Source organism: uncultured Tateyamaria sp., from assembly GCF_947503415.1.
Taxonomy (GTDB): domain Bacteria; phylum Pseudomonadota; class Alphaproteobacteria; order Rhodobacterales; family Rhodobacteraceae; genus Tateyamaria.
The window spans coordinates 667,333-779,571 of sequence record NZ_CANNDS010000002.1 but is presented as its reverse complement, the minus strand read 5'-3'; the positions used below and the strand labels follow the sequence as shown (position 1 = coordinate 779,571).

Sequence of the window (112,239 nt, the reverse complement as noted above, 5' to 3'; positions counted from 1 at the left end):
TGCCATACTGACCAACTGCATAAAGATCGTTGTAGAAGAATGAGAAGTAAGACCAGCACCGCGAACATCCAGAACGCAGGGCCAAAGTTGACGAAGGCCAAGTCGCCCACCTTGATAAGTGCCACGGCCACACCCAGCGCGAAAATCTCGGCCATCGCCCATGGTGTAAGGTCTTCAGCCCAACGGAACGCTGTTCTCGCTCCGGCTGCCGGCGGGGTGTCAAAGACAACCGGTGTCAGAACATACAGAAGCAATACCAAACGCAGTGCAGGGATGAAGACGATGAAGGCGGCCGTCATCACGATAAGCGCCGAAAGCAATCCGCTGCCGAAGGATAGTGCGACGTCGAGCACGGACGCCGCATTGGAGAGCCCTGCCGCCTCAATCCGCAAAAATGGAAAAAACACCGCCCCAACGATCATGATCAGACTTGCCAAGGCCAGGGAAATGATCTGCATCCCGGCCTTTCGACGTGGGGTCGCGATCACGTGGTGACATCTTTGGCAAACCGACACCTCGCCTGACACGGGCGTCTTGGCCCGGTAAAGCGCGTCACATTGCGGGCAAACCAATAGTGACGAAACATTCAGCTGTGTCATGGTACGCCTTTGCGCCCTGTTGCGTGTGAGACATGTGTCGTTTCAAAGACCGGTGCGTATTCTTGTATTGTCGCAATCTTCGTGACCGACACAACGGTGGTCATTGGTCACAGTCTGAATGTCATAGGTCTTGATTAGCGAATAGTCGAGTGATGCCAAAAGCTGTGGCAGAGATCAGCGATTGAGCAGCGCCATTCCGCGTTCGAAAGGTGTTATGAGGTGCCTTGGGCCAAGCAAAGCATTTGTCGGTCTTAGATCAGCCGACCGTGAATGCGTCTTGGGCGTTACACATTTTCAATCCTGAACGCAGCCGTTGGCGTGTAATCAGATTGTTCGCATCTTATCACTCCTGGCGCTTGGCCCTCCTACGGGGTGCCTCCCACGTATGTTGATCGTAGGTTGCTGCGGACGTTTGACCTGCCCGGAAGATGCTTTAGACATATCGACAGCAACCCACCCAGGGAGACCACATTCATGCTGAAAGCTTTTGTTTGGACCGTGCCAATGGCGCTTTGCTGTTTTTCGGCGTGGGCGCAAAACGACACGAGTGGGGATACGGCGACCGACGCGGCCGAGACGACTTTAATATCCGCGGAGGTGGACCTGGCGGCGGCAGAAAAAATCTTCCAGAAGTCGTGCCGAGCCTGCCATGGCAACAAAGCGCAAGGCGCAGCTAGCTATCCGAAGCTTTCTGACAAAGAGCCAGACTACATCGTGGAATTGCTGGAGCGCTACAGATCGGGCGAAAAGATCGGACCGAATTCTATCCTAATGATTCAACACGCCAAAAAGCTTTCGGACAGCGACATCGCGAGCCTCGCGATCTATGTCACCACAGCTTTCGAATAGTCCGCGCGTAAGAACCTGAGCCCAGCGGCGCGACGTTGACGTTGCGTAAGTTGATCGTTGACCGGTGAAATTCTCGCGACTACCGTGGGAACCTTCGCACACCCGGATTGAGTGGACAAAAGAAACAGCCCCCTCCGGTTGGCGAAGCAAATCACTATGGGAGGTTATTATGTATCGTTCACATTATCGTACAACGCTGCCTGTTCTTGCGTCTCTTATCGGCGGCACGGCAATCATGTCTTTGCCAGCGGTCGCCCAGAGCGGCTTGAACACAACCAACCTGCAACACGAAGTTGTGCTCGATGGTCTGGATAATCCGTGGGACATGGCGTTTCTTGACGACGGCACGATGCTTTTTACCGAGAAGTGCAAAGGCTTGTCAGTGCGGATGGCAGACGGCACCGTGAACGCGCTGTATGGCGTTGGCGACACTGATGGATATCCATCCAACGGGTCGGATCTGTTCTGCGAAGGTCAGGCCGGCATGATGGGCGTGGCCTTCGATCCGGATTTCGCCAACAACCGGCGGATCTATGTCTATTCAACGTCGAACATGTCGGAGCCTCATACGAACCGGCTCATGAGGTTCAGTCTGAGTGAGGACTTCACGTCTGTATCGGACCGGACTGATATCGTTGACGATGTGCCCTACAAGATGGCGGCATCTGATCACCCGTTTGGAGGTCCCGGCGCACACAACGGCGGCCGTGTTCGATTTGACGCGAACGGGCATCTGTTCCTGACAACGGGCGATACCCACAATGGCGAAGTGCCCCAAAGCCCAACGATGATGGGGTCAAAGGTTCTGCGGATCGACACCGACGGAAATGCCATCGCTGACAATGCTCCGCCAGATGGTTTCGATGATCGCACATACACTTACGGACACCGAAATGTTCAGGGCATTGCGTTCCATCCGGTGACCGGACAGGCGATCACGGCAGAACACGGACCTTGGCATTCGGACGAGATCACAATCCTCCAGAATGGTGGGAACGCCGGTTGGGATCCACGACCGAACATGGCTGGTCGAGGGGACTGCCCAGACAACTACTGTGGGTATTCGCCAAACCAGGAGGAAGGCATGAACCGCTACGAAAGAGCGGCCTTTATGCCCATGACCGATTTTGACACCTATCCTGATGCCATGCCCCCGATTTGGAACAACAATGGCTGGTCGCAAGGCACGTCGTCGGCTGCGTTTCTCGCGGGCGACGCGTGGGGTGATTGGAACGGAGCGATGGTCGTCGGCATCATGGGCATCGGTTTTGGTGGAACGCCAATCGGTCAAAGGATCGATGTCATTCAGTTCAACGATGACAATACCGACGTAGAAGACGTGACAGAGATGACCCTTCCAATGGAGACAGGACGCTTCCGCTCGGTCGTGATGGGCCCGGATGGCAGCCTCTATACCGCCATTGACGAAGGCACGATCTACAAGCTGACGCCTGGTGGCTGATCCTCAATTGGGCTGCGCAACGGACCTGCGTGGCCTATTCACCATCGACCAGCGCTTCGGGAATTTCGAAGCGCTGGTCATCAACCCTGATGCTGTACGTTTGATCGCTGAGGGTCCAATCCATATCTGTGCCGGAGCCGGACATTGTCGCGTTGCCGCGTATGAACGCACCGTCCGAGAACATCAGCGTGCGAGCGAACCCGTTCTGAAAAGTTACAACGATCGCTGCTGATCTTTCGGACTGGGCTGCGGCTGCATCGCATGATCCAAGCGGCTCCCCAACCTCCTGCGCGCAGCGAACCTTGGTTGCTGCATCGAAATCTCCAGACTTCGCCCGTTTGGTTGCTGTGCTCATGTCTGCAGCGACAGCACTTGGTAATAAGGCGATGATCGTAAATACGATCGCTGGTGCACGTGACATCTCTCAACCCCTCGACTGGACAGATCACAATTGGCGCATTTTCATCATTCGATGACAACTCTTGTGCCGTGACGGGCCAAGATGCCGGTGAATCTAATTGCATTTACCGACAAACCATCTGTGATGCATCGCGAAGTCTCTCATCGTCGAGCACGCTACAGCAGCTTGTCTCTTAAGTTGGACGCACTCAAGTCAGTTCAGTGTCGACCGCAGAACGATTGGCTACGTCAATATCAGAGATACAACGAAGATCGCCGCGCAATCGGCCTTGCAGCAGTTCTTCATCATCCCAAACCACTTGGCGGAAGTAACTTTCCGAGGGACCAAAATCGCCGGTCGCAAGGCAATCTTGAATGATGTTCCGGGACTCCAGATGGAACCGCTTTGTGATCGGCGTTCGGAAGTCGTCCAGATACCAGTCCGAAAAATCCCCCAAGTTCAGGTATTTGCGCAGCCAAGTTTCATACGAGTAGCAACCGTAATGCAGGATTTCTGCGCCACGTGACACAAGCCCGGCGCCTTCGGCCAACGAGAACCGGTGCGGACCGTCGGCCCGGGCATCGATCTTGCACCGGACGGCGGATTTACCACCTTCATACAAGAGGAAGGGGAGGCGACCACTCTTCTTGAAGTGTCGGATCGCAGAGAAAGGGTTGTCTGCCGTCCACAGGGGACATGCTTCGTGATTTACAAAGTGAAGTTGACTGACCTCTGGGTTCTGATCCCACAGCTGCGGGTCCAAAGGACGGAACACTTCATCATCATCGATATGCAAAAGCCAGTCCATCTGTCGTCGCTGACAGTCCTCAAGCGCCGCGTTTGTATTTGCGTCCTGACGCAGTAGCGTTTGGGTCAATCTTGATACATGTGGAATCTGCGCGCCTTGGCGCAACACAATCCGTTCGTTGGCAAGTGGGCTCAGCGCCGCCAGATCTTCGGCGTCGTCGGCCCACAGCAGGATGATGTCAAAAAACCGCAGGTGATAATGGCACCATGTCGAAAAGTGCTGCTGTGGACGATGGACAGTTGTGGTCAACGCGCAGCGGGGCTCCATCCATTCAGTCCCACGCCAGGATCGACGGAACTTCATTGGGGTTTTCGAGGCGCAAAAGCTGGTAACCAATCCCCGACCGACCGCAGAAAAAGCCTGGAGCGAAGGCACCGTTCCCTTGGGGCCATGCAAAGTCACCAAGCATTGATGCATTCTGAAGCGTAGTCTGGCTCAGGATGCGGGCTTGATCCACCAACTCGGCGCGTTGCAAGCGGAGCCCACACGTCAGCAACACTTCGATGCGGCCAAAAACACCACAGCAAAGGTGGTCGGCACCCGTTGCGCCGGCGCTTCGAGTCGTATCGAGAGCCGCGTCGATTATCTCTTGGTGCAAGGGTCGATCGCGTGCGGTGCGAAGTTCGGACCGCACCAAGGCGATGCCCGGTGCGCCGTGACACCATTGGCACGCGAAATCGCCGGACGCCGCGCCCTCATTTCGCAGATCCGGCCAGTTGCCGACATCATTTGAGAAAAGCGCATCCTCATAGTCCAGTGCCTCTTGCGCCGCCTCGGCAAAGGCCAGTTCATGGCACGCGCTTGTGAGTCGGTGAAGCGCAAGCGCGATGCCCGATGCACCATGCGACATGCCTGTCAAAGGCCGCTCGCTCACACCAGCCCAAGCGCGAAATCCTGTGTCGGTCGAGATGCGGTGTCGTAACAAGTGTTTTCCACAGGCGCGCGCCCGAACGAGCAGGCCTGCGTCACCAGTCACTTGATGCAGCGCCAGCAGCCCCAGAATGGCACCCGCGGACCCTCCAATCACATCGAAGATGCGATCTGCTTCGATCTGTTCAGATGCGATTTCTTCGGCGACAATCGCCGCCTCATCATTCAAGCTTGCATCGTCGAGAAGGCTTGCTGCGCGGGTCAATGCGTAAATGATTGAACCCGCACCACTGGCACCGCCAATGCCAATTGTCTCAACAAGCCGTTTGCGCCGTGCCGGATCGTGAACGGCCGCCCGCAAAGGCGCAAGTGCAGACATGGCCGCAGCGCGCCCACGCTCATCTCCATAGGTCTTGCAGTAAGCCGCAAAGAAAAGAGCGATGCCTGCCGTGCCAGAATACAGATCAAATCCGACCGCATCAATCTGACTGGTCGACCCAAGTGCCAGAGGTACCGCGCCGATCCAAGTCGTGCCATCAGAGCCTTGGAGTGCGGACTTTTCCAGCCTCTCGAAGATGTCGCGCACAGCGCGTTGTGGTGTCGCGATCTCTGCGTATTGCAACCTTTTGTCCGCTGCACCTTCGGAACGATTGCCCGTCCGATACTGCATGGACAACGCCGCTTCAATCATTCTGAGCGCTTCAGACAGATGATCGTTCGACATCTGGGCTGTCCTCTCCGCAACGTCATGAACCGCCGAGGAGTGGAAGAAATTTTCAATCTTATCCCCGTTGGAGAAGGTCAGGGCAGTCGAGTTTGTCTTGGACTTGAAGTAGGGAATATCAAGGCAGGCCATCGCGGCTGCCTCGTCCGCCACAATGCGGTCCTGCGCAAAACCGCCATGATCGGCAAGGAACTCAAAAGCCTTTTGGAATGCTGCCAGGTCGCGCAGATTGCGAGCGCCGACAGCCCGGTGAATAAGCAATGCGTAAAGGGCTGTTGGCCTGAGGACAACGCGAACATGCTTGCCTTGAAAACGCTCTAGCGGTCCGCCGCTGGACAGAAATGCGTCTCGTCGTTTGACAATAAAGCGATACATACGCTCGTAACCGCGGAGGATTTCCTGCACATAGTCACTGGCCGAGAGGGACACCCGTCCGACGGTGACGATATTGTCGGAAACCGGAGGTTGGACGGACTTGGGTTCGTAATCCATCGCATCGGTGTTCACATGCGTAAACGTGCGGTGCATGGAAAGCCGGTGTTCGTCCTGATAAAGGCCTCCTACCGCAAGGAAGTGCCCGCCGGGGATGACAAGCCAGCGCGGCAGGAACCCGGTCGAGAGTACCGAGTCGCGAAGCCAATTCCCGGCCAAGTCTGCGGCGGTTCCAACGGGTTCCGCCGCTGTATCACCCCGGGGCACAGGTTGAAATAACGTCTCGAGATCAACCGGCGTTGGCCAATCGCCTGCAGCAATCACGTTTTCAAAATGGAAGTCGGTCCCGCGCAACAAGTGAAGAAGACACAAAGTCGATCCCGCGCGCTCGAAGAACCGCACAGCGCCAGCTTTGTCCGTACAAGGTCTCGAAGCGATCCATTCGACCCAACCATAGCCGTCCCGTTTGAGCACCTTTGGCGCACGTGCAGAGGCCGGCGCATCACTTGCATCGAGCCAACCCAGAAAGTCGCGCCATGCGGAATCAATCGATAGATCACGCGGTTTGTAACCAACCTCTTGCCCGCTGGCGAACGTGACTTTGAGAACGGTCCTCCCGCCGCAATGTGGATCGCTTAGCCCGCCTTCGATCAAGACCACTTGTTCGGAGGATGCGTTGGTTAATAAGTTCCGCGCGATTGCCTCGGCATCGTCTGAAAGCCGCTGCAAAAACTCTCCGGTTGCGTCGATCCAAAGCTCGGTGACTTTTGCGCAAAGCTGAGCGAGCACCGGGTATTCCTGAAACACGGCTTCCAGTCGACCTTGCCGAAGTTCTGCGGTGAAGCTGTCGTATAAGTATGTGGAACTTGCATCGTGCTCAACTGGCAAGCCGTGCAGCAGCGCATGTGGTTCCGCCATCAGGCGGTGAAGCGCAAAGCCTGTAAAGAGCGCTGGCGCCAAGAGCCGGGAGAGCCGTGATATCAAGATCTGATCGAGGCCGACAAGAGCCTCTTCAGTGGCAATGTCTGAAGAGACGCCGTACAGGTGCTGCCGCTGAAGACGTGCAGCAGTTGCAATCGGTAATAGCACATCTTCAAATGGTTGCACCCGCGTAGCTGCTGGCGCGGGCGGGACTGTCGAGGCTCCTCCTGGTGCTTGGTCCCGGTGCGACGTCACTGCCTCCAGCATCCAGTCAAGCGTTTTGAATCCCGCCGCACCCCGGTCAGCTTGATCAGACTTTAAAGCATCATGTTGCACCAGAGCGTCTGAAACGATGCATGAGGACGCGTCTGGCGGGGGATCACCCTTGTCCACCGGTCGACCATGCGGCGTCATTAACGGCTGAATGTGCCACCGTCTGATACCACCAGACAGTCGTGGCTGCAGCAGAACCCGGTTGGCGTATCCTTTGCGGCAAGGTTTTGGAGATCACTATCGGAAAGGTCCCGCTCAAACGGCACGCGTGGCAGCACGAGGTTTACTGTCGAGGCGGTGTTCTCAACGACGACGACAGAGACGTCCTTTGGCATCTTGATCCCAAACTCTGAAAGCGCGGCGGCAGGATCGGCAAGCAGCTTCTTTTTAAAGCCCTCGTCCGTCCAAGCCCTGCCGACAACTTTGGCATACCGTTCATTCCAGCTTTCCGTCGTTTTATACATCCGCTTGCTCCTTTCGCGAGCTTGGTTCGCCGTGTATTCCGGCCGTCGCTTATGGCGAGACAGCCGGGATTCCGAGATCGGGGAAGTGATCCTCTGTCGAGGCGTCAATCGCAGGTCTTGCTGCATTGTAGGCGGCGATCATGATCTGGTTGAGCTCGTTGAGATCGTTGTTGTCGCTCGCGTTTGCAAATACCGTCCATATAACGTCGTCGCCTGTCTTCATTACGTACCAACCCAGCCCACCGCCCACCGCGCCGTTGTGGAAGACATCACCATTGGCTGAATTGACAGCGACAAAAGCACCATAGCCTGCGTTGAGCGGACTGGTTGCGGTCAATCGGTTGTCGAAGGATGACTGGCTGATCAGTGGGTTGCCGTCTGATCCATCAACCCCGGCAAGAAACCGTGCATATGCCGCAGGTGTGGCGGCAAGCCCGCCCGGTGCCGTGCCGTTGACCAGTGGGATGCCGCCATAGGGAAAGCGCACCAACATGTCTGCATAGTCGGGAACGCCGCCCGGCCATGACGGAACGAGTTCCAAAAACCGGGCCCGGACAAATTCCGCACCAGATAGCCGGTCTGCGACCGTCGAGTAGTGTTCTGCTTCTCCCGGTGCGCGATTTGCAAAGATATCGGAACTGCGGAGGATCAGGTTTTCGAGGCCATAGGGTGCGAAAAGACTTTCTCGAATATATGCTTCGAAGCTTTGTCCCGTAAGAACTTCGACTGCTGCAGTGATGATGCACGGACCCGTGTTGTAGTAGAAGTAATTGGAGTTGGGCGTCGTTGACAGGGGCCTATCCAGCATCCACCGAACGGTCTCGGCGCAGGTCGGAGTACGCTCGATACCAAGAGCCACAGCGATCTGTTCAGTGTTTGTGATCGGGTTGATGCCCCCAAAGCCTGCGATGTGCTGCAGAACCTGTTGAACGGTCACTTGGTCAAGTTGGGTATTGTATGTCCCAAGCGCAGACCCGACGCCTGATGATCCATTCAGAATATCCTGAAAGATCCGCGTGTTCATTGTTACCGGCTGACCTGCGGGCGTCACCGCGTTCGCTTCGATAAGCTGCAACATTGCAACCGCTGCCGTTATCTTCGAATTGCTCCCGATGCGGAACAGCGTCTCAGCCGTTGCAACCTCGGTCGGCGACGTCCGGGCCAGCCCATAGGACTGCGCATAGACAAGCCGTCCGTCCTTCACCAGTGCCATACCCAAGCCCGGAAGCCCGTGGCGCTTGACGAAGTCGCGCAGCCGCCGATCATACTCGTCCCGCGCGGTGAAATTGTTGCCGACGCCTTGCTGCGGCAAGCCGTTGTTGGTCATCGCAATATCAAAGCGTAGCCCCGCACTTGTCTGGCGCGCCTCAATGTCCACGACGCGCGCAAAGTGCCGACCCGTCAGGTGCAGGATATCTTCTGCTCGAAGCCCGAGATACCACCACCAATAGCTGAGCCCCGGATCGCGGGCTGCAATGGCAACCCAACCGCCCGACGGACGGCGCTCAAGATCGACCAGCTTGTATCCCGGGTTATCCGCGATCCACGCGCCGATACCGCTCGCTTGCGAATGGGTCAGAACGGCGTTCGGTCCACCTGTCAGCGCATTGTCGAGAAGGGCTGAGTAGAGCGGAACGCCGCGTATCTCGTAAGGCTCGATGTCGATGATCCGTGCGTTGCGGTTGTAAACCCTGTCCCGAATATCCTCAATGCTGGTCGCATCAAGCCAGGTCCAAGTCGTGTTGTCCTGACCCGTCTCGCGTACCATGATGGTTGCAAACCGAAGACCCGCGCCGCTTTCATAGGGTTGGACGCGGATCAGGCGGGCGTTGTTCTGCGTTGCCAGATCGCGGACTTCTGCCTCTGTACGGTCGAAGTACCACCACCAAGTCTTGGCATAAGGGCCGGTGTTCTGAACAAGCACGGCCGCAAATCGGATTGGATTGGCCTGGACAACTTCGATGTCGACAAGCCGGAACCCTTGATCCAGCCGCTCAACGATCTGCGCCTCGGAGGCATTGTCGAACCACCACCAACCAGTATTGGGGCCAAACTCGAATTCCACGGGTGATGGTGGTCCCAGTGTCAACCCGCCGGGACCGCCGAAAGGCGTGGCACTTCGGCGTGTGGACCGGTCTGTGCCTTGCTTGTTTTTCCGGTCGACCCTGTACAAGTGGCGCTGGAAAAACCCGGACGAGACAGGTGGTTCGTGCGGCTGTGTCGCAATGATTTCGTCTGTTATAAGCCTTTGCAACGGCTGACTGCCGCGATCTGCGTCCCGCTTGCGCAGGTTTGGCACCTGACGGTCAAGGGCCGGGTTCACGAAGAACGTGCCTTGAGGAAAGTCCTGCGCTGTTACACTGGCCGCAAAGGTCAGTAGCGCCATAGCCAAAACGATCAAGCACGTCGCTAGACGTGACTGCCAACTCAAAGTTACCTCTACCGGACATGAGGGAGCACGTGATCTGAAAATGACTGTTCGCTGATCGTCTCGAAAGGACTCCATCCGTAAATTCTCCATCTTTAAATGGTGAAATAAACGCTCGAACACTGCTTAGGTCTCAACTCAAACGAAGAGGTCAAACACAACACTTCAATTGGATTTCTCCGCGGCAATTCTCAAAATCGCGCAGACCCAAAACCTTAAGTTATGATGCCAGTCTATGACACATTTTGCAGATTCGTTCAACGAACACACGAATACAGTCGGCGCTTGCAGAACCGGATCGACTTGCTTGGAAAGGCAAGGTCGGCGGGAAGCGCGACGCAATATAGACCGATCCACCCTGTGCAGGTGCCCGTTAAAGCCGCTCATAGTTCCGTGCGCCAAGGACGGAGCCTCGTAGTATGTTGACCAACACACTTTTGGGAACGCAGCCCACGATTGTTCATGCCCAGGGACAACAAGACGCCAGTCCGCACTGGCCAGAGATACGGAACGGTTTCTTCGAAAGCCAACCCCAAACGTGTTCACCCGATCCTCGACTGACCGTCATCACCTGGAGCAACGACACTTCCGGTCCTTGCATCTTCGAACAGAGCCTAAACCACCTGGGTCTGGCGCCCTCCGTTCTCGGTCGCGGGGTGGAAGAGTGGGTGAACAGCATCCACAAACCAACGCTGACGCTGGAAGCACTTCAGACTATTTCATCGAATTACGTGCTAGGGGTGGATGGCTTCGACGCCATCGCGCTGCGGGACCCGGGGCAGGCGGTCGATGTATTTGACGCTGAGTTTTCCTGCGACCTTTTGTTCAACGCAGGAAAGGTCTGCTGGCCGGATCTCGACGTGTTTCGAGATTTCGAGCATTCGGTCTCAGAGGCCGCGGGTTCGCCGTTTCGCTACTTGAACGGTGGTGCCTGGATTGGAAGAACAGAGTTTTGCAGAGAGTTTTTTGCGGCAGTGGCGGCGCAGCCGCAGCTCGACGCGTGGCCCAGCTCCGAGCAGGGGCTGCTGAAACAGCTATTTCCGGAATGGTACCCAAACGTGTCTGTCGACTACCGCTGCCGCATCTTTCAGACACTCCAGTACGTTTTCGACCCCATTTTCCGTCTCGATACCCGATGCGCAGAAATTTGAGCTTCTGAATTGAACTGTCAGCCTGAGGGCTCCGGCCTCAACCGTTGAGACCTGAAAAGGCACTTTAGTTGATCAACTGTCTTTCGTTGAATGAGTGTCCAACGGTGTGTCTCCGAAACCGGTAAGACGCCTAGAATTAGTTTGCGCGGACGGCGGTTTATGCAAGTCGCTGATCCAACAAACGACGCATATCTGATCACGAAATTCGTACTTACTTGACCCTTGTGTCGCACCGAAACTGAGTGAACCCTGAGGCTGACAATATGGTAAGATCATCGTCGGGCCGCCTAAGCCCTAACGCGCAGTCAAGGGATTTATTCTCTTGATTTGACACGTCAAGCGCGTCACCATTTTCAACGTGACGTTGGGTCAACTTTTTCTGACCGTCTGTACCTTCTGTATCTATGTATTTGAAATGGCGTGATATTACCAGCTGGTGATGCGCCGAAACTTCTACTTTAGGGGGAATCATGAACACGTATACTTCCAAAGACAAACTTGTCGCCAAGGGCTTCGCCACGGGCGCTGCACCTGCTTACCAGGACGCTGACATTCAGGTCGAAATGATCCATGGGTGCATCATCGTTGACATCATCGGCGATATCATTGGGGACGTCGCTGCCGATGCAGTCGCGGACGCAGCAGCCGACGCCGCAGCGGACGCCGCCGGAGACGCTGCCGCGGACGCGGCCGCAGATGCTGCTGCGGATGCCGGGGGTGACGCCGCCGCCGACGCTGCAGCGGATGCTGCGGGCGACAGCGGCCTCAGCGCCGCAGCAAAAGGCCGACTGAAGACACTGGCGCTGCTCTTGGGTGGCGCAATCATGGGCCAGATCGTGTCTGAGGTGACGACCGTCATCAAAGGCGCGGTCAGCGGCAGTGGAGGCTCTGGCGAAACCACGGCGAAGGACTATTGGGACTCGTTCTATACCGAGATGACCAAGGACTATCCTTGCGATAATGCGGCCAGCGATCCTTGCGCGACGAATGTGCGCAATAAACAGGAGGCAATGGTACTGTCCTTTGCCGGCATTCTGGGCAAAAAGGCGGTACCCGGGGATTCGTCCGGTAAGACATACGGCGACGAAGCCGCGACCTTCATGAAGTCCTGGCCTGCCTCCGATCAATCCGCGCTGAAGGACAAGCTGACGGAAATTTCCCAGTCGGCGGGCATTCCCAGCATGGTCAAATATCTGTCGACCTATCAGATCACGGGAGCCACCGGTGAGGTGGCGGTCATCGCCGAGGCAAACGTGTTGAATACCGTTGCCTCCTTCGTGTTCACCGAGTGACCGGCTTCGGCGCCGCAAAAGACCGGAAATGACTGCGAACAAAGCGCTTCGGAGTGTTGCTGACAGCGACACTCCGGACGTGCTGAATTGGATTTCGGAACGTGCCCGCGTGCTCAACATGCCGCGGGTCGATATTGCCCTGCCGGGCATAGACATGGCCCCGGCAACTGCTGTGCGTCATAAGTTGGGGTCCTTCAGCAAGCTGATCACTGGCCTGCTTTTGATGCGTGCGGCGGATATGGGTCTGTGTAGGTTGAGTGATACCGCCGACAAGCACCTTCCCGGTGCGGGGCCGTTCGGGCGAGTAATGCCTGCGCCGACACTTTGGGACCTTTTATCTCACCGCGGCGGCATTCCGCGCGGCTCCGGCGCACCGGGGGCAAAGGTTCGTCAGGACGCTTTGCACGCTGCTTGCGGCGATCGGGTGGAACCGGGACACGTCGATGCGCGCTACTCAAACCTCGGTTTCGTTTTGTTGGGGCAGGTGTTGGAACACCTGCACGGCATGACTTGGGGGGACCTTGCCCGGACCACGCTCTTCGCGCCGCTGGCCCTGGATACCCTCGGGGTCGGCGTGCCAGAGGTGCCGCCGCCGCTTGCGCCGCCTCATCAGCTTCGCGGATTTCATCCCGATGCGTGCTTGCCTTTGGAAATAGCGCCGATGCCTTTACTGTCTGCACCCGCAGCAAGTCAGGATCTGCATGGCACGGTCGCAGATTGGGCACTGCTGTTGACGTGTCTCTCTCAACAGGATGGGGCACAAGGCTGGGCAGACCGATTTTCCCGGCTATTCAATTTGGTCGCTCGAGAGGGCGGTACGCGCGGGGGGCTGCGGATCGGAGCCGGTTTGCAAGTCGGGCAAAGCACAATGGGGCCCATTGCTTTCGAGGCTGCCGAGCATTTCGGCCACGGCGCCGCCTTTGCCTTGTTGCCTGGCCGTGGCCTGTCGGTAACTTTGGCTACAAACCGTGCAGGGGCGGGGGCTGACCTGATGCATATGGCGATGGTGCTGTTGCGCCACTTGGCGCAAGGTGAGCCGTTGCAGATCCCGCATGCCGGCTGGCCTGAGTGCGGTACTTACATGGCCAATACCGGAGATACACTGCGGATCGAGGGCACAAGTGCCGTGGTCAATGACGATGCTCCGGTGACGTTACAAACGCTTGGTGGTGGGCGGTTGATTGCGGAAAGTGGCGTGCTTGCACCGTTCGGTCTGATGCTGGATCGCGGCGCCGGGACAATTCATGCTGGCAATCGCTCCTTCCGACTGCGCGCGTTTCCAAAGGCGCAAGGAGCCAAACGCTGCCGTCTGCCCGCTGGCTTTTACGCAAATCCGGATTTAGGTCGTATCGCGCTGTACCAACGTGACGGTGGAACGGTGTTGGCCTTTGCCCCATTCAAGGAGGCGCGGCTTGAACCGGACGGGGAAGGCTGCCTGCGGCAGGTCGACGGCCCCGCCGCTGGTGAGCGTCTTCACTACGCCATAGGACCTGCGCGGCTCTGGATTGGCGGGCATCCTTTTACAATCGCAGAAGAGGGGTTCTGGCAATGATGGCCATTCTGGATACCCTCGGTTACATCGCGGCCAATGTGATGATCCTGTGCCTTGTGTTCTGGTTTTTATTTTGGGACTGCGAACGCCAGAATGCCATACGCCGCTATATTATACCCAAAGTATATCAACCCTTTGGCTACATTGGGCTGAATGCGGAATGGGTAATGTTCACACCGGATCCACCCCTCTTTGACATGTGGCCGATGGCAGAGTTGACCCTGAAAGACGGACGCATTGTCCATTGGGAACCACGACCCTTTCAGGAGATGTCGATCCCCGAAAAGATCTGGTGGAAGAAGCACCTGAAATTCTATCTGCAGGTGTGTCAGAGCAAGGCGGACAACCAGATCAAGCGGGACCTTGTCGACTACCTCCTGCGCGTGCACTCGGATGGCGACGACTGTGTTGAAATCCACCTGTTCCGCGTCCGGCAGAAGACGCCCAATTTCTACCGTCAGGATCAACCGCGTGACCCGCCCACGAAGCAGGAAATCTTTTTCTTGCGTCCGCGCCCGCCCGAGGAACGGCAATGACGGCCGAGACACTCCTTGCGGCGTGGAACGGCTTTTTCTTCGAGCCGATCTCTGTCCTGCCGATGGCCGTGTTCCGTATTGTTTTCGGCTGTGTTTTACTGATCGACGGCATCTACATGGCGCTGCACGCGCGTGAGTACCTTGGGCCGCGAGGGCTTACAGAATACACCCGTTATTTCAAGCGTACAAGGGGGCGGGCGTTGTCGCTGTTCCTGTTCCTGCCGAACTCGATGTGGTCGGTCCGCCTGATCCTTGTTGTCCACTTGATCGCTGTGCTGATGGTCATCGCCGGGTGCCTGACACCGTGGTCCTTCATCGTGGCCTTTGTCACTACCCGTTCGATCGTCAGCCGTCAGGATCACATGACAAATGGAGGAGACGCGATTGCCAAAATCATGTGTTTCCTCATGATCTTCACGCCTGCTGGGCAGGCCTTATCGGTTGATGCCTGGATGTATGGTGGCGATACCGAGGCCGCGCCTTGGGCGCAGCGGCTGATGCAAATCCAGCTTTGTATCATTTATTTCAATACGTTTTATTGGAAACTCAAGGGCGCGACATGGCGCAACGGCACTGCCGTCTACTATGCGGTGAGCAACCGAATGTATCGCAAGTTTCGCTTTCCCCCGTTCTTTCTGCGCACGCCATACGTGCAGATACTGACCTTTGGTGTGCTGCTGCTGGAACTGGTGCTGGGACCGGGTTTGTGGTTCGATGATCTGAGGCCGTGGTTGATGGCAGCCGCCATTCTAATGCACCTGAGTTTCGGGTTTTTCCTTAACGTTCACCTGTTCGGCTTTTACATGATCGCCTCGCTGATGACGTTCCTCGAACCTGAATGGGTTGCCGCACTGCTTGGAGGTACTTGATGGGGACGGACTTTCCACGCTTTTCGCACCGCAGCGACCCGAATGTGCAGGCATTCCCGGACGAAGGGCACGTGCTGGTCGTAGACGGCACCTGCGCTGCCTGTTCCAGCGGCGCGAAGTTCGTGGCGCGGCGGGACCATCGAAAAGAGTTTTTGATTTGCCCGGCGGGCAGTAGTCTGGGACGATCCTTGATGCTGCACTACGGGATGGATCCAGACGATCCGGACAGTTGGCTTTATCTGCGACATGGCGACGTTCGGTTCAGCCTGGATGCCATGATCGAGGTGGCCGCGCATATCTATCGCCCTGCCGCTGTGTTGCGAGTGCTTTTCATACTGCCGCGCCCTGTGCGGGATTGGATGTACCGGCGCATTGCACGTAATCGGCACCACATCATGGGTCGGACCGACATCTGCGAAATTCCGGACGAAGCTCTGCGTGACCGGTTGATTGGGTGAGCACGAGCACACGATGTTCAGGGAGTAGAAAGCCCCTTCGATCACGTAGAAAAATGGTTTTTTATCATGCCTTTGAGAGTTGACGCGTTCGACCGGGGGTCGTCGCCAGTGCCAATCCAAGGTCTTGGTCAAAGCATTTGCTTGGTACTTTTCGCCAGGGGGTTAGACCGATCAAATGCTTAATCAGATCGACCACACCTGTGCGAGCCTTTCGCCACATGAGCTCAGTAGTGCATCTGCCTCGATACGCCTTCGCGACATTAATTGTCGCGGCTGTGTTGCCACAGACATTGGTGGATAGGTTCTTGGAAAACCCGCCGCAAATTTTCGGAACAGTGCGCTCGGGTTCAACGTGCGTTTTCGTCGGCCTATGAACTGATACCACTCGACACGTACGGGTGCTCCGGTCAGGCGACCCCGTTCTTGCTCCGAGCAGCCGATGGGATGCAGCGGCTGCTCGTCTGGACGAACGATAACTCAATGTCGGTGATGTGTTTCCTGCAATTCATAGACTGGAGTGTCGATCCCCTCCATACGCGCCTTGAGTTGAAGGGCAAGGAATTGAGAATAGTGGCGTGACTGGTGCAGGTTCCCGCCGTGAAACCACAGCGCCTCTTGCTGTGTCGGCTTCCACATATTGCGCTGTTCGCCTTCCCAGGGACCGGGGTCTTTGGGCGTGTCAGATCCCAGCCCCCAAACCTTGCCAACTTTGTCAGCTGTGTCCTGGTCGATCAGATCGGCCACCCAGCCATTCATGGATCCGTAGCCGGTGGCATAAACGATCACGTCGGCTTCGAGCTTTGTACCATCCTCAAGCACCACGCCGTCCTCTACAACTTCGGCCACCTGGCCCGCTTGCAGCTTGATCTTGCCGTCGATCACAAGCTGGCTGGCGCCGACGTCGATGTAGTAGCCGGACCCGCGGCGCAGATACTTCATGAACAGGCCCGAGTTGTCGGCTCCCCAGTCCAGCTGGAACCCGGCCTTTTCAAGGCCGGCGTAAAAGTCCGCATCCACTTCCTTGATCTTGTCGTACACGGGGATCTGGAATTCGTGCAGAATGCGATAGGGCAAGGAGGCAAAGATCAGATCTGCCTTTTGCGTTGTCACACCTGCCTCGACGGCGCGTTCCGAGTAGAGATCGCCAAGCCCGTATTCCATCAACGGCTCAGATCGGACAATGTGGGTCGAGGATCGCTGTACCATCGTCACATCGACATCGTTTTCCCAAAGGGCGGCGCAGATGTCATGGGCTGAATTGTTGGAGCCGATCACAACCGCCTTCTTGCCTTTGTATTGGTCCGGTCCAGGGTGTTTCGATGAATGATGCTGGTCGCCCTTGAATTTATCCATTCCGGGGAAGTCGGGGATGTTCGCCTTGGCGGACATGCCGGTTGCAAAGACCAGCTGTTTGGGGCGCAGCGTCACCGGCTGTCCGTTGCGGTCGACAGTGACGGTCCATTCCTTGGTGTCCGCGTCATACTCGGCGTGCTGGACCGTCGACTTGGTCCAGTAATTCAACTCCATCACCTTGGTATACATCTCGAGCCAGTCGCCAATTTTGTCCTTCGGCGAAAAGACCGGCCAATTCGGGGGGAATGGCAGATAGGGAAGGTGGTCGTACCAGACCGGATCGTGCAGGCAGAGCGACTTGTAGCGATTGCGCCAACTGTCGCCGGGTCGCTCGTTCTTTTCCACGATGATTGTAGGCACGCCAAGCTGGCGCAACCGCGCACCAAGCGCGATCCCACCCTGACCGCCGCCGATGATCACGGTATAGGGTTGAGTGCTGTAGCCCAACTCCGCCTCTTCCTTCTCGCGCTCTTCGGCCCAACTGAGCCGCCCCTTGCCTGCGCCGTGCTTGGCACCAAGCGGGCGTTCATATCCCAGCGGCTCCTCGTGGCCTTTAAGCTCGGTCATTGAGGTGAGCAGTGTCCAGATCAGCCCGTCCTTGAGGCGCACCAGACCATAACCGCGCGCGACATCGGTGTCGAAGCTGATCCAGGCGGTTGTGATCCCGCCGTCTTCGGTCACCGGTTCGCCTTCGGCGATGCGCCAGTTGCCCGGTTTGGTGGTCCCAAGCTGGGTGGACAGCATATCGCGGATCTGGTCCTGACCTTCCATCGTACGGATGTTCCAGGTGAAGGTCACAAGGTCGCGCCAATAGCAATCCGTCTGGAACATAGCCACGGCGGTATCGATGTCGCCGGTTTCCAGTGCTTGCCCAAATGTGTCGAGAAATCCTTGAACTTCGGTGTCCAGCGTATTGTCCAGCATTCTGCGCCCTCCCAGTTGCACGTTATAGGAGTGTGCCAGAACGGTAGCGTCTGTGCGACTTTTTTGGTGTGGGTGCCCGGTTTCTTGCCGATGGGCGGGCAATTCAGAGGATCGCGTCAACCTCGGCCCGAGTCGGCATGGACGGCGCTGTGCCGGCGCGCGTGACCGAAATACCGGCGGTGGCACAGCTATACTGAACCGCATGCTCCGCAGATTGGCCTTCGGCCAGCGCCACTGCAAGGGCGCCGTTGAATGCGTCGCCTGCGCCTGTGGTCTCCAACACTGGACCAACCTTGATCGCTGGCACAAGGCCATGACCCGACAGGTATGCGCCCTGTTCACCCATTGTGATGATCGGCGTACGGACGCCTTGTTCCATGAGGGCTGAACAGGCTTCTTGAGCCTCCGCGACATCTGTCACGGCGATGCCTGTAAGCGCCTCGCATTCGGTTTCGTTGGGCGTGATGTAATCGCAGAGGGCGAGCATGCCATCGGGCAGGGCGGCAGCAGGTGCAGGGTTCAGAACCGTGGTGACACCTGCAGCGCGCGCTATTTCGAGACCGCGCATGGCCGCGTCTATAGGTTGCTCAAGCTGCGTGACGAACACATCCGCTCCTCGGATCAGGTCGGCCTGCGCATCAACATCGGCAGGTGAGATCAAGGTCGCCGCACCGGGTGCGATAATGATCGCATTGTCGCCTGTGGCCTCTTCGATGAAGATATGCGCGGCCCCCGTATAGCTGTCAGCGATCTGCCGAACATGAGGGATCACGCCCGCGTGCGCCCAAGTGTCGAGTGCCAGTTTGGCGAAATCATCCTGCCCGAGGCTTGATATGAAATGTGTTTCCGCCCCCAACCGTGCACAAGCCACTGCCTGGTTCGAACCCTTGCCGCCGGGGCCAAGAGCAAAGGACGTGCCCATGATCGTCTCGCCCATCACTGGCATGCGGTCTGCGCGATAGGCGGTATCGGCGACAAAGACACCCAGAATGACAACGGTGCCCATGATTAACCCTCGTCCGGGCCAACCACACCCTTGCGCAGGGCAAAGCAGCCATAGAACCGCCGTTCGCCGGTCTGGATCACGGCATAGGCCTGTTTGGCCCGGTCGTAAAAGGCGTAGCGTTCGATGCTCATCATGGTTGGACCGCTAGCAGCCGTGATTTCGGCCTGCACCTCTTCCATCACGGGCAGAATGGTGTCGGGTTTGTCGACCACTTCCATGCGCGCAGCGGCGTCGTCCACAAAAGTATCGATGGGATAGACCGAAAGTACGGCGCGCATGACCTCGGCCGCTGGCCTGTCGATGCGCAGCACCTCACCCAGTGTTGTTTTCCGGGAGACGCTGTCTGAGGGGAAGTTCGTGTCGGCAATGATCAAATCGTCGCCGTGGCCCATGGCGCGCAACGCATACAGAACATCGGCGTTGAGTATTGGGTCAATTCCTTTGAGCATGTGAGGCTCCTTTCATGTGGGAACAGTTCAGGCGTTCGGCGACTGCATGGGCCATGGCAGCACCGATTGCGGCGTGGGCGTCTTTGCTCAGGTGGATGCCGTCGATAGGATCGACATTGGTTACGGAATTGAGGTCCACAAAGCCGGTGCCGTGACGATACGCCACCTCCTTGAGGTGTCTGGGTAGTTCGATTGACCTCTTTGCTGCCCCGGCGAAAATGTCTTCGAAGATGCCGACTTCCTGTACCGCGACGGGAGCGGCCATAATAATGTCGGGTGCCATGGCATCAGGGCCGCAATTGGATCGAAATATGTCTGTCACAAGCCTTTGTATTCCGAGGGCAATGTCGGACGCGGATAGACCAAAACGCGCTTTCAGGTCGTTGGTGCCAAGCATGAGGATGACCAGATCGACCGGCCTGTGGGTTTCCAGAATGGCTTGTATCAGGCGCGCGCCGTTCTTGTGCGCGCCTTCAATCGGATCATCCCAGACGGCGGTTCGGCCTGGGTGCCCTTCGACAATAACGTCCCAGTCTGGGGGAAGGGCTGCGGCCATGACATTCGGCCAACGGTGCGGTTTGGCGTGCCGTCCCTTGTCGGAAATAGTGGGCATCGGCACGGTCCCGTGCGTGTTGCTGTCACCAAAGCAAAGAATGGTGCAGGCAATGTCTGCCATCACACCAGCCGTTGCCCGGTCGCAGCATCAAAGCAGTGCAGGTAGTTCGGATCGGGGGCAAGATGCACAGTCTGGCCCGGTTCGAACGCATGTCGTTCGCGGAACACGGCGGTGACGTCGTGCCCCTGAAACTTCAGGAATACCATCGTTTCGGACCCTGTCGGTTCAACGACCTTGACCTGCATGGGCAAGCCTTTGTCCGCCAGCAAAAGATGTTCGGGACGAATGCCAAGGCGAACCTTGCCCGTGCCGGACGGTCCGGCAAAACTCTGGTCCGCGATCCTGATCCGCCCATCCGATAGGTCGCCATCAAGCAAATTCATGGATGGCGCGCCGATGAAAGTGGCGACGAATTCGTTGGCCGGATTGTCATAGAGGTCGAGCGGCGTGCCGATCTGTTCAATGTTGCCGGCCTGCATGACCACGATCCTGTCAGCAAGCGTCATGGCCTCGATCTGGTCGTGGGTGACGAAGATGGTCGTCGTCTTGAGGCGCTGATGCAGTTCCTTGATTTCTGTCCGCATCTGGATGCGCAACTTTGCGTCCAGATTGGACAATGGCTCGTCAAAGAGAAAAACCTGTGGGTCGCGTACAATGGCGCGGCCCATGGCAACGCGTTGGCGCTGGCCGCCAGAGAGGTGCCGCGGCTTGCGGTCGAGATAGTCGGTCAGGCTGAGAATTTCAGCGGCCTCTTTCACGCGGCGCGTGATTTCTGCCTTGTTGGCACCGGCGACTTTGAGCGCAAAGCCCATATTCTCGGCCACCGATTTGTGTGGATAAAGTGCGTAGGTTTGGAACACCATTGCGATGTCGCGCTTGGCGGGGGGGAGGTTGTTCACCACACGCTCACCAATGGCGATAGCGCCGCCGTTGATCGGCTCAAGACCCGCGATCATACGCAGGAGTGTGGACTTCCCGCAGCCCGACGGCCCGACCAGGGCCACGAATTCACCGTCGCCGATGTCGATGTTGACGCCATGGATGACCTCTACGGCACCGTAGGATTTTCGGATGTCCTGAATTTTGACGCCTGCCATACGCGGCTTTCCCCCAGCTTGAACCTTGATGCTAGTGAAAGGGTTTTTCGTTGTCCACGTGGCCGGGGCAGCTTTTGTTGACTTAGCGTAAATCTCACGCATAGTGAGAGTTCCTCGGGGGAGTACGGGGCGCTATCACCGAGTAAAAACAACAAAAAACGCGCCTGACCATCTGCCCAAGGACACATTTTGTCACCGATCCAGGGAGGATGGATATGAAGACGGATCTTTATAACTACATCAAGGCCGCGCAAAAGATGAACCGACGCCAGATGCTGAAGGGTTCGGCGGCCATCGGTGCTGCGGCGATGCTGCCCAAGGGTGCCGCGATGGCCGACGGGCACGGAAACGTTCGCGCCGAAATTCTGAAAATTCCCGGCGTCGGGGCAGGGTCACCTACCGACAGCGATTGGCAGAAAGTCGGTGAAATGTGCCTTGGCGCCACCAAGGAAAACGTGGCCGAGGGTGAGTTCGCAGGCGTCGAACTGACGTTCATGGGCCTCAACAACCAGAACCTGCACAACTTCCTGTTCCGTGGTTTCCTGAAGCCTTGGGAGGCTTACACAGGCGCAAAAATCAACTGGATCGACCTTGCGCAAGCCGACTATAACGCACGGCTGCAACAGTCGATTGCCACCGGAACGGTCGACTTTGACATCATCGAGATGGGCGCGCCGTTCGAAGGTGACGTCTTGGGCAAGGGCCTTGCATCGGAAATGCCCGACTGGGTCAAAGAACAGATCGACATGGACGACTATGTCGACTATCTCAAAGCGCCTGTGGGCACATGGGGCGGCAAGACATACCGCGTGTCCATCGACGGCGACTGCCACAGCTTTGCATATCGCAAAGACTACTTTGGCGACGGTGCCATAGGTGGGGCCGAAGTGCCGACCACTTGGCAGGAAATCAACCAGGTGTCCAAGGATCTTGTCGGCAAAGAGGATCCGCTGACGGGCCTGCCCGCGCACGGCTACCTTGATCCGCTGAAGGGATGGGGCGGCTTCGGCTTCTACTTCCTCGAAAACCGCGCCGCCGCGTATGCTAAACATCCAAACTCGCCAGCGTGGCTGTTTGATCCCGAAACCATGACACCGATGGTCAACAACCCGGCCTGGGTGCAGGCCATTCAGGACGTGATGGACCTGATTGAGGCAGGGGCCTATCCCGCAGATCAGATCAACGCTGATCCCGGGACAACCGCGTTCCAGCAATTCCTTGCAGGCACCGGGTCCATGCTGATGTGGTGGGGCGATGTTGGCTCTTCCGCACGCACATCCGACACGTCTGTCGTGGGCGACGTTGTGGGCTTTGGCATCAACCCGGCCTCCGACCGCGTCTACAACGCGCAAGCGGGCGCGTGGGAAGACACACGCAACGAAGCGCCCAACATGGCCTATATTGGTTGGGGTGTTTACGTCATGGCCACGGTCGAAGGCGACGAGAAGAAGAAGAAAGCAGCATGGTCTGCTGCGGCCCATCTGGGCGGCAAGGACCTGTCGCTTTGGGCCTCGGCCTATCCGTCGGGCTTCCAGCCTTACCGCAACTCGCACTTCCAATTCGAAGAGTGGGAAGAGGCCGGTTACGACCGCGCGTTCATCGAGGATTACCTTGGCTCCAACGCCGACAGCTACAACCACCCGAACGCCGCGATCGAGCCGCGCATCCCCGGCATCTTCCAGTATTACTCGGTCGCTGAGGATGAGTTGGCCAAGGGTTACGCGGGTCAATACGGGTCGGCACAAGAGACGGCCGATGCGATTGCCGCTGCCTGGGAGGAGATCACCGACCAGATCGGACGCGACAGCCAGATCGAGATTTACAAAGCCTCGCTTGGTCTCTGATCCAACACCGACAACACTATGGGCGGCGCGATTGTGCCGCCCATACAATCCAGAATACAGGCCACACATTGCATCATGAGCGCTGAAGGCGATCTTCTTCACACAGTCACTGCCGACAATATTTCCGAGAACCGGAAACGTCTGGGCAAGCTGATGGTTTGCGGTGCGGCACTGCTGTGTGCCGGTTTGGCAGCATGGCAGTTGGCCTTCGAGACGGAGCGCGTGGCGTTCGGTTTCGCCAACTGGCGGCCTGTTCTCTATGCTTACATGCTGTGGGCGACAGCGCTGTGTGTGGCGCAGGTGATGATCCGGGGCGAAGCTGGCAAACGCTCACTTTTCGTGCTGCCAGCAGCTCTGTTCGTCATCAGCCTTGTTGTTTTTCCACTGCTTTTTGCACTCTATATTTCGTTCACAGACTGGAATCTCGCGTCCGTGAATGGCCCGCAACCCAATGGTTGGGACAACATGGTGCAGATGTGGAACGACCAGTTCTACTGGAACGCGTTGAAGAACATGGTCTACTACGTGCTGGCCGTCAGCGTGGAATATGTGATCGCCTTTGGCCTAGCGTTGCTGCTGAATGCACAGATTCGCGCGCGCAAGTTCTTTCGCGTGGTTTTCCTTTTGCCCCTGATGCTGAGCCCGGTGGCGGTGTCGTGGATGATCGGCAAATCGATGCTGGAGGTGCGGTTCGGTCCGATCAGCCGCGTCGTGCGCGAGCTGGGGTTTGAGCCCAGCTTTTTCGGCACGCCTGAGATTGCGCGCTTCATGATCATGGCGATGGACGCGTGGACCTTTATTCCTTTCATGATGATCATGCTGCTCGCCGGTTTACAGGCGCTGCCGCGTGAGGTCATCGAGGCATCCAAGGTCGACGGGGCGACGGGCTGGCAGAGCTTTCGCGAGGTGATCTTTCCCCTGATGCTGCCCGTGTCGGTCACAGCCATCGTGATCCGCATCATCTTCAAGCTGAAGCTGGCTGACATCATCATCAATGTCACCTCCGGCGGTCCAGGTGGGGCCACGGACTCTGTCACAAGCTTTATCTTCCGTGAGTACCGTGACCGGTCGAATGTGGGCTACGGCACCCTTTTGGCGATGGTATATCTTGTGCTGATCATTATCTTTGTAACGCTGCTTCTCAAGCTGGTCAGCCGCTGGATGGAGCGCCCCGCATGAACGATGCACCCGTCTTCAAGGACCACGATGCCGACCGCGCAACCCGAACGAAATGGTGGGCGAGCCGGGTGGCGATCTATGGCGCGTTGATCTTCTGGGCCGTCATTTGCCTGTTCCCGATCTACTGGACGCTCACGACATCGTTCAAACTGGCGCCGGACGTGATGCGGGGCAACATGGTGCCGTGGTGGGACTACACGCCGCGCTGGAAGGGCTGGGAGTCACTGGGCCTGTCGCCGCGCCTGGTCGGCGAGGTGTCGACCGTGCGCGAGGAATTTCTCAAGCGTTTCTGGAACAGCACAATCATTGCAACATCCGCTTCGTTTTTGGCGGTGGTTTTGGGGTCGCTTGCCGCCTACGGGCTGTCACGGTTCAACTACCGCTTTGGGTTTATGCGCAACTCGGACATCTCGTTCTTTTTCCTGAGCCAGATGATCCTGCCACCCGTCGTGTTGGCCTTGCCTTTTCTTGTACTCTACCGGTCGCTTGATCTGCTCGACAGTCAGATTGGCTTGATCCTGCTTTACACGCTGATGGTGCTGCCCATCGTCATCTGGATCATGCGCGACCAGTTTCAGGGCATCCCGGTTGAGCTGGAGGAGGCGGCCCTGGTCGATGGTTTGGGCATCTGGGGTGCGTTCATTCAGATTGTCTTGCCCATCGCTTTGCCGGGCATGGTGGCCGCGTTCATTCTGTCGCTTGTTCTGTGCTGGAACGAGTATTTCTTTGCCGCCCTGCTGAGTTCAACGAACGCCACGACCTTACCTGTCATGGTCGCCAGCCAGACTGGATCACAAGGCATAAATTGGTGGTCCATGGCGGCGCTGTCATCGGCGGCGATCCTGCCATTGATCGTGGTAGCGATTTTTCTTGAGAAGTACATCATCAAGGGCATGGCGGCCGGTGCCGTGAAGTAGAAGCTGCGCAAGACGCCGCGCCGAGTGGCTATTTAGAACCCGCGGCGTTGATTGGATATGTCGTCAGCCGTACCATTCCAGCGTATGAAACTTATTCTCATTCACGGGGCGCCTGCCACCGGCAAGCTAACGGTCGCCCGCGCATTGGCCGCGCATACAGGCACCCCACTTGTCGACAATCATGCTGCCATCGATATTGCCCGGATGGTATTCGGTTTCGCCGCGCCGGGATTTTGGGACCTGGTCCATGATCTGCGTGTTACCACGCTTCGCGCAGCCGCGCGGGCGAATGTCCCTTGGCTGATTACAACTGCTGCGTATTCTCATCCCGGTGATGAGGCGCTTTTACGAGACTATGACCGTGCAATCGAAAGGCCCGGAGGGCTGATCGATCCCGTTTTTCTGCACTGCGCACCTGAGACACGGATGGCTCGGGTGTCGTCACCCGAACGCGCGCGCAGAGGTAAGATCAGCACTCCGGATGGTTTGAGTAAATACCTGGACCAAAACAACTTCGCGCCGATCCCGCGGGACAACTGTCTGCGACTTTCGACAGAGCAAGCTGAACCTGAAGCGACAGCCGTGACAATCGCGCGGCATTTTGAGATGCCCGTCGTGGCGGTGAAGACCGGCAATGACCCGTAACGATCAGTTGGGTTTTGCAACATTCGGAAGATGAAAGATGGCACATTGCTCCGGCTCCGGCGCAGCCTCCATCATCCTATATCCCGCGCGATGTCCTTGGTTTGCTCGTAAAGCCGAAGGAACAAGGCGTGCGCTGTGTCATAATCTGCAGTGGGATTTGCAGTAATTGTTCTATCCGTGGGGTTCCACATGCTGATGTCCTGCCGACGCACCGCGCCTATGGCCAGCGCGGCGAGGAACGCGTCGCCATAGCTGGCACCCACCGTCTTTTCACACACGATCTGGTCAATGCCGGTGATGTCCGACGTGGCCTGCAGCCACAACGCGTTCTTGGTTCCGCCACCGACGGCAAGCAGGCGTTTCGGGGATTGGCCCAGCTCCGCAAACGTGTCGGTGACGTGTCGTGTGCCGTGCGCGATCCCTTCGATCAATGCCCGGTACATGTCGCCGCGTGTGTGGGTGAGGTTCAGGCCAAAAAGCATACCCTTGGCGTGGATATCGTGGATTGGCGTGCGTTCTCCGGAAAAGTACGGCAGCATCAGAAGGCCGTTTGCCCCCGGAGGTGACGCTGCGGCCTCGTTGGCGAGTGTCGGAAAGGCCTGTGCAGGGTCCAGATCCCGCGCGATATGATCGCGGAACCAATGGGTCAAGGTGCCGGATGTAGCCAGCCCAGCCATTGAGGCGTGTTCGCCCTCAAAGAGCCACGGCGCGTACCAGATACGCGGGTCGCTGACCTGAGACTGCGCGCGCAGGATGATGAAGATGGTCGATCCGTACATCATCATCATGTCGCCTGGCTGGTCTACCCCAACTGACAGTGCCTCAGCCGCGGCATCAATCGTTCCAGCGGTTACGGGTGTCCCCGGCGCAAGTCCAGCCGCTTTGGCTGCGGTTGGTGTGACGTGGCCCGCGATCTCATCAGACCAAAGAAGGCGGGGGAGTTTGTCCAAGGGCAAGATGTCATCTGCGAGATCGTCCACCCAGCTTTGCGTTTTGACGTCGTACAGTGGTGAGAAATTGGCTGCGGTATAGTGGTCTATGACCACTTCCCCCGTCAGCCGTTGCACCAAAAAACTGGTGGAGGTCAGGATATGCGAGGTCTCGGCGTAAAGCTCGGGGCAATTGCGTTTGAGCCATAGGATTTTCGGGCCCACGGATTGCGAGGTCAGCGCATTGCCGCAGCGGGAAATGATCGTGTCCTCACCGATCCGGTTCGTCAGCTCTTGCACTTCTGCTTCCGCCCGGCCATCCACGCCGTAGAGCACGCCATTCATCAAAGGCGCGCCGCTGGCGTTCACAGGTAACATGCAGGGGCCAATTGCGCTGCAGGCGACGGCTTTGATCTCGGCCGGGTCCACGCCACTGTCTTGCAAAAGCGCGCGGCAAACAAAGACGAAATCGCCCCACCAATCCTCTTCGGGACGGTGTTCGGCCCAGCCGGGTTGGGGGACCAGCATCTGGTGCCCACGCGATGCTTGGGCATGCACCGTGCCTGCGGTGTCGACCAACACGCCCTTGGTTTCATAGGTGCCGATATCAATACCAAGCGTATACGCCATCAGGTGTAGTCATCCCTGTCGAATGAAAAGTCGGGTCCAATCCGTGCAAGCGCCGCGACCAACAATTGCGTCAGTTGAGCAAGATCCCCAAGATCGCAAACCTCACGCGCCGAATGGGAGTAGCGCATGGGAAAACCGACATCTATGGAAGCAACCCCTTCACCCACATGTTGAACGTAAGACAGGTCCGTCAAAACCCCGACCTGTGCACTGCGCTGTAGCGGGATATTCTCTGCTTTTGCAGTGCGTTCGAACAGATCGACCATGGCCGGATGCGGGATGACCCCATTCAGCGTCCCACGTCCGTGAAAGGAGTAGAGGCTCATGCCCGGACCGCTTCCAAGGGCGATGTCGCCATGTCCGTCCATGTCCGGCGTATCCGCAGCGAGCATCAGATCGATCTGGATCGCAATATCGGGTCGGATTGTCTGAGCCAGGGGCAGCGCGCCCCGTAGGTTGAATTCTTCCTGCACGGTAAAGGCAAGATGAACAGGCGGTCCCGTGGTGCGATCCTTGAGCCTGCGGGCAAGTTCCAGCAGCACCGCACAGCCGGCACGATCATCAACGCTGGTGCCGGCAATCCGGTCATTGCCCAGTTCAACGGCGCGCGGCGCGTAGACCACGGGTGCACCGACGCGGATACCGGCGGTAGTGACCTCGGCGGCGGAGGTCATGCCGACATCGACATAAAGATCGCGATAAGGTGTGACGGTGTATTTCTCGTCCGAACTGGTGGCATGGTGATTCTTGTTCGCGATCACGCCTGGTATGTCCCGGCCTTCGCCGACGCAAACCAGAACTTCTTGCGCGGCAAGCGCACGTTCAGGAACGCCCCCAAGACGTTCCAGGCGCAGCAGGCCATTTGCTTCGATCTTGCGTACAACAAAGCCCAGTTGATCCATGTGTGTGAACAGCAGAACGGACGGCCCTTGCCCCGGGAAATGCGCAACGAGGTTTCCGAGACGGTCGGTTTTCCTCTGCACGCCGATCCGCTCCAAACGAGACCGAATGCTGCGGCGCACCCGGTCTTCGTGTCCGGAGAGGCCCGGCACCTGCATCAATTCCATCAGGTCCTGCTTGAGACACTCACTCATGTCCGCGCCTTCCGGACAAGTTCCATAAAACTGCGTGCTCGATCTGGGTCGATGGCGTTCCATGTGTCGCCGTCCACCTTCAGCGATGACCCTACTATGCAGCCATCTGCCGCGGCCAGGACATCCGCAACCGTATCATGTTTGACACCGGTGTTTGCCATGACTGCCACATCTGGCAGGACCGCCTTTACCGCTTCGAGGTCAGACATGGCGGCCGCTTCGCCGGTGATCTGGCCTGAAACAAGCACCGCATCTGGGACAGAAGAAAACACTGCGCTGCGTGCCCGGTCGGGCAGGGGGCGTTGATCCAGCGAATAGGCGAATTCAGCTGACACGTTGTATAGCATCGCCATATCCGGTCGTCCCAACCTGTTGCGGTAGCGCATGGCCTTGCCCGCATCCGGCGTCCACGGACCCATGTCCGAGGCGTAGGTTCCCGTAAATATTTCCCGCACGAAATCCGCACCCGTCGCGACCCCCAACGCCACGGACGCCATCGGATCCCAAAGCATGTTGACGCCAAAAGGCACGGTGATTTCGGATTTCAATTTGCCAATCAAGAATCCCATGGTTGCAACTGACGCCGTGTCGACCTGAAATTCGTAGGGGCGGTCATTTTCATTCCCGAACATCACAGCATCAAAGCCGGCGTCCTGCAGCGCCGCCAGGTCGGCGCGGGCTGCGGCCAGCAAGTCAAACGACGGGTCATGCAGCGGCGCGCCCGGCAGCGCGCCGATATGAACCATGCCGATGACCGGTTTGCGTTTGCCGAAGACGCGCGCAAAGTTTTCCGTCATCTCCAATCCTCCCCCGACGACTTTAGGAACGCCGGGCTGTTCACGCAAAAAGAAACTGCGCTAAGGTCGATGGCAACGGATTGGGGGAAATGCGCATGGACTTGAAGACGCGACACTGGGACAGGATCAACAACGGCGGGCTCACGTTCACAGAGCTGGGGTTCGGAACGGCACCTCTGGGTAATCTGTATCGCGCGATCAGCGACGATGACGCGCGCGCGACCCTCGATGCGGCTTGGGACAGCGGTGTGCGCTACTTCGATACCGCGCCACTTTATGGGCTGGGACTGTCGGAAACGCGCCTGAACCCGTTCCTGCGTGGCAAACCCCGAAACGACTATGTGTTGTCGACCAAGGTCGGGCGGCTGATCCAGCACTGTGCACCGGAACATCGGTCGGGAAAGGGCAAGTGGTTTGAGGTGCCTCAGCGGCGAGAACAATACGACTATACCTATGACGGTGTCATGCGATCCTTCGAACACTCGTTCTCGCGCTTGGGGGTGGACCGGATCGACATCCTCTATGTCCACGATCTGTGCATCTTCTCGCACGGCTCCAAGGAAATCTCCGACATGCGGATCGAAGAGTTCTTTGGCGGACGTGGATACGACGCGATGGTGTCGCTGCGAGACCAAGGGCTGATCACCGCCATCGGCGGTGGGATCAACGAATGGGAGGTGTGCCAGACGCTCGCCGAGCGTGGCGACTTTGACCTCTTCTTGCTGGCAGGGCGTTACACGTTGCTCGAACAAACAGCGCTCGATAGTTTCCTGCCGCTCTGCGAGGCGCGGGGCATTGGTATCGTGGGCGGCGGGCCTTACAATTCTGGCATCCTCGCCACTGGTGCGCGTCAGGGGGCTTGGTACAATTACGATGTTGCTCCGCCGGAGGTCCTGGAACGCGTCAGTGCCATCGAGCGTGTTTGCAGCGCTCACAATGTCCGCCTTGTTGATGCAGCGTTCCAGTTCCCACTGCTGCATCCGGCGCATGTCACTGTCATTCCCGGCGGTCAGGGCGTGGCAGAGATGGAGGGTAATGTCGCCGCTGCCCATGCCGAAATTCCAGCGAGCCTTTGGTCAGACTTGAAATCCGAAGGATTGATGCGGCAGGACGCACCCACATGAAAATCGACGCGCACCAACATTATTGGCAGCCTGCACGGGGCGACTACGACTGGATGCCAAAAGACATCGCACAGCTGAACCGCGCATATGCGCCACGCGATCTGGTCCCGCATCTGGACCATCACGGCATCGACGGAACTGTGTTGATACAAGCCGCCGCAACCGTGGCAGAGACGGAGTACATGCTTGGGCTGGCCGACGCCACGACGTCCATCAAGGCCGTCGTCGGCTGGATCGATTTTGAAGATGAAAGCCACCGCACGCACCTTGAGCGTTTTGCCGCCCACCCGAAGTTTCGGGGCGTGAGACCCATGATCCAGGACATTCCGGACGTGAACTGGATGCTGAGGGATGACGTGCAATGGGCTTATGCAGCCCTTAATGATCTGGGTCTGACATTCGATGCGCTTGGATTTCCCCAGCACATCGCAAATTTTCTTGAGATAGCGGAGCGATTTCCTGAAATGCAGATGGTTGTTGACCACTGCATGAAGCCGCAAATCCGGGATCAGCAAGCTGGCAAGGACGCGTTTTCCGACTGGGCGGCTGGTATGACCTTGCTGGCTGACAGGACGCGTGTCTGCGTCAAGCTCTCTGCGTTGCTCACCGAGGCGGATCATGGCTGGAATATAGAAGACATCCGCCCCTTTGCCGGGCATGTCCTTGATGCCTTTGGACCGGACCGTGTCATGTGGGGTTCGGATTGGCCGGTATGCCGTTTGCGATCTGAATATGATGGTTGGTTCGCTGTGGCGCAGGATTTGACCAACCATATGTCCGATGCAGATCGAGCAAAGATTTTCGGGGGAACAGCAGTCAGCTTCTACAGGCTGGACTGATGCGACGTGAAACGATGCACTGCGTTCTGCGTGAGCGCATCTCGCGCCGCAACCGTAGTTCCCACCTGCAAAGCGGCGGCCGCTTGGGCAAAGGCGATAGCCTCTGGCATGGATGTGCCACCGGCCGCTTGAGCAGCAAGCGCCCCCACAAACATATCCCCCGCACCGTGGGCTGAGACGATAGTGACCTTGTGCGCAGGAAAGGCATTACCTTCGAAAAGCACGCCATCGCTGCCCAACGTCGTCAAAACCTTCGTCGGCGGCAATGCCGAGGCGTAGAACGCAGCCTCGATCCGGTTCACGATGATCAGATCAACCATTTCCGTCAATTCTGATGACAACGCGCGGGCGGGCGCCGCATTCAACCAGACGGCGGCGCCGATTTTGCGGGCCTGCCGCGCGACAGCGATATTCACCACCTCTGGCACCTCATTCTGAAGCAGGACGTGCGTTGTGCCCGCAGGCATTCTGATCCTGTTCGGTTCAATTCGCAGATTGGCTGCGGATACAATCACCGCGCCGTATTCGCCGCTGTCCTCGACGATGGCCGCACTCATGCCGCTGGATCCGTCGTCGATCTGCAATTGCGTGATGTCCACGCCGGATGTGACGAGCGCCTTGCGGATCATGCCACCAAACTCATCGCTGCCAATGCGCCCGGCAAAGCCTACGGTTGCACCCATCCGGGACGCCGCCATTGCTTGATTGCCGCCTTTTCCACCAACGACATAGTCGACGCCGGACCCTGTCACAGTTTCGTCCAGCCGTGGCAGGTGCGGTGCGCGTAACACGACGTCTAGGTGTAGGGACCCTACGACCAAAACACTCATGCCAGCATCGCTGCCTGTACCAATCGCATCGCCTTCGGTGCATCCTGTTGCGCGATTGCCTGTTGCAGGTCGCAATTCCCAACAAGGCGCGCGGCCGTCCCGCGCAGGCGGTTAACCACCTCGATGTTCGTCCGCGCCTCGGCTACTGGATCAAGACCGGAGTGATCGGGAAAAGTGTCAAAATAGATGGCCCCATCGTAGCCTGCGCGCTCCAACTCGACCAGCAGCTCGACGGTCTGTATTGGGTGGACCGCTCCCACCATCAGGCCATTGTCCCATTTGCCGTAGCCATCGTTCAAATGCACCCCGAGGATACGCGAATGCCGCGCGACAAGCGCCGCGGCAAAAGCAGGCATTTCATCGGCATAGAGGACGTGGGCAAAGTCCAGCGTGACGCCGGTATTGGATCGGTTCAGCTCGCGCAGCGCCAGCAGTGTTGTGGCTGCATCCGGCATCAGGGCAAATGCGCGGGGTTCGTTGGGCTTGTATTCCAACGCAATGTCGAGTGCCGGATTGTGATCGGCCACCTCTGCCATGGCTTCGAGCGTCGCGTCCCAGGCGCGCGCGTACTCCATCTGAAACGAGTAGTCGAACCCGTCTTGCCCCATCCACAGTGTCATCAGGGTTCCACCCATTTGTGCCAGTACGTCCAGACCCCGCTTGGTCTCGTCAATAGCGGCACGCCGGACGGTCGGATCGGGGTGTGTGAACGCTCCCAACTTGAAGCCCGGATCGGTGTAGTAGCGCATGGCCATGCCATTCAGCACCATATCATTGTCGTTCAGGGCCGCGCTCAGATCGGACGGAGAAGCGTCCACGAAGTGATCCGGATAGTTCAGGTCAGCAGCATTCAGGCCCGCAGTCGCGGCGCGCCCGATCAGGTCGGCGGTCGTGACCGTGTTCTTTCCCGGCCAGTAGTCACTAGCGCCAATTTTGAATGCGTTGAGGCGCGCGGCGAAACGAGGCGGTTTGTTTTCAAGTATCATGTTTGTGAAGATACGCTTTCACACCTTCGATGCACAGAACATGCGCGACCCGTTTTGATATCTTTTCACTATGGCAGTTCTTTCTTCGAGGGTTGTGCTTTGGCTCTCATAGTTTCGATACAACATGCTGCCGATCGGAAAGCCTCAATTACGCCCTGAAACGGTCGCTTGGTAACGGTCGAGCTCTGTTATCAACGCTCTGCCATTTGGCACATTTTCCCGTGCGGAGAATTCCGACCAAACGGCGCCGAACGGAAGATCCTTGAACTCCTCCGTCAGTGTTAGTCTGGTCGTGAAATCCAGCTGGTCTTCTGCAGTCTTCAATTGATCGAGCGGCATAAGCAATGCGCGAAGCAGTGCCTTTTGCATGTTGCGTGTGCCAATGACCCAAGCTGCGGTCCGGCTGATTGTGGCGTCGAAGAAATCGAGGCCGATATGGGTCCGCCACAACAGTTCCGCGCTCACCAGTTCCTGCGCCATTTGCAGGATGTCGTCGTTGAGTAGGATGACATGGTCGCTGTCCCACCGCATCGGGCGGGATACATGCAACAGGATTTCATCCACTGAAAGCGCCACCGCACTCAGCTTGTCGGCAATGTTTTCGGTGGGATGGAAATGCCCCATATCAAGGCACAGCAACGTGCCTTTGCGGATCGCATAGCCAAGGTAAAACTCGTGGCTGCCAACAGTGCAGGCCTCGACCCCAATACCAAAAAGCTTGCTTTCCACAGCATCGAGCATTTCGGTTCTGTCGTGCGTTTTGGCCATCATTGCATCAAGCGATACCTCCAGCCGTGACCGCGCCGACATGCGGTCAATCGGCGTATCCTTGTAGCCATCCGGCACCCAGATGTTGTTGACACAGGGTGATCCCAAGGCTTTTCCCATGTGGGCTGCGATGTCGCGGCACCGTTTTCCGTGTTCGATCCAGAAGTCACGGATGCCTGCCTCCGGATGGCTGAGGGTAAGATTGTCGTCCGCCTTCGCGTGGGCGAAGAATGTCGGATTGAAGTCCAGCTTGATGCCCTGTTCTTTGGCCCAATCGACCCAAGGTGCAAAATGTTGATATTCGATCTCATCCCGGTCCGGCGTCGCGTCTGTGTCCAGGTACATCGCGTGCAGATTCAGGCGATGTTTTCCCGGGATCATTGAGTAAGCGAATTCCAAGTCTGCGCGCAACTCATCCGGTGTGCGCGCGCGACCCGGGTGGTTGCCTGTGGCCTGAATGCCGCCGCCTGACGTCCCCGTCGCTTGTTCAAACCCGACAACGTCATCCCCTTGCCAGCAGTGCATGGAGATCGGGATTGTCTTGAGCCGCTCTAGGGCCGTCTCGGTGTCCACGCCCCAGTCTGCGAAGGCAGCTTTCGCTGATTCATAGCTCATTTCTTGCCCCTACCGTGTGAACGCCTGGACGTTGCCTGCGTCCACATTGATGATATTGCCGGTGGACTTGGATGACACGTCGGCAGCAAAAAAATAGCAGGCCTCCGCAATATCCTCGGGCAGGACAGAGCGTTTGAGCATGGACCGATTGCGGTACATCTCTTCGAGGCCCTCCTTATCGGTGCCGTAAGTGTCGGCGCGCTGTTCCAGCCAATCACCCTCCCAGATTTTTGAGCCTCGCAAGACAGCGTCCGGGTTCACGACGTTCACCCGGATACCTGCTTCTGCCCCTTCCAATGCGAGGCACCGTGCAAGGTGGATTTCTGACGCCTTGGCCGTGCAATAGGCCGCCGCGTTCGGGGATGCTGCCAATCCGTTCTTGGATGCAACAAAGACGACCGAACCGCCCATATCCTGGGTGCGCATCAGCTTGAACGCCTCGCGGCTGACCAGAAAGTAGCCTGTGGACAGGATGTCCATATTTTTGTTCCAAAGGGCGAGGGAGGTCTCCTCTACCGGGGCAGATGAGGCAATTCCCGCATTCGAAACCAGAATGTCCGCGCCTCCAAATTCGACGGCGGTTTCAGCAAACGCGGCGGCAACGGCCTCTTCGCTGGTCACATTCATCTTCACCGTCCGAACGACGTCTGCCCCGTACCTGTTCGACAGGTTCGCGTGCGCTGCTCCAAGACCATCTTCGTTGATGTCCGCAAGCACCACGCACGCCCCTTCTTCGAGGTACCGTTCGGCCGTTGCAGCACCAATTCCACCTGCGCCACCCGTGACTAGCGCAATCCGACCGGCGAGGGATTTCGGCCTGGGCATCCGCTGCAGTTTGGCTTCTTCCAGGAGCCAGTATTCGATATCGAACGCTTCCTGTTCAGGAAGTCCTTGGTACTCGCTCACCGCGGATGCTCCGCGCATCACGTTGATCGCATTAACATAGAACTCGCCAGAGATACGAGCCGTTGCCTTGTCCTTTGCAAACGTGATCATCCCCACGCCAGGCACGAGGTAGACAACCGCATTCGGGTCGCGCAGTGCAGGGCTGTTGTCGTGTTTGCAGCGCTCGTAATAGGCGGCGTACTCCCTTCGGTAGGCATCGATCTGATCTGGCAACCCGGTCAGAACATCGTCCAGATCCTTCTGATCCGGATCGAATGGCACGACCAAAGGCCGGATTTTCGTGCGAAGGAAGTGATCGGGGCAGGACGTGCCCAAGGCTGCCAGCGGTTCCATGTCGCGTGCATTCACGAATTCCAGAACGGCATCGGTATCGTTGAAATGACCCACCATATGCTGATTGCCGGACACGAAACCGCGGATCGCGGGCATCAGACGAGCGGCGACGGCGCGCCGGTCTTCTGCCGCAAGACTGTTGTGCATGGGCCCGCCAAATGTGGCCTGCCCGTCGCTGTGCTTTGCCAGCCATTTGGTTGCCACATTGATAACGTCAATCGTCTGATCGTAGCAGTCTTTCGCTGTGTCCGCCCATGTGAACAGCCCATGGCTTTCAAGGACAACGCCGTCTGCGTCTGGATTTTCAATACAAAACTTTTCAAGCCAAAGACCCAATTCGTATCCTGGCTTTTTCCAAGGCAGCCAGCCGATCCGGTCGCCAAAGATGACCCGCGTCAGGTCTTTGGAGTTTTTCGACGCCGCGATCGCGATGATGGCATCGGCGTGCACGTGATCTACGTGCTTACGGGGCACATACGCGTGAAGCGGGGTATCGATGGACGCTGCACGCGGATTCAGTTTGAACGTGCAATGCGGCAGGTACCCCACCATTTCGTCCTCGAATTCGACGCCGCGATAGAGCGACTTCAACGCCTGCAACTTATCCATATAGAGCGTGGCGAACCCATCCATCTTGATCGATCCAATGTCGCCGCCTGATCCCTTGACCCACAACACTTCGACCTGTGCACCGGTCAAAGGATCGATTTCCATCACCTTGGCCGATGTGTTTCCTCCGCCGAAGTTGGTGACGCGCTTGTCTGATCCAAGAATGTTCGAGCGATAGAGCAGGAGTTCCGATTCGCTCATGCTTTCTGCTGTCTGATCGTCCCAACGGCTCTCAAGGAGTTGAGTTTCCAACGATTTCAACATGTATCCTCCCGGTCAGCGCAGCGCGCCAATCATCTTTGTTGGCCTTAGGCTGAGCGCGAGGTGGGCGCTTGTCAATCATAAACGCTCAAATACAATCATGCTGCGCTGCAGTATGATTGGTAATGATTGTTTTTGATTGACAGGTAGTCCGAATCTGGACACCGTGTTTGTCAAGGGAGGCGGACATGCACGAGAAAGAGCGGCACACAATTATCCTGTCTGCGGTTGAAGAGCGGCCTGTCGCCACCGTCGCAGACCTGTGCAATCTGACCGGCGCGTCCGAGGCGACAATCCGTCGTGATATCGCAACTCTGCATCAGGACAAGCTGTTGCGCCGCGTTCGGGGGGGAGCGGAAGCACTGAGCCCGCCACAGTTCGTTGGCCTCGCCGGGCGCCCTTTCTCGGTCAATGAAACGATGAGGATCGAAGAAAAGCAGGCGATTGCGGCTGCCGCTGTGGACATGTGCGATGACGGAGATGCGATCATCATCAATGGCGGGACCACAACGTTCCAGATGGTGCATCCGCTGGCCGGTCGCCGCATGCAGGTGTTCACCAACTCGTTTCCGATTGCGGAGCATTTGCTGAAGCATTCCAAAAACACGGTCATGCTTTCAGGCGGCACGATCTACCGCGAGCAGAACATCATCCTGTCGCCCTTCGACAACGATGTGACGCGAAACTTCTGCGCGCGGCGCATGTTCATGGGCGCGCAGGGCCTCGGCCCACTCGGATTGATGGAGGCTGATCCGCTACTGATCCAGGCGGAGGAAAAGCTGATCGGGCAGGCCGACGAATTGGTCGTTCTGGTCGACAGCACGAAGTTCGAGCAGCGCTCGAGCCTTGTACTGTGCCCGCTGAACCGCATCACCACCGTCATCACGGATGACCACATTTCGGACAAAGCGGCCGCCATGCTCGAGGCTGCCGAAGTGAAGCTGATCGTCACCAAATCAGGAGGCGCTCAGAAAGCTGTCGCCTCCTGAGGGCGGCCAAAAGCGAACGTACTTTAGGGAGGACACCAATGAAACGTCGCACATTCACCTCACTCACCGCAGGACTTGGCCTCGCGGCCAGCCTGTTCGGAACATCCGCATTGGCGCAAGACAACATGCGCATCGCACTGGTGGTGAAAGCCCTTGGCATCGGGTTTTTCGAAGCCGCCGCTGAAGGCGCGCAGGAGGCTGCCGAAGAATTGGGCGGGGTTGAGGTCATCTACACCGGCCCGACGGACACTACGGCCGAGGGCCAGATCGAGGTCATCAACGCCCTCATCGCGCAAAACGTGGACGCAATTGCCGTATCTGCCAACGATACCGATGCTTTAGTGCCCGCTCTCAAACGCGCAATGCAGCGTGGCATTACCGTAATATCCTGGGATTCTGGTGTTGCTGATGAAGGCCGCCAGATGCACCTGAATCCGTCTTCAAACGCGCTGATCGGCAACATGATCATTAAACTTGCAGCGGACCAATTGCCTGATGGCGGCGACGTTGCGGTTCTATCGGCCACGACCACATCAACGAACCAGAACATCTGGATTGAAGAGATGAACAAGGTCATGGGCGACTATCCAGGCATCAATGTCGTCTCTACCGTGTACGGTGATGATCTGGCCGATAAATCTTACCGCGAAGCGCAAGGGCTGATGCAGTCCTACCCTGATCTTGACGCAATCATCGCACCAACTTCGGTGGGCATTGTTGCAGCAGCGCAAGCGGTTGCTGACGCGGGCAAGATCGGTGAGGTCAACGTGACTGGACTTGGCCTGCCCTCTGAAATGGCGGGCGCGATTGAAAGCGGGGCATCCAAGTCTTTTGCAATTTGGAACCCGATTGATCTTGGCTACTCCGCGACCATGATCGCCCATGCGCTGGCGTCTGGCGCGGCCACCGCAGAACCGGGGGCCGAAATATCGATTGGACGCGTGGGTACAATCACCTTGGACGACACAAATGCCGCTGCTATGGCGGATCCGTTTGTCTACGACGCGTCCAATATCGAACAGTTCAAGTCGATTTTCTAAGACATTGAACTGGCATCCGACGCGGTCCTCCCGTGCCGCGTCGGTGCGTACACTCTGGTCACAACGAGACACTTGATGCTGAAGCAAACGGATAAAGTTGTGCCGTCTGAAAAGCTGCCCACCGGGCATGCGGTCTTGGCATTGAAGGGGGTCACAAAGACATTCCCGGGCGTAAAAGCCCTGTCCGATGTGTCGCTCACCCTTTACCCCGGAACAGTAACCGCGCTGATTGGCGAGAATGGCGCGGGCAAGTCCACGGTCGTCAAGATACTGACGGGCATCTACCAGCCAGACGGCGGTGCCATCCTTGTCGACGCTAACCCAACAGTTTTCTCAGTGCCGCAAGCTGCAGCTGACAATGGTGTGACGGCAATTCATCAGGAAACCGTTCTGTTTGACGAGTTGTCCGTCGCAGAGAACATTTTCCTGGGTCACGCTCCACGCGGATCTTTTGGCCTTATCGACGTCAAGACGATGATGTCCAAGGCTCGGGCGTTGCTCGACGGAATTGGGGCCCAGATCGATCCGGAGCATAAGCTTAAGGATCTTGGCATCGCCAACAAGCATCTGGTGGCAATTGCCCGCGCTCTGTCCATAGACGCACGCGTTGTCATCATGGACGAGCCGACCGCGGCCCTGTCGCACAAGGAAATTGAAGAGCTATACGCGCTGGTCGAAAGCTTGAAGGCGCAAGGCAAGGCGATCCTGTTCATCAGTCACAAGTTCGACGAGATTTTTCGGATTGCGGACAACTATACCGTTTTCCGCGATGGTCAGCTGATTGGCGATGGCGCGATCAAGGATGTCTCGGAAGCTGATCTGGTAAAGATGATGGTCGGCCGTGATGTCAGCCAGATCTTCCCGCAACGCACCAGGCAACCCGGCAAAGCGGTTCTCAAAGTACAGGATTATGCCCACCCGACCGAATTCGATGGCATTGGGTTCGAATTGCGGAAGGGCGAGATCCTTGGGTTCTACGGCTTGGTTGGGGCAGGCCGTTCGGAGTTCATGCAGTCGCTGTTCGGGATTACGCGACCGTCTGCGGGTTCGGTTGAAATTGAAGGCGCACCTGTCCAGATAAAATCGCCAGCAGATGCCGTGGCCAATGGCATCGTGTACGTCCCCGAAGACCGCGGCCAACAGGGCGCGATCCTTGATTTACCGATCTTCCAGAACGTCACGTTGCCATCGCTGGGGCGTATCTCGGGAAACGGATTCTTGCGTTTGGCCGAAGAGTTCAAGCTGGCCCGCGAGTATACGGAACGTCTGGACCTGCGCGCGGCGTCACTGGATACGCATGTCGGCAACCTGTCGGGTGGCAACCAGCAAAAAGTCGTCATCGCCAAATGGCTCGCCACCCAACCCAAGGTCATCATTCTCGATGAGCCGACCAAGGGGGTCGACATCGGCTCCAAGGCCGCGGTGCACGAGTTCATGGCCGAGCTTGCAGCACAGGGACTTGCCATCATCATGGTCAGTTCTGAAATCCCGGAAGTCCTGGGCATGTCCGACCGTGTCATCGTGATGCGCGAGGGGCGTATGGCCGCCGAACTGTCAGGCGATGATCTGCAACCCGAAACACTTGTTCGACACGCTGCTGGCATCTGAAGGGACCACGCCATGCTGAAACGGTTCATTACATCAAGAGAGGCGCTGCTGGTCGGGGCGATCGCCGTTCTGCTTGTGCTGATCTCGTTCAGGTTTCCGGCCTTTGTCACGCCGGGAAACCTGGCCAGTGTCTTCAATGACACGTCGCCACTGATCCTGCTGGCCATCGGTCAGATGATTGTCATCCTGACCAAGTGCATCGACCTGAGCGTGGCCGCAAATTTGGCGCTCACCGGCATGGTCGTTTCCATGGTGAATGTCGCGGCCCCGGGTTTGCCCATCGTCGTCATTCTCATGATCGCCATCGGACTGGGCACGGTGTTGGGCATGTTCAATGGCATCTTGGTCTGGAAACTGCGCATCCCGCCCATCGTTGTGACCTTGGGCACCATGACCATATTCCGCGGCCTCGTCTTCCTCATCTCCGGCGGCAAATGGGTCAACAGCCACGAGATGAGCCCAGCCTTCAAAGCCTATCCGCGTGCGGAACTTCTGGGGCTGCCCGTTCTTAGCTGGATCGCAATTATCGCGGTGATCGTCTTTTCTGTCGTGATGACACGTACCACTCTTGGCCGTGCCTTCTATGCCGCAGGAGGCAATCCGCACGCGGCAACCTATGCAGGCATCAATGTGGGCAAAACGCAATTCTGGGCCTTTACCATCTCTGGGGCACTGGCGGGACTGGCTGGGTATCTTTGGGTGTCACGGTTTGCAGTGGCATATGTCGACATTGCAGGTGGATTTGAGTTGGACGTGGTTGCCGCTTGCGTGATCGGCGGCGTGTCGATCATGGGCGGGATTGGCACGGTTGCAGGTGCTTTGCTGGGGGCCTTGTTCCTTGGCATCATCAAGAATGCGTTGCCTGTGGTGGATATTTCACCCTTCTGGCAACTCGCGATCTCCGGAGGTGCCATCATCATCGCGGTGGCCTTGAATGCACAGGCAAACCGGACCAAGGGCCGCATCATCCTGAAACAGGCGGAGCAGGCGACATGAACACGACCGACCGTCTTATCCCCGACCGTCTGCGCTCGCCGTTGGAGCAACGGTTGAAGAGTTGGGAGACGCTGTTGCTGGCAGTCGCAATCGCGATCTTCGTCGCCAACAGTTTCGCATCGCCCTACTTTCTGAACGCGTGGAACCTCAGCGACGCCACTTTCAACTTTACAGAAAAAGCCATGATTGCCTTTGCGATGGCACTGCTCATCATTTCAGGTGAGATTGATCTTTCTGTTGCATCCATCATTGCGCTCGCGTCAACGGCCATGGGTGCCGCTGTTCAAATGGGCGTGGGGACGCCCGGGCTGGTCCTGATAGGCGTCGGGGTAGGGTTGTTGTGCGGGGCCTTCAACGGCGTTCTTGTGACCCGATTTGGTCTGCCATCCATCGTGGTTACTATCGGCACAATGAGCCTCTTTCGGGGCATCAGCTTCATTGTGCTTGGCGATCAATCTTACCAAGGGTATCCGGCCAGCTTTTCGTGGGTGGGGCAGGGCTATGTGTGGTGGGTGATTTCCTTCGAGTTCGTGCTGTTTGCGATACTCGCGGTCATTTACGGAATACTTCTGCACAGAACCAATTTCGGTCGCGCGGTGTATGCCATTGGCAACAACGCCACCGGTGCGATGTTCTCCGGCATCCGGGTGCAAAGGGTCAAATTCACCCTGTTTCTCTTGACCGGACTGATGTCGGGCATCGCCGCAATCTGCCTGACTGCGCGTCTCGGCTCTACGCGTCCATCGATAGCAACAGGATGGGAGCTTGAAGTCGTGACAATGGTCGTCCTTGGCGGCGTCAGCATATTGGGAGGCTCAGGCACAATTGTTGGCGTTGTCATTGCGGCCTTTGTGATGGGACTGGTAACTTTTGGTCTGGGCCTGCTGAATGTGCCGGGCATCGTCATGTCCATAGTCATTGGCGCGCTGTTGATCGGTGTCATTGCATTGCCACGTCTCTGGTCGATGTGGAGGACCCGTTGATGGAAAAATATGCCTTCAAGATGCGCCTGAACCCTGGCTGCCGCGCCGAATACATCAAACGGCACGACGACATCTGGCCAGAACTGTCCACTCTTCTCAAAGATACCGGTGTGTCCGACTACTCCATCCACTTGGACGCAGACACAAATACTCTGTTTGGCGTGCTGTGGCGTGAGGCGTCACATGCGATGGATGATCTGCCAAGTCACCCAATCATGCAGAAATGGTGGGCATACATGGCGGACATCATGGAAACGCATCCAAACAATGAGCCGGTCGTGACACCTCTTGAAACCGTTTTCCATCTGACATGAACCCGCGCCATATTGCCGTCATCGACATTGGAAAGACCAACGCCAAACTGGTCTTGGTCGACGCGTCGGACCTGTCAGAAATCGCGGTTGTAATCCGCCCGAACAAAGTGCTTCCCGGCCCACCTTGGCCGCACTTTGATGTCGACGGGCACTGGGCTTTCCTCCTCGACGGTTTGCGCGAATTTCAAATGAGCCACGGCATCGATGCCATCTCGATCACCACGCACGGCGCCAGCGCCGCCCTGTTGGATCAGCACGGAGACCTCGCCGCGCCAATTTTGGACTACGAGCATTCCGGTCCTGATGACGTCGTCGCGGACTACGACATCATTCGCCCGCCTTTCTCGGAAACCGGCTCACCCCGCTTGCCCGGAGGGCTAAACATAGGTGCGCAGTTGTTCTGGCAGTTTCACCGCGACCCAGACCTGAAAGCACGCACGCATCGCATCGTCACCTACCCGCAGTATTGGGGTGCGAAGTTGACCGGTGTGGCAGCGATGGATGTGACATCTTTGGGATGCCACACCGACCTCTGGAACCCGCACAAGGGGGCGTTTTCATCGCTGGTTGAGGCGCTGGGCATTGCGGAAAAGTTGCCCCTTGTCCGCAAACCGTCAGAGGTGTTGGGACCGATCTTGCCCACAATTGCGAAGCACACCGGCTTGCCACCGTCCACGCCGGTCTATTGCGGCATTCACGATTCCAACGCGTCGCTTCTTCCTTATATCCTGGGGCATGATGCGCTTTTTAGCGTCGTCTCGTCCGGCACTTGGGTCATCGCTTTGTCGGTTGGAGGAAAGCAAGTCACGCTGGACCCGAATCTCGACACACTGATCAACGTCACGGCGCGTGGTACCGCTGCCCCGTCTGCACGCTTCATGGGTGGACGCGAACACGACGAAGTAACAGGCGGGCATTATCCGAAACCTTCGAAAGGGATCGTCGAAACAGTTATCGAAAAACGGATCATGCTGATGCCTGCCGTTGTTCCTGAAACCGGACCTTTCAAGGGGCAACGTGCCGCCTGGATTGGTGAGGAACCTCCGGTCGGGACCGCGGAACGGGGCGCTGCAGTTGGACTGTATCTCGCGTTGGTGACAGCTGAATGTCTGGCTAATATCGGTCATCTTGGGCCAATTTTTGTCGAGGGTCCTTTTGCGGGAAACCAACTCTACCTCGAGATGCTCGCGGTGGCTGCCGGGTCCGATGTGCATAGCGCGGCCGGGATAACCGGAACAAGTTCTGGAGCCGCTTTACTTGCCACTGGCCCAGGAACGGCACTACAGAACAACACCACGCCGGTACGCGTGACCGCGGCAAAGTCTGCCTTGCTTGAGGGCTATGCCACTGAATGGCGGCAAATAGTACGTCGTAGAACGCGTTAGCAATCTGATGCTGGTTTTCCCTGATGACGACGTTCTTGCCAGCGACGCCTCATCTCTCCGTCCGGATTGTAAAAAACGTTCGACCATAGCGCGAACCTGTGGTGGTATTCCTTACCCATAGCCCACACTGAGTCTTATGGTTGATTTTGTCTCACTGTCCTTGTGTAGCCCCTCCTTTCAATCGGATTTTCACCAGCGGCAGATGATCCGCCGCGTTGAGACGGGAATTCATGCCCGATACGCACTGCGCTGTCTGCCAAGCGCCACTTGCATCAATCCGGAGTTGCGGGGGCGCATGTATTTACGAACGAGAAGTTCGCACCATGGCAACAGTCACATCCGATGTCGGATCCGTAAAGCCACACAGCATTTTCTATGACACCGACGTCGATGATGTCACAATCTCGAACAGTTCGACCTACGCATGGGACATCTGGACCACATCGACCTCAGGCACCGTTGAACATACCGTCACATTGCTGGGCTCTTTCACATAAGATGGCTTTGAAAACCCCAGCGGATCGGTCGCGCAGATCCTCGTGGGTTCCAACGCCGATGGCACAACAGATCTTACCGTTGCCTACAGCACTTTGTCGCTGGTATCCTGCCCGATCTGCTCAGTGGCAACTTGAACGCTTTCTTCGGAGCCGCGTTTTCTCAAGATGACACCATCACTTTGTCCTGTTCGGGCGCCTTCGGCAGGCTGTTCGCATTGGGTGGCGATTTTGCCGAAAGCAATGACACTGTAACAATCACTGGCTTTGGCGCTTATGCTGGAGATGCCCGCTTTGCAAACGGTAACAAACAGGGCGGGGACGATGATTTCACGATCGACGCCGATCACACCGATACCGCGGCGACGATCCATTGTGATATTGAGGTAGCGGACGGCATCGGTGGCAATGACACGTTCACTGGCGGAATACGCGCCTTGCGTTTTTCAAGTGACTGCGATCTTGCTCTCCAGCAACGGATCTACCTTCGTAGGCGGCGACGACACGATCAGCGGCAGCACGCGGGATGACCAGCTTTACGGAGATTTTCGCATCAACAACACAGGCAGCTGCACGGTCAACAGCGGTGCTGACAGCATTCTTGGCGGCGACGGCAACGACGAGATATACGGTGAAGGTGACTTCTTCTCAGGCGGCATGGTCAATCTGAGCGGCGGCAACGACACGATGGATGGCGAAGGCGGTACCGACATTACCAGTTATGCCAATGCGACTTCCGGAGTGACTGTTGATCTGGCCATCAGCGGCGTGGGGCAGGCGATCCGAGGCGGGCAAGGCACAGACCAGCTTGAAAGAATTGAGGGGGTCTTTGGGTCAGCTTTTAACGACACTGTCTTTGCCGGTGCCAGCAACGACTCAATTCTAGGTGGCGGCGGGAGATGACATTCTGCTCACCCGCAGCGGCACTTTTTCTTTTCCGTCGCCCGGATCGGATACGATTGAGGGCGGCTTTGGTGACGATACCATCGGGTTCGCGCCCAACGGAGTGGGGCAATCGGCCTTGGGGTCGAACCAAGTTTTCGACGGCGGTACGACGTTTTTTGGCGCAGTCGGGGACACATTTGTGTTTGAGACGTTTGGTTCGGATTATGATGTTGTCATCAATGGTGGCTCAGGCGGCAGCTTTGTTAAGATTTCCAGCGGGACACGGATCGCCACACTGGACAGGTTTGACAATGTGATCGCGGGCGAGGGTGACGACGTCATCACCAATTCCAGTTCCTTGGGCACATTCTTCGAAGGCAATGGCGGCAATTACTCTATAACGCGCACTGGGACGACGGGTTACGCGTTGTCAGGTGGTGCCGGCGATGACACCATCATCGGCGGTGCCTCCCGCGATAACATTGCTGGGGACGACGACAACGACAGCCTGTCCGGCGGCGACGGGGCCGACACTATTTCAGCAGGCAACGGCAATGACACAGTCAACGGCGGCAATGGTCGTGATGAGGTGTTTCTTGGCAACGGCAATGATCTGTTCAACGACAACAGCCAAGGTGGCGAAGTGAGCCGTGATACCGTGTTCGCGGGCAATGGCGACGACACCATCGAAGGCGGAAACGGCGATGACAGTTTCAATGGCGGCGCATGCAGCGACCTGATCAATGCCAGGCTGGGCAATGACGAGGTTTTTTGGCGGTGACGGGTTCGATACAATCGCTGCAGGCGACGGCGACGACACTGTCTTCGGCGGCAATGGCCGCGACGCAGTATTCCTTGGTAACGGCAACGATGTGTTCAATGACAACGGCCAAGGCGGCGAACTGGGCCGTGACACGGTGTTTGGCGGCGATGGCGATGACACCATCGAGGGTGGCAACGGCGCTGACACGTTCGTACTTAATGCTGTCATGTCGCAAGATGTGATCGAAGACTACGAGGTGGGCACGGACACGCTTTCGTTCGCGGACGCACTCCGTGGCGGGCGCACAGACGCGCAGTTCATCGCTGATTTTGCCTCTGTCGTCGGTCGAAATGTGGTGTTCGAGTTCGCCGTGGGCCAGTCAGTCACGCTGAATGGTGTGAGCAGCACATCCGGGCTCGCCAACGACTTGGATTTTTTCTGATTGGGGGGGTGATGGACGAGTTCCAATGCGCTCCGGTTTAATCACGGCGGAACCGCGCTTGTGCGGCTGCGAAGCAGTTTGGGCATCAGTGGATATGGCTTGCACGCCAGATGGCGGGTGTATGACGAAATGATTTCGTTCGGTGGGCAGATCGAACCACAGCGCGGCAAAAAGTGAATGGAACTAGATCATGGCAAACGCATCTTTGCCCCTTGCTCAAGTCATTCAGGCAGGGCGCAAAGGAAGCAATAGATTCCGGGATTGGACAGGGTGCTCATGGGTGAGACCTTCATGTTTCGTTTTCCAGCGTTGCTTGACACCGGAATGGTCTGAGATTCAGTCGCTTATTTGGAAGCAGGTGGAGGCGAGTACCGGAATCGAACCGGTGTACACGGATTTGCAATCCAGTGTATTTCGCACCAAAAACAAACCCTTAGGGCCAAAGAAGTATCAAGACATTTGTCGAACAAGTTGTGAACCTGATACCCGCGTTTTCGTAGGCACAATGCCATGAGCGGCATGGCGCTGATCTGGGCTGCGAACGTCAAAGGTCTCAAGCCCGCCGCCAAGATTGTGCTGATCCAACTGGCGGATTTCCACAACAAGGAAACGGGTCAGTGCAACCCAAGCGCACAGCGGTTGGCGGACGAGTGCGAGATGGGGCGGGCCACGCTGTTTCGGCACATGACGACGTTGGAGGACTGTGGCCTCGTCACACGCCATGCCCGTGGCGATGGCGAGGGAGGGCGCGGGTCTAATCAGTATGAGTTGCACCTTGATATTACCCTTGGCCCCAGTTCGCGCCCGAAGGGTGCGGGAAGCGCTCCTAACGGGGTTGTGTCTCAAAATGAGACGGGGGGAAACGTCTCAAAAAAGCGTGGGAAAAGTCTCAAGGGTGGGACGGGGGTAGTCTCAAAACGGGACAAGAACCTTACCATTGAACCTAAGAAAGAACCTCCTTCGCGCGAGCGCAAGGCGGCGGAGGCTGAGAAGATTTTGGCAGCCTATCCACCAGACCGACTGCGCGGAACAGCGGCCTGCCTTGCCCAAATCGAAGAGGCCATGAACGAAGGGATCAGGCCGGAGGACTTGCGGCTGGCGGTCCAAGCCTACGCGACCGACAGTGCAGGTTTCACCCGCTCCAAGGTCTGCTTTTCCGACAACTGGTTTCAGTCGCGGCGGTGGCTGGCCTATGTTGAGAAGCTGGCGGAAGACCGAGAAAAGGCGGCAGCATTGCAGGCCGATCACCATGCGCGGCTGGCCTGCTGGATCAGCGACCGCAGCCCGATGTGCAAACACATCACGGCCAAGCAGATCGACGGATTGCTGGCGTCAAAGCTGGTCACCGAGGCGCAAATCCAAGCCGCAGGCCTCGGATCATGACCGCAACCGATCCGACAGAAGAGCAAACAGCAAGGCGACCCATGTCATACGCTGGCGCTGCTGACACGGGACCTTGCGAGGGGCGGCACGCCTCCCCTTCGAACCCCACCGGCGCGGGAAAAGCCCGCACCAAAGAGCCGCTGACCGAGACGTTCGTCTTTCGGTGTAGCGCCGCAGAGAAGGCCCAGTTGCGCGCCAAGGCCGAGGCTGCTGGCATGCCAGCTGCGACCCTGCTGCGCGAGGCGCTTGGCCTCACTGAAGCCCGCCGTCGCAAGTCCATCCCCCGCGTCGATCCGGCGCTTGTGCTGGCCGTCGGGCGCATCGGTGGCAACCTCAACCAAATCGCCCGCTGGCTAAACCGCGCGATGCTGGCGGGCCGCGTTGACCTCGACGCACTTACCGTCGCCCGCCGGTTGTTGACTATCGAACGCCAGCTTGCCCAGATCATCGACGCGGCCCGCCGATGCTGATCAAGTTTTTCCGCAACGGCAAAGGCGCGGGCGCGGGTCCGGTTGGCTACCTCGTCGCGGACAAGGTGCTGGCCTATGATGACAACCGCGACCTGATCCGCAATGCTGACGGCCAGCCGATGACGGTCACGCGAGAACCCTTGCCCGAGGTCCTGCGCGGCAATCCCGACCGCACTGAGGCGCTGATTGACGCCAGCCGCCACCAATGGACCTACCGCGCGGGCGTGATCAGCTTTGCCACCGAAGATGCCCCGACCGAGGAACAGCAGGCCGAGGTTATGGACCACTTCGAGCGTCTGGCCTTCGCGGGGCTGGACCCCGAGCAATATGAGGTGCTCTGGGTCCGCCATCGCCACGAAGGCCGGGTCGAGCTTCACTTCTGCACCCCGCGTCTGGAACTGACGACAGGTAAGAGCCTGAACATCGCGCCACCGGGTTACCTGGAAGCCTACGACAGCCTGCGGGACGTGATGAACCAGCGCCACGGCTGGGCCGATCCGATGGACGTGGAGCGGGCGCAGGAGGTCCGAGACACCATCGAGGCCCCAACCCGCGCCCAAGGCCGCGAAGAGTTGCATGCGTGGCTGCAAGACCAGATCAGCGTCGGCCTGATCACCGACCGTGCTAGCATGCTCGACGCGCTCACCGACGCAGGCTTCGGCCTTCCGCGCACTGGCAAGGCCTACATCACTGCCCGCGACCCCGACACCGGCGAGCGATGGCGGCTGAAAGGAGAGATTTTCCATGAAGACTGGCAAGCCGACCCGGCTGAGCGAGAAGCTGAACGCGGAACTGGATACGATCCGGCAGGACTACGCCGCCTCGATGGCATCCCAGTTGGAGAGCTTCAGGACCGATTTGAGCAAAATTGCGACCATCGCGCAGCGTACAATCGAAACCGATACCCGCACCTTTCTGCGACAGAACAAGAGCTGGCTGACGATCTCGCCCTGGCTGATCACGGGGACGTTCTTGGCGGGGATCGTCTTGATGATGGCCGCGAGCTTGCTCTGGACGTTGATACTGGCGAGCTCGGAACTGACGGACTTGGGTCTGACGCGGATCGACAGGGAGGACGCGAAATGGCTGGTGCTGGACCCGACCAAGACGCGCCTGAGGACCTGCACGCTGGGCGACAGATCAGTGACCTGCATCAAGATCGAGGAGAACTAGATGACGACACCCCTGACAGCCTTGGAACGCGACTTGCTCGCCTGCGTCGAGCGGTTGGTGACGGCCTGCGAGGTCTCAGCAAAGGACTTGAGCGGGTTAGAGGAACGCTCGACAGCCAAGATGCAGAGCCAGATGGATGGTATCGCAGAATGCGTGACGCTGCTGGTGCGTTCGCAAGCCGTATCAATGAAAGCATTGCGTGGCTTGTTGAGCGAGGAAGCGAGCTACGCGACGCTAGACGAACAGTTGAGCAGGAGCTTGAGCTTAGCGAAGCACGCCGAAGAGAGGCTGAGACAGAGCTAGAAGCGCGGGAGGTGGAGATGGACAGGGGGATGACGCATTGAGACGGCAAAGCCGATTGACAAATGGTAACGTATGTGTCACTAATGGTCGCAATGAATAAGCTTGTTGTCTATGTCACTGAAACGGGGAAAACGCCGTTTGAAGATTGGTTTGACGATCTCGACACGGCGGCTGCAATAAAAGTCAGAACGGCACTTGCGCGGATCGAGACCGGAAACCTAGGCGACGTGAAGCCTGTCGGACAAGGCGTGTCAGAGCGGCGCATCACCTTCGGCCCCGGCTACCGCGTCTATTTTGGCAAAGACGGCGATACGCTTGTGATCTTGCTCTGTGGCGGAACGAAAAAGCGCCAGTCAAAGGACATTGAGCAGGCCAAAGCATATTGGGACGACTACAAGACCCGCAAAGAGAAAGGCGACTGACATGCCCCTGACGAAAGACTTTAAAGATACGATCAAAGCCCGCGCTGAGCGCGATCCTGAGTTTCGTGCGGGTCTATTTCGCGAAGCCATCGAGGCGATGCTCAGCGACGATCTGGAGACAGGTAAAGTCCTGTTGCGCGACTACGTGAACGCCACAGTGGGGTTTGAAGCCTTGGCGCAAGACATGGACAAAGACCCCAAGAGCCTGATGCGGATGCTCAGCGCGAAGGGAAACCCGCGCGCTGATAATCTTCTGGCCATGGTGTCGCGGCTGAAGCAACGCGAAGGCGTGTCGTTTTCAATCACTCAGAGTACTGAATTTCGCGCGTAGCTGCGGTTTAGGTGTTTGCAATACAACGCTTGCGTGCGACGCTCTGCGCAAGCTTGGCCCATTTTGACTTGAGAAATTATTGATGAATAACGGATGTTTCGACCTTACCAGTAGCGCGTTTCATATTTTAGAAGCAGGCTACGACGCCGATAGATCAGACATCGCCGAATTAGTTGAAGATGCCGAGTTGGATGAAGTTTTCGAGCCTCAAAAAATCCAACACGCACAGCAAAGCCTATTGGCCCCAAATGCTCGGCTCGAACAAGAAATCTCATGGCTGCCAGAGTTGAGCCAAGCTCAAACATCCAATGTTCTAAGCCTTGTCGTTTCTGGCGATCTTGAGGCGCTTATTGAAACATCAAAGCACGCGCCAGAACTGGCCAAGGCTAACATTTTGGCACATTTCGCAGGCACCGGAAAAGTTAGCGACAGACTGTTTCATGCACTGGTGTCCGCGTGGGACGAGATCGATCAAGAGAACATCCTCACTTTCCTCAACGACAATCGACTGAGCGCAGGATTTCCAAGTGTCGAGCGCCCGCAGTTGAGGAACGCGCTTGCGGAGCTCGAAAAGAAGCATGCCAGATCGGCGGCAGTAGGGATTTGGAGTCTAGATCGCCCTGGTGAAGTCATGGACCGGATTGTCGAAGCCGAGCTGAGAAGGCATCCTTCGAGTTCGTTCTTGGAGCAGTTTGTTCGCAGTTATGATACCTTAAGTGAACCTGACCTAGCCCGCATAAGCGATGAGATCGACAAGGTCATATCGGAGGCTGAAAATACCGATGCCGACCTAGAAACACTTGTTACAAGAGCCTCTGACCTCCTGGTTCGTTGGGATGACGTGAATCAGCCGGTTCAGGTCTATGAACAGCATCAAGGCCATGAAGAAGGACGATCAAAGCGGATCTACGAAAAGCTGAGGTCGCTTTGCTTGGACCTCGCCAACAATCGCAGCGAGTTTACTGAAGCACGCAGGCTTTCTGAGGCTTTGTTGCGCACCTTTCCAGAGCTTGAGTCCGTTGCTGAAGTCCTTAAAGGGGATGTGGCGATACTTGAAAACCTAGACGAACAACAAAAACTGCATGAGGAATACAAGCCGCTTATTGATGCGTGCGAAGTAGCAAAAACAAAGCTCCCGACACCGGTTTCCACAGTCCTCAAGGTGTTCAAGGATACTGTATCCAAGGGGGGCGATGACCCAATTGCCTTTAACATCCTGCGCGACCTTGCATTGCATATTAACAACGATTGCAATGACCCACAGACCGCTTTCAAACTGCTAGACGGAGCTTTGACATTCGCTGGTGCTCGACCGCCTCAGGAGCTTAAAAAAACGCTCGAAGAAGAGCGGGCGGTTTTGCACCGAAATTGGAAAATGAATGAGCTTGAAAAGAATTCAGGCAATTTGACAGCCATGTCGCAAACCGTAGACGATTTGCTGAAATATGCACGTGGATCGGAGCGGGCCGAACTTCAGCAGTTGAAGGCCAAGCTGGATCGGAAGAAGCTCGGCAAAAAGGTGAAGTGGGGTATTTATGCCTCAATCGCGGCAGTCATAGGGTTCATTGTAATTGCAGATGAGATGGACAGGCCATCTAACCGTTCAACCTATCAGCCATCCGCGCCACGTGTCGCTACGCCAACCCCAACGCCCGCGCCAGCGACGAGCGCGGCAGTCGAGACTAGGCCGCCAGTCGGGCAAGGCTTGACCCTCAATCGCTCTCAAATCCGCTACTGTGTTTTTCAGGGGCAACGGCTTGAAACCATTCGAACACTGACCACAACAAACTATCAAATTGATCGTTTCAATGGGCTGATCGACGATTTCAATTCAAGGTGTTCGAATTATCGTTACAGAAGTGGCGTTCTTAGCTCCGTTCAGCGCGAGGCCCGCGAAAACGCTGCTGATTTGCGGGCAGATGCAAGAAGGATCGTTTCGTCATGGTAGGCTCATCCCCATCTTCCGTGAACTCTGAAACGGTTGCGCAGTTGTGCGTTGAGTTTTGGAAATTGTCGAACGCAACCAAGAAAGCTATCGAGCGCCTTCCCGAAAGCGAAAGCCGCCGATTGAAGGGCCAGTTGAACTTCTCAGATCGCCAGTTGGCGATGATTGTCGATCAGCTTGGTCTCAAACTCATCGATTTCGAGGCAGAAGTGTTCCATGCGGGATTAGCGACTTCGGCTGATAATGTTGGGGACTTTCCAGATGGAACTGATCTCGTAGTATCAAAAACGCTGGAACCGACCGTTATGGCGGATATGAAAGTTATAAGGCTGGGACGCGTTCTCGTTGAGCCGGCCAAAAGTGAAAAGGAATAAGAATTGTATCTTGGTATTGATCTAGGAACTTCGAACTCAGCAGTCGTCGGCCACATCGATGGCGCAACGCGTCTCTTCAAGACATCGGATGGCACGGATGTGTTGCCCAGTGTAATCTATCTGGACAAGCGCGGGCACAGGTTCATCGGGAAGTCGGCCTATGACCGCCTGCTTTCAGCTCCGCAAAATGTCGCTCAGGGCTTCAAGCGCTCGATGGGGACCAAGAATCCGATCTCCTTTGCCGGGCAAACTTGGACGCCGGTTGAGTGTAGTGCTGAAATCATCAAAGCGCTGGTAGGTCAGGCAATGACCGAGGCTGGCAATCAGGAAGTTGAGGGCGTTGTCATCACAACACCCGCTGCGTTCAACCAGATGCAGAGCGAAGACACCATCTCTGCCGCGCGATTGGCCGGTTTGGAGAACGTAAGCTTGTTGCAGGAACCAGTCGCCGCTGCTCTGGCCGCAATCGCACATAGCAAACAAAAGGACGGTGTTTTCTTAGTCTACGATCTCGGGGGCGGGACGTTTGATTTGGCATTGGTCATGAGCACTGCGGGCGTGGTAAATGTGATCGCACATGAAGGGATCAACATGCTTGGCGGTCGGGACTTTGACCGGATCATTTTCGATAGCATTGTGCGGCCATGGCTCACACAGACTTTCAATCTTCCAGCCGATTTTCAGCGCAACGAAAAATACAAGCACCTTTCGGATGTCTGCCGCCATGCCGCGGAAAAAGCGAAGATCCAGCTTTCGGCATCTTCGACGGCCTCGATTTTTGCGACCGAAGACGAAGTGCGCGCGTCTGATGAGGACGGTGAGGAAATCTATATCTCAATCGATTTGACGAGAGAACAGATGACCGACTTGATCCAGGACCGGATTGATGACTCGATTGCTCTTTGCCGCAAGATCATCACGGCTAACGGATACAAGAATGACGACATCTCAAAAATCGTTCCGATTGGTGGCCCGTCTAAGATGCCTATCATCCGAGACATGTTGCAGGCTGGCCTCGCAATAGAGGTGGAAAGCGGTCTTGATCCCATGACCGCTGTTGCGACCGGTGCCGCAATTTTTGCGGAAAGCCGGGAATGGGCCGGTGAAAGCTCCGCACAAAAGAGCGGAAAACAGAGGGAAGCGGTCACCGGCAGCGTCTCATTGGCCCTAGACTTTAAGTCCCGCGTCGCCAGTGAAGCAGCCAAGGTCCGGCTGAAACCGGCGGCAGACATGCCAACCGGGCACGAGGTGGAAATCCTTGATGAAGAGGGGTCTTCGACAGGCAGAATTCCAATTGATGGGCCACTAAGCATCAACGTAAATGTTCGCAAGAACGGCGAAAATCGTTTCAAAGTGACCGTGTTCGACCACCAGGGCAAAGCAGTCGAGGATGCGTCACGCGAGATCGTCATCACCCGAGCTGAAGCAAGTGCTGCAAGTGTCCCGATGACCTACACGCTTGCAGTCAAGATTCAACATGGGTTTGTCGGCTATGAGCGGAACAAATTGGAGGTTCTTGTCAAGAAAGGGACGGCGTTGCCTGCACAGGGCAAGCAAACCTTCCGAACTGGCAAGACACTCGTCGGAGGCGAAGATGACTTCATCGCAGTCGAATTTTATGAGATGGCAGATGATATCGATACCCCGGAACACAACCTGCATATCGGTAACTTCCGCCTGAACAGTCGAGATGAATTGGAGCGCGGTGAACGGATCAATCGAGGTGACGATTTTGTTATCGATTGGAAAATGAGCGACAATGGTACGCTTAGCTTTTCGGTCGAATTGCCCTCATTGGGGCGTGTAATCGATGCCACCAATCTTTACCGATCCGAAGATGGCGGCATCAACTATGACGGCCAGCGCGGGGCAGAGGTTGCCACAACCATGCTCGCCCGTGTTGAGAGTGATCTAGACGAGCTTGAAACCACGCTTGATGAAGATGCTGATCCCAGCGGTGACATCCGTAAGCGCATTGAGCGCCAGCACGCGGCACTTTCGACCTCTGTTGATGCAGACACGCATCGCTCGGTTGCCGAAGAGGCGCGCAAACTGCGCCAGGAGGTGGCGTTGCTGAGGATGTCACCTGAGAACGAAGAGCGAGTGCTGGACGATGAAGTCGCCAAGGCTGAAACATCTTTCGACGAATTGCGAGACATTTCGCAGCCAGTAGATACTGAGCGGCATGACAAGCTTCTGGTGACGACCCGTCGCTCGATCCGAGAAAAGAACTATGATGCCGCGCGCCGGTCACTTGATGAGATGCAGGGCATTCGCATGAAGGTGCTTGCTGAAAGCCCTGATTTCTTGATCGAAATCTTCCGGCGCTTGGCGGAAGAGCATCACCTGGCAGTCGATGAAGCGCTTCATGCGCAATTGGTCGACGCAGGAGTCGAAGCCGTAAAGTCTGGCAATATCGAAATGTTACGGATGATCATTGGGCAGATGTTTGGCAATAGGGTTTCGACCGGAGCTGACGCGACTGAAATCGTTGAACTCGCCCATTTGCTTGGAGGCTGATCTGACACAGACGATCAGGCTTCACCGATATTTTGCACATGTTCGACCGATGACAATGGCAGCTATCCTGCTGCGTTCATACACACGGTGGAAGCGCTAGGAACATCTTAGCCTTCGAAAATGTTGAGTTCTCTGTGCCGGTGCTTCATGAGTATCCGCAAGAATTTTTGTGCGATCAGAATGGCGACGGGGCCAAGAACGACCAACGCAAGGTAGAGAGACCGCGCAATATCCCAATCCGGTTGGCCCGATGTTGCAATCATCCCCGTGCCGCCGACCAGCAGAGATATCGCGCCAGCGACGCCGATCTGGCGGGCGAATGCGAACACCTCGTGGTCGCAAGGGTTCAACTCAGACTTGGAGGAGTTGAGCGGTTGATACGTGTCGGTCATGGCGTTCTCCTGATTAAAGGGTTTCAAAGTAATGGCTGGCGACTTGAGCGGGGCTTTCGCCCGTCTGTGCCGCTTGTGCTGCGACAAAACCGATGATCTTGCCGAGCTTGGAGATAGGCAGGTTTATTCCTAGCCGGTCAGCTTCGGACAAGACGGCGATGGAGCTAGCCTCGGCCAGTTCGGGGTCATCGCTTTTGTGGATCTTGCCCCGCCCTGCCAACAGCCAGTCAAGATTCACTCTGAATGCCTCGCTGATATTCAGTGCCGTCAGCGCGGGCAGTTCCCGTTTTTCCTGCTCATAGTTCTTATATGCGCGGTCAGATACATCAATGGCCGCAGCCATAACAGGCTGGGTAATTTCGTTTATTTTGCGAATTTCTCGCAAACGAAGGCCAATGCCGCTTAAATCCGTTGACATGATGCACCTATGGGTTATTAAATCACCCATATGTGCACGTTTTGAGTGATTTGGGCGACCCTGTTCACTCTTGCAGTGTTTTCGACCGAAATCCAACAGAAAGGTGAGCCGTGACCAAACCTCTCGAAACACCAAAGGAGCTGGCCGAGCGAGTAGGTCTGCCCGTGACCAACATCCGATATCTGATCCGCGAGGATATGCTGGACCATATCTACACGGCGCCGGGGCAGCGTAACCCCAAAATTCCGAGCGGCGCTTGGGAGAAGTATGTCTCTCAATTCACGGTCAAAGCCCAAAAGCCGAAGCGATGCAGATCAGGCCAAGAAATGGGGTCTGACAAATGACACGGCACACACCCATCATGGCCAGCGAGACGACCGCGGCGCGGTTATTGGATTTGCGCACGAACGAGTTCAAGGCTTTGGTCGATGAAGGTCACTTACCGCCAGGGCATGAAATTGCGCCTGGCGTTATTCGTTGGGATACCGAGGTTCTCAAACGGATATCGGCAGGGGATGTGACAGAGCTATGGGATCAAATTCAGTGGTAGGCCGACGAAAGAAATACCTTTGGCAGCATCCGTCGGGACGTTGGTATGTGCGCAAGAGCGTCAACGGCAAGATGTTCTATCTGGGGCGGCTCACGGCGGAGGAAGGCACGGCTGAGTTCGACCAGCAGTATTGGGAGATCGTCAGTGGCAAGAAAGCCGTTGCCAAGACGTCATGGACGGCATTGATTGATGCGCTACGCGAGACGGAGAAATGGGCGGGATATTCGCCCCGTTATCGAAGCGACCTTGAGCAAGTCTTTGAATATTTGACTGAAAAGATCGGGCGGGCGGATGTGGCACGCCTCACCCAAGCCGACATTTACGATGCGATGGAAAAGAACCGGCATCGCGTCCGGTTTGCCAACTACATTCCAACTGCGATCAGCATGCTATCGAAACTGGCGATCCGCAGGCGCTGGCGCAAAGACAATCCTGCGATTGATATTGAGCCGTTGAGGGTTCCGAAAGACCGCCAGAAACCGCACTTGCCTTGGACGGATAGGGCGGTTGAGAAGATGCGCGAAGAGGGCGAGCCATTGCCCCTTTTGATATTCGAGATTGGCGTGGGCAGTGTGCAACGCCCTGGTGACTGGGTAGACTTCCAGTGGGGCGACTATGACGGCGATACCCTCAAGCTGCGCCAAAACAAGACTGACACAGCCCTCTCATTGCCCTGCACCATAGCGCTCAAGGCGGCGCTGGACGGCGCGAAAGCTGATCTGGGGGTCGCGCCGCATCCATCGCGCCATATCCTGACACGCGCTGATGGCTCGAAAATGGACTATCACGCGATGGCCCGCGTCATGGTGCGCGAACGTAAGCGGCTAGGCCTGATGGCCTATGACCAACACGCCCTGAGGTATCGTGGCGTGATGGAGTTGGCATGGGCGGGCTGCACGGACGACGAAATTGCCAGCTACAGCGGCCACACATCCAAAGCGATGATCATCAAATATGCGGGGGAGGCGCGGCAAATCATGCGGGCGCGACAGGCGGCAGCAAAGCGCAAATGACTCCGAACAGAACAGGCACAGAACGTGAAACTGATACCAGAGGTGATACCCAATGAGTAGAAAAATTTGTAACCCATTGATTTTATTGGAGGCGAGTACCGGAATCGAACCGGTGTACACGGATTTGCAATCCGCTGCGTCACCACTCCGCCAACTCGCCATCCGTGGTGTGAGAGCGGCGATAGACCATTCCCTGAGCCCGTGCAAGGCCACCCGGCAACGCAATCATGGAATATTGCCGCATTTGCAACCTGCTGCGTTGCCCACCCGCGCGGACTATGGCACATGTTAGCAGAAGAACCTGAACCAACGAGTTTAGCTGCAATGTCCGACTTCCCGACCCGCCGTACAATGATGGTAGACACACAGGTCCGCCCGTCAGATGTGACGAAATTCCCGATCATTGATGCCATGTTGACCATCAAGCGCGAGGACTTTGTGCCGACTGTCCAACGCGAAACAGCATACTTGGGCGAGAACCTGGAGATCGGGGCTGGGCGCGTCATTCTGGAGCCAAGGACGCTGGCCAAGATGCTGGATGCGCTAGATATCACGCCGGACGAACTTGTTCTCGATGTGGGGGCCGGACTGGGATACTCGGCCGCCGTCATCGCGCACATGGCCCAGGCTGTTGTCGCGCTGGAAGAAGATGAAGCGATGTCGAGCGAAGCACAGGACGCTTTGTCGGCCGCAGGTATCGACAACGTGATAACTCATGTTGAAGCGCTGAAAGATGGCGCGGCCGAGCATGGCCCCTACGATGCAATCGTGATCGAGGGCGGCGTGACGCATGTGCCGGATGCATTGATCGCACAGCTCAAGGATGGCGGGCGGATCGCCGCGCTGTTCATGGACGGGGCCTTGGGCGAGGTTCGGATCGGATATAAGAGAGACGGGGCAGTCTCATGGCGCCGCGCCTTCAATGCAGGGGCTCCGGTTCTGCCGGGGTTTGAAAAACAGGACGCATTCACGCTTTGACCCGTGACGGGCAACGGTTGAGCGGATCATCAGGGGGCAGTTGCAGATGATAGGCAAGATGGGGCGCAGACTTCTGCGCAGCACTGCGGTTTCAGCAGTTTTGGCACTTGGACTCAGTACTGCGCAGGCGACAGCGGACACACTCGCCGACGCGTTGGTGGGGGCATATAACCACAGCGGTCTGTTGGATCAGAACCGTGCTTTGCTCAGAGCCGCGGACGAGGATGTTCCGATTGCGCTGGCTCAGTTGAGACCAATTATCAACTGGACGGCGAATATCACTCAAACCTTTGGCGATTCCAGATCGCAACTTGGAGTGTCCTCCAGTGTCGAGTCGACCGACGTCTCCTTGGGACTGACGGCCTCGTTGCAGATTTACGACGGCGGAGCGGATGCGGCTCGGGTTGAGGCGACCAAGGAAATTGTGCTCGCGACGCGTGCAACGCTGTTGGATGTGGAGCAAACTCTGCTTCTGAACGCTGTGACTGCATTTGTTAATGTGGGACAACAAGGGAACCTTCTGGCTCTGAGCCAGAATAACCTGCGTCTGCTTCAGGAAGAATTGCGCGCTGCAAACGATCGGTTTGAAGTCGGTGAAATCACCCGGACGGATGTATCGCTGGCCGAGGCGGCGGTTGCCAATGCACGCAGCAATGTCGCTGACGCACAGCGCGATCTGATCCAGGCACAGGCATTCTACACGAATGTTGTTGGGCGACCGCCCGGTCGTTTGTCACCCTTGCCGGCCCTGCCGCAGACAGAGAAGCGGATCCCCGAGGCGCAAGCTGTTGCAGTACGTAATCACCCGGATATGGAAAACGCGCGCCGTCAGGTATCTTCGAACGAGTTGTTGGTCACAGCGGCAGTTCGGGACACGTTGCCGGTGGTGACACTGGACGGCAGCCTCGGTCTCCAAGAAGACATTGGCGATGTGGACAGTTCCAGCACCGGCTCTGTCGGGATCAACCTGGTTGGCCCGATCTATCAAGGGGGGGCTCTTTCCGCGCTGGAGCGCCGCGCCATGGCTGTACGTGATGCATCGCGCGGCAACCTGCACAATATCCGACACATCGTGCAGCAAGACGTTGTGAATGCAATCTCCGATCTTGAGGCGGCACAAGCGAGCCTCGCCGCCTCAGAGCGTCAGATCCGCGCTGCGCGAATTGCTTTCCAAGGCGTTCGCGAAGAGGCAACACTGGGCGCACGGACAACGCTTGATGTTCTGGATGCGGAACAGGATTTGCTGGATGCGGAAACAAACCGCATCTCGGCACGGGCGGCGCAGTACATTGCGGCGTACTCCGTCTTGGAATCAATGGGGCTTTTGACAGCTCAACGCCTCAAGTTGCCTGTGCAATTGTACGACCCCGCAGCGTATTACAACTTGGTCAAGAACGGCCCGGCCAAGCGATCAAGGCAGGGCAAGCAACTGGACCGTGTATTGCGGGCGTTGCAAGTAGACGATTAAGGTTTTCAGCATCCTGTTGTGCGACACTCACCCTCGGGGTAAGCTGTAACCGAGGTTAAGAGTGGTAATTCGATATGTCTGATCCAATGACCAACACTGAGGTGGAGGACGTTTTGGCGTCCATTCGTCGCTTGGTATCTGACGATACCCGAGCAGAGCCAGAGGCAAAAACGGCCGCGCCGTCAGATCGATTGGTGTTGACCCCGGCGTTGCGTGTGACGGAAGAATCGGACGCAACCGACACCCATTCTCACGATGATGACGTTGCCGAAGTTGAGGACGTGGCCGCTGATGTCGAAGAAACGGCGGCATCGGCAAGCGTGGATGAAAGCTCCGAAGATGAAGCGGAGCACAGCGAAGCTGAAGCCATCGACGAGTTTGAGCTGTCTCATGATGATCCGGCGCTCGAAGCGTCGGCTGATTCCGCAGGAGAGGAGACCGCTTCTTCTGATGCGGGCGATACCGAAGTTGAAGAGCATCCCATAACGCTTGATACCGTTGACTTGGATCAGGACACCTTGATGTCCATTCAAGACGCCTTCGCTGATGTCGACGACGAAGTGACTGCGGCAACGCCAAAAGGCGAAGAGCCGACCGAGCAGGGCGCATCCCTGAGCGAAAAGATCGCTGCACTTGAGACGCTGATCGCCGGTCGAACGGATGAGTTCGAGCCTGAAACGGCCGGTGATGGCGAGAATGCTGGCACCGAGCCTCCGACCCTTGAATGGGAAGACGCCGAAGAGGATGTCTCTCTGGCTGCGGAAGAAGCAGATGATGACGTGATCGAGGATATCGCGCCCGAAGAGACTCAGATTTTCTCCACGGATGAAGATGTGTTGGACGAAGACGCCCTGCGTGATCTGGTCAGTGATATTGTACGTCAGGAACTGCAGGGCGCTCTTGGTGAGCGGATCACGCGCAACGTGCGCAAGCTCGTCCGTCGCGAGATTCATCGCGCATTGGCCGCGCAAGAGCTTGAGTAGTCCTGCGACCGACAGGCAGCTTGCATCTGATTTCTGAGTACCCATGAACACGCCGGCACACCTGTTACTGGGCGCCGCTGTTTTCGGCCGGCCAGCCGAAAGCCGCATTGTCGCAGCGGCATTCGCCGGAGCGTTGATGCCGGACCTGTCGCTTTATGTGATGGCTGGTATTTCTCTGTTCCTCCTTGGCATCCCGCCCCAAGTTGTCTTCAACGATCTCTATTTTTCGGACAGTTGGCAGACCGTATTTGCCATCGATAATTCATTTGTGGTGTGGGGATTGTTATGCGCGGTGGCCGTCTGGTCGCGCGCGCCGTGGGCCATCGCTTTGACTGGGGCGGCGCTGCTTCATCTGTGCCTGGACTTCCCGCTGCACCACGACGACGGGCGCCCGCATTTCTGGCCACTCAGTTGGTGGGTATTCGAAAGCCCTGTCAGTTATTGGGACCGTGGACACGGAGCAGCTTTGATTGCACCGGCCGAAGCATTTCTGGCGACGTTGGCTGCGATTGTTCTTTGGCGCCGTCGCGTTCCCGTATGGGCCATCGGGCTGACCATTGTCTTAGTGCTTGGTGAGTTCTGGATCGTGCGCCAGTGGCTGTTCTTCTTTGTCGACAGTTAGACAAAAGAAAACGCGCCCCGTACGGGGCGCGTTTTCCTTACAGCAGCAGTATATTTGATCAGGCAGCTTCGGCCTGTTGCGCCGCATTGCGACGTTCCGATTCTTCGCGGCTCAGGGCAACGGATGTCCGAACCCCTTTACCGACAAATTCCATCAGCCCTTCAACGACCCGTTCGTTTGGATCGATGCCCGCACAGCTTAACACTTCGCGACCATCACGCGAGCGTGCCCAGCGAGCGATTTGCTCGGGCCCATTGCCATACTTCTTGTCATCAGCGATGGCGTCATCGAGTGCAGCCAACACAACGGCTGCGAAAAGTTTGCGTGCACGGTTGCCTTGTTCGTTATTAAAGGCAGTGCCGTCAACGAAATCTTTCATTCGTCGTCCTTCCTTTATTCTTGCTCTTGTCTTTCCGGCGTGACGCTCGTTATGAACGAACGTGGCCGATTCGGATACCCCGTTTTTGCATGCCACCCTTGCATTCGGTGCATGGCTCTCTGCACGTGCAGCACCGCATATCGTTGTCTTGCGGGGCAACCTCACGCGAGATATAGGGGGCATCAACTTTTCATCAACCTTTTGACACGGTTTTGTCGCATGCCAAAAATCAACGGAAATGAGATCCGCCCCGGGAACGTGCTGGAGCACAATGACGGTCTGTGGGCCGCCGTGAAGGTCGATCACGTTAAACCCGGCAAGGGCGGCGCCTTCGCTCAGGTCGAGATGCGCAACCTTCGCAACGGATCGAAACTCAACGAACGCTTTCGCAGCGCGGACAAGGTCGAGCGCGTGCGTCTCGAACAGAAGGACCAGCAATTCCTGTATGAAAACGATGGGATGCTGGTGTTCATGGATGCTGACACCTACGAGCAGATCGAACTGCCTTCGGAAATTCTGGGCGACCGCCGCCCGTTTCTGCAAGACGGCATGACCATTGTGGTCGAGTTCTACGATGCCGAGGCGCTGAACGCGACGCTGCCGCAAAAGGTGACGTGCAAGATCGTGGAGACCGAGCCAGTGGTCAAAGGCCAGACGGCTGCCAACTCGTTCAAGCCTGCGATCCTCGACAATGGGATCAAGGTCATGGTGCCGCCCTTCGTTGGGCAGGATGAGGACATCGTTGTGAACACCGAGACGATGGAATACTCCGAGCGCGCCTGAGCCGCGCCTTTCAATTGTCGTTAACCAAGTAATGCAGGGCATGCATGGCTTTGCCGTGTGCTGCGGCGTATGCAAGACGGTCGTATAGACCAAGATCAAGCGTGCGCTGGGTTGACTACGCAATGGCGCACGCTCGATTGACCGTATGAAACTGGATGCCGAAACAGGTTTCTGACGCGGCGATATCGGTCAAACGCCGGGCTTGCTCCGTGAACCGTTATCTAGGAAAATCTACGTCACAGGAGTTTGCACCGGGGAGCGTGTCCCGGCTGGTGCTAGATGCTGCGGAGGTGTCGTATTCTCTGTCGTAAGCCGCACAGTCGAGACGTGTGGTCCGCTGAGGGGCAGGATGCCCGCACAAATCGCCAGCAGAGCCAGATGCCTGCCGGATCATTCGAAAATGCAGCGATCCGGCCCCGGCTGCGCGAAATGATCGATGCAGGCGTTAACGAAGTGTTGGACCAGCTGACGCGGGCGGGACTTCGTGTATCCCACGGCCAATGTCAGTGGCGGCAATGGGTCTGCAATTGCTCGCTCGATCACCCGCGAACCACCGTAACTGACCTGCGTCATCGGCCTCATGTTGAGGATAGCGCATCCATGACCTGCGCCAACAAGACTGCGCACCATTTCCGTGGAATTGGCATATGCGGCGATATGGGCGCCGGGCGTGTGCGCCTCAAATAAACTGCGGTAATAGGTTGCGGCAAAGGGCCGGTTCAGGACGACCAGTGGTTCCTTGGCGATCTCTTCCATGGTGACGGAATGGTGCCCTGCCAACCGGTGCGATGCGGGTAAGAGGCAGTAGGGCGGTGCCGCGACCAGTATGTCGAAATCGACCGACGGGCGCGCGCCGTCGCTTGCAAACAAAATGACGTCATATGTGCCGTTAAGGAGCCCGTCTTGGGCGCTGTCATTGTCACATTCGTCCAGATGCAGGTCGACATCGGCGGCGTCTGGGACGAAAGATGTCAGAATCTTCGGCAAGAAGGCAGGTGCTATTGGGGCGTAGTACCCGACGCGCAAGGTGCCGCTCAGTGACTGTTTCAGATCCGTACCTTCGACAAGAATGGACCGATAGTCTTCCAACAAACGCTCACATTTGCGCGCAACGACAAGACCGCTTGCAGTGGCCTGGATACCGCGCGAGCGTTGTCGGGTGACGAGTGTAAGGTCGAAGGCCGTTTCCACCTGATCTATGGCCGCCGACACCGCGGAGGCTGCTATGTTCAGATCAGCGGCAGCTCTGGCGATGTTACCGTGTCGCAGCGCCGTCGTGAAATACTCCATCGCTTTCAGTGAAATGGCCATCACTACCTCTGAAAATCAGACCTTATTGCCCCAATAATACTGTTTTTCTTATGAATGGACATCTGCGAAACTGAATGGTGATTGTTGATGGAGGGTTGTGACATGGCCGACGCACCACTCAAGGGTTGGAACCATGTTCCAAACGTACCGCTCAAGGTCTCTCCGTTTTTCACATGGCCGTTGCGCCCGCTGGATATGCTGGCCTGGGTTTGGTCCTCATGGTTTTTGATCACCGAGCGCCTGATTATTGTCGGGATTGCCCTGATTTCGTTCTACTGGTTTCAGCCGCCCCTTGAGGAAACGCGGACCTTTGCTTTTGGCTGGATAGCGGAGATGTGGGTCCGCAACATGGTTTTGATGTCCGCCGTGGCGGGGGGCCTGCATCTCTATTTCTATACGTTTACCAAGCAGGGGCAGACCCTCAAATATGATCCACGCCCACTTATGAAGAACGGGCGGCAGTTCACGCTTGGTGGGCAAATTCGCGACAACATGTTCTGGACGCTGGCAAGCGGTGTGACGGTGTGGACCGCCTATGAGGTGTTGATGTTCTGGGCGCTTGCCAATGGGCATGCCCCTATACTGACTTGGGCGGCGCACCCGGTCTGGTTCGTGGCGCTGTTCCTGCTGATCCCGGTCTGGGAAAGCTTTTATTTCTACTGGATCCACCGGTTCCTGCACATTCCGTTCTTCTACAAGCATGTGCACGCCCTGCATCACCGCAATATCAACGTGGGCCCGTGGTCAGGCATGTCGATGCATCCGGTTGAACATGTGATTTTTTTGGGATCGGTGCTGATCCACTGGGTCATCGCGGCCCATCCCGTCCATATCCTGTTCCATCTTCAGTATTATGCGCTGACAGCCGCCACGACCCACACGGGCTTTGAAGGGGTGGTGGTAAAGGATGAGAACCGGATGAAGTTGGGCACGTTTCATCACCAGATGCATCATCGCTATTTCGAGTGCAATTACGGCTCGCTTGAACTGCCGTGGGACAAACTTTTCGGATCGTTCCACGATGGCACCGCGGCGTCCGATGCAAAGATCAAGGAACGGCGCAAACGAATGACTGGAGCGTAGGCAAATTGCGAGCGCTTCGGCTCAAAAAATTGCCCCGTCGCGCGACGGAACATCTGGCTGAATGCGTTTAAGTTTGAACCAGCCAGAAAAGGCAACGCCATGAGATCTACGATTGCAGCAATGGTTTTCCTTCCTCTGTCGGCCGGAACCTTGGCCGCTGACACGTTCTCTGCCGATGTATGGGCCGACAATTGGTTCGAGATGCGCATTGACGGTGTGCAAGTGGCCGAGGACAGCGTGCCCATCACGACAGAGCGGTCCTTTAATGCGGAAAGCTTCATGTTTGATGCCGAACGGCCCTTTGTCATCGGGTTGGTCGCGAAGGATTTTAAGGAGAACGACACGGGCCTTGAGTATATCGGCACAGGCCGCCAGCAAATGGGCGACGGCGGTGTGATCCTGCAGATTTTTGACGCGGCAGGCGTGCCTGTGGTGACCAGCGGTGCGGATTGGCAATGCCTTGTCATTCACAGTGCACCGCTGGACGAATCGTGCGAACGCCACCTCGACCCGGTTGCGGGCGAGGGGCCTTGTACGTTCATGGACCTGGACGAACCTGTCGGGTGGGACCAGGCCGGTTTCGACGCGTCCGCATGGCCATCTGCCACCGTTTTTTCCGCGCACGCAGTTGATCCGAAGGACGGATATGATCGGGTGGCTTGGGTGGAGGGGGCGGAGTTCATGTGGGGGCCGGATCTTGAGCAGAGCAACACGGTTCTGTGCCGTCTGCTTGTCGAATGACCCTTTTCAAAACAGGAGAATGAAGGATGCCATCGTCAAGGATGCATATTGTGTGTGCCTTCGCTCTGTTGTTGGTCCCGTCACTGGCGTTCGCCCATGGCGATCATTGTGCGGCGGTCAGGGCATCGGTCTCTGATGCAGGGTTTGCGGACGAAGTGACCGTCACATGCACAGCCGATCACGCCATTATTACCTCCGATACCTATCCGCATCATGAGATGATGACGGGCATTGTGGGGACCAATGAACAGGTGCCTGTTCCGGCACAATACGCGGCACCGATCCTGCTGGACCCCATCCTTGGAAACGCGCCCCTCACGCGCGATGCCGCGCTTGGTGTGGCGGTGAACGGCGTACCGATCTACGACTATACGGCAGGTGGTGAGATGAGTGCATCCGATCTGGCGCATCATCAGGCCCAACATGACACTGTGCAGACCGGTCAGCTTGATCTGTGTGGCGGGCATGCCGGGCGCGGCGACGACTATCATTACCACGCCACGCCCACGTGCATGATGGCGCAGATGGACAATGCGGGGGATGATGCCATCATCGGCTGGGCGTTTGACGGCTTTCCGATTTATGGCGTCGCCAATCCGGACGGGTCGACGATTGCGGACGGCGCGCTGGATATCTGCAATGGGCAGGCGGACGCGACCTTTGGCTATCGTTATCACACGTCAGCGGATGCTCCTTATATCGTGCAGTGCCTTATGGGCGAGGTGCCTGGATTTGACGCTCTTCCGCGAGTACGGCCGCTCACAGCCCTGAACGGAGGCGGTGCGGCCCCAGGTCGACCGCCGCGTGGCGGGGTGGATGATTTGGTGTTTACCCAGTTTCCGGATGGAAGGCGCAGCATGGATTACCGGTATCAGGGCACTGCGTACTACATCCGCTACGTGCCATCAGCGCAGGCCGGATGTTATGAGTTCGAGACGCGCACGGTCACCAGTGGCGGGGTTGCGACGGCGGGGACATATTGCCGGTAGTCGAGCGCAATGGATTGCCTCGCGGGTAATTCACGGCTGGAAAACAAAGACCAGCGATACGCCCGCCCAAGGCGGCCTGATGGAACAGCATCGACACGTCATCACGCCGTTCACGTGATGGACTGCCGCAATACGACAACCAGATCATCGTGTTGCTTGCGAATTGCGGATTGGCAGTGATCTACCCTTTCGGGCGAGAAGTAGTGTTCTCGGTCGAGCACGTTGATTGTTCCAATGACCTTGCCATCCACAATCGGCACGTTCAAAGCGGATTGGCAGCCAAGGCTTTCGATCAAGGCATGATCCGGAAAATAGATCGAAAATTCGGCAACGGTATTGGCGACAAATGTCTCGCCGCGGTCAATGACCATGTTGGTCCACGCGCCTTGTGACATCGGCTTGGTCCCCGAGACCGGGTAGGTCTCGGGATGTGAGGTGTAAATGCGCTGCGCAAGTCCGGCCGTGTGATCAAGGACCGTGACAGTGAACAGGCGGCCCCCGACGGCGCTGTGCAATTGGGCAAAAAACGCGCCGGAGGAGGGCGCGTCGGTCATTCCTTTTCGACCAGCCGGTAGAAGACGTAGTCAGAGGTCGCACCGTTCACGAACCCCTTGACGTTGTCGCGCATCGCAACCTGCTTGATGGCTTGGAACATAATGACAAACGGGGCTTCGGCCTGAGTTTCTTGCTGTAGCTCCATGTACATGGCCAGCCGCTTGTCGGCGTCCTGCTCAGCAAGGGCGGCCATGGTTTTCTCGTTCATCTCGGCCGGGGGCATCCATGCGTTGCGCCACGTGGTGGTCGACGCATACTTGTCGTCCGAGTTGTCTGCGTTGAACGCAAACGCCTTGGCATTGGAATGCGGGTCCATGAAGTCCGGGCCCCAGTAAAGCAGCATCGCCTCGTGGGTGCGCGCGCGGTACTTGGTGATCACTTGCGCACCGGTGCCTGCCACGATCTCAAGATTGATCCTCCCTTCGGCAAAGGATGCCTGCAGCGCTTGCGCCATCTCGACAAAGGTCGGGGCCGAGATCACATCCATGGTTACGTTGATCGGTGTCTCTACCCCGGCATCCGCGAGGATTTGCCTGGCTTTTTCGGGATCGTAACCAAACGGCGTGTCGGTGAGCGCGCCGGGAAAGCCGTCGGGCCAAAACGCCTGATGTACCTTCATCTGACCTTTGAGCATACCGTCGGCCATGCCGTTGTAATCCACCAGATAGCGCGCGGCTTCCCACACCGCAGGATCGGTGAGGCTGTCTGTCTTCTGATTGAACGAGACCCAGTGCACGGCGGCCTGTGGGTAGGTTTCCACGCGTACGCCGTCGACACCGTCCAACCCGGCGATCTGGCCGGGATCGAGGTTCTTGGCCATGTCGATATCGCCCGCCTCAAGCTGCAACCGCTGGGTGGCGCCTTCGGGGTTGTGCTGGATCACGACGCGCTCCATCGCCGGGCCACCCTGATAATAGTCCGGGTTTGCGTTCAGCGACAGGATGTCAGCAGGCCGGTACGTGCCAAGGCTGAACGGCCCGGTCCCGGCGGAGTTCTTGTTCATCCACGCGTGGCCCATGTCTCCATCAACTTCGTTGGCCATGACGGTTTCCATGTCGACAATTGACGCAGGCCGTGCGGCCAAGACGTTCAACACGAAAGATGGTGCGAAATCGCCCTCGTATTTCACAGTGACGGTGTTGCCGTCAGCGGTGACCATCTGGTCGATGTTTTCAGTGGTCCAGCCCAGTTGGGTCAGAATAAAGGACGGTGCCTTGTCCAGCGCCACAACGCGTGTCCATGACCCTACCACGTCTTCGCCGCGCAAGGGGTTGCCGGAATGGAACGTTACATCATCGCGCAACGTGAACGTCACGGTCTTGGTCTCCGCGTCGACCTGCCAGTCGGTCGCAAGGGCAGGGGCCAGTACGGTGGTGTCCATGGCATCGTAGCGGACCAGCGTATCATAGGTATTGGCCACGTATTCGCCCGAGCTGAATTCGTAGGCCGACGCCGGATCAATGGTCACGATGTCATCAATGTTCTGCGCAACGACCAATATATTGTCCGGCGTTTCCGCATGTAGCGGCATGACCGCAATGACACTGGCCGTGACGCCCGCATAAAGGCATTTTCTGAAGTGGTACATGAGTTCCCCCGTTTAGTGGATCCCGCCTTAGACCGAGGCCTGAAGCAGGTGCTGCGAATATGGATGCGTGGCTTTCATGGCGCGAAGGTCCGCCACATCCATGATCTCGACAATCTCGCCGTCTTTCATCACTGCAAGCCGGTCACACATGTGCCCCACGACGCTAAGGTCGTGCGAGACCATCAAATAGGTCAGTCCGTGCTCTTGCCGCAGATCAGCGAGCAAGTTCAAAATTTCCGCCTGTACGGAAACATCTAGCGCGGACGTCGGCTCGTCCAGAAGTAATAGCTCTGGTTCCGGTGCCAGTGCACGAGCAATCGCCACCCGTTGCCGTTGTCCACCCGACAATTGGTGCGGATAGCGAAAGCGGAATTTTTGACCCAACCCGACATCATCCAGCAATCGAACAACGCGCGCGTCGATGTCCCTGAAGCCGTGCAGGTGCAGGGTTTCGCCCAGCACCGCATCAACGGAATGGCGCGGATGCAGTGAAGCGTAGGGGTCCTGAAACACCATCTGGACTTGTTTGTAGAACGCTCGGGCGCGTTTTCTTTCAATCCTTTGTCCACCGACCTTGATGTTTCCGGACCACGTGGGCGCCAGCCCTGTGATCGCGCGCAAAATGGTGGATTTGCCCGAGCCGCTTTCGCCGACGAGCCCAAAGCTCTCCCCCGATGCAACATCAAAGGTCGCCTGTTTGACCGCATCCACGCGGTCCCTGTCGCGGCCAAACCATACGTCCAGCCCGTCTATCTCGAGCATCTTCATGCCCGACCGCTCACGCTTGGGGCGTCGGACCATGACGGGTCCCGGGTCAGCACATCAAGCCGGTCCCGTGGCGTGTCGAGCCGTGGCAACGAGTTCAGCAGGCCCCGCGTATAGGGGTGCTGCGCATCATGCAGCTTGTCCGCGTCGCAAACTTCGACGATCCGCCCGGCATACATGATCAGCACCCTGTCGCAGAAGTCAGCCACCAGGTTGAGGTCATGGCTGATAAAGATCAGCCCCATACCGCGTTCCTTGACCAGTTTGTCCATGATGTCGAGCACCTGCCGCTGTACCGACACATCAAGAGCCGAGGTCGGTTCGTCCGCAATCAGGATTTCCGGGTTCGGGATCAGCATCATCGCGATCATGATCCGTTGCCCCATACCCCCCGACATCTCGTGCGGATAGGCGCGCATGACCCGCTCGGGATTACGGATCGACACTGCTTCGAGCATCTCCAGTGCCTTGGTCCAAGCCGTGGATTTCGACGCCTTGTTGTGCAACCGGTAGGCTTCGATGATCTGATCTCCGATTGTCATTACCGGGTTCAGCGAAAACTTGGGGTCCTGCATCACCATGGAAATCCGTTCACCGCGCACGTCGCGCATTTCCTTTTCGGACTTTTCCAGCAGGTCCACGCCACCCAATTTGATATGGTCCGCCTCGACGATGCCGGGCGGGCGGATGAGGCGCAGGATCGCGCGCCCGGTCATGGACTTTCCCGACCCGCTTTCGCCGACAATGCCCAGCCGTTCCCGGCCCAAAGAGAACGAAATGCCACGCACCGCATCGAAGGTGCCTTGGCGCGTGGGAAACCGGACCCAAAGGTTTTCGATATCGAGCAGAGGGTTCATCACTCACCTGCCTTTGGGTCAAGCACATCGCGCAAGCCGTCGCCCAACAGGTTGAACGCCAGTGACACGGTGAAAATGGCGAGCCCGGGCATGGTCGCAACCCACCAATGATCGAGGATGAAGCGGCGCCCTTCAGAGATCATCGCACCCCATTCCGGGCTGGGGGGCTGTGCGCCAAGACCCAGAAATCCAAGGCCTGCAGCGGCCAGGATGATCCCGGCCATGTCGAGTGTCACGCGCACGATGAGAGATGAAATGCACAGGGGCCAGATATGTTTCGTGATGATCCGCAGTCCCCCGGCGCCCTGTAACTGGATGGCAGATATGTAGTCGGAAGACCGGATCGTCAGAGTTTCGGCCCGGGCGATCCGGGCATAAGGCGGCCATGCGGTCAGCGATATGGCAATGACCGCGTTTTCGATCCCCGCCCCAAGTGCCGCCACAAAGGCCAAGGCCAGCACCAAGCGCGGGAAGGCAAGGAAAATATCGGTGATCCGCATCAGCACGATATCAACCCAACCGCCGACATAGCCCGATACGGTGCCCATCAAGAGCCCGACCACCGGTGCGATGAGCGCCACCAGCGCCACAATATAAAGCGTAATCCGCGCGCCGTAGATCAGGCGGGACAGGATATCCCGACCAAGGCTGTCCGTGCCAAAGATATGGCCCTCGGCCCCCAAAGGCGCGAGCCGGTTGCCAAGGTCCTGCGCGAATGGATCATGCGGTGCCAGAAACGGCGCGGCGGCCGCGATCAGTACCAGCGCCAGCAGAATGCCAAGACCGATCATTGCCATCGTGTTGGCGCGGAAAGACAGCCAGCCCTGATAGAATGCCGACACTTTTGCGTGACGGCGCGAGGTGGGCGTGTCCGTCAGGAGCCACTCCCGAAGGGTCTGTTCGGCCATCTACTTCGCCCTCGGATCAAAGACCTTGTAGAGCAGGTCCGAGAAGATGTTGAGCAGGATGAAGATCAGACCGACAACAACCGTGCCCCCAAGCACCGCATTCATATCGGCACTGAGCAGGGCGGTGGTGATGTAGCTGCCAATGCCCGGCCAGGAAAAGATGATCTCGGTCAGAACCGACCCTTCGAGAAGTGTGGCATAGCTGAGCGCGATCACGGTGATCAGTTGCACGCGGATGTTGCGGAAGGCGTGCTTCCAGATCACGTCCCATTCAGACATGCCCTTGACGCGCGCGGTGGTGATGTATTCCGCGCTCAGCTGTTCCAGCATGAATGACCGCGTCATGCGGCTGATATAGGCCAGAGAATAGTAGCCCAGCAAAGACGCGGGCAGGATGATATGGCTGAAGGCGTCCTTGAAGACATCCCAGTTGCCGTCCAGTGCCGCATCTACAAGGATCAGGCCGGTCACACTTGGCACGACATCGACATAGAAAATGCCCACGCGCCCGGGGCCGCCGACCCATCCCAGAATACCGTAGAAAATAAGAAGGCCCATAAGGCCCAGCCAGAAAATGGGCATTGAATAGCCAACAAGTGCGAGCACGCGGGCCAATTGATCAATCCACGATCCTTTGCGGGCAGCTGCAACAACGCCGAGCGGCACACCGAAAACGATCCCAAAAAAAATGCCCAACGTCGCAAGCTCCAGCGTTGCGGGGAAGACGCGTGCGATGTCTTCGGCCACAGGCCTTGCGTTCAGCAGCGAGGTGCCAAAATCAAGATGCAGTACGTCCCAGATGTAATAGGCAAATTGCACGATGAGCGGCTTGTCGAGGCCCAGTTCCAGAAACACCGCGTCATAAGTGGACTGCGAGGCGCGCTCGCCCACAATCGCCAGCACCGGGTCGATTGGCATCACGCGACCGATGATAAACGTCACGAACAACAGCCCCAGCATCGTCATCGCAATGGAGCCGATGGTCAGGAAAGCTGTCTGTATCCATGGGGGAAGGGACGCGCGTGCGCGCCCCTTCCCGTTGTCCTCTATGAGGGCCATTTACTTTGTGACCTGCCAGTACGCGGCTGAGGTCACAGCCTGGCCGGTGGACCAGTCCGTCACGTTGTCGCGCAGGGCTGATTGCTCAATCTGCTGGAACATGATCACAAACGGCGACGTCTCGCGAAACTCGGCCTGAATGTCCTGATACATCTGGATGCGGGCTTCGCGGTCATTTTCGACCACGGCTGCCTCGACCTTTTCGGTCAGGCCACCAGTATCCCAGCTGTTGCGCCACGCAAGCAGGCCGGTGGCCTGTGCCGCGTCCGAGTTGTCGGGGTTGAAGGCAAACGTGCCCGCATTTGTCTGCGGATCAGGATAGTCCGGACCCCAAGCGCCCAGATACACATCAAGCTCCCGCGCCCGGTAGCGTGCGAGGATCTGCTTGGCCGTGCCCACGGTGATGTTCACCTTGATCCCAGCCTGTGCCGCCGCGTTCTGAAAGCTCTGACCGATCTCGATCCGTTCCTGCGCCTCGCGCACGCCTATCTCGACCTCAAGGTTTTCGACCCCGGCGGCTGCCAGCAGTTCCTTCGCCTTTTCGATGTTGTAGGAGAACGGGTTTTCCTCGGACGCGCCCAGGTAGGTCGCAGGCAGGAAGTTCTGGTGGATCGTGTACTGCCCCTTGAGGAAGCTGTCGCGCATACCCTCGTAGTCGATCAGGTATTTGAAAGCCTGCCGCACCTCGGGTTTGGACAGCTCTGGATGTTTCTGGTTCAGCGCCAGATACATCAGGCGGCCTTTCAGCTCGTCTTCGATCTTGACCCCATCCACTTGTGAGGCCCCGGCCACGTCTTCAGGATTCAGGTTGCGCGCGATGTCGATATCACCGCGTTCCAGCAACAGCCGCTGCGATGCGCTTTCGATCACGTGGCGCACAATGACCCGCTCCATCGTGGGGGCGCCGCCGTAATAGTCTGGGTTGGAAGACAGGGTGACGCTTTCGTTGGGCTTCCAGCTGTCCAGCTTGTAGGGGCCAGAGCCTGCCGAGTTCGTCTTGAGCCACTCGTTGCCCATGTCGCCGTCCACCTCGTTGGCCATGACGGTTTCTTTGTCGACAACAGCGCCGATCGTGGCAGTCAGGCAGTTGAGGATAAAGGAAGTCGCATAGCGCTTGTCCGTCGTGATCATCAGCTTGTTGCCGTCAGCCCGGATCGTTTCCGCCGCATTTTCAGGTGTGAAGCCGAACTGAGTCAGGATGAAGGCTGGCGTTTTGTTCAGAATCACCGCGCGCTGCAGCGAGAACGCGGCGTCTTCGGCCGTCACCGGGTTGCCAGAGTGGAAGGTCACCCCTTCGCGCATGGTGAAGGTGATGGTCTTGCCGTCGTCCGACACGTCCCAGCTTTCGGCCAGATCGGGTTTGTACCCGGCGGCCAGATCGTTGGGATCAAGGCTGACCAGACGGTTGTAGACGTTGCGGCTGATGTCCGAGCCCGCAAATTCAAAGCTTTCGGCGGGATCAATCGTGGTGACGTCGTCGATCCGGTGCGCGATCACCAGCATATTCGCAGGCGTCTCGGCCATGGCCGAGAAAGATGTGACGCTCACCGCAAGCCCTATCGCGGCCCCGGTCAGCAATTTTGCAAAAGTATTCATTTTGTTATCTTCCTCCGTTGTCGAAATTTGTTGTGTTATGTCCGGGTTATTGTCCCCAGGTTTTTTCAAGCACTCTAAGCCAGTTTCCATGGCAGAGCTTCGTCATCAAAGCATCGTCATAGCCATGTTGGCGCATGATTGCCCTTAAATGCGGCAACCCAGCACTGGATGTGAGCAATTCCGGCACAATCGCCCCGTCATAGTCCGACCCGAACCCGACACGATCCTCTCCAACCGTTTCGATCAGGTGGTCAAGGTGGCGGATCATCTGTTCCAGCGGAACCTCCGCCAGCATCTTGCCATCTGCGCGCAGGAACGCCACAGCAAAATTCAGACCTACCATACCGTCACTTTCCGCAATTGCGGCAAGCTGTTTGTCGGTCAGATTGCGGGAATGCGGACATATAGCGTGTACGTTGGAATGGGTGGCGACCAGCGGTTTCGTAGAATGCCGCGCCACATCCCAGAACCCCGCTTCGTTCAGATGCGACAGGTCAACCATAACGCCAAGATCATTGCACCGTTTGACCAGACGCAGGCCGTGATCGGTCAGGCCGGGCCCGGTATCCGGAGAGCTTGGGTAGCGAAATGGCACACCGTGACCAAAGGTGGTTTCCCGGCTCCAGACCGGACCGATGGACCGCAGCCCTGCCTGATACAGCACGTCGAGCGTGTTCAGGTCCGGATCAATCGCTTCGGCGCCTTCGATGTGAAAGACCGCCGCCAGCTTTCCGACTTTGAGGGATGTGCGGATATCGGCGGCTGTCCGGCACACATTCAGTGCGCCTTTTTCTTCCAGTTCGAACAGGATCGCGGCCTGCGCCATTACAATCGGGAACGCGTCCTCCCAGTGGATCGGGTCGGGCAAGGGCAGGTCGTAGGTGTCCTTCGTCATCTCCTCGAACTTGGCATCAAAGTCCATGGGCGAGGGCACGAACACCGCAAAGAAACCACCGCCAAAGCCACCCGTTTGTGCAGCTGGCAGGTCAACGGCTCCGTGACCACCGTTCAGAAAGCTGTCTGCTGCCGAGGAACGTCCTGCTCGGAAGAGCTTGAGCAGCACATCGTTATGGCCGTCGAAAATGGTCGGCTGGAGCGTGGGTCCCAAATGCATCGTCCCCCAAACGAAAGCAACCGCACCACCCTATGCCATAAAATCTCATGCACCATATCCGAGTGTATGATAAAAGATCATAGACTAATGACATTATTGCAGGGTCTTGAATGGCGGGACGTACGTGGCACAGCCTGCCGGAATACGAAGCACTGCGGGCGCTGATGGAAAGCGGTACGACATCGAAGGCCGCGCTGCGCCTTGGATTGTCCCAATCCGCCATCAGCCGGTCCATTGCCAGCCTTGAGGCGCGCCTTGGCCGTATCCTGTTTGAGCGGGACGGAGGACGCCTGCGACCGACGTTTGAGGCGGCCCAGTTGAACCGGCGGCTTGATCCTCTGTTTGAGGCGCTTGACCGTATTGATGGCCCGACCGAACCTGCGCAGGAAACGCTGCGCCTGACGGCGCCGCCGACCTATGCGCACCGCTTTCTGGTGGGTCACATTGCAACCTTTCTGCGGGCCAATCCCCACTTTTTTGTCAGCCTTGAGGTCGCGTCCTCCGAAGAGGTGATCAGGCGGATTCAAGAGGATCGATCCGACCTTGGCCTGTCCGGCGTGGACCTCACGCGCGAGGGCATAAAGCTGACGCCCTACAGGCATTCCGAGGCGGCGTGTGCGATGCCCCGAGATCACGATCTGGCCGAGTTTGAGATCATCCAGCCGGAAGACTTGCACAATCGGCCTCTGATCGCCTTGAGCCACCGACATTCCAGACGGGCACAGTTGGAGAAAGTCCTGACAAACAGCCGGAGCATCCCGCACATCGTCGCCGAAGCGTCCACGTCCTTTGCCGCTGTGGATCTTGCGCAGACGGGGCTTGGTGTCACGGTCATCAATCCTTTTCCCGTGGCGCAGTATCGGTCAGACGATGTCATCTTTCGCAAGTTCGCATCCCCGATCGAATATAGAACATATTTTGTGACGTCGGATCACAAGCCAACACCAGCCATCGCGCGCGCGTTTATCCGTCACCTGCGGCTCCACACCGTCAAGACGCCTTTCACGCAAGCGACTTAGCCCACGTCTTGATTGGTGGGTTGTGGAGTTTGCCATCGGAAAACGCGGCGTAGATGGTCCTCGCGTTTCAAAGCCCCGACGTTTCTTTATTGGCTTCCAAGCCGCCCTATGACGCTCGAAAACACCCGGGCCGTGTCCCGCCAATGCGGCAGGGCACGGGCCCGTTGGGTGGACAAGCGTGACAGCCGGTCCGCCTCAGCTGGGTTTTCGATGATCTGGCGCAGGGCATCTGCGAGGCATTTGGCATCATCGGGGGGGACGAGAATTCCGGCGTCACCAACAGTTTCCGGCACCGCACCGACGCTGCAAGAGACAATGGGCAAGCCGTAGAACATCGCTTCGTTCAGAACCATGCCGTAGCCTTCGTAACGGGTGGCCAACGCAAAAACCGATGCTGCGTTGAAGCGGGTGGTCAGGGCATCCTGTTCGATTTCGCCAGAAAAGGTCACGCGCGTGGCAATGCCAAGCGTGTGGACTTGCCGGTCGAGCGCATAGGCATAGTCTGGGTCATATGTCTTGCCCACAATGTCCGCTCGCCACGAGAGGTTTTCGAGCTGTCCCAGAGCGTCGAGGAGGACATCGTGTCCTTTGCGCGGCGCCAAGAGCCCCACGGAAAGGATCAGTGGCGGGGTTGTCGGCGTGCGGTGCACCGTAGGTCTGTCAAAACCAGGCGGAGCAACGGTGACCCTGTCTGCATCCGCACCAAAGTCGCGGCATAGGATCCGGGCTGTTTCGAGGCTTGGGACAATGACATGATCGGTATGGCGCAAGGCCGCCGCTTCGTTTCGAAGTAAAAAGTCTGCCCGCGTCTTGGGTAGCCCCGTTTCGAGACCAAGCGGATGGTGGATCATCGCGATGACAGGGGCGCTGACCCGGGCCAGACCCGCGGGATCGATTGCGCCAAAGACAAGGCCATCCAATATGATCGGCTGATCCTGCGGCACGGCACAGAGCGCGTTAATCGTCGCTTCCATGTCCGCAGCCGTCGGATCGGGAAAGCTGCCCGGCAGTTGAAGATGCTGAGTAGTGCAGCCCAGTTCGTTCAACTCATGCAGCACGCGGGCTTCGTAGATGAAGCCGCCGGTGCGGCGGTCCTTGTCCCCGGGGATAGCGAAAACGGCTTGGGTCATGACACCTGTTCACTGGCGTAGATGCGTAGAACCAAACGCTCCAATGCGGTGATGGCGGCATAGGTTGTCACGGCCACAACGGCGAGGATTGCGACGCAGGACCAGAGCATATTGTAGTTGGATGTGCTGGCTGTCATGGCCATCAACACTCCGATCCCCTTACCGGTAGCAAGCCATTCGACCGTAGTGACCGCCAGCAAAGCAGCTGGCACGGCCATTCGGGCAGAGGCAAAAAAGGCTGGCAGCATCGCGGGGATTTGCGCTGCACGCAGCAAACGCCAACGACCGGCACCGTAGCTTTTGAACAGATCGACAATCTGACCGGAGGTCTGGCGCAGGCCCTGTTGGCAGGCCACGAATGTGGGGAAAAAGATCATTACCGCGACAACCACCATTGTCCCGACGAGACCGCGCCCGAAGGCCAGCACCAGAAGCGGCGCTGTGGTTATGATTGGGATCGCGCGCAGCGCCACCGCCACGGGCATGGTGGCCTGGCTCAGTGCCGGTGACAGCACCAGCAACGCAGCGAGGCCAGCGCCCAAGCCGAGCCCTGCAAGATAGCCGGGCGCGGCAAAGGACAGGGTTTCGGCAAGTGCGGCAAACAGCGTGCCACGGTTGTCGGCATCCATCAGAAACACCCACACGTCCCCGGGCCGTTTGGCGAAAAAGCGATTGAGGTCGAACGCATCCATCGACAGTTGCCACAGAACCAGCACGAGCACTGTGATCAAAGCGATCTCGGTCAAACGCCTCCATACGTTTCCATTTGTAGGTGCCGATGACGCGGATAGCAGAATGACCGGCCGGTATCCAACCAGGTGCTGACCCAGCCAGCCGATCAGTGCATAGGCGGCCATGGCGATCGCTGCTGCAAGAAGCGCAAGTGTCCACGTGGCGTCCGTGTCGAGCCCGCGCATGGCCCGCAAGGTCAGCACACCAAGCCCCCGTTCGGCGCCAGTAAACTCTCCGATCATCGCACCGAGGAAGGCTGCAGGTGCGCTGATCTGCAAGCCAACAAAGAGATAGGGCAGACTGGCCCGCGCCCGTACACGGATCAGGGTCGATATCCGGCCCCGCCCATAGACTTGCATCAGGTCGGTCCAAGTCTGTGACACAGCGCGCAAACCAACAAGCAACGCGAGCAGGGTTGTGTAGTAGACGGCCAACGCGGCGAGCGTGATCTGTGGCCCCGCGCCGGGGCCGAACAGCACCCGCAGGATGGGACCGCTGGCGATCAGCGGCACACAAAAAACCAGCAAGGCTAGGGCGGAAACGGTACGTTCGCTGCGGGGAAAGACCGTGATCAAGCTTCCCAGCAACACGGCTGCGAGGTTGCCCCAGACAAACCCCCAGACCGCGTTGCCGGACGTCTCAAGCGTGGCCCGGCCCAAGAGCGCGGCATTCTCCGAAACATAAATCGCGACGGCCGTTGGGCTGCTGATCAACAGGTTGCCCGACGCCATACGCACGACAGCTTCCCACAGTGCCAAGGCGACGCAGACCAAGAGTATTGGACGCAGGCGCGTCACGCGTTCTTCTCCAGAGCCGCAAAGACGGTGCGGGTCAATGCATTGAACGCGGCTGTGTCGACACATGTGTTGTCGCGGGGACCTGGCAGGTCGACAGGGATGTCCTCGACCAGACGGGCAGGGCGCGGTGACAGGACAAGGACGCGGTCGGACAACAGTACCGCCTCCTGTACCGAATGGGTAACCAGCACCGTTGTGGCGCCACGGGACCGCCAGAGCGGCGGCAGATCCGTGTTCAAACGCCGGCGTGTCATCGCATCGACCGCGCCGAAAGGTTCATCCAGCAGCAAAACGTCCGGCGCGGAAATCAGGCTGCGTGCAATCGCCGTGCGCTGGCGCATGCCGCCCGACAACTCCGCCGGGCGGTGATCTGCAAACCCGCTCAACCCCACAAGGTGGATCAACGCATCGACGTCGTCCGCCGGTTTGCGCGCAAGCTCGGCCCCAAGTGCAATGTTGGCACGCACAGTGCGCCAAGGCAGCAGCGACGGGTCCTGAAACGCCATCGCCAGCGCGCCCCGCCGGGCAAGGGTCTTGGGCGGCTCGTCCCCCAAGGTGATCGTGCCACTATCCGGTACATCAAGTCCCGCCATCATCCGCAGAATGGTGGACTTGCCGCACCCAGACGGACCAACAAGGGCCGTGGTCTGCCCGGCGGCAAGCGTCACCGAAATCGGCGCAACCGCTTCCGTTTCGCCAAAGCGTTTTGTGATCCGATCACAATTGATGTCGATGCCGGTCATGCCCGGACACATCTTGGGCTGGATCAGCCATGCACCTCTTCGAGGAGCGACCGGTCCCAAAGGTCCGCCGACACATCGCGACCCAGCAAGGCCAGCGTTTCGATGTTTGCGGCGACAGTGTCATCAGTGAACCAGCCAAAGCCGTTTTCGGCGGTCAGGTCCGAAAACATCAGCGGCACTTGCCGTTTTGCCTGGAGCTTTTGCGCCTCCAACTCGAGGCCCGCATCTGGGAACATGTCGATGGTGAGTGCTGCAGCCGCATCCGTATCGGCCATGTAGTCGTTCCAGCCCATCACCTCGCCCTTGAGCAGCGCAATCAGATCGGCGCGCCGGTTGGCGATGGCGTCTTCCGTCGCGATGTAGGTCTGGGAATGGAGCGCATAGCCGTGATCGGCCATCAGCATGGTTGTGTTGTCGACCCCCTGCACGGTCATCGCAACAGGCAGGTCGGTCTCCCAACACAACAGGCAATCAACTTGCCCGCTGACCAGAGGGGCGGGGTCGTATTGGGTCGGTACAATCTCGATGTCGTTAATGTCTACGTTGTTCAGCGTACACAGGGCTTGCAAAACGGGCGTGTTGGCGACTGCCATTCCGATGCGCTTGCCCACCAGATCTGCGGGCGTGTTGACCGGGTTGCCCGCCAGCGAGGCGATGGCAAAGGGGTTCTTCTGCATGGCCACGGCGATGATCTTGAACGGCGCCCCTTCGGCGACTGCTGCGGCGGTGTAGTCGGCGGCCGAAATTCCGACGAGTGCGGTGCCCGAGACGACGGGTGGTTCAACAGGGGCGTTTGGCCCCCCCTGACTGAGCGACACATCAAGGCCCTGATCGGCCCAGTATCCGTTTTGCGCCGCGATATAGCTGCCACCGAATTGCACGGAATGCAGCCATGACAGCTGGAAATTGACCGAACTGGCCGCGAAAGCCGGCACGCCTGCGGCTGCAGCGGCCACCCCCGCTGCACTGGTCTGTAGGAAGAAACGGCGGGTGAGATGGGCAGGTTGTGTCATGGTGTGTCTGGTTTCCCTTTGGTTGGAAGATTCTCGAAAAGGTTCTGACGGAAAAGGATGAGCCCGGCAGGCAGTGCCGCAGCAAAGAGGACTACCCCGTAGGTGATCCCGGTGGCGATGCCCGCGCTGGCCGGTGCCCCGATGATCGGAAACAGCACGGCAGCGGCCCCTTCGCGCCAGCCCCAGCCGCCGACCGACAGGGGGATGAGCATCGCGCAAAGGACCAGCGGGATGAGTGTTGTCCATCCTGCGATGGGTATGATGACACCCGTCGCACGGGCACATGCATAAAACCCGAAGATCAGGCACAGCGTCGTGATCGCGCCCAGACATAGCATTGCAGGCCGCCGGGCTAAACGCAGGATCTCGGCAACAAAGCGGCCAGTGGCATGATCCTGCCGGGACAGAACCCATGTCGCGACACTGCACCCTGCGAGCACCGCCAGAACGATCCACCCCGATGCACCCCAATCCGGCCCACCCGGCATCAGCATCGCCACGGCAAAACCTGCAAACATGAGACCGAGAATGGCAATCTGGCCCAGCATCCGCTCCGCCATCACGGATTGTGCCGCGCGGGTGAGATCGGCGGCTTCCCGCGCGCGCACTGCGCGTGTCACATCGCCTGCGACACCGCCCGGCAAAACAGTGTTGATCAGTTGGGCAAGGTAGTATTCGCGCACCGCCAAACCGTAGCTGATGGACATGCCAAATGCGTCCGCCGCGGCTTTCCAGCGGGCGGCCATCGACAACGTGGCCGCCGTCAACGCCAGTAGCGAAAGTGCAATCCACGTCATGTCCGCGCCACGCAAGCGTGCTAAGACCGCTGCGGCATCAGTCCACCACAGCAGGGCCGCCAGACAGCCTGCCGAAACGCCAAGTCTGATCAGGCGCATCCTCATTGCCCGACCTTCGCCGAAACATGCGGGCGGGTGAATGCGTCAAGAAAGTCGTTGCGGAAACTGTCCATGCGGCGCACCGGACCGTCGGCGGCGGGGATCAGACCATCGGTCCAGTCCCACGCGTCGATCAGGTCCAGTACCTGCGGCGGTCCGATCATGTGTACCGCGACATCCTTGTTGTCGCTGCCCGCCACAAAGCCTGCCGCCTGATGGTCGCCCGCAACGATGACCAGTGGCGCTGCGTTGCCCAGACGCGATACGTGCGAAAACGTCGCCTGCAACGCGTAGTCGACAGAGCGGCGATAGGCATCGCGTACCGCGTCCCTGTCCCGCCAAAGGTCTTTCGGCGCGGGCCCACGCGTGGCCATGTCATTGAACACCGTCCCGTCCCCTACAGCGTCCCACGGCACCATATCGGGGATGGGTGTCCAAGGTGCATGCGATGAAATCAGGGCGATTTGCACGAAATCGGGGCGCGTGTCGCCGGGCAAGAGCGCCGGATAGGCGGCCAGCGTAAATTGGTCCGGCATCGTCACCCAGCGAAACTTTGCGCCCGCATAAGGGATGTCTGCTGCCGGAAGGATCAGATCGAAGCCCATCACAAGGCTTTCGGGCCAACCCACTGTAATCGCCGGCATGATTGCGGACGTACGGTAGCCCGCATCCTGGGCAAAGTGGAACAGCCACTTGTGTCCGCTGGCCAGCATCGCGTTGTAGCGTCCGTTGTCAGACGTCCAAAGCCCACTGGCAAACGCCCCATGCGCGAGCCAACTTTGCCCGCCCGCGGTAGGCGAGGTAAGCCAACCGCTTTTCATCGCCATGCCGGTTTGCGCAATCTCTGCTTCCGCTGCTTGTAGTGTTGCGAGGTGCGTCGGTGCGTAAAGCGGATTGTCAAAACTCGCGCGGCCATAGCTTTCGATCCAGATCAGGATCACATCCCGACCGTCAAGCGCATTCAAAAGCCCGGCGGCGTCGGCATATGGGTCGTTCTGCGCCTCTTCGGCGAAACGCGCGAGTTCGATTGCCGTTTCCCGCATTTCAACCCCGCGTTTGACGGTCAGCCGGGTTGTCCATGCGGTGCCCGGCGGGCTTTTGTCGAAGCGCCAGTGCTCAAGGTGATGGCCCGCATCCGCCGCCGCCCAACCTGTCCCTAGCAGTGCCAGAACAGCCGCCGACGCACGTATCTGAGGGGCGGGGAAGTGGGCGGTCCAAAGGCGTAAACTGCGCTCAAGCGCCAGAAACAGCAGAACCAACAGAAGGGCGGTGCCGATGACCGCCAAGCCTGTCAGCACACCGCCGACGCTGTCGCGCAAGAGCGAGAGCCCCGCGCCGATCAGAAATGTATCGAGGATTGGATTGAAAGTGCGGTTGAAAGCGCTGAACATCGCGTAATCGGCTACTTTGATCACGACGGCGACAAGCAGCAGCAGCGCAACGATGTGTGTAATGATCAGCCTCCGCCCAACGGCGACCATACCCAGCAGCAGTACGGGCAGTTCCAGAGGCCAGCGGTTCAGCGCGCTCCATTTCATTGTGCCGGGATGGTTCGGCAGTACAAGGACGGCAAAGATCACCGCTGCCGCGAGAGCCAGCCCTGCCGCACGCTTCATGCAGTGCGCCTTGTGGTAAGCCAAAGGACATCAGCCAGAAACGACCAGCTTAGCAATACGGCGGCCAAGATGCCGACGGGTACGACCATCACCGTTGGCGTCAGCGGGAAGATCAACAGGATCAGCGCCGCAATCTGCACCACGCAGATGGCCTTGCGCCGAAAGGATGGCGGTAAGGGCGCCTGTAGTGCGGGCCAGACGAACGAGGCTGCGACGAAGGCGTACCGCATGAAGCCGAGGATCAGGATTTCCGGACCGGTTGTGCCGCTCATCAGCAGCCATAACGAAATCACCGCTCCCAAACCGGCGTCCACCTCCATGTCGAAGCGCGCCCCGAAGTCGGACACAAGGTCCGCGCGCCGCGCCAGCCATCCGTCGACGCCATCCAACGCAAAGGCCGTCGTGGCCACCGCACACACCACCCAAACGGACAGGTGCGGCGCAAACACGGCCCCGGCCAGAAATGCGAGCATGGCGGCCCGTAACAACGTCACCGCATTGCACAGACCCAGCACCGGATGCACGTAGCTTTGAACCAGCCCGTAGCCTGCAATCGTGACGATCCCTGAAAACAGCACCAGTGGCGTGATCGCTGCGTCGAGCAAATGAAATGCCGCAAAGGCCAGCAGCACAGCCAGAACAGCAGCGACGCCCAGAAAGCCACCTAGCGGTGTGCGGCTTTGGGCGGTCTGCGCAACAAGGTGCGGTGTGCTACGAAACATGTGTATTTCCACTCAATTCGGCATTCAATCTAGGTCAGCGCGCAGGTTAGGACACCTTGGATAACACTTGGCCGCACGGAATATTCAACCATGTCACGGAACTGTGACAATAGCCTCCAGCGGAAGATGGTCGGACGCCACTGCGATCTTGGGCGTTTTTACCGCGCGCATCTGGTGCACTTCTCCCGGAGCATCCGTCATGATCCGGTCCAGAGGTAACAGCGGCCTTGTGCTTGGAAAGGTGGGCCGCACCGGCCCGCGAAGTGCGGTGCCAACCAGCCTGCGGTTGAACATCAGCCCACCCCAATGCCGCCATTCGTTCAGGTCCCCCAGCAGAATGGTCTGCATCTGCGGGCGACGGCGCAGGTACTGGCCGATGACCCGCATCTGAATGATGCGCAAGGGCTGGGACAAAGATAGATGCGTTGACATGATACGCACAGGACGGTTCCCGCACCGCGTTTCGACCGCTACGGCCCCGCGATGACAATGACCCGGCAGATCGATCAGGTCTGCGTGGAGGCGTGGCAGGGATGGCGCGAGAAACAGAATGGTGCCCAAAAAGCCGTCGCTGTCGGACCCCCATCGCATGGCGGGGTCATGAATATACTCCAGCCCCGTGCGCGCGGCGATGTCTTGCATGTCGAAGATTCGCGCATGGGGGCGGCATTCCCCGTCCGCTTCCTGCAAGGCGAGAATGTCCATGTTCAGGGGCGCTAAACCCTGATCAATCGCATCTACGACGCGGTGCGGATCGACCTTGCCATCGCGCCCCTTTGCGCGGTGCACATTCCACGTTGCACATCGAAGCTGCCCAGCCTGCATCCGATCAAACCTGCATTATTGTTCTGACGCCCTATATTGCGGGTACCACATTTAGACCGCGCGTCCCCTAAAGGCGTCACTTTGCCCGGCCAAGGGTCATCGCGCGCAAAACAGGACAAATGACATGATGCGCACATTCCTTGCCACGACAACCCTCGTTACAACCCTTGCCGCAACGGCCCACGCCGATATGGCGCGCTATGAGCTGGATACGGAACACACCGCCATTTACTTTACCGTGGACCACATCGGCTATGCCAAGACGTTGGGGATATTTACGGAACTCAATGGCAGCTTCAAGTATGACGCGGATACGCAGGAACTGGGCGATGTTGCGGTGACGATCAACGCCGGATCGGTCAACACGTTCAACGAAGCCCGCGATGGGCATGTGCGAAACGCCGACTTTCTGCACGTAGCAGATCATCCCGAAATCACTTTTGTCGCCAGCGGTGGCACACCCGGTGACAGCACGTCCGGAACCGTCACTGGCGATCTGACGATACTTGGCGTGACCCAGCCCGTGACACTGGACGTGAAACTGAACAAGGCGGCGGCATATCCGTTTGGCCACAAACGCGAAGTATTGGGCCTATCGATGTCAGCCACGATCCAGCGCAGTGACTTCGGCATGAGCTATGCGGTGGACAACGGTCTGGTCGGCAATGACGTCAGCATCAACATTGAAACCGAAGCGATGAAGATGGAGTGATCCCAGCCCGGAGTGGGGATAGGCCGACAGTGGTGCGCCTAACGATGGGAACACACCGTAGGTCAGTGCATCCCGGAAACGGGTGGGGCATTGGTGAGCACAGGTCTGCGTAGTCTGAGAGTGCGATGCGCTTCCTCGTTATGGCCGAGCTTCATCAACACGTTCACGTAGGCCAGTTCGATCAGGTCGCGTTGCGCACGGCTTCCACCAAAGCGTTCCGTCGTTGCCATGACATCGGACAAATGTTCCAAAGCGCCGGTCCAATTTCCGCGCGCGATGTCACCCCATCCCCTCGCAACCGGACGCACCAGATCGCCCGCGAACCCTTTTGCCGTCTCGGCAATGTGGGCAAGCCGTTCGCCATTCCCGGCCATGGCATGACACAAGGCGGCGTGCATATCGGCAAAGCTTTGCCCTGTTTCGGGAAAATACCGGGCGGCATACGCGCTGAGGTCTTTCCAACGCTCGGGCCGGACCGAAATTCCGGCCAGTTCGGCGCGATAGAGTATGGCTGCCGTGTCCGTAAGCACATTGATGGGCAAGCTGTCTGATGCACCCGGTGTGACGCCGTTGTCGACCACGTCCCACATGGCGACCTCATCCCCATCATGCAGCGCCCAAAGGGCGATGTGCCAGCTGAGATGGCCGTGCAGGACTGCTCTGCTGTCGTAGTCCTTGATCCATTCGGAGAGATAGGCGCGCCCTGCGGTGATATCGCCGGCCTCGTACTGGGCGTGAGACCAGAAGTGGGCGCCGTTGGCATTTCTGGGATTGAGGGCCAGAGATTTTTCCATCAGCGACCGGGAGGCCGCAATCCGCCCCGTTTCGCAGAGCGACAGCGCGTGCATCGACATCATCCACCAATCGCCCTCATAGTGGGGTAGCAGCGCTTCGGTGTAGGCAAGCAGCTCTGCCTCGCGCCCGACTTCGCCCGAGAACCCGATCAGCCCGAACACATTTGTACACAGCTGCGCTATGAGCGTGTCGCGCGGGTAGTCCCTTACATGCGCCTGCACGAAGTTTCGGGCATCGTGCGGCCTGCCATCCAGCAACGCTGCGAAAGCCGCCAGATGTCCGCGTTCTCTGTCATCCGAGCCATTGGCCAAGGTCTGAGCGCGTGCGATTGCCTGCTTGGCCTCCGGCATTCGGCCTTCCATCATGAGTGCGCGAGCCAATGCCGCGTGACCCAGTGCAAAATCCGGATCAGCATCCACACATGCCTGGAACGCCTTGCATGCGCCGTAGTCCGCGCCAAGAAATTGGCGCACGCCTTGGTCATAACAGTCCCGGGCGATAGAGCTTTGTGTGGCGATCACATTCCCGTAGTTGTCGCAAAGTGTCATGGTCCCGCCCTTCACTCAATTTGCGCCGAGCCTATGGAAGAAGCTGCGGCAATCCAGTTTTTTCTTCTTGGCCGGGTCGGGCATGAGGCAAGTGATCATCGTTTGCAATACGGCTTGGAACAGCACAACTAACCCGATCAGGGCTAACGCGAACCACCCATGCCATGCCGCCTAGCTGATGTAGGGCGCGTCTGATTTTGCAAGTATTTTCTCCATGAGCCTGCTGGCCCGAACAGCATCATCGACATCGACTATCGGCGCTTTTCCGTCTCGCAGCGCGACGAGGGAAGCGCGGAAACCATCGGCGGGCGTCGGCATCGGGCCATCGTGGAGCACTGTTTCTTCTTTTTCGCGGTGGCGTCGCAAGACGCGCCCACCTTCAAGACGAACCTCCCCATGTTCGCAGACGAGGTGCATCGACAGCATGACTCTCGGCGCTGCGGCACTTGCCCAAACATGAATTAAAGCGCCGTGGTCGGAAACAAGCGTGGCTTGGCCTTGGGTGTCGAACCCTTGTTCACAAGCGCCCGAAGCGGAGTGTGTTCTGTCCAGATCACAGGAGGTTGCCGCAATCGGACCCAAGATTACCCGTGCCGCGTCAATCAGATGAATGGCAAGATCGGCAAACGCACCACCCCCCATGCGATCCGGGGAAAGATGCGCGGGCCAGCGTTGCAGCCAACCGTCGAGGAGACCCGGATGCGCAAAGGCGAGATGGGCAAACCGGATATCTCCCAGATTGGCATCCAGGCTGGCCTCGGCGAATGTCTTGAACGCAGTGGAATGGCGCAGGAAGAACCCGAGGTCGGCGCGCGTGCCAGCAAGCTTTAGTGACTGTGCAATGCTGCTTGCCTGAGTACCATTCAGTGCCAGCGGTTTTTCGACGAACACAGCGGGTGCCGTCAGTTGCGCGCACACGTCGTCGTGGGACCGAATGTCGGTGAGTACAACAGCGATGTCATGCGGTGGCAGATCCTGCTGTCTGTCGAATTCGGGTGGTGAATGTGGCAAGTGTCTGCGGGTCTTTTCATCCACGCAGGCAATCCCAACAGTCTCGACCCAAGGCAGGTCGTGGCAGACCGCCAGATAATCTGGGGTATGAACATGGGATGTACCAATAAATGCAAAGCGCATGGACGGGAGCCTATCTGGACGAACGTGCGAAGTCTCGCGTGCGGATAGTCGTTGATGCTGGAGCGATCAATAAGTTCAGCGCTGATCCGACGTTTGGCGTTACATGGTAATGGCTTGGGACGAGGTCGCTCGGTCACTGGATGCTATCGGAGATGATTAACAAAGCCCGCATTGACGAGCACGTCAAACGCTTGGTGCACCGCGTCCGGCACCTTGACCTCAGTTTGAAAACCGCGTGTTGCGTAAGTCTGCATCCGATCAAGATCTCCGACCATTTCACAAATCAGGGCGCGTTCGTCGTGATGCGGAAGCGGCTGCGCCTCGAAGGATGTATTCGGCGCGGTGATCCGCGCCCGCATGCTTGACCACTGCTTTTTCACGGTGGCTTGGCACCGACGTTGCGTCTGTGGCTTCGTCACGAAGATGGCCTGCTTTGCCAATGGCACCATGTCTGCACAGAAGCGGATATTCTCGCCGATATTGGTGGCGTGGGTCTCAAGCGAGATTGCGTCGGCCGGAACGCCCTGCGATATTGCGTGATCCTTGAACGCGTCCGCCTCGCTTGCCGAGAACAGTTCACGTGTCCAGTTTCCACGCGCGCCAGTGAAGATGATGTGGTCTGCAAACCCGTCGTGAAAAAGGTTTGCGCAATGTGCAGCGACACGAAGGTCATATGAGCCAAGACCTATGATGACTTCGCAAGGTTCAAGATCGTCATAGACACAATGGAAATCCCAAAGGACGCGTGCGGCTTCGCGGATATCGGTCACTGTGGTTCTCCCGATTGGGTGAGGTGCCCGTTGGGACCGACGTACCGGAAGATACTCACGCTGAAAAGTCCATGTGCGCTGGCTTGCCTGGGCACAAATGCTGAAAAAAGATTGTGCATTTTGCCCGGATCGATGTTGCCAAATAAACGGACTGAATTAATAGGCATCGTCGAAAGGCCGTTCAGCCTTCCCATGTCACGGTTGCGTCTCCGGCCTGCAGATCACCTCCGGCACGATCAAAGCGAAGATACGCGATGGCATTGTTCCCCGCGCGCGACAGCAGGGTGCCTGCGGCCCTGTCACCTGCCATGATGGCGGAGCCCGGAGTGGCGTCACCTGCGACAGTGACCTTCGCCAGTCCTTTGCGAAGGGTCGTCTTGTGCTTCATGCGCGCCGTGACCTCTTGGCCCACATAGCAGCCCTTGCGAAAATCGACGCCGTGGATCGCCTCGAACCCAACTTCAAGGATGAAGGTGTCGGGCGTGAGTTCCACGCCGGTTTCTGGGATCATGTGGGCCACACGCAGGGCGGTCCAATCAGTGGTGTCGTCCGTTTGGGGCGCGTCGCGATAGGCGCGCCAGCCCATTTCAGAGTTCCGTGGGTCCGCAAATCCGTCTGTGGGTGCGTCACCCAGCCCGCGGTGCAAATGCAGGGATGTGTCCTCAATTGTCACATTGGCCCGCAATTTATACATGCCGAGCCGTTGTCGCAGCATGTCGGCTTGATCCCCGTGCGCATCGAGAAGGACCGCATCGCCGTCGGGCACAAGAAAGAAGTCCGCCATGTATTTGCCTTGCGGCGTCAGGAGGGCTGCATAGACCAAGCCGTTGTCGAGCCCGTTCACATCATTGGTCACCAGCCCTTGCAGGAAGCTGTGCGTGTCAGGCCCGGACAGGCGAAAGATGTGGCGGTTGGACATGTCGGTTCCTTTTCCTGCGCTCCCTTGTCATATAGCAGCGCGTTGACCATCCGAAAGGGGCGCCGGGGTGCCTGCACCGATCTCTGTCATTGTACCGACGCTGAATGCCGAAGGTGCCTTGGGACCGTGTCTTGAGGCGTTGATGGAGGGTGTGGACGCCGGGCTGATTGCAGAATTGATCGTAAGCGATGGTGGATCGACGGATAACACCAAGATGTTGGCTGATGCTTGGGGCGCAAACATCATTGATGGCGCGCCGTCACGCGGTGGCCAGTTGCGTCGCGGTTGTGCGGCAGCGCGAGCCGAGTGGTTTTTGATTGTGCATGCCGACACGGTTCTGTTGCCCGGATGGACTGATGTGGTTGCAGCGCATTTGGGGCAGGGGGATGCGGCATATTTCCGGCTGGCCTTTGATAGGGGCGGCCGGGTGGTTGCAGCGTGGGCCAATCTGCGCGCTCGTGTGTTTGGACTGCCCTACGGTGATCAGGGCATGCTTGTGCGCCGTGATCTTTATGCCAATGTGGGCGGGTATCCAGACATTCCCTTGATGGAGGACGTGGCCCTTGCTCGTGCGTTGCGCGGCAAGTTGGTGGGCTTGGATGCCGTGGCCGTGACCAGTGCGGAGAAGTACCGCCGTCAGGGGTGGGTGCGCCGTGGCGCGCGCAATCTTTGGACACTAATGCGCTATTTTGCAGGTGTCAGCCCAGACGTGCTTGCCGCCGCATACCGCCGTTAACCGAACAGCCGTGACCGCAAACGCGTAAACAACCCACGCGAGGGGCTGGCCTCGTCCCGATCACGGAACACATCCGACAGCGGCGCGTCGATCACAGTTTTGCCGTCCTGAAACTGCAAGCGATAGAGATCGGCGTAAATGCCGCCACGGTCGAGCAGTTCTTGATGCGTGCCGGTGTCCTTCACTTCGCCCCGATCCATCACGATGATCTGGTCGGCGCCGCGTATGGTTGACAACCGATGTGCGATAACCAGCGTTGTGCGGCCGGCTGACAGGCGATCGAGGGCGTTTTGCACGACCTTCTCTGATTGCGCATCGAGGGCCGAGGTCGCTTCATCCAGAAGCAGGACGGGTGTGTCGCGCAAAAGCGCACGAGCAATGACAACCCGCTGTCGCTGGCCGCCTGACAACGCCGAGCCGCGCGGGCCGACATGGGTGTTCAGGCCGTCGGGCAACGTCTCAACGAAATCGGTGACATGGGCCGCGTCCATCACCTCTTTCAAGCGTTCGTCACTGACATCGGTCCGCCCCAGCAGGATGTTTTCGCGCAAGGTCTCGTCGAAGAGCAGTGCCTCTTGCGTGACGACCGAGTAGAGGCCGCGGAGTGCTTCGAGATCCATATCAGTTGTGGAAGTATCACCGATGTAAACCGCGCCCGACATTGGATCGATCAAGCGGGTGAGCACGTTGAAGATGGTGGACTTCCCGGCGCCCGATGCGCCGACCAGCGCCGTGATCTGCCCGGGTTTGGCGGTGAGCGATACGCCCCTCAGCACCGGCGCATCGCCATAGGACAGTTCGACATTGTCGAGCCTGATTTCGGGCACACCTGCCGGTGCGGGTTTGGCGTCTGGAGGAGATGTCAGCGCCAGCGGCGTGTCCATCAGTTCCTTGACCCGTTCGATCGACGCCGCTGCCGTCTGCCACAACCCGGAGATGGCCCCAAGCCGCCGCATTGGATCAAAGGCAAACCCCATGGCAGTGAAAAACGTCATGAACTGGCCAATGGTCTTGTCGCCCGAGATAATCTCGGACCCGCCATAAAGGATCACGGCCATAAACCCTACGCCCGAGATGATGTCGATCATCGCTGGGATTGCTGCGCTGCCAAACGCCGTCTTCGTCTGTGTTCTGATGAAGCGTTTTGTAAGGCTGCGATATTGGCGGGCCTGATAGGCTTCGAGAGCGTTCAGTTTCACCTGAACGATACCGTGAAAAACCTCGTCCAGCCGGGTCGACAGGCCCGCGCCCAGATCGCGTGACTTGCGCGCTTGTTTGCGGACATAGCGCTGGGCCATGGCGGCGGGCAGGACCAGCAGGGGAATACCGATCAAGGCCAGCAATGCCCAGACCGGATCGACGCTTACGGCCACACCAAAAAGCACCATGAGGCCTAGGAAATCGCGCCCGGCACCGGTGATAATCGCGCGCCAAACCTTGCCAACAGCGCCAACATCCCCCTGAACACGCTGGATCAAATATCCGGGTGGATGGGATTGGTGAAAGGCACCGTCCTGCAGCATGATCCGGTCAAGAAGGTCCATGCGCAGGGCGGCAGATGTCTTGAGCGCGACCTGCGTAAGGATCAGCTTTTGAACCACTGAGGACGTGGCACGGACCACAAAAATCCCGATCACAAAGACACCAACCCAGATCAGCATTTGACTGTCACCGGCCACGAACACGCGGTCGAACATCGGTTCCATCATCTTGGCCAGCGCACCAAGCATCGACCCTTCGATCAGCATGAAAAGGACGGCAATGCCCATCAGGCCGGAGTGTTTTTTCAGGTAACCGTGCCAGATCCAGCGCAAAAGTTCGCGCGAGCTTTCGGTCGGTTGTGGTGGGGGTGTCTTGTCGGTCACACGTGGTGTCGGTCGGCGTTGTGCCGCGCTCCGGTAAGGGACGATGGACGATAGCTCTACCGTGGTGGGCAAGGCGGGGCAAGCATTGAGCGCGGCTTGGCGCGCGCCGCCGATTGATTGACGCTGCGGCGCGGCACGCTAGGGTGCCTTCAAGATGTTCCACACCACCACGGCGGAGACCTTTCATGACATCATCACTTTCCGGTCGTCCGGGTCGCGAATACCTCGCTATTCCGGGCCCGTCGGTCATGCCGGACGCCGTGCTGCAGGCCATGCATCGGGCTGCGCCGAACATCTATGCGGGCGAGATTGTGGACATCTCCGCGAGCCTCGTGCCCGACCTGAAGCGCGTTGCACGCACGGATGGTCACGTTGCGATGTACATCGGCAATGGACACGCGGCCTGGGAAGCGGCCTTGGCCAACACCATTCAACCCGGTGACGCCGTTCTGGTGCCTGCCACGGGCCGGTTCGGTCATGGCTGGGCGGACATGGCCGAAGGCTTGGGGGCAGAGGTTCAGATCCTTGATTTTGGCAAACGTGCCCCTTGGGACATGGACCAGATCGCTGCGGCGTTGCGCGCCGATGCCGGCCATAAGATCAAAGCCGTCCTCGCTGTGCATGTCGACACGTCGACGTCGATCCGAAACGATGTTGCTGCGCTGCGCGCGCTCATGGACGAGGTGGGCCACCCTGCGCTGTTGATGGCAGATTGCATCGCATCGCTGGGCTGTGACGTGTTCGAGATGGATGCGTGGGGTGCCGACGTGATGGTTGCGGGCTGCCAAAAGGGTCTGATGGTGCCGCCGGGCATGTGCTTTGTCTTTTTCAACGACAAGGCGGACGCCGTGCGCCGCGCGATGCCCCGCGTGAGCCGCTATTGGGACTGGTCATCGCGCGCCAATCCCGAAGAATTCTACATGTACTGGAATGGCACCGCGCCGACCCATCACCTCTACGGGCTGCGCACGGCGTTGGACATGATCCATGGCGAAGGGATGGAAGCCATTTGGGCGCGCCATAGGACCCTCGCCAAGGCCATTTGGGCGGCCTGCGAGGCATGGGGCGATGGCGGGCCGCTCGAATTGAACGTGGCAGATCGCGGGGATCGCAGCTGTGCTGTGACCGCACTGCGCCTTGAAGCGCCGCAAGCCACCGCCTTGCGGGACTGGACAGAGCAAAACCTTGGCCTGACCCTGGGCATCGGTCTCGGCATGGCTCCACCAGGTGACCCGGCGTGGCACGGTTTTTTCCGCCTTGGCCATATGGGGCACGTGAACGGTCAGATGATCATGGGGTTGCTTGGCGGGATCGAGGCCGGTCTGACGGCCCTTGATGTGCCGCATGGTGCGGGCGCGCTGGATGCGGCGGCGCGGGTGATTGCAGCCGGTTAGGCGGCGCTGTTAGCCCCTAGACCTGCTTGCCCCGCCGGATCGAGGCCGCTTGCCGTTCTGCCGCCCAGACTTTGCACCGGGCAATCAGGTGGTTCACGCCAAGCGCCAGCAATACGGCTGCGATCAAGCCCCAGATGGCCCAAATCGCCACGAGGATCCATGTGATATTCACCCCGAACATCACGATGCAGGCGCTGGTGTAGTTCGGTGCAGTTCCGATGGTGTGATCGTCCATGACAGCCTCGGGCGTTGCTCTTCCACCCGCTGACTATAATGCCACATTCGGGCCTGTCAGCCCCCGCTCGCGTCTTTGAGAGCGGCGGGGAGGGCTGTGGCGAACGCGTCCAGGTTTTTGGGTGTGCCGCAACTGATCCGAATGCACCGATTTTGTGGCGCGGCAAAGGGCATCCGCACGAAGATGCCTCGCGCGATCAGTCCGTCGAGTACTGCTTTGGCGAAAGTCCCGTCGCTGCCGCAGTCAATGGCAACGAAGTTGGTGGCTGAAGGCAGTGTCGTCAGCCCGTTGTCTTGGGCAATCTGGTCAATGCGAGTCCGCGCTGCTGCGATCTTGCCCAGAACGTCAGCGAGGTAGGCTTGATCCTGCAAGGCCGCCAGTGCCCCGGCTTGTGCGGCCCGGTTCATGCCGAAGTGGTTGCGCACCTTGTTGAACGCATCGATCAGAGGGGCCGCGCCGATGGCGTAGCCCACCCGCGCGCCTGCCATGCCGTAGGCTTTGGAAAACGTCCGCATGCGGATCACGCGGGCATCGTTCGGGTCGATGACCGGAGCCGTGCCGTCGGGGGCGGTGTCGATATAGGCCTCGTCCAGCACCAGCACTGTACCGTCCGGCAGGGTGTCGAGCGCTTGCTTCAGTGCTTTGCCGTCGTGCCATGTGCCCATCGGGTTGTCAGGGTTGGCGAGGTAGACAAGTTTGGCATTTGTCTCAGCCGCTTTGGCAAAGAGGGCCGCCGGGTCTTCGTGGTCATCCAGGTAGGTCAAGGTGTGCAGCGTGCCGCCAAAGCCTGCCACGTGATAGTTGAAGGTTGGGTAGGCCCCCAGTGACGTGACCACGTGATCGCCGGGGCCGACAAACAGCCGGGCAAGGTAGCCCAAGAGCCCATCAATCCCTTCGCCCACCATGATGTGTTTGGCGTCGATGCCGTGATGTGCCGCAAGTGCCTGACGCAGATCATGATTTTCGGGATCGCCGTATTTCCAGATGTCGGTTTTCGCCATCGCTTCTGCCACGCGCGGCGAGGGGCCGAAGACGCTTTCATTGGCACCAAGCCGTGCATCGAAGGCGGCAGCCCGGGCGCGCTCCTGTGCTTCGGGGCCGACGAAGGGCACGGTGGAGGGCAGGCTGGCGGCGAGCGGGGTCAGGCGGAGATCGGTCATGCTGCGAGGGGTAGCGTGGCGTGGGCATGTGGGCAATGCCCTTACGTTTTGCTGGTGCGTTGGGCGGCTTTGGGGTTGGGTGTTTGCACAGAGGAGGCCCCCCATGTCTGACCGCGTATCCGTGACGTATGAAAACCACATCGCCCATGTGCGCCTGATCCGTGCCGACAAGATGAATGCCGTGGATCAGGCGATGATTGATGGCATCATCGCAGCGGGCAAAGACGTGGCGGCATCTGACGCGCGGGTCTGCGTGATTTCCGGAGAGGGCAAGGGGTTCTGTGCGGGCATTGATGTGGGGGGCTTGGGGGCCATGATTGGTCAGGATCCCAATGAGTTACTGATGCCGCGGACCCATGGGGAGGGTACCACGAACCAGTGGCAGGAGGTGGCCATGGTATGGACCCGTGTTCCCGTGCCTGTGATTGCTGCGGTGCATGGGGTGTGTTTTGGCGCAGGTATGCAATTGGCGCTGGGCGCGGATATTCGGATTGCAGCGCGGGATGCGCGGTTTGCCGTGATGGAGATGAAGTGGGGGATTGTGCCGGATATGGGCGGCATGGTGTTGTTGCCGCGTCTTGTGCGGTCAGATGTTTTGCGCAAGCTGACCTATACAGCTGAGCCTGTTTCTGCTGAGAAAGCAGAGGCTTGGGGGTTGGTGACCGAGTTGGCGGACGATCCTGTGGCTGCGGCCATGGATCTGGCGGAGGCGTTGACGTTGAAGTCCCCGGCAGCCTTGCGAGCGGCGAAGGCATTGATTGGATATGCCGAGACCCATGCGCAGGATGATGTGTTGCTGGAGGAAAGCCGCGTGCAAGCCGGATTGATGGGCACGGCCGAACAAATGGAAGTGGTGGCCGCGCAAATTCAGAAGCGGGCGCCCGTGTTCAAGGGGTGAGTCGCGCCGTGCATTTACCTTGTTTTCATGGAGGTTGACGCCGCTGCATAGGGTGTCACCCCCCGTGCACCATGCGTACACCCCCTGTGCACCCCCAACGAGCGGATGTTTGGGGGTTAACGCAACGTGCGGTGATCCAAAGGGCGCTTCGCGACGCGATTCATTTTTGTGGTTGGGGGCCAGCCCCCAAACCCCCGGGATATTTTTGGCCGAAAGAAGGGATCAGAGTTCCTTGAGGCGGGTGAGAGCTTCTTGAAGTTTGGCCTCTTCCTCTTCGCGCAGGGCGAGGTTGGCTTTGGTTTCTTCGACCACTTCGGGCGGGGCGCTTTGGGCGAATTTCGGGTTTTTGAGCCGACCGCGCAGGCCGCCGAGTTCCTTGGCCAACTTGCCGAGGGTTTTTTCGAGCCGGGCGATTTCTTCGCCCACGTCGATGACGTCGGCAAGCGGCAGGCCGAAGGTGCCGCCGGAGACGGCGAGGGCAACGGTGCCTTTGGGGAAGTCGGTGACGTCTTCGAGCGACTCAAGCCGGGCGAAGCGGTGGATGAGCGCCTTGTTGCGGTCATAGGCCACCTTGGCCTCTGGCTCGAACCCTTTGACCACGCACGGCACGTAGGCCCCGGCGGGCACGTGCATCTGGGCGCGGGCGGAGCGGATGGCTTCGATCAGTTTGATGACCCAGTTGAGTTCTGCGTCAGCTTCCGCATCCACCATGTCGGTGGTGTAGGTGGGCCAGTCGGCGTGGATCAGGCGTTTGGGGCGCTGTTTTTGCTGCCACAGTTCTTCGGTGATGAAGGGCATGATCGGGTGCAGCAGGATCAGGCATTGATCGAGTGCCCAGGCGTAGGTGGCCTTGGTTTCCTCGATTTCCTCTGGTGTGCCCTCGTCGAAGATCGGCTTGGTGAATTCGAGGTACCAGTCGCAGAACGTGTTCCAGGTGAAAGCATAGAGCGCGCTGGCCGCGTCGTTGAAGCGGTAGTCGGTGAGGGCCTGATCGACGGTCTGCCGCGTCTTGGCGATTTCGCCTTTGATCCAGCGGTTGAGCGGGTGGTTGGTTTCGGGGATGTCGGCGCTGTGGGGCACGTCGAAGGTGCCGCGCATGTCGCCGTAGCTGGCGGCGTTCCAGAGTTTGGTGCCGAAGTTGCGGTAGCCCGCGATGCGCTGGGTGTCGAGTTTGAGCGTGCCGCCGAGCGACGCCATGGCGGCGGAGGAGAAGCGCAGGGCGTCGGCGCCGTATTCCTCGATCAAATCGAGCGGGTCCATGACGTTGCCGGTGGATTTCGACATCTTCTTGCCCTTGGCGTCGCGGACAAGGCCGTGGAGGTAGACGGTGTCGAAGGGGACTTTGTCGGTGACAGCCAGTTGCATCATCATCATGCGGGCGACCCAGAAGAACAGGATGTCCTGGCCGGTGATGAGGTCAGAGGTCGGGAAGTATTTTTGCAGTTCGGGCGTGTCCTCGGGCCAGCCGAGGGTGCCGATGGGCCAGAGGCCGGAGGAGAACCATGTGTCGAGGACGTCGGGGTCGCGGTATAGTTGAATGCCTGCGTTCGACATTTGCACCGCATCAACCAGATCATCGGCTTCGTCGATTAGAACCAGTTTTTCGCCGTCGTCGTCCAATGAAACTTGGGACGGGTCGATCAGTTCTGACTGATAGTATCCAAGGGCTTTCTTTTTCGCATCCTCAAAAGTTGCGGCGCAGAATGCGGTCGGATTCTGATAGTCGAGCATGTCTTGCGTCGCGCTGAAGCCGTTGCCTCGATGCGCGGTTTTTGAAACTGATGGCCCATACCAAACCGGGATCTGATGTCCCCACCAGAGTTGACGCGAGATGCACCAAGGTTCGATGTTTTCGAGCCAGTGGTAATAGACCTTCTCTCCGCTCTCGGGCAGGATTTTGACATCGCCGTTCTTGACCGCGTCGAGTGCGGGGCCGACGATCTTGGCGGTGTCCACGAACCATTGGTCGGTGAGCAGGGGCTCGATGACGACTTTGGAGCGGTCGCCGAAGGGCTGCATGATGGGTTTAGACTCGACCATGGGGATGGTGGGCAGATTGCCCACCCTACGGTCGGGGTCTTCCTCGGCCTCGGCGTCATAGTCCGGGTTGGGGATCATGACCGCGTTGCCTTCGGCCGTGATGTCGGCAACGACACGTTTGCGGGTGTCTTCGCGGGTGAGGCCGCGATATTCATCCGGGACGAGGTTCATGGCCGCGATCATGGCCTCGTCGAACACCTGTTCACCGTTCGCGATGGCTTGGGCCACGGCGGCTTCTTCGGCGTAAGGTCGCCCGTCGGCCCGCATGTTCGCCTTTGTGTCCATCAGGTTGTACATCGGGATGCCGCCGCGTTTGGCGACCTGATAGTCGTTGAAGTCGTGGGCCCCGGTGATTTTCACCGCGCCCGAGCCGAAGTCGGGGTCGGGGTAGTCGTCGGTGATGATCGGGATCAGGCGGCGATGCTCTTTCGGGCCGACCGGGATTTCGCATAGTTTTCCGACGATTGGGGCGTAGCGTTCATCCGATGGGTGAACCGCAACGGCCCCGTCGCCCAGCATGGTTTCGGGGCGCGTGGTGGCGATGGAGATGTAGTCACGCGTCTCTTCCAGCGTGACGTTTCCGTCCTCGTCCTTTTCGACGTAGGCGTAGGTCTCACCCCCTGCGAGCGGGTATTTGAAGTGCCACATGTGGCCGGGGACTTCGATGTTTTCGACTTCGAGGTCGGAGATGGCGGTTTCAAAATGCGGGTCCCAGTTGACCAGCCGCTTGCCGCGGTAGATCAGGCCCTTGTTGTACATCTCGACAAAGACCTTGATGACGGCGTCGTGGAAGTTGCCCTCGTTCCCTGCGGGTGCACCCGGGGCGCCGGACATGGTGAACGCTTCGCGCGACCAGTCGCAGGAGGCGCCGAGGCGCTTGAGCTGGTCGCGGATGGTGCCGCCGCTTTCCGCCTTCCATTCCCAGATTTTCTGGGTGAACGCCTCGCGCCCCAGTTCTGTCCGCGACGGCTGCTGGGTTTCAGCCAAGCGCCGTTCGACGACCATTTGCGTGGCGATGCCTGCGTGGTCGGTGCCGGGCTGCCAGAGCGTGTCGAAGCCGCGCATGCGGTGCCAGCGCGTCAGGATGTCCTGCAGCGTGTTGTTGAAGGCGTGGCCCATGTGCAGGACGCCCGTGACATTGGGCGGCGGGATCATCACGCAGTAGGTGGCCGCGTCCGTGCGCGCGTTGGCGCCCGCCTTGAAACAGCCTGCGGCTTCCCAGTCCGCGTAGATGCGGGCTTCGGCCTCTTTTGCGTTGAATTTGCCCAGTGCCATGGTGGTGGCCCCCTTGATTGCTTGGGCGGTGAGATAGCGGGGCGGGGGGGTGAAGGAAAGGGGGGTTTTGGGGGCTGCGGACGTCGGTTAAGGTTGCGACATGAGAGATAATACGAACGGACCAGCGCCGGGGTTTTAGAAGCTGTGGTGGGGTATGACCGCCTCCGCCCCTATCACTTTGGTTTGTATTGGGCTGGTTCTTACGGCGGCAGGTGCTTCGCTTCTTCAGCAGTTTGGTCCATTCGAAGCAAACGGCATTATTGCGCAAGCTGACGTGGTGGACCGTCGCGTTGAACGGGTGCACCACGACGAGCAATCGGTCACAGAGTACTTCGTGACCCTCCGCTATGATTTTGAAGGAGAAGTCTTGTCAACAGAGGTTGCTGTCCCGTTTGGTGCGTATGACAAGCTGGCCGAAAGCGCCACGCAGATGATCCATGTTTTGGGGGGCAATCCAAGCCAAATTGAGGTCTTCGTTGGTAGAAACTTTACTGTCGGCCAATGGGTTTTACGACTTGGCCTGGTCCTGTCGGTCGCTGGGCTTGTGGCACTTTGGTGGACCTTTGCGCACGTCCGTAGTGCGATGGCGGCACGGGACTTTGGAGAGATCGAAACTGTGCGTGTCGAAGGGATAGGACACAATTCTGAAGCCTATTGGCTGCGATGGCGTGACGTGACCGGAGCGGTTAGGAAAAGTATAAGTTCTACGAGTTCCCGTCGGTACGACGCTTACCCGACAGGGACTGAAATCTCAGTTTTTCGCGACAGCCGAGGCAAGACATGGTGGGTTGGCGATGTCGGACCACGTGCAAACTCGCCCACTGTGCCGGATGAGGGCAAGCCCACGTCGTAACTGGTGCTGGACATGGGCTGTGCACGCGATAGGTTCGCCGCTAACGATGCCCTCTGGCTGACAGGAGTTTTCCCATGGACAAGTTCGGCAAATCCCAACCCGTGAAACGCCGCGAGGATGTGCGGTTTCTGACTGGCGAGGGGCGGTATGTAGATGATGTGGCGCCGGCCAATGCGTTGCAGACATTCGTGTTCCGGTCGCCGGTCGCGCACGGGGTGATCACCGAACTGGATGTGAGCGATGCGCGCGCGGCGGAAGGTGTGCATGCGGTGTACACGCTGGCCGATCTGGAAAGCGCTGGTATGAACGTGCGGATGCCTGCGGCGTTGATCAAGAACCGTGATGGCACCGATGGCGCGGATCCCGAGCGTCCGATCCTGGCGCGGGAGCGCTTGCGCTTTGTTGGTGAGCCGGTGGCCGTTGTCGTGGCGGACACGCTGGCGCAGGCGCGGGATGCGGCTGAGCTGATCCTGCTGGATTACGACGACCTGCCCGCCAAGATGGATATGAGCGCGGGCGGTGAGCCGGTGCATGAGGTTGCGGCAAACAACGTCGCCTATGATTGGGGCCTTGGGGACGAGGAGGCCACCAATGCTGCCTTTGAAAAGGCGGCGCGCGTGGTGTCGCTGGATGTTGGCGATAACCGGGTGATCGTGAGTTCCATGGAGCCGCGCGGCTGCTATGCCGAGCCTGAGGGCGACCGCATTCATGTGGCCATCAACGGTCAGGGTGTGTGGGGACCGAAAGGCACGTTGGCAAAGGCGCTGAACATTTCCGAAGACGATGTGCGTGTGACCAACCCCGACACGGGCGGCGGGTTTGGCATGAAGGCGTTCATGTATCCGGAGTATTTCGTGGTGGCCTTTGCCGCGCGTGCGCTGAAGCGTCCGGTGCGCTGGATGTCGGAACGGACCGAGGCGATGCTCTCGGACAATGCCGGGCGCGATCTGACGTCGCTGACCGAACTGGCTTTTGACGAGAACAACCACATTCTGGGCTACCGTGTGTTCACAGAGGCCAACATGGGCGCCTATAATTCGCAATATGCCCAGGCGATCCAGACGCAGTTGTTTTCCCGCGTGTTGACCGGCGTGTACGACATGCCTGCGGCCTATGTGCGGTCGGTGGGGTACTACACCAACACCACGCAGGTGGACGCGTACCGGGGCGCGGGGCGGCCCGAGGCGATCTATATCCTGGAACGGGCCATGGACCGTGCCGCGCGCGAGCTGGGTGTGGACCCGCTGGAGCTGCGCCGCATCAACTTCATCAAGCCGGATCAATTTCCCTACAAGACGCTTGTGGACGAGACCTATGACGTGGGCGATTTCGACAAGGTTCTGCGCCGGGCCGAGGCCGAGGCGGATATCCCCGGTTTTGCTGCGCGCAAGGCTGCCGATGCGGCAGAGGGGCGTCTGCGGGGCATTGGCTTGTGTTACTATATCGAAAGTATTTTGGGCGATCCTTCGGAAAGCGCAAAGGTCGAGTATACGGATGAGGGCCGTGTGAACATCTATGTTGGCACCCAATCGAACGGGCAGGGACATGAGACCGTCTACGCCCAGTTTCTGTCGGATCAGACCGGGATACCGGTTGATCTGATCGACGTGGTGCAGGGCGACAGTGACCGGATCAAGCAGGGCGGCGGCACGGGCGGGTCCCGGTCTGTCACCACGCAGAACACGGCGACGCTGGCCACGGTCGATGCGATGCGCGAGGCGTTTGTCGCCTTCCTGAGCGAAGAAGAGGGTGTGCCTGCGGCGGATATCTCCTTTGATGACGAACGGTTCCGTATGGAGGGGTCGAACATGACGCCCACCATGCTGGAGGTGGCTGACCTTGCCCGTGAGAAGGGGCGCGAGGACCTGCTGGTCCATGAAAAGCGCACCACGCTGGAGGCGCGCAGCTTTCCGAACGGCTGTCATGTTACAGAGGTTGTGGTCGACCCCGAGACCGGCGTTGTCACCGTGGACCGCTATGCCGTGGTGGATGATTTTGGCAATCTTATCAATCCGATGCTGGCCGAGGGTCAGGTGCATGGCGGTGTTGTGCAGGGCATTGGTCAGGCGATCACCGAGCATGTTCAGTTCGATGAGGACGGCCAACTTCTCACGGCATCGTTCATGGACTATGCCTTGCCCAGGGCCGATGACGTTCCCTACATCGGGTTCACGTCTGAACCGGTTCCGTCAACCGCGAATGTCATGGGCATGAAAGGGTGCGGCGAGGCTGGTACGGTCGGAGCGTTGGCCGCGGTGTCCAATGCGGTGCAGGATGCGCTGTGGGAGCACGGCGTGCGGCAGGCAGATATGCCATTTACACCGGTAAAGGTTTGGGAATTGATGAAGGATGTTCCGATCGCGGCTGAATAACACCATCTCGCACTGGCTGAGAAGCCGGTTCGGGGATGGTCTGCCAAAAGTTGACCCGCCTGCGCGCGGTCAGACGATCCATGTCATCATCATTGACGGCACCATGTCCACGCTTGAGCCCGGCGACGAGACAAATGCCGGGCTGACGGCCAAATTGCTCGGCGAGATGGGCAGCCAGGTGTCGCTGTATTACGAGCCGGGTTTGCAGTGGTCGCATTGGCGAAAGGCCGGTGACGTCGTGTTTGGCCGTGGGATCAACCGGCAGATCCGGCGCGCCTATGGCTATTTGTCGTCGCGCTACCGCCCCGGGGACAAGGTTTTTCTGTTCGGGTTCTCGCGCGGGGCCTATGCCGTGCGGTCACTGGCGGGAATCATCGACCGCGTGGGGCTGTTGAAGCCCGAGGCCGCGACCGAGCGCAATATTCGGGATGTGTACCGGCACTATGAGTGCAATCCCAAAGGCGATGCTGCGCGTATCTTTGTGCGCAACAATTGCCACGAGGCGGTGGAGATCGAGATGATCGGCGTGTGGGATACGGTAAAATCCCTTGGCTTGAACATGCCGTTTCTGTGGCGCTTGAGTGCGCCGCGCCACGCCTTTCACAACCATCAGCTTGGCAATTCGGTGAAGCACGGCTTTCACGCCATTGCCCGGAATGAGACCCGTGTCGCCTATGCCCCCGTGATGTGGGACACCACCGACGATTGGGACGGGCATCTGGTGCAGATGTGGTTCCGCGGCGTGCATGGTGACATCGGCGGGCATTTGTCCGGCCGTCGTGCCTCGCGCCCTTTGGCCAATATCCCTTTGGTGTGGATGCTGGAGCAAGCGGATTGGTGTGGTTTGCCCCTGCCCGAAGGGTGGCCCGAGCGGTTCCCGCAGGATGTGAGCGCGCCGTCCATGGGCAGCTTTGTTGGTCTGGGCAAGTGGTTGGTCACACGCAAGGCGCGCACTGTGGGGTGTGATCCGTCCGAGCGTGTGCATCCGTCTGTGGCGCAAGCGCCGCCAAGCCCCACCTTGCTGGACCGGGTTGCCAGTTTGCGGGGCACGGGGGCGGACGCTCTTTAGCCCTTGGCTAAAATCGCCCCGCCCGCCGTCCCGTATCAGCGCAGTTTCATGATGATGCAGGTGGTTGAGCCTGTGGCATAGAGTTTGCCGTCTTCGACGCCTCTGATCTCTCCGCTCGCCACGCCGGTGCTGCGGCCTGTGTGGTCGGTGCGCCCTGTGCAGGCGATTTCCATGCCCAGTGGGATGCCGCGGGTAATATTTATCTTGTATTCCAGCGTTGTGTAGACCGATCCGGCGGGCACTTTGGTCATCACAGCGCAAGCCATCGCACTGTCGAGCAAGGTACCGTACCAGCCGCCATGCACCGTGCCCATCGGGTTGGTCACGTCAAATTCGGGCGTGCCGCGGAAGGTCACCTCGCCGTCTTTGACCGCGTGCAGCGCGTAGCCTAGCGTGTGTCCAATGGGTGGGCCGGGCACTGTGCCGTCAAGGATGCCCTGCATGAACGCGAGCCCCGACATGGACAGGAGGTCATCCTGGCTGGGTAGGTCGCTGAGGGTCTGGGCGATGCGGGGCATAGGGCGTCTCCGGCTGGTGGTGCCGGGACGGTAGCGGGGCCAGACCGATTGGTCTAGTGGCGAATGTGGAGGGGGCCAGCCCCCGCCCGTGCCGGGCCCCCCGGAGTTTATTTGGCAAGATGAAAGGGGATCAGGCCACGTTGCGCATTTGGGTGGGGCGGACGAGGCCGAGGGCGCGGCAGACCTTGAGTGTCAGGTCAGGGCGGTTGAGTGTGTAGAAGTGCAGTTTGTCTACGCCTTCGGTGATCAGTGTGTCGCAGAGATCGGCGCAATGGGTGAGCGCGAAGAGTTGTGCGCGGTCTTCGCGGTCGGCGCGGTCAAAGGCTGTTGCGGTGGCGACGGGGATGGGTGTGCCGCAACGGTCCGCAAAGCTGCGGGCGCGGGTCCAGTTGGCAACGGGGAAGATGCCGGGGGTGATGGGCGCCGATATGCCCGCCGCCGCGCAGGTATCGCGGAAGCGCAGGAAACTGTCGGCCTCAAAGAAGAATTGGGTGATGGCCTCGGAGGCACCTGCGTCGAGTTTGGCCTTGAGCCAGTCGATGTTTTGCTGGGCCGAGGTGGCGTCGGGGTGGCTGTCGGGATAGGCACCGACGCGGATGGTGAACTGATCCATGTCCGCCAGCGCGCGGATCAGGTCGACGCTGTTGGCGAACCCTTCGGGGTGGGGGGCGAATGCCTCGCCGTTTGGGGCGTCGCCGCGCAGCGCCACGATGTCTTTCACACCGCTGTCGGCATATGCGCGTGCGGTTTGCAGCACGTCATCGCGGGTTTGGCCGGTACAGGTGAGGTGCGCTGCCACCGGAAGGCCGGATGTTTTGCGCAGGGTCTGTGCCGCTTCCTGGGTGAGCGATTGTGTGGTGCCGCCTGCGCCATAGGTCACGGAGACGAAGCGTGGGTCGAGCGGGGCCAGTGCCTGCACCGTGTCCCAGAGGTGGAACGAGGCATCCAGTGACTTTGGGGGAAACGTCTCGAACGACAGCGCGACGGTGGGCGAGGGCATGGCGGCAGGCTCCTTTGGGGTTGTTCGGAGTATGTCGGACGGAGTATGTTGAGGCAAATTCATAACTCTCAACATAAACATGAGTTCCGTATGCATATCGAGTTTCGTCACTTGCGCACGATCAAGGCCATTCATGAGGCGGGTGGGTTGGCGCGTGCGGCAGATCAGTTGCACATCACGCAATCCGCGCTGAGCCATCAAATCAAGGGGCTGGAGGAGCAGGCGGGCGTGGAGTTGTTTGTGCGGCGGTCGAAGCCCTTGAAGCTGTCGGCGGCGGGGCTGCGCCTTTTGCGGCTGGCCGAGCAGGTGCTGCCGCAGGTCGAGGCGGCGGTGGCGGAATTTACGGGTCTGCGCGATGGATCATCGGGGCGGTTGCACATCGCCATTGAGTGTCATGCGTGTTTCGAGTGGCTGTTTCCCGTGCTGGAGATGTTTCGCAAGAGCTGGCCGGATGTGGATGTGGACATTCGACCGGGCCTTGCCTTTGACGCGTTGCCTGCGTTGATGAAGGAGGAGGTGGATCTGGTTGTGTCTTCGGATCCGGAGGACCTGCCCGGCGTGACATTTGTGGAACTCTTTGATTACGCACCGGTTTTTGTGGCCTCCTCGACCCATCCGCTGGCACAGAAGGACTATATTGATGCCGCGGATTTTCGGGATCAGACGTTGATCACTTATCCGGTGGAGCGGGCGCGTTTGGATGTGTTCAGCCAGTTGCTGATCCCGGCGAAGGTGGAGCCTGCGGCCGTCCGGCAGGCGGAATTGACGGCGGTTATTTTGTTGCTCGTTGCGTCGAACCGGGGGGTGTCTGTGCTGCCCGATTGGGTGGTGCGTGAGGTGGAGTATTCAAGCGATTATGTCACCCGGCCCTTGACCAAGAATGGGCTAACCCGGCGTCTTTATGCGGCGGTGCGGGATGATGATCTGGGCAAGCCGTATATGGACAAGCTGCTTGATCTGGCGCGGGTTGAAGCGCGGAAGTTGCAGGCGGCTTGAGGTGTAGGTCGGGGCGGCACTGTTTGCTTCGCAAATGCGCCTCAGCGTGCGAAGCGCGCGTCACGAGACAGAATGCTTGAGCTTGCTCAAGCATGGAGTCTCGCGCCCGCCGACCCGTTTGGTCTTTTAGATCAGTTTGACGATCTGTTTGCCGACGTTCTTGCCCTCGAGCAGTCCTATGAAAGCTGCGGGGGCGTTTTCCAGACCCTCGGCGATGTCTTCGACGACCTTGATCTCGCCGCTCATGACTTTTGGGCCGACTTCTGTGAGAAAGGTCGGGTAGCGGTCCCAGTGGTTCGAGATGATGAAGCCGTTTACGGACAGGAATTTCACGAGGATCGGTCGCCAGAGGGCGGGCGCAGAGAGCGGCGTGTCTGCGCCTGCGCCCAAGCCGCCCGCGTTATACCATGAGATCATGCCGCAGACCGGGATGCGCCCGTGGGGGTTCATCAGCGGCATGACCGCTTCGAGCACCTTGCCGCCCACGTTTTCGAAATAGATGTCGATGCCATTTGGTGTGGCCTCTTTCAGTGCGGCGCGGAGTGCGCGGGCGTCTGAATGGGCGCGGTGGTCGATGCAGGCGTCGAAACCGAATGTGTCTGTGGCGAGCGCGCATTTGGCGGCACCTCCGGTGATGCCGACCGTGCGTAGGCCCAGCGATTTGGCAAGCTGCCCAACCATGGAGCCGACAGGGCCGGTGGCTGCAGCGACGACCAGTGTTTCGCCCGCCTTGGGCCGACCGTATTCCATGAGCCCATGCCAGCCGGTGAAGCCGGGCATGCCCAGCACGCCGAGTGCTGCCGTCACGGGCCCCATGTTCGGGTCGAGTTTGCGCAGCGTTTTGCCGTCTGCCACCGCGTGCGTGGTCCAGCCGAACATGCCGAACACCATGTCACCGGGTGCGAAGCCGTCGGCGTTTGAGGTCAGCACCTCGCCCACGCCGCCGCCTTCCATTGTGCCGCCGATGGGCACGGGGGCGGCGTAGGATTTGGCGTCGTCCATACGTCCGCGCATGTAGGGATCAAGAGACATGTAGTGGACGCGGATCAGAACTTCGCCTGCCCCGGGGTCGGAGATGGGGGCGGTTTCCAGTTTGAAGTTGTCCGGCGTCGGTGCGCCTGTGGGGCGGCTGGCAAGGGTGATGTGCTGCATCTGGTCGGGCATTTGGTGTCCTTTCCTGTTGGTGCCAGTCGATCAGTCCCGTGCCCCCTTGGCAACCGTGTAACCGCGGCGTATAGCGCGCCCTTGATCTTTCCCATCCCCGGAGCGTCCCATGCAAGGCAGCGCAAATCTCAACATCATGATGAAGGCCGCGCGCAAGGCGGGTCGGAGCCTCGTCAAGGACTTCCGCGAGGTGGAGAACCTGCAGGTGTCCATGAAGGGCGCGGGCGACTTTGTGTCGAAGGCTGATTTGGCCGCTGAGGCGATCCTGAAGGAAGAGTTGCGCACAGCACGTCCCACCTATGGCTGGTTGGCCGAAGAGGGCGGCGAGGAAGAGGGTGAAGACCCCACGCGCCGCTGGATTGTGGATCCGCTGGATGGCACCACGAATTTTCTGCACGGGCTGCCCCATTGGGCTGTGTCCATTGCGTTGGAGCATAAGGGCAAGGTCGTGGCAGGCGTTGTCTATGACCCCGCCAAGGACGAGATGTTCTTTGCCGAGAAGGGTCTGGGTGCCTTTATGAATGACAGCCGCTTGCGTGTGTCGGGGCGGCGCAAGATGATCGAGTGTGTGTTTTCAACCGGTCTGCCCTTTGGCGGGCGGTCGGACCTGCCCGAGACGTTGAAGGAACTGGCGCGGTTGATGCCCACCTGCGCGGGTGTGCGGCGGTTTGGGTCGGCGGCGCTTGATTTGGCTTACGTCGCTGCCGGTCGCTATGACGGCTATTGGGAGCGTCGTTTGAACGCCTGGGATCTGGCCGCTGGGCTGTTGATTGTGCGTGAGGCCGGTGGCTTTGTGGAGCCGCTGACCGAAGGCAACAGCATCCTTGAGGATGGTGAGATCATCTGTGCCAACGAGCATATGTTCCCGCAGCTGGCCAAGATCATACGCGTCTAGTCCCTGAGGGATGGGATCTGTTTGATCTCTTCCGCCGCGAAATCGACAAAGGCGCGGATGCGCGCAGGTTGAATTGCGACGGGTGCCCAGACGGCGTAAATTGGTAGTGCCGGTTGGCTGTGGTCGGGCAGCACTTCGACGACCTCTCCGGTTTTCAGCATTTCGGCGAAGGCCCAGCGGGGACCTGCGTGGATGCCCATGCCTGCCGCCACCGCCTGAGCGATGGAACGCACCGCGCCGATGGTCAGTTTGGCCTGTCGTTTTATGCTGTGTTCCTTGCCGTTGGCGTCTGTCAGGCGCAGGGGCCTGTGTGCGTGTTCAGGAAGGTAAAGAACGTGGTCATGTGCGGCCAGATCACTGGCGGTTTCCGGTAAACTCCTGCGCGCAAGGTAGTCGGGGGAGGCCACCAAAACGCGGTGCGCGGTGCCCAGCTTGCGCGCCATCAATGCGCTGTCGGGCAAGATGCCGATGCGAATGGTGAGATCGAGCCCGGCCTCGACCATATCCACGTGGCGTGCGTCCAGCGTCAATTGCCCCTGAACCTGATCGTGCATTTGGCAAAACCGTGTCAGCCACGGCGCGACGAAGGCTTGGCCGAAGTCGATGGACGCTCCGATGCGCAGCGTGCCTTGGGGCTTGCCAGCGTCGCCTGCCACCGCCGCTTCCAACGCGTCGATCTGGCTGAGCAGGGTGCGCATCTTGTTGTAGTATAGCTGGCCCGCGTCTGTGGTGCTTTGCGCTGCCCGGTCAATCAGCTGGGTGCCCAGGCGCACTTCGAGCCGCGCCAGTTTGCGCGACAGGGATGAGGGTTCGACCCCGGCCTCGCGTGCGGCGGCACGGATAGAGCCGAGTTCGACAATTCGCAGGAAGGTGCGTTCGGTGCTGTAGCTGTCAGGCGTTGCCATTTACGCAACATCATGCTGCGGATCGGGTCAATATTCAACCATTCGCGCAACGCTTAGGTCTGTATCAGTCGAACACACAGGAGAATGAAAATGACCTTTGACCTGACTGGAAAGACGGCCCTGATCACTGGTGGCAGCCGCAGCCTTGGCCGTGCCACGGCCTTGCGTCTAGCGCGGGAAGGGGCCGATGTGATCCTGACATATCGCAGCAAAGCCAAGGAGGCCGAGGCTGTCGTGGCCGAGATCGAAGCAATGGGGCGGAAGGCGGCAGCCTTGCAAGTTGATCTGGAAGGCACAGCTGCAATCCCGGATTTTGTAGAGCGGTTGGCGCAGGCGGGCCACGCGGTGCTGGGCCATGACCGCATCGACATTTTGGTGAACAACGCCGGGATTGAGCGTGGTGGTGTCTTTGGCGCTGTGGCCGAGGCCGATTGGGACGCCATCATGGACACCAATTTGAAATCAGCGTTCTTTCTGACCCAAGCCTTGCAGGATCGGATCAATGATGATGGCCGCATCCTGTTTCTGGGCACTAGGCTGACCCGTTTTGCCTTGCCGCCCTACGTGGCCTATGCCGCATCTAAGGCTGCACTGGGCGCCCTGGCCTTGTATCTGGCCAAAACGTTGGGACCGCGCGGGATCACAGTGAATGTGGTGGCACCGGGGGCGCTGGATACGGACTTCAACCGCGCCAATTTCGACGCACATCCTGAGGTCGTGAATGTCATTGCGGGCAACACCGCGCAGGGCCGGGTCGGGCGGGCCGACGATGTGGAGGGGGTGATCGCCTTTCTTGCCAGCCCGTCGGCGCAATGGGTCACAGGCCAACGTCTTGAAGCATCAGGCGGAATGTTCCTTTAGCGATCCGAGGGGTGGTTGATACCATCCGTCCAAGCGATGGGTTCATATTCGGCGGGGTTCACCCCGTCGAGCGTGCCCATGTTCACCCCGATCTCATTCGGGTCGGAGCGGCGGTTGTGGTACATGTAGATACCGCAGATGCTGCAGAAATGGTGCTTGGCCGTTTTTGTGCCCCATTGGTAGGTCGTCAGCTTGTCCGCGCCTTTTAGGATGGTCACGCCGTTCTTGGGCGCTGTAACAGCCGGGGCCGCGCGTCGGCGACAGAACGAACAATCGCAGCGCCCCGCCGTCGCGAGCCCGTCGGTCAGGGTGACCTCAAGCACGACAGCCCCGCAATGACAGGTCGCTTTCATCGGCGCACCTTTGGGATGCTGGAGGATGTATATCGCGCCTCCGGGTGCGGCGGGTGCCCGTCGGTGCGCCGCCAAAAGCCCGGACCGCCCAAGCGCAACCAAAGCGGGATCGTCAGGACCACACCCACCACGAAGCCACCTGCATGCGCCCAATAGGCGACGCCGCCGGTGTCAGGGTCACTGCCCACACCACCGATGAATTGCATGCCAAACCAGACCGCAAGCATGATCCATGCCGGGATCGGAAAGATCCGGAAGATGATGACGAGGATCAGTAGAATGTCGATCCGCGCCTTGGGAAAGAGCAGCAGGTACGCCCCCATCACCCCGGCGATGGCCCCTGATGCGCCCACGACAGGAACGGTAGAGCCGGGGGCCGAAAGGATGTGTATCAGACCCGCCGCGACCCCGGTGGTGAGGTAGAAGCCAAGGAACGGCCCATGGCCCATCTCATCTTCGACATTGTCGCCGAAGATGTAGAGGAACAGCATGTTGCCGCCAAGGTGCAGCCACCCTCCGTGCAGAAACATGGATGTGACCAGTGTCGACAGCCCATCTCCGGACAGCACCCGCGCGGGGATGGCCGCATAGTCAAAGAAGAAGCGGCTGAGCGCGCGTTCGTCCGCAAACAGACCCACATAGCTGAGAAACACGATCACATTGATCGCCATCAGGGCGTAGGTGACATAGGGCGTGCGGCCCGAGGGGTTGTGATCACGGATCGGAAACATCCCCCGACACTTGGTCGGGGGCAGGCTGTGGTCAAGGGGCGAAGCGGAAACAGGTGAGGTTTCCGCCCCGTTTTCAGAGGGAACGGTGTCTCCGGATCAGCTGGCGGCCCCAAGCAGGGCTGCATTGCCGCCTGACGCGGTTGTGTCGACGCAGACGTGTCGTTCGATCAGCGCATGCGCGCGGTCCGGCTGCCCGGTGATAAGCGGCAGGATGGGCCCGTTGCGTTTGGCGAGCGCTTGGCCGATCGCCCGCGCGGTGTCTGTGTCCCCCCACCACAGGACACCGCCATAGGCGGGACCGGTTGTAAGGGCGTCGGGATCAACGTCGCCATCGGCCACTACCGCGTTGCCGCCAAGCGCTGTGACCGCTTCATATTGCGCCTTTGCGGTCTCTGGCCCCGGGCCCGCGCACAGGATAGCGGCGCGGGGGTGGCGGCTGTGCAGGTTGGATTCACCCGTTGGACCGGGCAAGGCTGTGCTGCTTTGCGCGCCGTTTGTCATTTCAGGCAGTGGCGGAAGGGGTGCAGACCCCGTCCAGGTGCCTTTGCTTTGAGCAGGTGCCGGCGCGCGGAAGCGCATCAGATAATCGGGCCCGCCCGCTTTGGGGCCCGTGCCCGAAAGCCCATGTCCGCCAAAGGGTTGGCTTCCCACGATGGCCCCGATCTGGTTGCGATTAACGTAAATGTTGCCCGCACCGATCCGGTCCGTCACGTGCTGGACCCGGTCGTCGATCCGGG

Annotated in this window: 109 protein-coding genes and 1 tRNA gene (3 of these 110 running past the window's edge); 54 read left to right on the top strand and 56 right to left on the bottom strand. The window is 58.6% G+C overall.

Going from position 1 to position 112,239, the window contains the following annotated elements:
- Positions 1-21, bottom strand: the beginning of a protein-coding gene (locus Q1A32_RS15050) for a paraquat-inducible protein A (protein ID WP_299654815.1). The gene continues 642 nt to the left of window position 1, outside the view; only the first 21 of its 663 coding nucleotides appear in the window; the start codon lies at positions 19-21; its stop codon lies off the left edge, out of view.
- On the bottom strand, positions 1-458 hold the 5' portion of the coding sequence (locus tag Q1A32_RS15045; RefSeq protein WP_366141234.1) for a paraquat-inducible protein A. It extends 25 nt beyond the left edge of the window; 458 of the gene's 483 nt are visible here — the first part of the coding sequence; it begins with the start codon at positions 456-458; its stop codon lies beyond the left edge, outside the window. Before Q1A32_RS15045 ends, Q1A32_RS15050 begins: the two co-directional genes overlap by 46 nt.
- Positions 459-1,073: 615 nt before the next feature.
- Here Q1A32_RS15045 and Q1A32_RS15040 point away from each other — a divergent pair.
- Both Q1A32_RS15040 and Q1A32_RS15035 read left to right on the top strand, forming a co-directional pair.
- Complete coding sequence (locus Q1A32_RS15040) at positions 1,074-1,448, top strand: c-type cytochrome (RefSeq protein WP_299654809.1); 375 nt, start codon at positions 1,074-1,076, stop codon at positions 1,446-1,448.
- 169 nt (positions 1,449-1,617) lie between these two features.
- Positions 1,618-2,910, top strand: coding sequence for a sorbosone dehydrogenase family protein (locus Q1A32_RS15035; protein ID WP_299654806.1), 1,293 nt, complete (start codon positions 1,618-1,620; stop codon positions 2,908-2,910).
- Between the two features lie 34 nt (positions 2,911-2,944).
- Here the strand turns inward: Q1A32_RS15035 and Q1A32_RS15030 are convergent, their stop codons facing one another.
- From Q1A32_RS15030 to Q1A32_RS15010, 5 genes are all read right to left on the bottom strand, one after another.
- The gene (locus tag Q1A32_RS15030) at positions 2,945-3,331 is read right to left on the bottom strand and encodes a hypothetical protein (RefSeq protein ID WP_299654803.1); all 387 of its coding nucleotides are present in this window, start codon (positions 3,329-3,331) and stop codon (positions 2,945-2,947) included.
- 187 nt (positions 3,332-3,518) lie between these two features.
- A complete protein-coding gene (locus Q1A32_RS15025; RefSeq protein ID WP_299654800.1) occupies positions 3,519-4,367 on the bottom strand; it encodes a hypothetical protein in 849 nt (282 codons plus the stop codon).
- Positions 4,368-4,389: 22 nt separating this feature from the next.
- Entirely contained in the window at positions 4,390-7,251 is a 2,862-nt protein-coding gene (locus tag Q1A32_RS15020; RefSeq protein ID WP_299654797.1) for a type 2 lanthipeptide synthetase LanM family protein, read from the bottom strand.
- A 227-nt stretch (positions 7,252-7,478) separates the two neighbouring features.
- On the bottom strand, positions 7,479-7,802 hold the full coding sequence (locus Q1A32_RS15015; RefSeq protein WP_299611667.1) for an NHLP leader peptide family RiPP precursor: 324 nt from the start codon (positions 7,800-7,802) through the stop codon (positions 7,479-7,481).
- Between the two features lie 49 nt (positions 7,803-7,851).
- Positions 7,852-10,188: a serine hydrolase gene (locus Q1A32_RS15010; RefSeq protein ID WP_299654794.1), complete on the bottom strand. Its 2,337-nt coding sequence runs from the start codon at positions 10,186-10,188 to the stop codon at positions 7,852-7,854.
- A gap of 461 nt (positions 10,189-10,649) precedes the next feature.
- On the opposite strand from Q1A32_RS15010, the gene Q1A32_RS15005 reads away from it, so the two are divergent.
- From Q1A32_RS15005 to Q1A32_RS14980, 6 genes are all read left to right on the top strand, one after another.
- Positions 10,650-11,381 carry a glycosyltransferase domain-containing protein gene (locus tag Q1A32_RS15005; protein ID WP_299654791.1) on the top strand — a complete coding sequence of 244 codons (732 nt, stop codon included), beginning with the start codon at positions 10,650-10,652 and terminating at the stop codon, positions 11,379-11,381.
- A 470-nt stretch (positions 11,382-11,851) separates the two neighbouring features.
- Positions 11,852-12,673, top strand: a complete 822-nt coding sequence (locus Q1A32_RS15000; protein ID WP_299654788.1) for a hypothetical protein — start codon at positions 11,852-11,854, stop codon at positions 12,671-12,673.
- A 28-nt stretch (positions 12,674-12,701) separates the two neighbouring features.
- Positions 12,702-14,225 (top strand): serine hydrolase, encoded by a 1,524-nt coding sequence (locus Q1A32_RS14995; RefSeq protein ID WP_299654785.1) that lies wholly within the window; start codon positions 12,702-12,704, stop codon positions 14,223-14,225.
- The gene (locus Q1A32_RS14990) at positions 14,222-14,761 is read left to right on the top strand and encodes a hypothetical protein (RefSeq protein ID WP_299654782.1); all 540 of its coding nucleotides are present in this window, start codon (positions 14,222-14,224) and stop codon (positions 14,759-14,761) included. Before Q1A32_RS14995 ends, Q1A32_RS14990 begins: the two co-directional genes overlap by 4 nt.
- Positions 14,758-15,630: an HTTM domain-containing protein gene (locus Q1A32_RS14985; RefSeq protein WP_299654779.1), complete on the top strand. Its 873-nt coding sequence runs from the start codon at positions 14,758-14,760 to the stop codon at positions 15,628-15,630. The genes Q1A32_RS14990 and Q1A32_RS14985 overlap by 4 nt, the downstream gene beginning before the upstream one ends.
- Complete coding sequence (locus Q1A32_RS14980; RefSeq protein WP_299654777.1) at positions 15,630-16,088, top strand: thiol-disulfide oxidoreductase DCC family protein; 459 nt, start codon at positions 15,630-15,632, stop codon at positions 16,086-16,088. The genes Q1A32_RS14985 and Q1A32_RS14980 overlap by 1 nt, the downstream gene beginning before the upstream one ends.
- 477 nt (positions 16,089-16,565) lie before the next feature.
- On the opposite strand, the gene Q1A32_RS14975 is transcribed toward Q1A32_RS14980, so the two are convergent.
- The 5 genes from Q1A32_RS14975 to Q1A32_RS14955 all read right to left on the bottom strand — a co-directional run bounded on the left by Q1A32_RS14975 (position 16,566) and on the right by Q1A32_RS14955 (position 21,533).
- The gene (locus tag Q1A32_RS14975) at positions 16,566-18,365 is read right to left on the bottom strand and encodes an NAD(P)/FAD-dependent oxidoreductase (RefSeq protein ID WP_299654774.1); all 1,800 of its coding nucleotides are present in this window, start codon (positions 18,363-18,365) and stop codon (positions 16,566-16,568) included.
- A 103-nt stretch (positions 18,366-18,468) separates the two neighbouring features.
- On the bottom strand, positions 18,469-19,371 hold the full coding sequence (rbsK, locus tag Q1A32_RS14970) for a ribokinase (protein ID WP_299654771.1): 903 nt from the start codon (positions 19,369-19,371) through the stop codon (positions 18,469-18,471).
- Between the two features lie 2 nt (positions 19,372-19,373).
- The gene (locus tag Q1A32_RS14965; RefSeq protein ID WP_299654768.1) at positions 19,374-19,820 is read right to left on the bottom strand and encodes an RbsD/FucU family protein; all 447 of its coding nucleotides are present in this window, start codon (positions 19,818-19,820) and stop codon (positions 19,374-19,376) included.
- The gene (locus Q1A32_RS14960) at positions 19,804-20,496 is read right to left on the bottom strand and encodes an SGNH/GDSL hydrolase family protein (RefSeq protein ID WP_299654765.1); all 693 of its coding nucleotides are present in this window, start codon (positions 20,494-20,496) and stop codon (positions 19,804-19,806) included. The genes Q1A32_RS14965 and Q1A32_RS14960 overlap by 17 nt, the downstream gene beginning before the upstream one ends.
- Positions 20,496-21,533 (bottom strand): ABC transporter ATP-binding protein, encoded by a 1,038-nt coding sequence (locus Q1A32_RS14955; protein WP_299654762.1) that lies wholly within the window; start codon positions 21,531-21,533, stop codon positions 20,496-20,498. Before Q1A32_RS14955 ends, Q1A32_RS14960 begins: the two co-directional genes overlap by 1 nt.
- A 215-nt stretch (positions 21,534-21,748) precedes the next feature.
- Between Q1A32_RS14955 and Q1A32_RS14950 the strand changes: the two genes are divergently transcribed.
- The 4 genes from Q1A32_RS14950 to Q1A32_RS14935 all read left to right on the top strand — a co-directional run bounded on the left by Q1A32_RS14950 (position 21,749) and on the right by Q1A32_RS14935 (position 26,118).
- On the top strand, positions 21,749-23,377 hold the full coding sequence (locus Q1A32_RS14950; RefSeq protein WP_299654759.1) for a substrate-binding domain-containing protein: 1,629 nt from the start codon (positions 21,749-21,751) through the stop codon (positions 23,375-23,377).
- A 75-nt stretch (positions 23,378-23,452) separates the two neighbouring features.
- Complete coding sequence (locus Q1A32_RS14945; RefSeq protein WP_299654756.1) at positions 23,453-24,556, top strand: carbohydrate ABC transporter permease; 1,104 nt, start codon at positions 23,453-23,455, stop codon at positions 24,554-24,556.
- Positions 24,553-25,473: a carbohydrate ABC transporter permease gene (locus Q1A32_RS14940; RefSeq protein WP_299654753.1), complete on the top strand. Its 921-nt coding sequence runs from the start codon at positions 24,553-24,555 to the stop codon at positions 25,471-25,473. The genes Q1A32_RS14945 and Q1A32_RS14940 overlap by 4 nt, the downstream gene beginning before the upstream one ends.
- Positions 25,474-25,557: 84 nt before the next feature.
- Complete coding sequence (locus Q1A32_RS14935) at positions 25,558-26,118, top strand: AAA family ATPase (RefSeq protein WP_299654750.1); 561 nt, start codon at positions 25,558-25,560, stop codon at positions 26,116-26,118.
- 71 nt (positions 26,119-26,189) lie between these two features.
- On the opposite strand, the gene Q1A32_RS14930 is transcribed toward Q1A32_RS14935, so the two are convergent.
- The 3 genes from Q1A32_RS14930 to Q1A32_RS14920 are packed head-to-tail and all read right to left on the bottom strand — an operon-like array spanning position 26,190 to position 29,568.
- Positions 26,190-27,677: an FGGY-family carbohydrate kinase gene (locus Q1A32_RS14930; protein WP_299654747.1), complete on the bottom strand. Its 1,488-nt coding sequence runs from the start codon at positions 27,675-27,677 to the stop codon at positions 26,190-26,192.
- Positions 27,677-28,771 (bottom strand): M42 family metallopeptidase, encoded by a 1,095-nt coding sequence (locus Q1A32_RS14925; RefSeq protein WP_299654744.1) that lies wholly within the window; start codon positions 28,769-28,771, stop codon positions 27,677-27,679. The genes Q1A32_RS14930 and Q1A32_RS14925 overlap by 1 nt, the downstream gene beginning before the upstream one ends.
- Positions 28,768-29,568 (bottom strand): BtpA/SgcQ family protein, encoded by an 801-nt coding sequence (locus Q1A32_RS14920; protein WP_299654741.1) that lies wholly within the window; start codon positions 29,566-29,568, stop codon positions 28,768-28,770. The genes Q1A32_RS14925 and Q1A32_RS14920 overlap by 4 nt, the downstream gene beginning before the upstream one ends.
- A 95-nt stretch (positions 29,569-29,663) precedes the next feature.
- Here Q1A32_RS14920 and Q1A32_RS14915 point away from each other — a divergent pair, with 95 nt between their 5' ends.
- Positions 29,664-30,692 carry an aldo/keto reductase gene (locus Q1A32_RS14915; RefSeq protein WP_299654738.1) on the top strand — a complete coding sequence of 343 codons (1,029 nt, stop codon included), beginning with the start codon at positions 29,664-29,666 and terminating at the stop codon, positions 30,690-30,692.
- Positions 30,689-31,531 carry an amidohydrolase gene (locus Q1A32_RS14910; protein ID WP_299654735.1) on the top strand — a complete coding sequence of 281 codons (843 nt, stop codon included), beginning with the start codon at positions 30,689-30,691 and terminating at the stop codon, positions 31,529-31,531. The genes Q1A32_RS14915 and Q1A32_RS14910 overlap by 4 nt, the downstream gene beginning before the upstream one ends.
- On the opposite strand, the gene Q1A32_RS14905 is transcribed toward Q1A32_RS14910, so the two are convergent.
- From Q1A32_RS14905 to Q1A32_RS14890, 4 genes are all read right to left on the bottom strand, one after another.
- Positions 31,516-32,361, bottom strand: a complete 846-nt coding sequence (locus tag Q1A32_RS14905; protein WP_299654732.1) for a PfkB family carbohydrate kinase — start codon at positions 32,359-32,361, stop codon at positions 31,516-31,518. The two genes, Q1A32_RS14910 and Q1A32_RS14905, sit on opposite strands and share 16 nt — an antisense overlap.
- Positions 32,358-33,347 (bottom strand): TIM barrel protein, encoded by a 990-nt coding sequence (locus Q1A32_RS14900; RefSeq protein WP_299654729.1) that lies wholly within the window; start codon positions 33,345-33,347, stop codon positions 32,358-32,360. The genes Q1A32_RS14905 and Q1A32_RS14900 overlap by 4 nt, the downstream gene beginning before the upstream one ends.
- 144 nt (positions 33,348-33,491) lie before the next feature.
- Positions 33,492-34,730, bottom strand: coding sequence for an L-rhamnose isomerase (locus Q1A32_RS14895; protein WP_299654726.1), 1,239 nt, complete (start codon positions 34,728-34,730; stop codon positions 33,492-33,494).
- A 9-nt stretch (positions 34,731-34,739) separates the two neighbouring features.
- Entirely contained in the window at positions 34,740-36,842 is a 2,103-nt protein-coding gene (locus tag Q1A32_RS14890; RefSeq protein ID WP_299654723.1) for a bifunctional rhamnulose-1-phosphate aldolase/short-chain dehydrogenase, read from the bottom strand.
- 185 nt (positions 36,843-37,027) lie between these two features.
- Here Q1A32_RS14890 and Q1A32_RS14885 point away from each other — a divergent pair, with 185 nt between their 5' ends.
- From Q1A32_RS14885 to Q1A32_RS14850, 8 genes are all read left to right on the top strand, one after another.
- Positions 37,028-37,828 carry a DeoR/GlpR family DNA-binding transcription regulator gene (locus Q1A32_RS14885; protein ID WP_299654720.1) on the top strand — a complete coding sequence of 267 codons (801 nt, stop codon included), beginning with the start codon at positions 37,028-37,030 and terminating at the stop codon, positions 37,826-37,828.
- Positions 37,829-37,866: 38 nt separating this feature from the next.
- Positions 37,867-38,868 carry a rhamnose ABC transporter substrate-binding protein gene (gene rhaS, locus Q1A32_RS14880; protein WP_299611708.1) on the top strand — a complete coding sequence of 334 codons (1,002 nt, stop codon included), beginning with the start codon at positions 37,867-37,869 and terminating at the stop codon, positions 38,866-38,868.
- 75 nt (positions 38,869-38,943) lie between these two features.
- Complete coding sequence (locus Q1A32_RS14875; RefSeq protein ID WP_299654717.1) at positions 38,944-40,476, top strand: sugar ABC transporter ATP-binding protein; 1,533 nt, start codon at positions 38,944-38,946, stop codon at positions 40,474-40,476.
- Between the two features lie 12 nt (positions 40,477-40,488).
- Positions 40,489-41,472: an ABC transporter permease gene (locus Q1A32_RS14870; RefSeq protein ID WP_299654714.1), complete on the top strand. Its 984-nt coding sequence runs from the start codon at positions 40,489-40,491 to the stop codon at positions 41,470-41,472.
- Positions 41,469-42,455 (top strand): ABC transporter permease, encoded by a 987-nt coding sequence (locus Q1A32_RS14865; protein ID WP_299654712.1) that lies wholly within the window; start codon positions 41,469-41,471, stop codon positions 42,453-42,455. The genes Q1A32_RS14870 and Q1A32_RS14865 overlap by 4 nt, the downstream gene beginning before the upstream one ends.
- Positions 42,455-42,769: an L-rhamnose mutarotase gene (gene rhaM / locus Q1A32_RS14860; RefSeq protein WP_299654709.1), complete on the top strand. Its 315-nt coding sequence runs from the start codon at positions 42,455-42,457 to the stop codon at positions 42,767-42,769. The genes Q1A32_RS14865 and rhaM overlap by 1 nt, the downstream gene beginning before the upstream one ends.
- The gene (locus Q1A32_RS14855) at positions 42,766-44,154 is read left to right on the top strand and encodes an FGGY-family carbohydrate kinase (RefSeq protein ID WP_299654706.1); all 1,389 of its coding nucleotides are present in this window, start codon (positions 42,766-42,768) and stop codon (positions 44,152-44,154) included. The genes rhaM and Q1A32_RS14855 overlap by 4 nt, the downstream gene beginning before the upstream one ends.
- A 323-nt stretch (positions 44,155-44,477) precedes the next feature.
- Entirely contained in the window at positions 44,478-44,651 is a 174-nt protein-coding gene (locus Q1A32_RS14850; protein WP_299654701.1) for a hypothetical protein, read from the top strand.
- 83 nt (positions 44,652-44,734) lie between these two features.
- Here Q1A32_RS14850 and Q1A32_RS14845 read toward each other — a convergent pair whose 3' ends face one another.
- On the bottom strand, positions 44,735-45,022 hold the full coding sequence (locus Q1A32_RS14845; protein WP_299654698.1) for a hypothetical protein: 288 nt from the start codon (positions 45,020-45,022) through the stop codon (positions 44,735-44,737).
- Positions 45,023-45,056: 34 nt separating this feature from the next.
- Between Q1A32_RS14845 and Q1A32_RS14840 the strand changes: the two genes are divergently transcribed.
- The 11 genes from Q1A32_RS14840 to Q1A32_RS14790 all read left to right on the top strand — a co-directional run bounded on the left by Q1A32_RS14840 (position 45,057) and on the right by Q1A32_RS14790 (position 55,659).
- Positions 45,057-45,551 (top strand): hypothetical protein, encoded by a 495-nt coding sequence (locus Q1A32_RS14840; RefSeq protein WP_299654695.1) that lies wholly within the window; start codon positions 45,057-45,059, stop codon positions 45,549-45,551.
- Positions 45,535-46,314, top strand: coding sequence for a calcium-binding protein (locus tag Q1A32_RS14835; protein ID WP_299654692.1), 780 nt, complete (start codon positions 45,535-45,537; stop codon positions 46,312-46,314). The genes Q1A32_RS14840 and Q1A32_RS14835 overlap by 17 nt, the downstream gene beginning before the upstream one ends.
- On the top strand, positions 46,292-46,738 hold the full coding sequence (locus Q1A32_RS14830) for a calcium-binding protein (protein WP_299654689.1): 447 nt from the start codon (positions 46,292-46,294) through the stop codon (positions 46,736-46,738). Before Q1A32_RS14835 ends, Q1A32_RS14830 begins: the two co-directional genes overlap by 23 nt.
- 510 nt (positions 46,739-47,248) lie before the next feature.
- Positions 47,249-48,121 (top strand): helix-turn-helix domain-containing protein, encoded by an 873-nt coding sequence (locus Q1A32_RS14825; protein WP_299654686.1) that lies wholly within the window; start codon positions 47,249-47,251, stop codon positions 48,119-48,121.
- Positions 48,122-48,162: 41 nt separating this feature from the next.
- Positions 48,163-48,591 carry a plasmid mobilization relaxosome protein MobC gene (gene mobC, locus Q1A32_RS14820; protein ID WP_299654683.1) on the top strand — a complete coding sequence of 143 codons (429 nt, stop codon included), beginning with the start codon at positions 48,163-48,165 and terminating at the stop codon, positions 48,589-48,591.
- Positions 48,585-50,108: a relaxase/mobilization nuclease domain-containing protein gene (locus Q1A32_RS14815; protein ID WP_299654680.1), complete on the top strand. Its 1,524-nt coding sequence runs from the start codon at positions 48,585-48,587 to the stop codon at positions 50,106-50,108. Before mobC ends, Q1A32_RS14815 begins: the two co-directional genes overlap by 7 nt.
- Before the next feature lie 51 nt (positions 50,109-50,159).
- Entirely contained in the window at positions 50,160-50,489 is a 330-nt protein-coding gene (locus Q1A32_RS14810) for a type II toxin-antitoxin system RelE/ParE family toxin (RefSeq protein WP_299654677.1), read from the top strand.
- A 1-nt stretch (position 50,490) separates the two neighbouring features.
- Positions 50,491-50,820 (top strand): DNA-binding protein, encoded by a 330-nt coding sequence (locus tag Q1A32_RS14805; RefSeq protein ID WP_089280539.1) that lies wholly within the window; start codon positions 50,491-50,493, stop codon positions 50,818-50,820.
- Between the two features lie 82 nt (positions 50,821-50,902).
- Positions 50,903-52,768: a hypothetical protein gene (locus Q1A32_RS14800; protein ID WP_299654674.1), complete on the top strand. Its 1,866-nt coding sequence runs from the start codon at positions 50,903-50,905 to the stop codon at positions 52,766-52,768.
- Complete coding sequence (locus Q1A32_RS14795) at positions 52,762-53,139, top strand: hypothetical protein (protein ID WP_299654671.1); 378 nt, start codon at positions 52,762-52,764, stop codon at positions 53,137-53,139. The genes Q1A32_RS14800 and Q1A32_RS14795 overlap by 7 nt, the downstream gene beginning before the upstream one ends.
- A 3-nt stretch (positions 53,140-53,142) precedes the next feature.
- Positions 53,143-55,659 (top strand): Hsp70 family protein, encoded by a 2,517-nt coding sequence (locus Q1A32_RS14790; protein WP_299654668.1) that lies wholly within the window; start codon positions 53,143-53,145, stop codon positions 55,657-55,659.
- Positions 55,660-55,766: 107 nt separating this feature from the next.
- Here the strand turns inward: Q1A32_RS14790 and Q1A32_RS14785 are convergent, their stop codons facing one another.
- Positions 55,767-56,051, bottom strand: a complete 285-nt coding sequence (locus tag Q1A32_RS14785) for a hypothetical protein (RefSeq protein WP_299654664.1) — start codon at positions 56,049-56,051, stop codon at positions 55,767-55,769.
- A gap of 13 nt (positions 56,052-56,064) precedes the next feature.
- Complete coding sequence (locus Q1A32_RS14780) at positions 56,065-56,469, bottom strand: helix-turn-helix domain-containing protein (protein WP_299654661.1); 405 nt, start codon at positions 56,467-56,469, stop codon at positions 56,065-56,067.
- Between the two features lie 110 nt (positions 56,470-56,579).
- Between Q1A32_RS14780 and Q1A32_RS14775 the strand changes: the two genes are divergently transcribed.
- Together Q1A32_RS14775 and Q1A32_RS14770 are read left to right on the top strand one after the other, a co-directional pair.
- The gene (locus Q1A32_RS14775; RefSeq protein WP_299654658.1) at positions 56,580-56,813 is read left to right on the top strand and encodes a hypothetical protein; all 234 of its coding nucleotides are present in this window, start codon (positions 56,580-56,582) and stop codon (positions 56,811-56,813) included.
- A 253-nt stretch (positions 56,814-57,066) separates the two neighbouring features.
- Positions 57,067-58,032: a tyrosine-type recombinase/integrase gene (locus tag Q1A32_RS14770; RefSeq protein WP_299654655.1), complete on the top strand. Its 966-nt coding sequence runs from the start codon at positions 57,067-57,069 to the stop codon at positions 58,030-58,032.
- Between the two features lie 86 nt (positions 58,033-58,118).
- On the opposite strand, the gene Q1A32_RS14765 is transcribed toward Q1A32_RS14770, so the two are convergent.
- Positions 58,119-58,192: transfer RNA gene (locus Q1A32_RS14765), tRNA-Cys, on the bottom strand.
- Positions 58,193-58,356: 164 nt separating this feature from the next.
- Between Q1A32_RS14765 and Q1A32_RS14760 the strand changes: the two genes are divergently transcribed.
- From Q1A32_RS14760 to Q1A32_RS14745, 4 genes are all read left to right on the top strand, one after another.
- On the top strand, positions 58,357-59,010 hold the full coding sequence (locus Q1A32_RS14760; protein ID WP_299654652.1) for a protein-L-isoaspartate O-methyltransferase: 654 nt from the start codon (positions 58,357-58,359) through the stop codon (positions 59,008-59,010).
- 58 nt (positions 59,011-59,068) lie between these two features.
- Positions 59,069-60,478 carry a TolC family outer membrane protein gene (locus tag Q1A32_RS14755; RefSeq protein ID WP_299654649.1) on the top strand — a complete coding sequence of 470 codons (1,410 nt, stop codon included), beginning with the start codon at positions 59,069-59,071 and terminating at the stop codon, positions 60,476-60,478.
- Positions 60,479-60,564: 86 nt separating this feature from the next.
- On the top strand, positions 60,565-61,461 hold the full coding sequence (locus Q1A32_RS14750; RefSeq protein ID WP_299654646.1) for a hypothetical protein: 897 nt from the start codon (positions 60,565-60,567) through the stop codon (positions 61,459-61,461).
- A gap of 43 nt (positions 61,462-61,504) precedes the next feature.
- On the top strand, positions 61,505-62,083 hold the full coding sequence (locus Q1A32_RS14745) for a cobalamin biosynthesis protein CobQ (protein WP_299654643.1): 579 nt from the start codon (positions 61,505-61,507) through the stop codon (positions 62,081-62,083).
- Positions 62,084-62,141: 58 nt separating this feature from the next.
- Here Q1A32_RS14745 and Q1A32_RS14740 read toward each other — a convergent pair whose 3' ends face one another.
- A complete protein-coding gene (locus Q1A32_RS14740; RefSeq protein WP_039684470.1) occupies positions 62,142-62,462 on the bottom strand; it encodes a DUF6280 family protein in 321 nt (106 codons plus the stop codon).
- A gap of 219 nt (positions 62,463-62,681) precedes the next feature.
- Here Q1A32_RS14740 and efp point away from each other — a divergent pair, with 219 nt between their 5' ends.
- Complete coding sequence (gene efp, locus Q1A32_RS14735; RefSeq protein WP_299611728.1) at positions 62,682-63,245, top strand: elongation factor P; 564 nt, start codon at positions 62,682-62,684, stop codon at positions 63,243-63,245.
- 390 nt (positions 63,246-63,635) lie between these two features.
- On the opposite strand, the gene Q1A32_RS14730 is transcribed toward efp, so the two are convergent.
- Positions 63,636-64,556 carry a LysR family transcriptional regulator gene (locus tag Q1A32_RS14730; protein WP_299654640.1) on the bottom strand — a complete coding sequence of 307 codons (921 nt, stop codon included), beginning with the start codon at positions 64,554-64,556 and terminating at the stop codon, positions 63,636-63,638.
- Between the two features lie 102 nt (positions 64,557-64,658).
- On the opposite strand from Q1A32_RS14730, the gene Q1A32_RS14725 reads away from it, so the two are divergent.
- The 3 genes from Q1A32_RS14725 (at position 64,659) to Q1A32_RS14715 (ending at position 67,369) form a co-directional block, all read left to right on the top strand.
- Positions 64,659-65,639: a sterol desaturase family protein gene (locus Q1A32_RS14725; protein ID WP_299654637.1), complete on the top strand. Its 981-nt coding sequence runs from the start codon at positions 64,659-64,661 to the stop codon at positions 65,637-65,639.
- 99 nt (positions 65,640-65,738) lie between these two features.
- Entirely contained in the window at positions 65,739-66,380 is a 642-nt protein-coding gene (locus Q1A32_RS14720; RefSeq protein ID WP_299654634.1) for a PEBP family protein, read from the top strand.
- 50 nt (positions 66,381-66,430) lie between these two features.
- Positions 66,431-67,369 (top strand): YHYH protein, encoded by a 939-nt coding sequence (locus Q1A32_RS14715; protein WP_299654631.1) that lies wholly within the window; start codon positions 66,431-66,433, stop codon positions 67,367-67,369.
- Between the two features lie 110 nt (positions 67,370-67,479).
- Here the strand turns inward: Q1A32_RS14715 and Q1A32_RS14710 are convergent, their stop codons facing one another.
- The 8 genes from Q1A32_RS14710 to Q1A32_RS14675 form a co-directional block, all read right to left on the bottom strand.
- Positions 67,480-67,923: a GAF domain-containing protein gene (locus tag Q1A32_RS14710; protein ID WP_299654628.1), complete on the bottom strand. Its 444-nt coding sequence runs from the start codon at positions 67,921-67,923 to the stop codon at positions 67,480-67,482.
- Positions 67,920-69,455: an ABC transporter substrate-binding protein gene (locus tag Q1A32_RS14705; protein WP_299655605.1), complete on the bottom strand. Its 1,536-nt coding sequence runs from the start codon at positions 69,453-69,455 to the stop codon at positions 67,920-67,922. Before Q1A32_RS14705 ends, Q1A32_RS14710 begins: the two co-directional genes overlap by 4 nt.
- Positions 69,456-69,539: 84 nt before the next feature.
- Entirely contained in the window at positions 69,540-70,280 is a 741-nt protein-coding gene (locus Q1A32_RS14700; protein WP_299612928.1) for an ABC transporter ATP-binding protein, read from the bottom strand.
- Positions 70,277-71,134, bottom strand: a complete 858-nt coding sequence (locus Q1A32_RS14695; RefSeq protein ID WP_299654625.1) for an ABC transporter ATP-binding protein — start codon at positions 71,132-71,134, stop codon at positions 70,277-70,279. The genes Q1A32_RS14700 and Q1A32_RS14695 overlap by 4 nt, the downstream gene beginning before the upstream one ends.
- Entirely contained in the window at positions 71,134-72,042 is a 909-nt protein-coding gene (gene nikC, locus Q1A32_RS14690) for a nickel transporter permease (protein WP_299611738.1), read from the bottom strand. The genes Q1A32_RS14695 and nikC overlap by 1 nt, the downstream gene beginning before the upstream one ends.
- A complete protein-coding gene (locus Q1A32_RS14685) occupies positions 72,043-73,101 on the bottom strand; it encodes an ABC transporter permease (protein ID WP_299654622.1) in 1,059 nt (352 codons plus the stop codon).
- The gene (locus Q1A32_RS14680; RefSeq protein WP_299654618.1) at positions 73,102-74,697 is read right to left on the bottom strand and encodes an ABC transporter substrate-binding protein; all 1,596 of its coding nucleotides are present in this window, start codon (positions 74,695-74,697) and stop codon (positions 73,102-73,104) included.
- 46 nt (positions 74,698-74,743) lie between these two features.
- Entirely contained in the window at positions 74,744-75,811 is a 1,068-nt protein-coding gene (locus Q1A32_RS14675; RefSeq protein ID WP_299654616.1) for a dipeptidase, read from the bottom strand.
- A gap of 110 nt (positions 75,812-75,921) precedes the next feature.
- Here Q1A32_RS14675 and Q1A32_RS14670 point away from each other — a divergent pair, with 110 nt between their 5' ends.
- Positions 75,922-76,830, top strand: a complete 909-nt coding sequence (locus Q1A32_RS14670) for a LysR family transcriptional regulator (protein ID WP_299611746.1) — start codon at positions 75,922-75,924, stop codon at positions 76,828-76,830.
- Between the two features lie 86 nt (positions 76,831-76,916).
- Here the strand turns inward: Q1A32_RS14670 and Q1A32_RS14665 are convergent, their stop codons facing one another.
- The 8 genes from Q1A32_RS14665 to Q1A32_RS14630 all read right to left on the bottom strand — a co-directional run bounded on the left by Q1A32_RS14665 (position 76,917) and on the right by Q1A32_RS14630 (position 85,304).
- On the bottom strand, positions 76,917-77,960 hold the full coding sequence (locus Q1A32_RS14665) for a glycosyltransferase family 4 protein (RefSeq protein WP_299654613.1): 1,044 nt from the start codon (positions 77,958-77,960) through the stop codon (positions 76,917-76,919).
- Complete coding sequence (locus Q1A32_RS14660; protein WP_366141233.1) at positions 77,957-79,489, bottom strand: ABC transporter permease subunit; 1,533 nt, start codon at positions 79,487-79,489, stop codon at positions 77,957-77,959. The genes Q1A32_RS14665 and Q1A32_RS14660 overlap by 4 nt, the downstream gene beginning before the upstream one ends.
- Positions 79,486-80,232, bottom strand: coding sequence for an ABC transporter ATP-binding protein (locus tag Q1A32_RS14655; protein ID WP_299654610.1), 747 nt, complete (start codon positions 80,230-80,232; stop codon positions 79,486-79,488). The genes Q1A32_RS14660 and Q1A32_RS14655 overlap by 4 nt, the downstream gene beginning before the upstream one ends.
- 23 nt (positions 80,233-80,255) lie before the next feature.
- Positions 80,256-81,245, bottom strand: a complete 990-nt coding sequence (locus Q1A32_RS14650) for an ABC transporter substrate-binding protein (RefSeq protein ID WP_299654607.1) — start codon at positions 81,243-81,245, stop codon at positions 80,256-80,258.
- A complete protein-coding gene (locus Q1A32_RS14645; protein ID WP_299654604.1) occupies positions 81,242-82,141 on the bottom strand; it encodes a lysylphosphatidylglycerol synthase transmembrane domain-containing protein in 900 nt (299 codons plus the stop codon). The genes Q1A32_RS14650 and Q1A32_RS14645 overlap by 4 nt, the downstream gene beginning before the upstream one ends.
- A 2-nt stretch (positions 82,142-82,143) precedes the next feature.
- Positions 82,144-83,757, bottom strand: coding sequence for a sulfatase-like protein (locus Q1A32_RS14640; protein ID WP_299654601.1), 1,614 nt, complete (start codon positions 83,755-83,757; stop codon positions 82,144-82,146).
- Positions 83,754-84,479: a CDP-alcohol phosphatidyltransferase family protein gene (locus Q1A32_RS14635; protein WP_299654598.1), complete on the bottom strand. Its 726-nt coding sequence runs from the start codon at positions 84,477-84,479 to the stop codon at positions 83,754-83,756. The genes Q1A32_RS14640 and Q1A32_RS14635 overlap by 4 nt, the downstream gene beginning before the upstream one ends.
- 93 nt (positions 84,480-84,572) lie before the next feature.
- Positions 84,573-85,304, bottom strand: coding sequence for an endonuclease/exonuclease/phosphatase family protein (locus Q1A32_RS14630; RefSeq protein ID WP_299654595.1), 732 nt, complete (start codon positions 85,302-85,304; stop codon positions 84,573-84,575).
- A 124-nt stretch (positions 85,305-85,428) separates the two neighbouring features.
- Here Q1A32_RS14630 and Q1A32_RS14625 point away from each other — a divergent pair, with 124 nt between their 5' ends.
- A complete protein-coding gene (locus Q1A32_RS14625; RefSeq protein WP_299654592.1) occupies positions 85,429-86,016 on the top strand; it encodes a YceI family protein in 588 nt (195 codons plus the stop codon).
- Positions 86,017-86,078: 62 nt separating this feature from the next.
- Here the strand turns inward: Q1A32_RS14625 and Q1A32_RS14620 are convergent, their stop codons facing one another.
- From Q1A32_RS14620 to Q1A32_RS14605, 4 genes are all read right to left on the bottom strand, one after another.
- Positions 86,079-87,359, bottom strand: coding sequence for a tetratricopeptide repeat protein (locus Q1A32_RS14620; RefSeq protein WP_299654589.1), 1,281 nt, complete (start codon positions 87,357-87,359; stop codon positions 86,079-86,081).
- Positions 87,360-87,530: 171 nt separating this feature from the next.
- The gene (locus Q1A32_RS14615) at positions 87,531-88,493 is read right to left on the bottom strand and encodes a Gfo/Idh/MocA family protein (RefSeq protein ID WP_299654586.1); all 963 of its coding nucleotides are present in this window, start codon (positions 88,491-88,493) and stop codon (positions 87,531-87,533) included.
- A 143-nt stretch (positions 88,494-88,636) separates the two neighbouring features.
- A complete protein-coding gene (locus Q1A32_RS14610) occupies positions 88,637-89,263 on the bottom strand; it encodes a YdcF family protein (RefSeq protein ID WP_299654583.1) in 627 nt (208 codons plus the stop codon).
- Positions 89,264-89,444: 181 nt separating this feature from the next.
- Complete coding sequence (locus tag Q1A32_RS14605) at positions 89,445-90,182, bottom strand: folate-binding protein YgfZ (RefSeq protein ID WP_299654580.1); 738 nt, start codon at positions 90,180-90,182, stop codon at positions 89,445-89,447.
- Positions 90,183-90,249: 67 nt separating this feature from the next.
- On the opposite strand from Q1A32_RS14605, the gene Q1A32_RS14600 reads away from it, so the two are divergent.
- On the top strand, positions 90,250-90,918 hold the full coding sequence (locus tag Q1A32_RS14600; RefSeq protein WP_299654577.1) for a TIGR04283 family arsenosugar biosynthesis glycosyltransferase: 669 nt from the start codon (positions 90,250-90,252) through the stop codon (positions 90,916-90,918).
- Here Q1A32_RS14600 and Q1A32_RS14595 read toward each other — a convergent pair.
- Positions 90,915-92,783: an ABC transporter ATP-binding protein gene (locus tag Q1A32_RS14595; RefSeq protein WP_299654574.1), complete on the bottom strand. Its 1,869-nt coding sequence runs from the start codon at positions 92,781-92,783 to the stop codon at positions 90,915-90,917. The genes Q1A32_RS14600 and Q1A32_RS14595 overlap by 4 nt on opposite strands.
- Before the next feature lie 185 nt (positions 92,784-92,968).
- Here Q1A32_RS14595 and Q1A32_RS14590 point away from each other — a divergent pair, with 185 nt between their 5' ends.
- Complete coding sequence (locus Q1A32_RS14590) at positions 92,969-94,177, top strand: alanine--glyoxylate aminotransferase family protein (RefSeq protein ID WP_299654571.1); 1,209 nt, start codon at positions 92,969-92,971, stop codon at positions 94,175-94,177.
- Between the two features lie 16 nt (positions 94,178-94,193).
- Here the strand turns inward: Q1A32_RS14590 and Q1A32_RS14585 are convergent, their stop codons facing one another.
- The gene (locus Q1A32_RS14585) at positions 94,194-94,412 is read right to left on the bottom strand and encodes a hypothetical protein (RefSeq protein WP_299654568.1); all 219 of its coding nucleotides are present in this window, start codon (positions 94,410-94,412) and stop codon (positions 94,194-94,196) included.
- 56 nt (positions 94,413-94,468) lie between these two features.
- Positions 94,469-95,572, bottom strand: coding sequence for a pyridoxal phosphate-dependent aminotransferase (locus Q1A32_RS14580; protein WP_299654565.1), 1,104 nt, complete (start codon positions 95,570-95,572; stop codon positions 94,469-94,471).
- Between the two features lie 103 nt (positions 95,573-95,675).
- Between Q1A32_RS14580 and Q1A32_RS14575 the strand changes: the two genes are divergently transcribed.
- Positions 95,676-96,470 (top strand): crotonase/enoyl-CoA hydratase family protein, encoded by a 795-nt coding sequence (locus tag Q1A32_RS14575; RefSeq protein WP_299654562.1) that lies wholly within the window; start codon positions 95,676-95,678, stop codon positions 96,468-96,470.
- 222 nt (positions 96,471-96,692) lie between these two features.
- On the opposite strand, the gene Q1A32_RS14570 is transcribed toward Q1A32_RS14575, so the two are convergent.
- On the bottom strand, positions 96,693-99,785 hold the full coding sequence (locus Q1A32_RS14570) for a valine--tRNA ligase (RefSeq protein WP_299654559.1): 3,093 nt from the start codon (positions 99,783-99,785) through the stop codon (positions 96,693-96,695).
- A 154-nt stretch (positions 99,786-99,939) separates the two neighbouring features.
- On the opposite strand from Q1A32_RS14570, the gene Q1A32_RS14565 reads away from it, so the two are divergent.
- From Q1A32_RS14565 to Q1A32_RS14555, 3 genes are all read left to right on the top strand, one after another.
- Entirely contained in the window at positions 99,940-100,638 is a 699-nt protein-coding gene (locus tag Q1A32_RS14565) for a DUF3592 domain-containing protein (protein WP_299654556.1), read from the top strand.
- 74 nt (positions 100,639-100,712) lie between these two features.
- Positions 100,713-103,010 carry a xanthine dehydrogenase family protein molybdopterin-binding subunit gene (locus Q1A32_RS14560; protein ID WP_299654553.1) on the top strand — a complete coding sequence of 766 codons (2,298 nt, stop codon included), beginning with the start codon at positions 100,713-100,715 and terminating at the stop codon, positions 103,008-103,010.
- On the top strand, positions 102,988-104,079 hold the full coding sequence (locus Q1A32_RS14555; protein ID WP_299654550.1) for a DUF2235 domain-containing protein: 1,092 nt from the start codon (positions 102,988-102,990) through the stop codon (positions 104,077-104,079). Before Q1A32_RS14560 ends, Q1A32_RS14555 begins: the two co-directional genes overlap by 23 nt.
- A 35-nt stretch (positions 104,080-104,114) precedes the next feature.
- Here Q1A32_RS14555 and Q1A32_RS14550 read toward each other — a convergent pair whose 3' ends face one another.
- Together Q1A32_RS14550 and metF are read right to left on the bottom strand one after the other, a co-directional pair.
- Positions 104,115-104,597: a PaaI family thioesterase gene (locus tag Q1A32_RS14550; RefSeq protein ID WP_299654547.1), complete on the bottom strand. Its 483-nt coding sequence runs from the start codon at positions 104,595-104,597 to the stop codon at positions 104,115-104,117.
- A gap of 130 nt (positions 104,598-104,727) precedes the next feature.
- Positions 104,728-105,597: a methylenetetrahydrofolate reductase [NAD(P)H] gene (metF, locus tag Q1A32_RS14545; RefSeq protein ID WP_299654544.1), complete on the bottom strand. Its 870-nt coding sequence runs from the start codon at positions 105,595-105,597 to the stop codon at positions 104,728-104,730.
- 90 nt (positions 105,598-105,687) lie between these two features.
- On the opposite strand from metF, the gene Q1A32_RS14540 reads away from it, so the two are divergent.
- Positions 105,688-106,593 carry a LysR family transcriptional regulator gene (locus Q1A32_RS14540; RefSeq protein ID WP_299654541.1) on the top strand — a complete coding sequence of 302 codons (906 nt, stop codon included), beginning with the start codon at positions 105,688-105,690 and terminating at the stop codon, positions 106,591-106,593.
- Between the two features lie 126 nt (positions 106,594-106,719).
- Here the strand turns inward: Q1A32_RS14540 and Q1A32_RS14535 are convergent, their stop codons facing one another.
- Positions 106,720-107,757 carry an NADP-dependent oxidoreductase gene (locus Q1A32_RS14535; RefSeq protein ID WP_299654538.1) on the bottom strand — a complete coding sequence of 346 codons (1,038 nt, stop codon included), beginning with the start codon at positions 107,755-107,757 and terminating at the stop codon, positions 106,720-106,722.
- A 109-nt stretch (positions 107,758-107,866) separates the two neighbouring features.
- On the opposite strand from Q1A32_RS14535, the gene Q1A32_RS14530 reads away from it, so the two are divergent.
- Positions 107,867-108,652: an inositol monophosphatase family protein gene (locus tag Q1A32_RS14530; protein ID WP_299654535.1), complete on the top strand. Its 786-nt coding sequence runs from the start codon at positions 107,867-107,869 to the stop codon at positions 108,650-108,652.
- Here Q1A32_RS14530 and Q1A32_RS14525 read toward each other — a convergent pair.
- The gene (locus Q1A32_RS14525) at positions 108,649-109,557 is read right to left on the bottom strand and encodes a LysR family transcriptional regulator (protein WP_299654532.1); all 909 of its coding nucleotides are present in this window, start codon (positions 109,555-109,557) and stop codon (positions 108,649-108,651) included. The two genes, Q1A32_RS14530 and Q1A32_RS14525, sit on opposite strands and share 4 nt — an antisense overlap.
- A 90-nt stretch (positions 109,558-109,647) precedes the next feature.
- Here Q1A32_RS14525 and Q1A32_RS14520 point away from each other — a divergent pair, with 90 nt between their 5' ends.
- Positions 109,648-110,418, top strand: a complete 771-nt coding sequence (locus Q1A32_RS14520) for an SDR family NAD(P)-dependent oxidoreductase (protein ID WP_299654529.1) — start codon at positions 109,648-109,650, stop codon at positions 110,416-110,418.
- On the opposite strand, the gene Q1A32_RS14515 is transcribed toward Q1A32_RS14520, so the two are convergent.
- From Q1A32_RS14515 to putA, 3 genes are all read right to left on the bottom strand, one after another.
- On the bottom strand, positions 110,415-110,771 hold the full coding sequence (locus Q1A32_RS14515; protein ID WP_299654526.1) for a GFA family protein: 357 nt from the start codon (positions 110,769-110,771) through the stop codon (positions 110,415-110,417). The two genes, Q1A32_RS14520 and Q1A32_RS14515, sit on opposite strands and share 4 nt — an antisense overlap.
- Positions 110,768-111,502: a rhomboid family intramembrane serine protease gene (locus Q1A32_RS14510; protein ID WP_299654522.1), complete on the bottom strand. Its 735-nt coding sequence runs from the start codon at positions 111,500-111,502 to the stop codon at positions 110,768-110,770. Before Q1A32_RS14510 ends, Q1A32_RS14515 begins: the two co-directional genes overlap by 4 nt.
- Before the next feature lie 96 nt (positions 111,503-111,598).
- Positions 111,599-112,239 carry the final stretch of a bifunctional proline dehydrogenase/L-glutamate gamma-semialdehyde dehydrogenase PutA gene (gene putA, locus Q1A32_RS14505; protein WP_299654519.1) on the bottom strand. It continues 2,770 nt past the right edge of the window, so the window shows 641 of its 3,411 coding nt (coding positions 2,771-3,411); the start codon falls outside the window, past its right edge; the stop codon is at positions 111,599-111,601.

What these genes read in the sequence shown, in the direction of transcription:
- Q1A32_RS15040 (WP_299654809.1), top strand. Translation starts at nt 1,074, where the DNA reads ATGCTGAAAGCTTTTGTTTGGACCGTGCCAATGGCGCTTTGCTGTTTT.
- Q1A32_RS15035 (WP_299654806.1), top strand. Translation starts at nt 1,618, where the DNA reads ATGTATCGTTCACATTATCGTACAACGCTGCCTGTTCTTGCGTCTCTT.
- Q1A32_RS15030 (WP_299654803.1), bottom strand. Translation starts at nt 3,331, where the DNA reads ATGTCACGTGCACCAGCGATCGTATTTACGATCATCGCCTTATTACCA.
- Q1A32_RS15015 (WP_299611667.1), bottom strand. Translation starts at nt 7,802, where the DNA reads ATGTATAAAACGACGGAAAGCTGGAATGAACGGTATGCCAAAGTTGTC.
- Q1A32_RS15010 (WP_299654794.1), bottom strand. Translation starts at nt 10,188, where the DNA reads ATGGCGCTACTGACCTTTGCGGCCAGTGTAACAGCGCAGGACTTTCCT.
- Q1A32_RS15005 (WP_299654791.1), top strand. Translation starts at nt 10,650, where the DNA reads ATGTTGACCAACACACTTTTGGGAACGCAGCCCACGATTGTTCATGCC.
- Q1A32_RS15000 (WP_299654788.1), top strand. Translation starts at nt 11,852, where the DNA reads ATGAACACGTATACTTCCAAAGACAAACTTGTCGCCAAGGGCTTCGCC.
- Q1A32_RS14995 (WP_299654785.1), top strand. Translation starts at nt 12,702, where the DNA reads ATGACTGCGAACAAAGCGCTTCGGAGTGTTGCTGACAGCGACACTCCG.
- Q1A32_RS14990 (WP_299654782.1), top strand. Translation starts at nt 14,222, where the DNA reads ATGATGGCCATTCTGGATACCCTCGGTTACATCGCGGCCAATGTGATG.
- Q1A32_RS14985 (WP_299654779.1), top strand. Translation starts at nt 14,758, where the DNA reads ATGACGGCCGAGACACTCCTTGCGGCGTGGAACGGCTTTTTCTTCGAG.
- Q1A32_RS14980 (WP_299654777.1), top strand. Translation starts at nt 15,630, where the DNA reads ATGGGGACGGACTTTCCACGCTTTTCGCACCGCAGCGACCCGAATGTG.
- Q1A32_RS14975 (WP_299654774.1), bottom strand. Translation starts at nt 18,365, where the DNA reads ATGCTGGACAATACGCTGGACACCGAAGTTCAAGGATTTCTCGACACA.
- rbsK (WP_299654771.1), bottom strand. Translation starts at nt 19,371, where the DNA reads ATGGGCACCGTTGTCATTCTGGGTGTCTTTGTCGCCGATACCGCCTAT.
- Q1A32_RS14965 (WP_299654768.1), bottom strand. Translation starts at nt 19,820, where the DNA reads ATGCTCAAAGGAATTGACCCAATACTCAACGCCGATGTTCTGTATGCG.
- Q1A32_RS14960 (WP_299654765.1), bottom strand. Translation starts at nt 20,496, where the DNA reads ATGGCAGACATTGCCTGCACCATTCTTTGCTTTGGTGACAGCAACACG.
- Q1A32_RS14955 (WP_299654762.1), bottom strand. Translation starts at nt 21,533, where the DNA reads ATGGCAGGCGTCAAAATTCAGGACATCCGAAAATCCTACGGTGCCGTA.
- Q1A32_RS14950 (WP_299654759.1), top strand. Translation starts at nt 21,749, where the DNA reads ATGAAGACGGATCTTTATAACTACATCAAGGCCGCGCAAAAGATGAAC.
- Q1A32_RS14945 (WP_299654756.1), top strand. Translation starts at nt 23,453, where the DNA reads ATGAGCGCTGAAGGCGATCTTCTTCACACAGTCACTGCCGACAATATT.
- Q1A32_RS14940 (WP_299654753.1), top strand. Translation starts at nt 24,553, where the DNA reads ATGAACGATGCACCCGTCTTCAAGGACCACGATGCCGACCGCGCAACC.
- Q1A32_RS14935 (WP_299654750.1), top strand. Translation starts at nt 25,558, where the DNA reads ATGAAACTTATTCTCATTCACGGGGCGCCTGCCACCGGCAAGCTAACG.
- Q1A32_RS14930 (WP_299654747.1), bottom strand. Translation starts at nt 27,677, where the DNA reads ATGGCGTATACGCTTGGTATTGATATCGGCACCTATGAAACCAAGGGC.
- Q1A32_RS14925 (WP_299654744.1), bottom strand. Translation starts at nt 28,771, where the DNA reads ATGAGTGAGTGTCTCAAGCAGGACCTGATGGAATTGATGCAGGTGCCG.
- Q1A32_RS14920 (WP_299654741.1), bottom strand. Translation starts at nt 29,568, where the DNA reads ATGACGGAAAACTTTGCGCGCGTCTTCGGCAAACGCAAACCGGTCATC.
- Q1A32_RS14915 (WP_299654738.1), top strand. Translation starts at nt 29,664, where the DNA reads ATGGACTTGAAGACGCGACACTGGGACAGGATCAACAACGGCGGGCTC.
- Q1A32_RS14910 (WP_299654735.1), top strand. Translation starts at nt 30,689, where the DNA reads ATGAAAATCGACGCGCACCAACATTATTGGCAGCCTGCACGGGGCGAC.
- Q1A32_RS14905 (WP_299654732.1), bottom strand. Translation starts at nt 32,361, where the DNA reads ATGAGTGTTTTGGTCGTAGGGTCCCTACACCTAGACGTCGTGTTACGC.
- Q1A32_RS14900 (WP_299654729.1), bottom strand. Translation starts at nt 33,347, where the DNA reads ATGATACTTGAAAACAAACCGCCTCGTTTCGCCGCGCGCCTCAACGCA.
- Q1A32_RS14895 (WP_299654726.1), bottom strand. Translation starts at nt 34,730, where the DNA reads ATGAGCTATGAATCAGCGAAAGCTGCCTTCGCAGACTGGGGCGTGGAC.
- Q1A32_RS14890 (WP_299654723.1), bottom strand. Translation starts at nt 36,842, where the DNA reads ATGTTGAAATCGTTGGAAACTCAACTCCTTGAGAGCCGTTGGGACGAT.
- Q1A32_RS14885 (WP_299654720.1), top strand. Translation starts at nt 37,028, where the DNA reads ATGCACGAGAAAGAGCGGCACACAATTATCCTGTCTGCGGTTGAAGAG.
- rhaS (WP_299611708.1), top strand. Translation starts at nt 37,867, where the DNA reads ATGAAACGTCGCACATTCACCTCACTCACCGCAGGACTTGGCCTCGCG.
- Q1A32_RS14875 (WP_299654717.1), top strand. Translation starts at nt 38,944, where the DNA reads ATGCTGAAGCAAACGGATAAAGTTGTGCCGTCTGAAAAGCTGCCCACC.
- Q1A32_RS14870 (WP_299654714.1), top strand. Translation starts at nt 40,489, where the DNA reads ATGCTGAAACGGTTCATTACATCAAGAGAGGCGCTGCTGGTCGGGGCG.
- Q1A32_RS14865 (WP_299654712.1), top strand. Translation starts at nt 41,469, where the DNA reads ATGAACACGACCGACCGTCTTATCCCCGACCGTCTGCGCTCGCCGTTG.
- rhaM (WP_299654709.1), top strand. Translation starts at nt 42,455, where the DNA reads ATGGAAAAATATGCCTTCAAGATGCGCCTGAACCCTGGCTGCCGCGCC.
- Q1A32_RS14855 (WP_299654706.1), top strand. Translation starts at nt 42,766, where the DNA reads ATGAACCCGCGCCATATTGCCGTCATCGACATTGGAAAGACCAACGCC.
- Q1A32_RS14850 (WP_299654701.1), top strand. Translation starts at nt 44,478, where the DNA reads ATGGCAACAGTCACATCCGATGTCGGATCCGTAAAGCCACACAGCATT.
- Q1A32_RS14845 (WP_299654698.1), bottom strand. Translation starts at nt 45,022, where the DNA reads ATGGATCGTCGCCGCGGTATCGGTGTGATCGGCGTCGATCGTGAAATC.
- Q1A32_RS14840 (WP_299654695.1), top strand. Translation starts at nt 45,057, where the DNA reads ATGACACGTTCACTGGCGGAATACGCGCCTTGCGTTTTTCAAGTGACT.
- Q1A32_RS14830 (WP_299654689.1), top strand. Translation starts at nt 46,292, where the DNA reads ATGACGAGGTTTTTTGGCGGTGACGGGTTCGATACAATCGCTGCAGGC.
- Q1A32_RS14825 (WP_299654686.1), top strand. Translation starts at nt 47,249, where the DNA reads ATGAGCGGCATGGCGCTGATCTGGGCTGCGAACGTCAAAGGTCTCAAG.
- mobC (WP_299654683.1), top strand. Translation starts at nt 48,163, where the DNA reads ATGTCATACGCTGGCGCTGCTGACACGGGACCTTGCGAGGGGCGGCAC.
- Q1A32_RS14815 (WP_299654680.1), top strand. Translation starts at nt 48,585, where the DNA reads ATGCTGATCAAGTTTTTCCGCAACGGCAAAGGCGCGGGCGCGGGTCCG.
- Q1A32_RS14810 (WP_299654677.1), top strand. Translation starts at nt 50,160, where the DNA reads ATGAATAAGCTTGTTGTCTATGTCACTGAAACGGGGAAAACGCCGTTT.
- Q1A32_RS14805 (WP_089280539.1), top strand. Translation starts at nt 50,491, where the DNA reads ATGCCCCTGACGAAAGACTTTAAAGATACGATCAAAGCCCGCGCTGAG.
- Q1A32_RS14800 (WP_299654674.1), top strand. Translation starts at nt 50,903, where the DNA reads ATGAATAACGGATGTTTCGACCTTACCAGTAGCGCGTTTCATATTTTA.
- Q1A32_RS14795 (WP_299654671.1), top strand. Translation starts at nt 52,762, where the DNA reads ATGGTAGGCTCATCCCCATCTTCCGTGAACTCTGAAACGGTTGCGCAG.
- Q1A32_RS14785 (WP_299654664.1), bottom strand. Translation starts at nt 56,051, where the DNA reads ATGACCGACACGTATCAACCGCTCAACTCCTCCAAGTCTGAGTTGAAC.
- Q1A32_RS14780 (WP_299654661.1), bottom strand. Translation starts at nt 56,469, where the DNA reads ATGTCAACGGATTTAAGCGGCATTGGCCTTCGTTTGCGAGAAATTCGC.
- Q1A32_RS14760 (WP_299654652.1), top strand. Translation starts at nt 58,357, where the DNA reads ATGTCCGACTTCCCGACCCGCCGTACAATGATGGTAGACACACAGGTC.
- Q1A32_RS14755 (WP_299654649.1), top strand. Translation starts at nt 59,069, where the DNA reads ATGGGGCGCAGACTTCTGCGCAGCACTGCGGTTTCAGCAGTTTTGGCA.
- Q1A32_RS14750 (WP_299654646.1), top strand. Translation starts at nt 60,565, where the DNA reads ATGACCAACACTGAGGTGGAGGACGTTTTGGCGTCCATTCGTCGCTTG.
- Q1A32_RS14745 (WP_299654643.1), top strand. Translation starts at nt 61,505, where the DNA reads ATGAACACGCCGGCACACCTGTTACTGGGCGCCGCTGTTTTCGGCCGG.
- Q1A32_RS14740 (WP_039684470.1), bottom strand. Translation starts at nt 62,462, where the DNA reads ATGAAAGATTTCGTTGACGGCACTGCCTTTAATAACGAACAAGGCAAC.
- efp (WP_299611728.1), top strand. Translation starts at nt 62,682, where the DNA reads ATGCCAAAAATCAACGGAAATGAGATCCGCCCCGGGAACGTGCTGGAG.
- Q1A32_RS14730 (WP_299654640.1), bottom strand. Translation starts at nt 64,556, where the DNA reads ATGGCCATTTCACTGAAAGCGATGGAGTATTTCACGACGGCGCTGCGA.
- Q1A32_RS14725 (WP_299654637.1), top strand. Translation starts at nt 64,659, where the DNA reads ATGGCCGACGCACCACTCAAGGGTTGGAACCATGTTCCAAACGTACCG.
- Q1A32_RS14720 (WP_299654634.1), top strand. Translation starts at nt 65,739, where the DNA reads ATGAGATCTACGATTGCAGCAATGGTTTTCCTTCCTCTGTCGGCCGGA.
- Q1A32_RS14710 (WP_299654628.1), bottom strand. Translation starts at nt 67,923, where the DNA reads ATGACCGACGCGCCCTCCTCCGGCGCGTTTTTTGCCCAATTGCACAGC.
- Q1A32_RS14705 (WP_299655605.1), bottom strand. Translation starts at nt 69,455, where the DNA reads ATGCCGCTACATGCGGAAACGCCGGACAATATATTGGTCGTTGCGCAG.
- Q1A32_RS14700 (WP_299612928.1), bottom strand. Translation starts at nt 70,280, where the DNA reads ATGAAGATGCTCGAGATAGACGGGCTGGACGTATGGTTTGGCCGCGAC.
- Q1A32_RS14695 (WP_299654625.1), bottom strand. Translation starts at nt 71,134, where the DNA reads ATGAACCCTCTGCTCGATATCGAAAACCTTTGGGTCCGGTTTCCCACG.
- nikC (WP_299611738.1), bottom strand. Translation starts at nt 72,042, where the DNA reads ATGGCCGAACAGACCCTTCGGGAGTGGCTCCTGACGGACACGCCCACC.
- Q1A32_RS14685 (WP_299654622.1), bottom strand. Translation starts at nt 73,101, where the DNA reads ATGGCCCTCATAGAGGACAACGGGAAGGGGCGCGCACGCGCGTCCCTT.
- Q1A32_RS14680 (WP_299654618.1), bottom strand. Translation starts at nt 74,697, where the DNA reads ATGAATACTTTTGCAAAATTGCTGACCGGGGCCGCGATAGGGCTTGCG.
- Q1A32_RS14675 (WP_299654616.1), bottom strand. Translation starts at nt 75,811, where the DNA reads ATGCATTTGGGACCCACGCTCCAGCCGACCATTTTCGACGGCCATAAC.
- Q1A32_RS14670 (WP_299611746.1), top strand. Translation starts at nt 75,922, where the DNA reads ATGGCGGGACGTACGTGGCACAGCCTGCCGGAATACGAAGCACTGCGG.
- Q1A32_RS14665 (WP_299654613.1), bottom strand. Translation starts at nt 77,960, where the DNA reads ATGACCCAAGCCGTTTTCGCTATCCCCGGGGACAAGGACCGCCGCACC.
- Q1A32_RS14655 (WP_299654610.1), bottom strand. Translation starts at nt 80,232, where the DNA reads ATGACCGGCATCGACATCAATTGTGATCGGATCACAAAACGCTTTGGC.
- Q1A32_RS14650 (WP_299654607.1), bottom strand. Translation starts at nt 81,245, where the DNA reads ATGACACAACCTGCCCATCTCACCCGCCGTTTCTTCCTACAGACCAGT.
- Q1A32_RS14645 (WP_299654604.1), bottom strand. Translation starts at nt 82,141, where the DNA reads ATGCGCCTGATCAGACTTGGCGTTTCGGCAGGCTGTCTGGCGGCCCTG.
- Q1A32_RS14640 (WP_299654601.1), bottom strand. Translation starts at nt 83,757, where the DNA reads ATGAAGCGTGCGGCAGGGCTGGCTCTCGCGGCAGCGGTGATCTTTGCC.
- Q1A32_RS14635 (WP_299654598.1), bottom strand. Translation starts at nt 84,479, where the DNA reads ATGTTTCGTAGCACACCGCACCTTGTTGCGCAGACCGCCCAAAGCCGC.
- Q1A32_RS14630 (WP_299654595.1), bottom strand. Translation starts at nt 85,304, where the DNA reads ATGCAGGCTGGGCAGCTTCGATGTGCAACGTGGAATGTGCACCGCGCA.
- Q1A32_RS14625 (WP_299654592.1), top strand. Translation starts at nt 85,429, where the DNA reads ATGATGCGCACATTCCTTGCCACGACAACCCTCGTTACAACCCTTGCC.
- Q1A32_RS14620 (WP_299654589.1), bottom strand. Translation starts at nt 87,359, where the DNA reads ATGACACTTTGCGACAACTACGGGAATGTGATCGCCACACAAAGCTCT.
- Q1A32_RS14615 (WP_299654586.1), bottom strand. Translation starts at nt 88,493, where the DNA reads ATGCGCTTTGCATTTATTGGTACATCCCATGTTCATACCCCAGATTAT.
- Q1A32_RS14605 (WP_299654580.1), bottom strand. Translation starts at nt 90,182, where the DNA reads ATGTCCAACCGCCACATCTTTCGCCTGTCCGGGCCTGACACGCACAGC.
- Q1A32_RS14590 (WP_299654571.1), top strand. Translation starts at nt 92,969, where the DNA reads ATGACATCATCACTTTCCGGTCGTCCGGGTCGCGAATACCTCGCTATT.
- Q1A32_RS14585 (WP_299654568.1), bottom strand. Translation starts at nt 94,412, where the DNA reads ATGGACGATCACACCATCGGAACTGCACCGAACTACACCAGCGCCTGC.
- Q1A32_RS14580 (WP_299654565.1), bottom strand. Translation starts at nt 95,572, where the DNA reads ATGACCGATCTCCGCCTGACCCCGCTCGCCGCCAGCCTGCCCTCCACC.
- Q1A32_RS14575 (WP_299654562.1), top strand. Translation starts at nt 95,676, where the DNA reads ATGTCTGACCGCGTATCCGTGACGTATGAAAACCACATCGCCCATGTG.
- Q1A32_RS14570 (WP_299654559.1), bottom strand. Translation starts at nt 99,785, where the DNA reads ATGGCACTGGGCAAATTCAACGCAAAAGAGGCCGAAGCCCGCATCTAC.
- Q1A32_RS14565 (WP_299654556.1), top strand. Translation starts at nt 99,940, where the DNA reads ATGACCGCCTCCGCCCCTATCACTTTGGTTTGTATTGGGCTGGTTCTT.
- Q1A32_RS14560 (WP_299654553.1), top strand. Translation starts at nt 100,713, where the DNA reads ATGGACAAGTTCGGCAAATCCCAACCCGTGAAACGCCGCGAGGATGTG.
- Q1A32_RS14555 (WP_299654550.1), top strand. Translation starts at nt 102,988, where the DNA reads ATGTTCCGATCGCGGCTGAATAACACCATCTCGCACTGGCTGAGAAGC.
- Q1A32_RS14550 (WP_299654547.1), bottom strand. Translation starts at nt 104,597, where the DNA reads ATGCCCCGCATCGCCCAGACCCTCAGCGACCTACCCAGCCAGGATGAC.
- metF (WP_299654544.1), bottom strand. Translation starts at nt 105,597, where the DNA reads ATGCCCTCGCCCACCGTCGCGCTGTCGTTCGAGACGTTTCCCCCAAAG.
- Q1A32_RS14540 (WP_299654541.1), top strand. Translation starts at nt 105,688, where the DNA reads ATGCATATCGAGTTTCGTCACTTGCGCACGATCAAGGCCATTCATGAG.
- Q1A32_RS14535 (WP_299654538.1), bottom strand. Translation starts at nt 107,757, where the DNA reads ATGCCCGACCAGATGCAGCACATCACCCTTGCCAGCCGCCCCACAGGC.
- Q1A32_RS14530 (WP_299654535.1), top strand. Translation starts at nt 107,867, where the DNA reads ATGCAAGGCAGCGCAAATCTCAACATCATGATGAAGGCCGCGCGCAAG.
- Q1A32_RS14525 (WP_299654532.1), bottom strand. Translation starts at nt 109,557, where the DNA reads ATGGCAACGCCTGACAGCTACAGCACCGAACGCACCTTCCTGCGAATT.
- Q1A32_RS14520 (WP_299654529.1), top strand. Translation starts at nt 109,648, where the DNA reads ATGACCTTTGACCTGACTGGAAAGACGGCCCTGATCACTGGTGGCAGC.
- Q1A32_RS14515 (WP_299654526.1), bottom strand. Translation starts at nt 110,771, where the DNA reads ATGAAAGCGACCTGTCATTGCGGGGCTGTCGTGCTTGAGGTCACCCTG.
- Q1A32_RS14510 (WP_299654522.1), bottom strand. Translation starts at nt 111,502, where the DNA reads ATGTTTCCGATCCGTGATCACAACCCCTCGGGCCGCACGCCCTATGTC.